This window comes from Paludisphaera mucosa, from assembly GCF_029589435.1.
In the GTDB taxonomy this organism is placed as follows: domain Bacteria; phylum Planctomycetota; class Planctomycetia; order Isosphaerales; family Isosphaeraceae; genus Paludisphaera; species Paludisphaera mucosa.
Genome location: NZ_JARRAG010000001.1, coordinates 2184074 through 2296636, shown reverse-complemented (window position 1 = coordinate 2296636; position 112563 = coordinate 2184074). Strand labels below are relative to the sequence as shown.

The 112563-nt window shown below is 70.3% G+C and carries 96 protein-coding genes, 1 tRNA gene and 1 riboswitch (1 of these 98 running past the window's edge); of the genes, 44 read left to right on the top strand and 53 right to left on the bottom strand.

Annotated elements, in window-relative coordinates; translation table 11 throughout:
- The first annotated feature begins 503 nt into the window (after nucleotides 1-503).
- A complete protein-coding gene (locus PZE19_RS09195; RefSeq protein WP_277860290.1) occupies nucleotides 504-2021 on the top strand; it encodes a DUF4912 domain-containing protein in 1518 nt (505 codons plus the stop codon).
- Nucleotides 2022-2065: 44 nt separating this feature from the next.
- Complete coding sequence (locus tag PZE19_RS09190; RefSeq protein ID WP_277860289.1) at nucleotides 2066-3421, top strand: glycoside hydrolase family 57 protein; 1356 nt, start codon at nucleotides 2066-2068, stop codon at nucleotides 3419-3421.
- A gap of 6 nt (nucleotides 3422-3427) precedes the next feature.
- On the opposite strand, the gene PZE19_RS09185 is transcribed toward PZE19_RS09190, so the two are convergent.
- The gene (locus PZE19_RS09185) at nucleotides 3428-3934 is read right to left on the bottom strand and encodes a hypothetical protein (protein ID WP_277860288.1); all 507 of its coding nucleotides are present in this window, start codon (nucleotides 3932-3934) and stop codon (nucleotides 3428-3430) included.
- Between the two features lie 253 nt (nucleotides 3935-4187).
- Here PZE19_RS09185 and der point away from each other — a divergent pair, with 253 nt between their 5' ends.
- Together der and PZE19_RS09175 are read left to right on the top strand one after the other, a co-directional pair.
- Entirely contained in the window at nucleotides 4188-5696 is a 1509-nt protein-coding gene (der, locus tag PZE19_RS09180; protein ID WP_277860287.1) for a ribosome biogenesis GTPase Der, read from the top strand.
- Between the two features lie 142 nt (nucleotides 5697-5838).
- Nucleotides 5839-6741 carry a sugar phosphate isomerase/epimerase family protein gene (locus PZE19_RS09175; RefSeq protein ID WP_277860286.1) on the top strand — a complete coding sequence of 301 codons (903 nt, stop codon included), beginning with the start codon at nucleotides 5839-5841 and terminating at the stop codon, nucleotides 6739-6741.
- Nucleotides 6742-6813: 72 nt separating this feature from the next.
- On the opposite strand, the gene PZE19_RS09170 is transcribed toward PZE19_RS09175, so the two are convergent.
- Nucleotides 6814-7896, bottom strand: a complete 1083-nt coding sequence (locus PZE19_RS09170) for a hypothetical protein (protein ID WP_277860285.1) — start codon at nucleotides 7894-7896, stop codon at nucleotides 6814-6816.
- Nucleotides 7897-8086: 190 nt separating this feature from the next.
- Complete coding sequence (locus tag PZE19_RS09165) at nucleotides 8087-9244, bottom strand: sialidase family protein (RefSeq protein WP_277860284.1); 1158 nt, start codon at nucleotides 9242-9244, stop codon at nucleotides 8087-8089.
- 132 nt (nucleotides 9245-9376) lie between these two features.
- Between PZE19_RS09165 and PZE19_RS09160 the strand changes: the two genes are divergently transcribed.
- Nucleotides 9377-10573 (top strand): MFS transporter, encoded by a 1197-nt coding sequence (locus tag PZE19_RS09160; protein ID WP_277860283.1) that lies wholly within the window; start codon nucleotides 9377-9379, stop codon nucleotides 10571-10573.
- Here PZE19_RS09160 and PZE19_RS09155 read toward each other — a convergent pair.
- From PZE19_RS09155 to PZE19_RS09140, 4 genes are read right to left on the bottom strand one after another with little or no spacing between them, the layout of a single operon-like run.
- On the bottom strand, nucleotides 10545-11585 hold the full coding sequence (locus PZE19_RS09155) for an ABC transporter permease (protein WP_277860282.1): 1041 nt from the start codon (nucleotides 11583-11585) through the stop codon (nucleotides 10545-10547). The genes PZE19_RS09160 and PZE19_RS09155 overlap by 29 nt on opposite strands.
- A gap of 1 nt (nucleotide 11586) precedes the next feature.
- Entirely contained in the window at nucleotides 11587-13104 is a 1518-nt protein-coding gene (locus tag PZE19_RS09150; RefSeq protein ID WP_277860281.1) for a sugar ABC transporter ATP-binding protein, read from the bottom strand.
- Between the two features lies 1 nt (nucleotide 13105).
- Entirely contained in the window at nucleotides 13106-14080 is a 975-nt protein-coding gene (locus PZE19_RS09145) for a sugar ABC transporter substrate-binding protein (protein ID WP_277860280.1), read from the bottom strand.
- Nucleotides 14077-15108, bottom strand: coding sequence for a nucleoside hydrolase (locus PZE19_RS09140; protein ID WP_277860279.1), 1032 nt, complete (start codon nucleotides 15106-15108; stop codon nucleotides 14077-14079). The genes PZE19_RS09145 and PZE19_RS09140 overlap by 4 nt, the downstream gene beginning before the upstream one ends.
- Before the next feature lie 265 nt (nucleotides 15109-15373).
- Here PZE19_RS09140 and PZE19_RS09135 point away from each other — a divergent pair, with 265 nt between their 5' ends.
- The gene (locus tag PZE19_RS09135; protein WP_277860278.1) at nucleotides 15374-16306 is read left to right on the top strand and encodes a TIM barrel protein; all 933 of its coding nucleotides are present in this window, start codon (nucleotides 15374-15376) and stop codon (nucleotides 16304-16306) included.
- Nucleotides 16307-16440: 134 nt separating this feature from the next.
- The gene (locus tag PZE19_RS09130) at nucleotides 16441-18153 is read left to right on the top strand and encodes a DEAD/DEAH box helicase (RefSeq protein ID WP_438269964.1); all 1713 of its coding nucleotides are present in this window, start codon (nucleotides 16441-16443) and stop codon (nucleotides 18151-18153) included.
- 9 nt (nucleotides 18154-18162) lie between these two features.
- Here the strand turns inward: PZE19_RS09130 and PZE19_RS09125 are convergent, their stop codons facing one another.
- Genes PZE19_RS09125 through PZE19_RS09115 form a run of 3 tightly spaced genes read right to left on the bottom strand, consistent with a single transcriptional unit; the run spans nucleotide 18163 to nucleotide 20855 of the window.
- The gene (locus tag PZE19_RS09125; protein ID WP_277860276.1) at nucleotides 18163-19623 is read right to left on the bottom strand and encodes a sensor histidine kinase; all 1461 of its coding nucleotides are present in this window, start codon (nucleotides 19621-19623) and stop codon (nucleotides 18163-18165) included.
- The gene (locus PZE19_RS09120; RefSeq protein WP_368411285.1) at nucleotides 19620-20318 is read right to left on the bottom strand and encodes a response regulator transcription factor; all 699 of its coding nucleotides are present in this window, start codon (nucleotides 20316-20318) and stop codon (nucleotides 19620-19622) included. The genes PZE19_RS09125 and PZE19_RS09120 overlap by 4 nt, the downstream gene beginning before the upstream one ends.
- Nucleotides 20319-20363: 45 nt before the next feature.
- Nucleotides 20364-20855 carry a PepSY-like domain-containing protein gene (locus PZE19_RS09115; RefSeq protein WP_277860275.1) on the bottom strand — a complete coding sequence of 164 codons (492 nt, stop codon included), beginning with the start codon at nucleotides 20853-20855 and terminating at the stop codon, nucleotides 20364-20366.
- A 230-nt stretch (nucleotides 20856-21085) separates the two neighbouring features.
- Here PZE19_RS09115 and PZE19_RS09110 point away from each other — a divergent pair, with 230 nt between their 5' ends.
- Nucleotides 21086-22120: a bile acid:sodium symporter family protein gene (locus PZE19_RS09110; RefSeq protein WP_277860274.1), complete on the top strand. Its 1035-nt coding sequence runs from the start codon at nucleotides 21086-21088 to the stop codon at nucleotides 22118-22120.
- Between the two features lie 9 nt (nucleotides 22121-22129).
- Here PZE19_RS09110 and PZE19_RS09105 read toward each other — a convergent pair whose 3' ends face one another.
- The 4 genes from PZE19_RS09105 to PZE19_RS09090 all read right to left on the bottom strand — a co-directional run bounded on the left by PZE19_RS09105 (nucleotide 22130) and on the right by PZE19_RS09090 (nucleotide 27107).
- Nucleotides 22130-22879, bottom strand: coding sequence for a carbohydrate-binding family 9-like protein (locus tag PZE19_RS09105; RefSeq protein WP_277860273.1), 750 nt, complete (start codon nucleotides 22877-22879; stop codon nucleotides 22130-22132).
- A 40-nt stretch (nucleotides 22880-22919) separates the two neighbouring features.
- Entirely contained in the window at nucleotides 22920-24410 is a 1491-nt protein-coding gene (locus tag PZE19_RS09100; RefSeq protein ID WP_277860272.1) for a DUF1501 domain-containing protein, read from the bottom strand.
- A 17-nt stretch (nucleotides 24411-24427) separates the two neighbouring features.
- Nucleotides 24428-26617, bottom strand: coding sequence for a PSD1 and planctomycete cytochrome C domain-containing protein (locus PZE19_RS09095; RefSeq protein WP_277860271.1), 2190 nt, complete (start codon nucleotides 26615-26617; stop codon nucleotides 24428-24430).
- A gap of 85 nt (nucleotides 26618-26702) precedes the next feature.
- Nucleotides 26703-27107: a GatB/YqeY domain-containing protein gene (locus PZE19_RS09090; RefSeq protein ID WP_277860270.1), complete on the bottom strand. Its 405-nt coding sequence runs from the start codon at nucleotides 27105-27107 to the stop codon at nucleotides 26703-26705.
- A 167-nt stretch (nucleotides 27108-27274) separates the two neighbouring features.
- Between PZE19_RS09090 and PZE19_RS09085 the strand changes: the two genes are divergently transcribed.
- The 4 genes from PZE19_RS09085 to PZE19_RS09070 all read left to right on the top strand — a co-directional run bounded on the left by PZE19_RS09085 (nucleotide 27275) and on the right by PZE19_RS09070 (nucleotide 37057).
- Nucleotides 27275-27565 carry a hypothetical protein gene (locus PZE19_RS09085; RefSeq protein ID WP_277860269.1) on the top strand — a complete coding sequence of 97 codons (291 nt, stop codon included), beginning with the start codon at nucleotides 27275-27277 and terminating at the stop codon, nucleotides 27563-27565.
- A gap of 389 nt (nucleotides 27566-27954) precedes the next feature.
- Nucleotides 27955-31017 carry a hypothetical protein gene (locus PZE19_RS09080; RefSeq protein WP_277860268.1) on the top strand — a complete coding sequence of 1021 codons (3063 nt, stop codon included), beginning with the start codon at nucleotides 27955-27957 and terminating at the stop codon, nucleotides 31015-31017.
- A gap of 57 nt (nucleotides 31018-31074) precedes the next feature.
- Nucleotides 31075-35856 carry a GMC oxidoreductase gene (locus PZE19_RS09075; RefSeq protein WP_277860267.1) on the top strand — a complete coding sequence of 1594 codons (4782 nt, stop codon included), beginning with the start codon at nucleotides 31075-31077 and terminating at the stop codon, nucleotides 35854-35856.
- 145 nt (nucleotides 35857-36001) lie between these two features.
- Nucleotides 36002-37057 (top strand): SMP-30/gluconolactonase/LRE family protein, encoded by a 1056-nt coding sequence (locus tag PZE19_RS09070; RefSeq protein WP_277860266.1) that lies wholly within the window; start codon nucleotides 36002-36004, stop codon nucleotides 37055-37057.
- Between the two features lie 270 nt (nucleotides 37058-37327).
- Here the strand turns inward: PZE19_RS09070 and PZE19_RS09065 are convergent, their stop codons facing one another.
- A complete protein-coding gene (locus tag PZE19_RS09065; protein ID WP_277860265.1) occupies nucleotides 37328-38203 on the bottom strand; it encodes an NAD(P)-dependent methylenetetrahydromethanopterin dehydrogenase in 876 nt (291 codons plus the stop codon).
- A 91-nt stretch (nucleotides 38204-38294) separates the two neighbouring features.
- Nucleotides 38295-38789 (bottom strand): formaldehyde-activating enzyme, encoded by a 495-nt coding sequence (gene fae, locus PZE19_RS09060; RefSeq protein WP_368411284.1) that lies wholly within the window; start codon nucleotides 38787-38789, stop codon nucleotides 38295-38297.
- Nucleotides 38790-39096: 307 nt separating this feature from the next.
- On the opposite strand from fae, the gene PZE19_RS09055 reads away from it, so the two are divergent.
- Nucleotides 39097-39444 carry a DUF6370 family protein gene (locus tag PZE19_RS09055; RefSeq protein ID WP_277860263.1) on the top strand — a complete coding sequence of 116 codons (348 nt, stop codon included), beginning with the start codon at nucleotides 39097-39099 and terminating at the stop codon, nucleotides 39442-39444.
- Nucleotides 39445-39512: 68 nt separating this feature from the next.
- Nucleotides 39513-40649 carry an ATP-grasp domain-containing protein gene (locus PZE19_RS09050; protein ID WP_277860262.1) on the top strand — a complete coding sequence of 379 codons (1137 nt, stop codon included), beginning with the start codon at nucleotides 39513-39515 and terminating at the stop codon, nucleotides 40647-40649.
- Nucleotides 40650-40656: 7 nt separating this feature from the next.
- Here the strand turns inward: PZE19_RS09050 and eutC are convergent, their stop codons facing one another.
- The 8 genes from eutC to PZE19_RS09010 all read right to left on the bottom strand — a co-directional run bounded on the left by eutC (nucleotide 40657) and on the right by PZE19_RS09010 (nucleotide 50702).
- A complete protein-coding gene (eutC, locus tag PZE19_RS09045) occupies nucleotides 40657-41451 on the bottom strand; it encodes an ethanolamine ammonia-lyase subunit EutC (RefSeq protein WP_277860261.1) in 795 nt (264 codons plus the stop codon).
- Nucleotides 41448-42971: an amino acid permease gene (locus tag PZE19_RS09040; RefSeq protein WP_277860260.1), complete on the bottom strand. Its 1524-nt coding sequence runs from the start codon at nucleotides 42969-42971 to the stop codon at nucleotides 41448-41450. The genes eutC and PZE19_RS09040 overlap by 4 nt, the downstream gene beginning before the upstream one ends.
- Nucleotides 42968-44386: an ethanolamine ammonia-lyase subunit EutB gene (locus PZE19_RS09035; protein ID WP_277860259.1), complete on the bottom strand. Its 1419-nt coding sequence runs from the start codon at nucleotides 44384-44386 to the stop codon at nucleotides 42968-42970. The genes PZE19_RS09040 and PZE19_RS09035 overlap by 4 nt, the downstream gene beginning before the upstream one ends.
- 94 nt (nucleotides 44387-44480) lie before the next feature.
- Complete coding sequence (locus tag PZE19_RS09030; RefSeq protein ID WP_277860258.1) at nucleotides 44481-46310, bottom strand: beta-propeller fold lactonase family protein; 1830 nt, start codon at nucleotides 46308-46310, stop codon at nucleotides 44481-44483.
- Between the two features lie 37 nt (nucleotides 46311-46347).
- On the bottom strand, nucleotides 46348-48066 hold the full coding sequence (gene argS, locus PZE19_RS09025) for an arginine--tRNA ligase (RefSeq protein WP_277860257.1): 1719 nt from the start codon (nucleotides 48064-48066) through the stop codon (nucleotides 46348-46350).
- Between the two features lie 63 nt (nucleotides 48067-48129).
- Nucleotides 48130-48714, bottom strand: coding sequence for a ribosome silencing factor (gene rsfS / locus PZE19_RS09020; protein ID WP_277860256.1), 585 nt, complete (start codon nucleotides 48712-48714; stop codon nucleotides 48130-48132).
- A gap of 195 nt (nucleotides 48715-48909) precedes the next feature.
- Nucleotides 48910-50406, bottom strand: a complete 1497-nt coding sequence (locus tag PZE19_RS09015; RefSeq protein ID WP_277860255.1) for a hypothetical protein — start codon at nucleotides 50404-50406, stop codon at nucleotides 48910-48912.
- 223 nt (nucleotides 50407-50629) lie between these two features.
- A tRNA-Glu gene (locus tag PZE19_RS09010) sits at nucleotides 50630-50702 on the bottom strand.
- Between the two features lie 191 nt (nucleotides 50703-50893).
- Here PZE19_RS09010 and PZE19_RS09005 point away from each other — a divergent pair.
- Nucleotides 50894-51700 carry an alpha/beta fold hydrolase gene (locus PZE19_RS09005; RefSeq protein ID WP_277860254.1) on the top strand — a complete coding sequence of 269 codons (807 nt, stop codon included), beginning with the start codon at nucleotides 50894-50896 and terminating at the stop codon, nucleotides 51698-51700.
- 74 nt (nucleotides 51701-51774) lie between these two features.
- Nucleotides 51775-53391: a 4-alpha-glucanotransferase gene (gene malQ, locus PZE19_RS09000; protein WP_277860253.1), complete on the top strand. Its 1617-nt coding sequence runs from the start codon at nucleotides 51775-51777 to the stop codon at nucleotides 53389-53391.
- 8 nt (nucleotides 53392-53399) lie between these two features.
- Here the strand turns inward: malQ and PZE19_RS08995 are convergent, their stop codons facing one another.
- A complete protein-coding gene (locus PZE19_RS08995; protein WP_277860252.1) occupies nucleotides 53400-53834 on the bottom strand; it encodes a CBS domain-containing protein in 435 nt (144 codons plus the stop codon).
- A gap of 281 nt (nucleotides 53835-54115) precedes the next feature.
- On the opposite strand from PZE19_RS08995, the gene PZE19_RS08990 reads away from it, so the two are divergent.
- From PZE19_RS08990 to PZE19_RS08980, 3 genes are all read left to right on the top strand, one after another.
- Complete coding sequence (locus PZE19_RS08990; protein WP_277860251.1) at nucleotides 54116-55543, top strand: ArnT family glycosyltransferase; 1428 nt, start codon at nucleotides 54116-54118, stop codon at nucleotides 55541-55543.
- Nucleotides 55533-56333 carry a 3-methyl-2-oxobutanoate hydroxymethyltransferase gene (gene panB / locus PZE19_RS08985; RefSeq protein ID WP_277860250.1) on the top strand — a complete coding sequence of 267 codons (801 nt, stop codon included), beginning with the start codon at nucleotides 55533-55535 and terminating at the stop codon, nucleotides 56331-56333. The genes PZE19_RS08990 and panB overlap by 11 nt, the downstream gene beginning before the upstream one ends.
- Nucleotides 56334-56410: 77 nt before the next feature.
- Complete coding sequence (locus tag PZE19_RS08980; protein ID WP_277860249.1) at nucleotides 56411-56776, top strand: 4a-hydroxytetrahydrobiopterin dehydratase; 366 nt, start codon at nucleotides 56411-56413, stop codon at nucleotides 56774-56776.
- Nucleotides 56777-56782: 6 nt separating this feature from the next.
- Here the strand turns inward: PZE19_RS08980 and PZE19_RS32895 are convergent, their stop codons facing one another.
- From PZE19_RS32895 to PZE19_RS08965, 3 genes are read right to left on the bottom strand one after another with little or no spacing between them, the layout of a single operon-like run.
- Nucleotides 56783-57751, bottom strand: coding sequence for a DUF1570 domain-containing protein (locus tag PZE19_RS32895; protein ID WP_277860248.1), 969 nt, complete (start codon nucleotides 57749-57751; stop codon nucleotides 56783-56785).
- Between the two features lie 28 nt (nucleotides 57752-57779).
- Complete coding sequence (locus PZE19_RS08970) at nucleotides 57780-59555, bottom strand: lipopolysaccharide kinase InaA family protein (protein ID WP_277860247.1); 1776 nt, start codon at nucleotides 59553-59555, stop codon at nucleotides 57780-57782.
- Nucleotides 59556-59559: 4 nt separating this feature from the next.
- The gene (locus PZE19_RS08965) at nucleotides 59560-60714 is read right to left on the bottom strand and encodes a glycosyltransferase family 4 protein (RefSeq protein WP_277860246.1); all 1155 of its coding nucleotides are present in this window, start codon (nucleotides 60712-60714) and stop codon (nucleotides 59560-59562) included.
- 286 nt (nucleotides 60715-61000) lie between these two features.
- On the opposite strand from PZE19_RS08965, the gene PZE19_RS08960 reads away from it, so the two are divergent.
- The 3 genes from PZE19_RS08960 (at nucleotide 61001) to PZE19_RS08950 (ending at nucleotide 64221) form a co-directional block, all read left to right on the top strand.
- Nucleotides 61001-61345 carry a hypothetical protein gene (locus PZE19_RS08960; protein ID WP_277860245.1) on the top strand — a complete coding sequence of 115 codons (345 nt, stop codon included), beginning with the start codon at nucleotides 61001-61003 and terminating at the stop codon, nucleotides 61343-61345.
- Nucleotides 61346-61970: 625 nt separating this feature from the next.
- Entirely contained in the window at nucleotides 61971-63179 is a 1209-nt protein-coding gene (locus tag PZE19_RS08955) for a sodium-dependent bicarbonate transport family permease (RefSeq protein ID WP_368411283.1), read from the top strand.
- Nucleotides 63180-63798: 619 nt separating this feature from the next.
- The gene (locus tag PZE19_RS08950) at nucleotides 63799-64221 is read left to right on the top strand and encodes a secondary thiamine-phosphate synthase enzyme YjbQ (RefSeq protein ID WP_277860243.1); all 423 of its coding nucleotides are present in this window, start codon (nucleotides 63799-63801) and stop codon (nucleotides 64219-64221) included.
- Here PZE19_RS08950 and PZE19_RS08945 read toward each other — a convergent pair.
- Nucleotides 64208-65536 (bottom strand): SGNH/GDSL hydrolase family protein, encoded by a 1329-nt coding sequence (locus tag PZE19_RS08945; RefSeq protein WP_277860242.1) that lies wholly within the window; start codon nucleotides 65534-65536, stop codon nucleotides 64208-64210. The genes PZE19_RS08950 and PZE19_RS08945 overlap by 14 nt on opposite strands.
- A gap of 121 nt (nucleotides 65537-65657) precedes the next feature.
- Here PZE19_RS08945 and amaB point away from each other — a divergent pair, with 121 nt between their 5' ends.
- Entirely contained in the window at nucleotides 65658-67178 is a 1521-nt protein-coding gene (gene amaB, locus PZE19_RS08940) for an L-piperidine-6-carboxylate dehydrogenase (protein ID WP_277860241.1), read from the top strand.
- Between the two features lie 85 nt (nucleotides 67179-67263).
- Here amaB and PZE19_RS08935 read toward each other — a convergent pair whose 3' ends face one another.
- Both PZE19_RS08935 and PZE19_RS08930 read right to left on the bottom strand, forming a co-directional pair.
- Nucleotides 67264-67971, bottom strand: coding sequence for a (5-formylfuran-3-yl)methyl phosphate synthase (locus tag PZE19_RS08935; RefSeq protein WP_277860240.1), 708 nt, complete (start codon nucleotides 67969-67971; stop codon nucleotides 67264-67266).
- Entirely contained in the window at nucleotides 67968-68786 is an 819-nt protein-coding gene (locus tag PZE19_RS08930; RefSeq protein WP_277860239.1) for an exonuclease domain-containing protein, read from the bottom strand. The genes PZE19_RS08935 and PZE19_RS08930 overlap by 4 nt, the downstream gene beginning before the upstream one ends.
- 124 nt (nucleotides 68787-68910) lie before the next feature.
- Here PZE19_RS08930 and PZE19_RS08925 point away from each other — a divergent pair, with 124 nt between their 5' ends.
- Both PZE19_RS08925 and PZE19_RS08920 read left to right on the top strand, forming a co-directional pair.
- Complete coding sequence (locus PZE19_RS08925; RefSeq protein ID WP_277860238.1) at nucleotides 68911-69471, top strand: CAP domain-containing protein; 561 nt, start codon at nucleotides 68911-68913, stop codon at nucleotides 69469-69471.
- A gap of 103 nt (nucleotides 69472-69574) precedes the next feature.
- On the top strand, nucleotides 69575-69937 hold the full coding sequence (locus PZE19_RS08920; protein WP_277860237.1) for a hypothetical protein: 363 nt from the start codon (nucleotides 69575-69577) through the stop codon (nucleotides 69935-69937).
- A 69-nt stretch (nucleotides 69938-70006) separates the two neighbouring features.
- Here PZE19_RS08920 and PZE19_RS08915 read toward each other — a convergent pair whose 3' ends face one another.
- The 3 genes from PZE19_RS08915 to PZE19_RS08905 all read right to left on the bottom strand — a co-directional run bounded on the left by PZE19_RS08915 (nucleotide 70007) and on the right by PZE19_RS08905 (nucleotide 73830).
- Complete coding sequence (locus PZE19_RS08915) at nucleotides 70007-71197, bottom strand: phosphoglycerate kinase (RefSeq protein WP_277860236.1); 1191 nt, start codon at nucleotides 71195-71197, stop codon at nucleotides 70007-70009.
- A gap of 149 nt (nucleotides 71198-71346) precedes the next feature.
- Nucleotides 71347-72351, bottom strand: a complete 1005-nt coding sequence (gap, locus tag PZE19_RS08910; RefSeq protein ID WP_277860235.1) for a type I glyceraldehyde-3-phosphate dehydrogenase — start codon at nucleotides 72349-72351, stop codon at nucleotides 71347-71349.
- A gap of 255 nt (nucleotides 72352-72606) precedes the next feature.
- Nucleotides 72607-73830 carry a glycosyltransferase family 2 protein gene (locus PZE19_RS08905; RefSeq protein WP_277860234.1) on the bottom strand — a complete coding sequence of 408 codons (1224 nt, stop codon included), beginning with the start codon at nucleotides 73828-73830 and terminating at the stop codon, nucleotides 72607-72609.
- Between the two features lie 788 nt (nucleotides 73831-74618).
- Here PZE19_RS08905 and PZE19_RS08900 point away from each other — a divergent pair.
- Nucleotides 74619-75290: a PEP-CTERM sorting domain-containing protein gene (locus PZE19_RS08900; protein ID WP_277860233.1), complete on the top strand. Its 672-nt coding sequence runs from the start codon at nucleotides 74619-74621 to the stop codon at nucleotides 75288-75290.
- A gap of 218 nt (nucleotides 75291-75508) precedes the next feature.
- Here the strand turns inward: PZE19_RS08900 and PZE19_RS08895 are convergent, their stop codons facing one another.
- From PZE19_RS08895 to thrC, 4 genes are all read right to left on the bottom strand, one after another.
- Entirely contained in the window at nucleotides 75509-76663 is a 1155-nt protein-coding gene (locus PZE19_RS08895) for an aminotransferase class V-fold PLP-dependent enzyme (RefSeq protein ID WP_277860232.1), read from the bottom strand.
- 76 nt (nucleotides 76664-76739) lie between these two features.
- On the bottom strand, nucleotides 76740-77801 hold the full coding sequence (locus PZE19_RS08890; protein WP_277860231.1) for a ThiF family adenylyltransferase: 1062 nt from the start codon (nucleotides 77799-77801) through the stop codon (nucleotides 76740-76742).
- A gap of 57 nt (nucleotides 77802-77858) precedes the next feature.
- On the bottom strand, nucleotides 77859-78128 hold the full coding sequence (locus tag PZE19_RS08885) for a MoaD/ThiS family protein (RefSeq protein ID WP_277860230.1): 270 nt from the start codon (nucleotides 78126-78128) through the stop codon (nucleotides 77859-77861).
- A gap of 215 nt (nucleotides 78129-78343) precedes the next feature.
- Nucleotides 78344-79609, bottom strand: coding sequence for a threonine synthase (gene thrC / locus PZE19_RS08880; protein WP_277860229.1), 1266 nt, complete (start codon nucleotides 79607-79609; stop codon nucleotides 78344-78346).
- Between the two features lie 285 nt (nucleotides 79610-79894).
- Nucleotides 79895-80015: riboswitch (SAM riboswitch) on the bottom strand.
- A 190-nt stretch (nucleotides 80016-80205) separates the two neighbouring features.
- Between thrC and PZE19_RS08875 the strand changes: the two genes are divergently transcribed.
- The 4 genes from PZE19_RS08875 (at nucleotide 80206) to PZE19_RS08860 (ending at nucleotide 85983) form a co-directional block, all read left to right on the top strand.
- Nucleotides 80206-81552 carry a hypothetical protein gene (locus tag PZE19_RS08875; protein WP_277860228.1) on the top strand — a complete coding sequence of 449 codons (1347 nt, stop codon included), beginning with the start codon at nucleotides 80206-80208 and terminating at the stop codon, nucleotides 81550-81552.
- A 116-nt stretch (nucleotides 81553-81668) separates the two neighbouring features.
- The gene (locus tag PZE19_RS08870) at nucleotides 81669-83387 is read left to right on the top strand and encodes a DNA repair helicase XPB (protein ID WP_277860227.1); all 1719 of its coding nucleotides are present in this window, start codon (nucleotides 81669-81671) and stop codon (nucleotides 83385-83387) included.
- 60 nt (nucleotides 83388-83447) lie between these two features.
- A complete protein-coding gene (locus tag PZE19_RS08865; RefSeq protein WP_277860226.1) occupies nucleotides 83448-83672 on the top strand; it encodes a hypothetical protein in 225 nt (74 codons plus the stop codon).
- A 19-nt stretch (nucleotides 83673-83691) separates the two neighbouring features.
- A complete protein-coding gene (locus PZE19_RS08860; RefSeq protein ID WP_277860225.1) occupies nucleotides 83692-85983 on the top strand; it encodes a helicase-associated domain-containing protein in 2292 nt (763 codons plus the stop codon).
- Nucleotides 85984-86123: 140 nt separating this feature from the next.
- Here the strand turns inward: PZE19_RS08860 and PZE19_RS08855 are convergent, their stop codons facing one another.
- Both PZE19_RS08855 and PZE19_RS08850 read right to left on the bottom strand, forming a co-directional pair.
- Complete coding sequence (locus PZE19_RS08855; RefSeq protein ID WP_277860224.1) at nucleotides 86124-86621, bottom strand: hypothetical protein; 498 nt, start codon at nucleotides 86619-86621, stop codon at nucleotides 86124-86126.
- A gap of 121 nt (nucleotides 86622-86742) precedes the next feature.
- On the bottom strand, nucleotides 86743-87435 hold the full coding sequence (locus PZE19_RS08850) for a 3-keto-disaccharide hydrolase (protein ID WP_277860223.1): 693 nt from the start codon (nucleotides 87433-87435) through the stop codon (nucleotides 86743-86745).
- 480 nt (nucleotides 87436-87915) lie between these two features.
- Here PZE19_RS08850 and PZE19_RS08845 point away from each other — a divergent pair, with 480 nt between their 5' ends.
- The 6 genes from PZE19_RS08845 to PZE19_RS08820 all read left to right on the top strand — a co-directional run bounded on the left by PZE19_RS08845 (nucleotide 87916) and on the right by PZE19_RS08820 (nucleotide 92668).
- On the top strand, nucleotides 87916-88782 hold the full coding sequence (locus tag PZE19_RS08845) for a PEP-CTERM sorting domain-containing protein (protein ID WP_277860222.1): 867 nt from the start codon (nucleotides 87916-87918) through the stop codon (nucleotides 88780-88782).
- A 114-nt stretch (nucleotides 88783-88896) separates the two neighbouring features.
- Entirely contained in the window at nucleotides 88897-89451 is a 555-nt protein-coding gene (locus PZE19_RS08840) for a hypothetical protein (protein ID WP_277860221.1), read from the top strand.
- Between the two features lie 130 nt (nucleotides 89452-89581).
- Nucleotides 89582-90733: an alanine dehydrogenase gene (gene ald / locus PZE19_RS08835; RefSeq protein ID WP_277860220.1), complete on the top strand. Its 1152-nt coding sequence runs from the start codon at nucleotides 89582-89584 to the stop codon at nucleotides 90731-90733.
- Nucleotides 90734-90860: 127 nt separating this feature from the next.
- The gene (locus PZE19_RS08830; protein ID WP_277860219.1) at nucleotides 90861-91178 is read left to right on the top strand and encodes a hypothetical protein; all 318 of its coding nucleotides are present in this window, start codon (nucleotides 90861-90863) and stop codon (nucleotides 91176-91178) included.
- On the top strand, nucleotides 91175-92323 hold the full coding sequence (gene mtnA / locus PZE19_RS08825; RefSeq protein WP_277860218.1) for an S-methyl-5-thioribose-1-phosphate isomerase: 1149 nt from the start codon (nucleotides 91175-91177) through the stop codon (nucleotides 92321-92323). Before PZE19_RS08830 ends, mtnA begins: the two co-directional genes overlap by 4 nt.
- A 33-nt stretch (nucleotides 92324-92356) precedes the next feature.
- Nucleotides 92357-92668, top strand: a complete 312-nt coding sequence (locus PZE19_RS08820) for a Dabb family protein (protein ID WP_277860217.1) — start codon at nucleotides 92357-92359, stop codon at nucleotides 92666-92668.
- A 99-nt stretch (nucleotides 92669-92767) separates the two neighbouring features.
- Here PZE19_RS08820 and PZE19_RS08815 read toward each other — a convergent pair whose 3' ends face one another.
- The 5 genes from PZE19_RS08815 to PZE19_RS08795 all read right to left on the bottom strand — a co-directional run bounded on the left by PZE19_RS08815 (nucleotide 92768) and on the right by PZE19_RS08795 (nucleotide 97358).
- Nucleotides 92768-93004 carry a hypothetical protein gene (locus tag PZE19_RS08815; RefSeq protein WP_277860216.1) on the bottom strand — a complete coding sequence of 79 codons (237 nt, stop codon included), beginning with the start codon at nucleotides 93002-93004 and terminating at the stop codon, nucleotides 92768-92770.
- Nucleotides 93005-93037: 33 nt separating this feature from the next.
- Entirely contained in the window at nucleotides 93038-94108 is a 1071-nt protein-coding gene (locus PZE19_RS08810; RefSeq protein ID WP_277860215.1) for a DUF1559 domain-containing protein, read from the bottom strand.
- Between the two features lie 289 nt (nucleotides 94109-94397).
- Nucleotides 94398-96098, bottom strand: coding sequence for a bifunctional sulfate adenylyltransferase/adenylylsulfate kinase (locus PZE19_RS08805; protein WP_277860354.1), 1701 nt, complete (start codon nucleotides 96096-96098; stop codon nucleotides 94398-94400).
- Nucleotides 96099-96173: 75 nt separating this feature from the next.
- Nucleotides 96174-96593, bottom strand: a complete 420-nt coding sequence (locus tag PZE19_RS08800; protein WP_277860214.1) for an RrF2 family transcriptional regulator — start codon at nucleotides 96591-96593, stop codon at nucleotides 96174-96176.
- Between the two features lie 51 nt (nucleotides 96594-96644).
- Nucleotides 96645-97358: a phosphoadenylyl-sulfate reductase gene (locus tag PZE19_RS08795; RefSeq protein WP_277860213.1), complete on the bottom strand. Its 714-nt coding sequence runs from the start codon at nucleotides 97356-97358 to the stop codon at nucleotides 96645-96647.
- Between the two features lie 233 nt (nucleotides 97359-97591).
- Between PZE19_RS08795 and PZE19_RS08790 the strand changes: the two genes are divergently transcribed.
- From PZE19_RS08790 to PZE19_RS08780, 3 genes are read left to right on the top strand one after another with little or no spacing between them, the layout of a single operon-like run.
- Nucleotides 97592-98164, top strand: a complete 573-nt coding sequence (locus tag PZE19_RS08790) for a rhodanese-like domain-containing protein (protein ID WP_277860212.1) — start codon at nucleotides 97592-97594, stop codon at nucleotides 98162-98164.
- A gap of 46 nt (nucleotides 98165-98210) precedes the next feature.
- A complete protein-coding gene (locus PZE19_RS08785; RefSeq protein ID WP_277860211.1) occupies nucleotides 98211-99545 on the top strand; it encodes a cytochrome ubiquinol oxidase subunit I in 1335 nt (444 codons plus the stop codon).
- Complete coding sequence (locus PZE19_RS08780; RefSeq protein ID WP_277860210.1) at nucleotides 99545-100621, top strand: cytochrome d ubiquinol oxidase subunit II; 1077 nt, start codon at nucleotides 99545-99547, stop codon at nucleotides 100619-100621. The genes PZE19_RS08785 and PZE19_RS08780 overlap by 1 nt, the downstream gene beginning before the upstream one ends.
- On the opposite strand, the gene leuD is transcribed toward PZE19_RS08780, so the two are convergent.
- The 6 genes from leuD to PZE19_RS08750 all read right to left on the bottom strand — a co-directional run bounded on the left by leuD (nucleotide 100602) and on the right by PZE19_RS08750 (nucleotide 107204).
- Nucleotides 100602-101264, bottom strand: coding sequence for a 3-isopropylmalate dehydratase small subunit (leuD, locus tag PZE19_RS08775; RefSeq protein WP_277860209.1), 663 nt, complete (start codon nucleotides 101262-101264; stop codon nucleotides 100602-100604). The genes PZE19_RS08780 and leuD overlap by 20 nt on opposite strands.
- 59 nt (nucleotides 101265-101323) lie before the next feature.
- On the bottom strand, nucleotides 101324-102730 hold the full coding sequence (gene leuC, locus PZE19_RS08770) for a 3-isopropylmalate dehydratase large subunit (protein WP_277860208.1): 1407 nt from the start codon (nucleotides 102728-102730) through the stop codon (nucleotides 101324-101326).
- A gap of 81 nt (nucleotides 102731-102811) precedes the next feature.
- Complete coding sequence (gene lipA / locus PZE19_RS08765) at nucleotides 102812-103750, bottom strand: lipoyl synthase (protein WP_277860207.1); 939 nt, start codon at nucleotides 103748-103750, stop codon at nucleotides 102812-102814.
- On the bottom strand, nucleotides 103725-104453 hold the full coding sequence (locus tag PZE19_RS08760; protein ID WP_277860206.1) for a lipoyl(octanoyl) transferase LipB: 729 nt from the start codon (nucleotides 104451-104453) through the stop codon (nucleotides 103725-103727). Before PZE19_RS08760 ends, lipA begins: the two co-directional genes overlap by 26 nt.
- Nucleotides 104454-104587: 134 nt before the next feature.
- On the bottom strand, nucleotides 104588-105625 hold the full coding sequence (locus tag PZE19_RS08755; protein ID WP_277860205.1) for a DUF1559 domain-containing protein: 1038 nt from the start codon (nucleotides 105623-105625) through the stop codon (nucleotides 104588-104590).
- 490 nt (nucleotides 105626-106115) lie between these two features.
- Nucleotides 106116-107204, bottom strand: a complete 1089-nt coding sequence (locus PZE19_RS08750; RefSeq protein WP_277860204.1) for a DHH family phosphoesterase — start codon at nucleotides 107202-107204, stop codon at nucleotides 106116-106118.
- Nucleotides 107205-107595: 391 nt separating this feature from the next.
- Between PZE19_RS08750 and PZE19_RS08745 the strand changes: the two genes are divergently transcribed.
- From PZE19_RS08745 to PZE19_RS08725, 5 genes are all read left to right on the top strand, one after another.
- Nucleotides 107596-107808 carry a hypothetical protein gene (locus tag PZE19_RS08745; RefSeq protein ID WP_277860203.1) on the top strand — a complete coding sequence of 71 codons (213 nt, stop codon included), beginning with the start codon at nucleotides 107596-107598 and terminating at the stop codon, nucleotides 107806-107808.
- Between the two features lie 259 nt (nucleotides 107809-108067).
- A complete protein-coding gene (locus tag PZE19_RS08740; protein ID WP_277860202.1) occupies nucleotides 108068-108934 on the top strand; it encodes a protein kinase family protein in 867 nt (288 codons plus the stop codon).
- Nucleotides 108935-109035: 101 nt separating this feature from the next.
- The gene (locus tag PZE19_RS08735) at nucleotides 109036-110370 is read left to right on the top strand and encodes a protein-tyrosine phosphatase family protein (RefSeq protein ID WP_277860201.1); all 1335 of its coding nucleotides are present in this window, start codon (nucleotides 109036-109038) and stop codon (nucleotides 110368-110370) included.
- Nucleotides 110371-110516: 146 nt separating this feature from the next.
- Entirely contained in the window at nucleotides 110517-110639 is a 123-nt protein-coding gene (locus PZE19_RS08730; protein ID WP_277860200.1) for a barstar family protein, read from the top strand.
- Nucleotides 110640-110669: 30 nt separating this feature from the next.
- The gene (locus tag PZE19_RS08725) at nucleotides 110670-110912 is read left to right on the top strand and encodes a hypothetical protein (RefSeq protein ID WP_277860199.1); all 243 of its coding nucleotides are present in this window, start codon (nucleotides 110670-110672) and stop codon (nucleotides 110910-110912) included.
- A 22-nt stretch (nucleotides 110913-110934) separates the two neighbouring features.
- On the opposite strand, the gene PZE19_RS08720 is transcribed toward PZE19_RS08725, so the two are convergent.
- Nucleotides 110935-112266 carry a glycosyltransferase family 4 protein gene (locus PZE19_RS08720; protein WP_277860198.1) on the bottom strand — a complete coding sequence of 444 codons (1332 nt, stop codon included), beginning with the start codon at nucleotides 112264-112266 and terminating at the stop codon, nucleotides 110935-110937.
- Between the two features lie 46 nt (nucleotides 112267-112312).
- On the bottom strand, nucleotides 112313-112563 hold the 3' end of the coding sequence (locus PZE19_RS08715) for an oligosaccharide flippase family protein (protein ID WP_277860197.1). It continues 1309 nt past the right edge of the window; the window shows 251 of its 1560 coding nt (coding positions 1310-1560); its start codon lies beyond the right edge, outside the window; the stop codon is at nucleotides 112313-112315.

Genomic DNA, 112563 nt, shown 5'->3' with positions numbered 1-112563 from the left:
GAAATCGATTATGGACGCAAGGCCTTCTGCTTGAGGGTCTTGCGTCTTTTTATTTTGGCTTCGCTCGTCGAAAAAAAATTCGTTTTCGACCTCTCGAACATGGCGGCCGGGGCCTTCTCCTTTCCCGCCGGGAGAAGGTGGCCCGAGGGGCCGGATGAGGGTTGGGGGTTTTCGAGAACTGTATCGCTCGCATATTTCGACGCCCCCCTCCGAACTCCCACGACCCTCATCCGCCACTGCGCGGCACCTTCTCCCGATGGGAGAAGGGAATGCCATATCATTTACGATGCGCCCGGATCGACGAATGAAAACGCGATTCACGGGTTCGGGGCAAAACCATATCCGCACGGCGGTCGTCGCGATCGGCGCAATCCGCAGGGTCGACGTCCTCGGGAAAGATCGCCCGACGGGAGGAGGCTCGCCAGATTCTCGCGTGTTATAGTTCGCTGTGAGATGGGCCGCCCGGGATCGGGAGCGTCGCGCCGCGAGGGGGAAAGCCGTCGATGAGGATCGCTCTGCTGGGTTGGGACCTGGATCGCGAGACGATCGACGCGATCGGCCGGCTCGGCGTCGACGTCGTCGCCTTCACGCGCTGGTTCGCCGACGAGCCCGAGCGCGAGGCCCATCCCGGCTGGCTGGAAGTGCGCTGCCCGCACCAGATCGGCGGCGGCCCGCGCGACGAGGCGGTCGCGTTCGGCGTGGGGACGGTCCGGGTGGCGAGCACGTCGGGCCTGGGCTTCGACTTCGACGTCGTCCACGCCATGGACTGGAAGTCCCGGCCGGCCGCCGGCGAGCTGGCCGCGCGAAGCGGCGGGCCGACGGTCGTCGTGGCCTCGGACCGGGCCGAGGACGAGGAGGCCGAGGATCCCGGCTTCGGGCCCCGACAGGCCCCCGACGCCTGGATCTGCGACCATCCCTGGGGTGCCGAGCGGCTCCGCGCCGGCTTCGGTCTCGGCCGTGATGGCGAGGAGCCGATCTTCACGATCCCCTCGCAAGCCGGGCTGTCCCACTGGAGCGATCGCGAAGGTCCGCGACGGGACGCGGCCGAGGGCCCGTGCGTCGTCCTGACCCTGCACGCCGGCGCCCGCTTCTCGCCCCGGGCCGTCGTCGCCGGTCTCAAGTCCGCGCGCGAGAAGGCGCCGGGCCTGGTCGCTGCGGTTTTCGGGACGGCCGCCCGCTGCGATCGGCTGCGGCGGGTCTTGAAGGCCGAAGGGCTGCTCTCGGCCCGATGGGGCGAGACGAGCGTCCCGACGGCGGGCCGCTGGAACGGGGCCGTCTCGCAGGCGTCGGTCGTCGCGACGGCGACGGACGACCTGGTCGACGACCCGTTCGCCCGCGCCGCCTGGCTGGTCGGCGCGCCCGTCGTCCGCCTGCGAGGCCGAGACGCCGAGGCGTTCGGTCGGGACATCCTGGACGCACTGTTCGATCGCGAGCGTCGAGAGGTCGACGTACGCCTGGCCTCGGCCCTGGAAGGCCGCCGGATCGACGCCGACGGCGTGGCCGCGGAATGGCTGAGGATCTATCTCCGCATCCTCGATCGCAGGCGGAACGCGCCCGAGCCGAACGCCCGCCCGGCGGCGTCGGCCCCGCCCCCGGCCCGGCAAGCCCTGGCGTTCCCTGAGCTTCGGTCGCGGCTGACGCTCATCCCGGTGTCGAGCCGCGAGGCGCTGGCGTCGTGGACGCTCCGGCCCGACGACTGGCGGGTCGCGCTGGAGTGGCTGGGGCCCGAGGCCGCACGCGCCGTGCTGACGATCCGGCTGTTCGACGTGACCGACGTGGCCTTCGACGGCCTGAACGCCCACAACGCCTCGGACGTGGACCTGGGCCTGGGCGAGACCCACCGGACGATCGCCCTGCCGTTCGACGGCCGTTCGCTGGCCGCGTGCCTGGGCGTCCGCTCGCGATGGGGCTACTTCCATCCCGTGACCCACTCCCGGATCTGCCACCTCCCCCGCGAGGGATCGGCCCCGGCGACGCCCCCGCGGCGGCTCCGCGTGGCGCCCCGCCGCCCCGGCGTCTGATCGGCCCCGACCTCTCCCACGCACCCCGAGCCCTGGAAGTCGTCATGCCCTGCCTGGCCCTGGTCCTGGAATTCCACCACCCGCTCCCCGCCCCGGGCCGGGACGCGGGGCCGGACTGGGCCGCGGCGGGCGTCGAGGTCGACTGGCCCTTGCTGCGCGCCCTCGACGGCTTCGCCGAACGCGCCGGCGACGCCTCGATCACCCTGGCGGTCAGCCCGAGCTGGACCGCCCTGGCCGCCGACCCGACCGCCCGGACCCTCATGCGGAGGGAGCTGGAACGTCGGGTGCAGCAGGGGCGGGCCGACCGCGGGCTGCTGCGGTTCTTCGCCGCGGCGCGGGGCGGCGACGCGCTCGACCTGCTGCGACGGTGGAACGCCTCGGGCGCGATCGACGTCATCCCGACCACCGCCACCCACACCTGGCTCCCCAGCCTCGCGTCCGACCCGATCGTGGCGCGGGCGCAGGTCGGGCTCGCCGCCCGCGACCACGCCCGGCGCTTCGAGGCCCGGCCGTCGGGCGTCTGGCTCCCCTTCCTGGGTTATCCGCCGGGCCTGGAGTCGGCGATGGCCGAGCAGGGCCTGCGGTCCTTCGGCGTCGCCGCCGACGTCTTCCTGCGCGGGACGATCCTGCCGCCCGGCAGGACGCTCGCGCCGATGGTCACGCCCAGCGGCGTGGCCGCCTTCGCCGTCTCGCCGCAGCCCGCCGCCCAGGCGCTCGACCCCCACTCGGGCTACGGCCAGGACCCCCGCTACGCCGATCCCGATCACGCCCCCCGCGCGGCGTTCGACCACGCCCGGCACTTCTTCGACCGCTGGGTCGAGCAGGCGGAGGCCCTCCCGCCCGGCGCCGAGGCCCCCGCCGAGCCGATCGCCGTCGCGGCGATCTCGGCTCACGACCTGGCGAGGGCCTGGCCCCGGGGCGGCGGCGACGCGTGGCTGGGCCGGCTGCTGGAACTCCTGGCCGGGGCCGAATCGGCGCGCGTCTCGTCGCTCGACCGCTACCTGTCCCGCAACCCCACCGGGCCCCTGGGGCGTCCCGGCGTGAGCGTTGGCGGCGTCCTCGCGGCGCGGCCCGGCGGCTCGGACCTGTTCGACCGCTGTCGCGCCGCGACCGACCTGATGACCTTCGCGATCGAGCGCCGCCGCGGCCTGAACGGGCCCGAGCGCGAGAACGTCGCCGAGATGCTCCGATGCCTCCTCCGCGCCCAGCAGGTCGACTGGACCTATCCGGTCCAGGGCCGCATCGAGCCCGACGTGGGCCTTCGCCGGGGGGGCGAGCACCTGGCGCGGTTCTACGAGCTGGCCGCCGCGCTCATGGCCGGCCGTTGCGAGGGGATTCGGCGGCCCCGCGGCCCGGCGTTCCTCCCGGACCTCGACCTGGACGTCGCGGCCGGCGGCTGAGCGTCGTCAGGAAAGCGCGATGAGGGCCAGGCCCCCCTGGATCGGCCAGGCGATCGCCAGGATCATGCCGACGCGATTCGACCACGAGCCCCCGGCCACCTGCGCCGCGTCCTCTGGCGAGGCTTCGATCCAGTGGTGGTAGACCGAGGCCGCGGCCCAGCATGAGGCCATCGCCAGGCCGACGGTCAGGATCCAGGAGTCGACCTTCCCGGCCCCCTCGCTCCCGCCCCGCATCGATCGAGCGGCCGCGCTCAGGAGCCAGGGCGTCCCCAGGATGGTCCAGAGCCCCTCGCCGAGCCGCGAGCCGAGGGGCTTTCGGGGGCCGAACCGGCGGGCGACGGCGAGGCACGGCCCGGACGCGGTGGCGGCCAGCCAGAGGAAGACCGGCAGCCCCACGAACAGGCCGGCCGCCGAGAACCCGGGCTCCACGACGGGCCTAAGGTGCATCAGCGCCACCGCCGCGCCGATCACCAGGGCGACGACGTCGAGGACCGTAAGTCGCGGCTTCTGCATGGGCGGGCTCATGCGGATTCAGGCGGGCTCCCGGGTCGGCGGCGGGGCGCGGATTTGCGAAAAGGGCGCAACCTATCGTATAATGCGGTCAATTCCAGTATGGGTTCGTGTCGCGGCAATATCGGGTGAAAACGGACGGTGCGCGCATCCGGGGGCGGAACTTTCCTCGCCTCGGCCTTCCTTCGTCGGTCTCCCCGCAACAACGCACGTCGGGCCGTCTTCGCTTCGTGGTCCTCGCGGGGAGTTTCGTGCTATGGCTCTGCCCAAAGTCGTCATCGTGGGCCGGCCCAACGTCGGCAAGTCGTCCCTCTTCAACTGGCTCGCGGGCCGCCGGATCGCCATCGTCGACGACGTGGCCGGCGTCACCCGCGACCGCGTCGGCGCGCTCGTGCAGACCGGCGACGACGACGACCCCCGGTTCTTCGAGCTGATGGACACCGGCGGCGTCGGCATCGTCGACCGCGACGACCTCGACCAGGACGTCGAGCGCCAGATCGACACGGCCATGAACGAGGCCGACCTGATCCTCTTCGTCGTCGACATCCGCGAGGAGCTGATGCCGCTCGACGAGCTGGTCGCCCAGCGCCTGCGCTACCTGAAGACGCCGGTGATCCTGGTCATGAACAAGGCCGACGACCCGATGTTCGACGACCGCGGCGGCGAGTTCTACAAGCTCGGCCGCGGCAAGCCGATCGCCGTCTCGACCCACCAGAACCGCAACAAGCTCCAGCTCATCCGCCTGATCGAGAAGCTGCTCCCCTGGGAGCAATCCGAGAAGCCGGCCGACGCCGTGATGAAGATCGCCGTGGTCGGCCGCCCCAACACCGGCAAGTCGACCTTCATCAACACCCTGGCCCAGGCCGAGCGGATGATCGTCTCGGAACGCCCCGGCACCACCCGCGACTCGGTCGACGTCCACTTCGAGCTGGACGGCCTGCCGTTCATGGCGATCGACACCGCGGGCGTGAAGCGGAAGGCGAAGATCAAGGACGACCTGGACTTCTACTCGATCCACCGCGCCGAGCGGTCGATGCGCCGGGCCGACGTCGTCTACCTGTTCCTCGACCCGACCCAGGGGGTCACCCGGCTCGACAAGCAGCTGGCCGACTACATCGCCAAGGAATACAAGCCCTGCATCTTCGTCATCAATAAATGGGACCTGATGCTCGCCGACGAGGACGCCCAGAACGAGGGCCGCGCGGGCATGACCCGGTTCGCGCACGTCGTCCAGCACGCCTTCCGCAACATGAGCTACATGCCGATGGCGTTCATCACCGCCAAGACCGGCAAGAACGTGAAGGCGCTGCTGAACCTCTCGCAGGCGCTCTTCAAGCAGGCCAACCGCCGGGTCGGCACCGGGACTCTCAACCGCGTGCTCCGCGAGGCCGTCGAGGCCCATCCCCCGTCGATGCGCGACAACCGGGCCCCCAAGATCTACTACGCGACCCAGGTCGGCTCGGCCCCGCCGACCGTCGTCCTGTTCGTCAACAGCCCCCGGCTGTTCGACGCGACGTATCTCCGCTACCTGCTCAACGTCTTCCGCGAGAAGCTGCCCTTCCGCGACGTGCCCATCAAGCTCTACATGCGGGCCCGGAAGACGGCCGACCCCTCCGAGCGCAAGGCCCCCCGCGAGGACGACGGCGAGGATTGGGGCGAGCTGATCCACGACGAGGCGGACCGCGACGCCGCACCGGCGCCCGCCGAGGAGGTCCGCTTCCTCAACCGCGAGGTGAACGAGCTGCTCTCCGACCTCGACTCCTGATCGAGGCGACGCCGGCAATCCCGGTGGGTCGTGGCGGGGCGGCGGCCGGGCCGCTAGATTCGTGGATAAGGGCCGGCGCGGCGAAGGCCGCGTCCCGGTCGACCGCGTTTCCGCCGGCCCGCCGACTGGAGGCCCGAAAGCCATGAACGCTCATCGACGTGGATTTTTGCGCAGCTCGCTGCTCGCCGCGGCGGCCGCCCCCGCGCTGCTGCGGCCCTCGACGGCCCTGGCGATCCCCCCGATCGTCCGCAAGCGGCCGAGCCACCTCAAGCTCAGCGTCGCCGCCTACTCGTACCGCCAGCTGCTGACGGCCAAGCCGCCGCAGATGGACATGTTCGGATTCGTGGACCTGGCGGGGCACCTGGGCTTCGACGCCGTCGAGCCCACCTCGTACTACTTCCCCGCCGACGCCGACGAGGCCTACTTCGCCCGCTTCAAGCGGCACGCCTTCCTCGAAGGCCTGGACGTCTCGGGCACCGCCATCGGAAACAATTTCTGCGTCCCCTCGGGCGAGAAGCGCGACGAGCAGCTCGGGCTCGCGAAGAAGTGGATCGACCGCGCCGCGTTCATCGGCGCGCCGGTGATCCGGTTCTTCGCCGGCAACGTCCCCAAGGACGCGGCCGAGGAGGCCGCGTTCGGCTGGGTCGTCGAGTGCTTCAACGAGGTGCTCCCCTACGCCGCGTCCAAGGGGATCGTCCTGGCGCTCGAGAACCACGGCGGCATCACGGCCACGCCCGAACAGCTCCTGAAGTTCGTCGCCGCCATCGACCACCCGAGCTTCGGGATCAACCTCGACACGGCCAACTTCAAGGGCGAGGACCCCTACGCCGACATCGCGCAGCTCGCCCCGTACGCGGTCAATGTCCAGGTGAAGACCGAGATCCACCGCGCCGGCGGCAAGACCGAGGAGGCCGACCTCGGCAAGATCGTCGACATCCTCCGCGCCTCGCTCTACGCCGGCTACGTCGTCATCGAGTACGAGGCCAAGGAGGACGTCCTGTCCGCCATGCCCCGCTACGCCGCCAAGCTCCGCAGCCTGATCTGAACGCCGCCGCCGAAGGCCGGCCGCGCCGGCGACGCGCACGGGCGTCGCCGGGAGCCGGGCCTCGTCGCCGGCTCAGAATCGAAAGCCCACCGGGATGTTGGCGAGCACGAACGCCGGGTGGACCGAGCCCCAGTCGACGTCGGCGAGAGCCGCGCGCGTCTCGGGCTCGAGGGGGAGCCGCCAGCGGTCGACGAACAGCATGCCCAGGTCTCTCCGCGCCGCGGTCGACGCCGCGACGTACCAGATGAGCCCTTGCTTCAGGGCCCCCTCGGGCGTGTCGGGCTTGATTTCGGGGCAGCCGGCGAGCGCCTGATAGAAGCGGCGGAGCCAGCCGTCGCCCCCGACCTCGCGCCTCAGCTTCATCATGGCCGAGGCGTAGATGTCGGTCTGATTGGCCTTCAGCTTCTCGTGCCGAAGCTCCTTCTCGGACAGGCCGCCCTGCATCGTGAACGCCCTGAGGAAGGTCAGGTCGGTCGAGCCGATCTGGCCCTCGAGCGTGCGAATCCAGGCCTCCGCCCCCGCGTCGCCGGGAGCCTCGTCCAGCTTCAGCAGCTCCATGCAGACGTGCCGCATGAAGACGGCGAAGCCCGTCGCGAACTGGGAGTGCTGGCCGGAGAAGAGGAAGTAGTTCCGGCCCATCTCATAAAAGTAGTAATTCTTGAACACCTTGGGCTGGTCGACGGCCAGCGGGTAGTCGTCCGAGTAGAAGTACTGCACCTCGATGCCGGTGGAGCCCAGGTAGCCGCAGCCGCCGCCGCAGGTGAGGTCGCCCGGCACGGCGGCGATCGTCCCCCGGCCCTCCAGGTGGTGGTGCAGGCGCGGGACCTGGCCCACGAGGTCCGCGTACAGCTCCCATCCCGCGTCCAGTCGACCCACGAACCGGGCGATCACCGCCGGGTCGAACCGCGGCGAATTCGTCAGCAGGACGACGCGGCGGCCGAACCAGGGCACCATCCAGGTGCCGACCCCCTTCGCGTCCCACTTGGCCGGGTCCATGGCCATGGGCCGGTAGTCGAAGGGCTCGTCGGGCCGGATCGCGGCCTGCGGTCCGGCGGCCTTCCGCGGGATCTTGCGGGCCTTCTTCCGGACGTTGGGGGCCTGGGCGAGCAGAAACGCCGAGGCGGGCCAGAAGCGTCGACGCGTGAGCCCGGACATCGCGACCTCCGCGGCATGGCCCCGCCGTATCGGGCGAGGCTCGTTGACGGGCCGAACGACCTCCCGATTCGCGCCGGTGCGGGGAGACGGTCCGGGATCGCGAGAGATCGAGTTCCTCGGAAATGGTACAGAAATCCGCCGAGAAATACGCGAAAAATCGCGTTTTCACACGATGGGTTCGGCCCCATGCTCAGGGATTCGACCTCGCCATCGCGTCCAGCTCGGCGAGCCTGAGTCGGACGGAGACGATGTAGGGCTTCTCTCCCTCGGTCCAGTGGCCGTAGGTCGTCGCGACCAACGTGCCGTCGGGGAGGACCTCGACGCCGGGGTATGCGCAGTCGGCCTGGTGGCGGTTGTCCATCAGGCGGACCTTGTACTGGCCGTCGCGGCCGTGGACGACGTCGTCGTAGGTCCCGACCCAGGCGACCCAGTCGCCCCAGGTCGGGCTCCCCTTGGCGGTGTCGCGGAAGGAGACGAAGAGGCGGCCGTCGGGGGCGTACTTGCCCGTGTGGCGGTCGCCGGTGAGCGCCAGGGGCAGCTCGCGCGGCTTCGTCCAGGTCTCGCCCTCGTCGTCCGACGTGATGAGGTGGGAGTTCTTCGCGCGGCTGTTCTCGCGGAGGAAGACGGCGATCTGCCGGCCGTCGGGCGAGCGGATCAGGCCGGGCTCGCAGAAATGGAGTTTGGGGTCCTCGGCGATGACGATCGGTTCGCCCCAGGTCAGGCCGCCGTCTGCGGAGAGGGTCTTGTAGACGCGGAACGCCGTCGGCTTCTTGCCCCCCTCGCGCGAGTTCGTGCCGTCGCCGTGATAGAGCGCCATGTAGCGGCCGTCCTTCAGCCGCTCGACGCTGGCCATGGCGACGACGCCTCCGAAGTCGCCGATCTTCTTGAGGGGCGACCAGGTGCGGCCGTCGTCCTCGCTGACCGAGAGCCGGATCGGCGTCATGCCCGAGAAGACGATCAGCCGCTTCTTGCCGGCCGCGTCGATCACGCGGTGGATCGTGGGGGTCTCCTGCGACGTCGTCCAGTTCTCGGGGGTCGGCATCCGCTCCGACCAGGTCAGGCCGCCGTCCTCACTCCGCTTCAGCACGATCGGCCCCTTGCCGTGTCCCTTGGGGTAGACGGTCACGATCGTCTTGCCGTCCTCCAGCAGGACCGTCGTCGGGTGGCCAAGGTACTGCCCCTGCTCGCGATCGACGACGAGCTGACGCGAGGCCTGGTCGGCCAGGTCGAGGAACCGGATTCCCGCCGCCGGGTCCCTGGGCTGCGTGGCCTGCTGGGCCGGTGCGGCCGACGGGGAAAGCGTGAGGAGGACGGCCAGAACGGGAGACAGGCGTTTCATGAGGAGCATCGGCGTGGGTTCCTCCAGGCAGTCGGTTGACCCGTTCCTTACAATGGCCCCGTGACCCACGAGGCTCGCTCGCGCCGCCGCTCCTCGGCGACGCCGGGCCGGCTCCATCACGACGGGAAGCCTGCCGAGTCTATGATCACGCGACGGACGGTCTGGATCATGGCGGTCGGCAGCGGGCTGTCGGTCGCCAACCTCTACTATAGCCAGCCGTTGCTGGAACGCATGGGGGTCGACTTCGCCGCGCCGGCCTCGCGGATGGGGATCGTCGCGACGGCGACGCAGGTCGGCTACGCCCTGGGGATGTTGTTCCTCGCCCCCCTCGGCGACCTGCTGGAGCGGCGTCGGCTGATTGTCGTCCTGCTCGCCGCGACGGCCCTGGCCCTGGCGGCGGTGGCCCTGTCGCCGAGCTTCGCGTGGCTGGCCGTCGCCAGCCTGGTGCTGGGGGCGGCCACGGTCACGCCCCAGATCCTCGTGCCGTTCGCGGCGGCGATCGCCGAGCCGTCGGAGCGCGGCAAGGTCGTCGGCACGGTGATGAGCGGGCTCCTGATCGGCATCCTGCTGGCGAGGACGGCCAGCGGGTTCCTGGGATCGCACCTGGGCTGGCGGGCCGTCTACTGGCTGGCGGCCGGACTGATGGTCGTGCTGATGGCCGTCATGGCGCGGGCCCTGCCGCGGTCGACGCCGACGCTCGTGGGGACGACGTACGGGGCGCTGATGCGGTCGATCGCCGGCCTGGTGCGCGACCTGCCGGCGCTGCGGAGTTCGGCCCTGTTCGGGGGCCTGGCGTTCGCGTCGTTCAGCGTCTTCTGGACGGTCCTGGCGTTCCACCTGGCGACGCCGCCGCTGCATTACGGCAGCGACGTCGTCGGCCTGTTCGGGCTCGTCGGGGCCGCCGGCGCGGCCGCCGCGCCCCTGGTGGGGACGTTCGCCGACCGTCGCGGCCCGCGGCTGTCGATCGGCCTGGGGCTCGCGCTCATGCTCGCCGCTTACGCCGTGCTGGCCGCCTTCGGCCGCTCGCTGACGGGCCTGGTCGTCGGCGTCTTGCTGCTGGACGTCGGGGCCCAGTGCAACCACATCTCGAACCAGACGCGGATCTACGGCCTGATCCCCGAGGCGCGGAGCAGGCTGAACACGGTTTACATGGTCTCGTTCTTCTTCGGCGGGGCGGCCGGGTCGGCGGCGGGGGCCGCGGCCTGGCCCCGATACGGCTGGGCGGGCGCGTGCGGCGTGGGGGTCGCGTTCCTCGCCGCGGCGCTCGCGGTCTATGCGACGACGCGGTGGGACCGGCCGTCGTTGCACGTCAGGCCGGAGGGCGAGGCTTCGTCCTGAATCGGCCCACCGCCCGCCGGATCGTCCCGCCCCAGCTGCGGCGGTGGACGTCGGCGACGACCGCGAGCACGATCACGGCCCCGCTGATCAGCCGTTTGGCCGGCTCGCTCGCGCCGACGTGGTCGAGCCCCGTCTGCAAAACGGCGATGATGAGGACGCCGAGGAAGCTCCGCAGCACCGAGCCGCGGCCGCCCATTAGGCTCGTGCCGCCGATCACCACCGCCGCGATCGCCCCAAGCTCCAGGCCGACGCCGCCGTTGGGGTCGGCCGACGACACGCGCGAGACCTGGAAGACCGCCGCGATCCCCGCGCACAGGCCCGAGAGCACGAACGTGAGCATCTTCGTCGGCCGCGGGTCGACGCCCGAGAGCCGCACCGCCTCCTCGTTCGTGCCGATCGCCACCATGTAGCGGCCGAGCACCGTTCGCGTCAGGAGGACGTGGCCCGCGGCGACCAGGCCCAGGGCGATCAGGAAGCTCGTCGACGCCCCCAGGCCGGGGATCGGCCGCGCCAGCCACTCGATCCGCGGGCCGACGTATTTGGTCTCCGAGCGTGTGATCAGGTACGTCGCCCCCCGCGCCGATTCGAGCATGCCCAGCGTCACGATGAACGACGGGATCGACCAGTGCACGGTGATGAATCCGTTGACCAGCCCGCAGGCCGCGCCCGCGGCGAGACAGGCGGCCACCGCGACGGGGAACGGGAGGTTCCAGTCGACCGTGGCGAGGCCGAGCACGGCCGCGCACAGGGCCATGACCGAGCCGACCGACAAATCGATCCCGCCGATCACCAGCACCAGCGTCATGCCGACGGCCACGGCGGTCAGGTCGGCCGACTGATTGACGATCGTCTTGACCGTCTGGGCCGACCAGAAGTGGCCGCTGAACATCCCGAACAGCCCGGCCAGCGCGGCGAGCACGACGAGCATGCCCAGGACGTCCCCCGCGCCTCGCCAGCCCCCGATGCCGGCCGGCGACGCCCCCCTCGCGGCCTCGTTCGTCGCGTCGTTCATGTCAGCCGCCCATTTCCGCTCGGTTGGTGTATCCCTGGAAGGCCGCGGCGAGGAGCTTCTCCTCGCTCCATCCGCCGCGCGCGAAGGTCGCGACGAGCCGGCCGGCGGAGATCACGGCGATCCGGTCGCAGATCAGCATGAGTTCCTCGACCTCGCTCGACACCACGACGACGCCCGCCCCCCGCGCGGCGGTCTCGTCGATCAGGCGATAGATCGCGAACTTGGCGGCGACGTCGATCCCCCGCGTGGGCTCGTCGAACAGCATCACGCGAGGCTCGCGGAGGAGCCAGCGGCCGACGACCACCTTCTGCTGGTTGCCGCCGCTCAGTTGCTCGACGGGCTGCTCGGGCGAGTCGTACGCAATCTGGACCCGGCGCGCCATCTCGACCGCGTCGCCCCGCTCGCGACGGGGCCGCAGGAACCCCAGGGAGTCGCGATAGGGCGCCATGCGTCCGAGCGTCATGTTCATCCGGATCGAGCGGGGGAGCAAGAGCCCCTCGGTCTTGCGATCCTCGGGGACCATCCCCACGCCGGCCTTCACGGCTTCGCGCGGCGATCGGAACCGCGTGGGAGGCGAGCCGGCGACGGCGACGTCGCCCGAGTCGGCCGCGTCGGCCCCGAAGACGGCGCGGAGGAGTTCGGTCCGACCCGAGCCGACGAGGCCCGAGACGCCCAGCACCTCGCCGCCGCGGACCTCGAAGCTCACGTCGCGGACCCGGTCGCCCCGCGACAGGTTGCGGACCTTCAACACGACCGCGCCCGGCGTGCGGGCGTGGCGGAACTGCTCGCTCGACGGGTTGGTCCCGACCATCAGGCGGACGGCCTCGTCCAGGCTCAGCTCCGCGGCCGGTCGGGTCGCGACGAGCCGGCCGTCGCGGAGGACGCTGATCCGGTCGGCGATGCGGCGGACCTCGTCGAGGCGATGGCTGATGTAGACGATCGCCGCGCCCTGTTCCTTGAGCCGGGCGATGTTGGCGAAGAGGCGGCCGACCTGGGGCGATGTCAGAGCGGCCGTCGGCTCGTCGAGGATCAGGACGCGGCAGGTGCGTTCGAGGCTGCGGGCGATCTCGACGAGCTGCTGCTCGCCCACACCCAGCCGCGACGTCGGCGTCTCGGGGTCGATCGACTCCAGGCCGATCCGGGCCAACGCCCGCACCGCGTCGCGACGGAGGGTCCGGAAGCGGACGAGCCCGAACCGCGTCGGCAGGCGGTCGAGAAAGAGGTTCTCGGCGACGGTCAGGGTGGGGAGGAGCGTCAGCTCCTGCTGGACGATCTGGACGCCGAGCGCCTCGGCCCGGTGCTTGGCGGCCGGGCGGTAGGCGACCCCGTCGAGCGTCATCGCGCCGGCGTCGGGCCCGCCAAGGCCGGCGACGATCCGCGCCAGGGTGCTCTTGCCGGCCCCGTTCGCGCCCATCAGGGCCAGGACCTCGCCCGGGAAGAGGTCGAGGTCGACCTCGCGGAGCACGGGCGCGGCGTAGCTCTTGCTCAGGCCTCGGATCGTCAGCAGCGGGTCGGTCACGTCACTTCTTGACCACCAGGTCGACGGGCGTCGTGCGGTCGGCGGGCGTCCCCTTCCCGACGATCAGGTCGAGCGCGTATTCGAGGCCGAAGACCGCGAGCCGGTCGGCGTGTTGATCCACGGTCGCCAGGATCGCGCCGTCGTCGATCGCCGTCCGCACGGCCGAGATGCCGTCGTAGCCGATGATGAGGACGTCGCCCGATCGCCCGGCCGCCTTGGCCGCCGCCAGGGCGCCCAGGGCCATGCTGTCGTTGCAGCACATCAGGGCCTTGATCTCGGGATGCTCGCTGAGCATGGCCGACGCCACCCGGTTCGCCGGGGCGATCTCCCACTGGGCGCTCTGGGAGTCGACGATCTTGAGGTTCGCGGCCTTCGCCGACTCCTGGAAGCCGAGCAGCCGCTGCTGGCCGTTGAAGGCCGTCTTGAGCCCCTCGACGATCGCCACCGGGTCGCCCGCCTTGAGCTTGCCGGCCAGGTAGTCGCCCGCGAGCTTCGCCCCCGCGCGGTTGTCGGGGCCGACGAACGGGACCTTGATCCCTTGCTCGGCGAGCACGGCGTCTTCCAGCTTGTTGTCGATGTTCACGACGACGATCCCGGCCTCCTGCGCCCGGCGGCAGGCCGAGACCAGGGCCTTGGAGTCGGCCGGGGCGATCACGATGGCGGCGACCTTCTGGCCGATCATCTCGTCCATCAGCGACACCTGGCGGGCGATGTCGCGCTCGTCCTTGATGCCGTTGACGATCAGGTCGAACTTGTCGGCGTGCTCCTTCTGGTACGCCTCGGCCCCCTTCGCCATGATCGCGAAGAACTCGTTGGCCAGCGACTTCATGACCAGGGCGATCCGGGGCTTGCCCGGGGCCGCGGGGGCGGGCGAGGGCGCGGCGCCCGGGGCCCCGGCGGGCTCGCCGTTGCAGCCGGCGACCACGGCCAGGATGAGGGCGGCCAGGATGGGGCGCATCGGGGCGAGGGTCCTCACGGCCGGGCTCCTTCGCGCCCGTCGGGCGGCTGGCTGGAGAGCTGGACGAGGGCTTCCAAAACGCGCGCCGTCTGGGCGGGGTCGCGGAGGATCAGGTAGCGGCTGCGGCCCTTCGGTTCGGGGGCGAACTTCGAGAAGCCGTCCTTCTCGATCGTCACGTCGCCGGGCTGGGAGACGTCGAAGTAGCCGCGGTCGGGGTGGACGGCGTAGAGGACGCTGGTCAGGTCCCACGTCGGCCGGTTGTGGGGCGGCGGGTTATACAGGATGTACGCCTCGGCCAGCGGGTGGTGCTTCACGTAGCCGTAGTCGCGCTCGATACTCGTCGCGGGGTAGGGGAGGGCGATGCCGATCTCGAAGCCGCTGAAGACCAGCTCGGTCGGCCAGTCCGCGGCCAGCTTCGCACAGCTCGGGACGTCCTTGATGACGTTGTACTCGATGTAGCGGGCGTTGCCGTCGATGGGCTTGAACGAGCCGGCCATGAGCGAGAGGAACTTCACCTTGGCCTTCACCAGCTCGACTCCGGTGAGCGGCGAGAATTCGTCGCCGGGCGTCTCGAGCAGCCGCGCCAGGTTGGTCGAGAAGCCGACCTGCGCGATGACCACCGAGCTGTCGGGCCGGGCCGCCAGGACCTTGCGGAGGACGGCCGTCGCGGGCGGGGCGGTGGAGAGGTCGTGGGGGTAGCGGGGCTTGCCGTCGTCGTGCGCGTCGACCATCGGCAGGTACTTGCCGTCTTCCTTCGCGCCCCCCGCGCCGACGACGCCGACGGGGACCTCGCCGCGGCCGTAGTACGTGTTCACCAGGTCGACGAACGGGGCGGCCTTGGCGTTGTCGACGCTGACCGTCACGGCGAGCAGCTTGCAGTCGCCGCGCGACTCCATCGCGTGGATCATGCCCAGCGCGAGGACGTCGTCGACGTCGCCGCAGATGTCGGTGTCGAAGATCAGGCCGACGGGCTCGGCGGCCTTCGCCGGGGCGGCGGCGGCGAGCAGCGACGCTCCCGCGATCAGGGTTGTCCAGACGCCTCGCATCGGTTCGACCTCGTGTTCGCGGCCCGACCCAGGCCGTTCGGGAAGGTGGATGACCGGGGTTACTCTAACGCAGCGCCGGGGGCCGGGCAACGCCCCGGCGGGCCGAAAGCCGTGGGACGATCGGGCCCTCGCGGGCCGCGTCGATTCCCGCGTTTCCGCCGCGGTCGCTCCTCGCATACGGCCGCCCGCTGCCGTATCGTGACGATGTTCGCCCACGGCGCCGGCTCCGCCGCCGGGGGGCGAGACGCGGAAGGAACCCTCCCCCATGGACATCCCCGACAGCCCCCGCGACGACACGCCCGACGGGACCAGCCGGCGCGACCTCCTGAAGGTCGCCGGCGCGGCCGCGCTGGGCCTCGCGGGCGCGACCCGAACCGCGAAGGCCACGACCATGCCCCTGATCAAGAACGGCCGGATCAAGCAGTCGCTCGTCCACTGGTGCTACGAGCCCTACTGGAAGGACGACGACGCGTTCATCCAGATGGCCAAGGACCTGGGCTGCACCAGCGTCGAGCTGGCGCCGCCGACGATGTACCCCAAGCTCAAGGCGGCGGGCCTCACCAACGCCATCGCCCAGATCGACATCAGCCCCGACCCGCCGTTCACGAAGGGCTTCAACAACCCCGCGAACTGGGACCGCGTGATCGCGGCCACGAAGAAGTCGATCGACGACTGCGCCGAGTACGGCTACAAGAAGGTCATCTGCTTCACCGGCTACGCCGAGGGGATCTCGCCGGAGCAGGGCGCCGCCAACTGCGTCGAGGGCTTCAAGAAGGTCGTCGACTACGCCGGCGACAAGGGCGTGACGCTCTGCCTGGAGATGCTCAACACCCGCGCCGACGACCACCCGATGAAGGGCCACCCCGGCTACCAGGGCGACCACGTCGACTACTGCATCGACATCATCAAGAAGGTCGGCTCGCCCCACCTGAAGCTCCTGTTCGACTTCTACCACGTCCAGATCATGGACGGCGACCTGATCCGTCGGCTGCACCAGCTCAAGGGGCTCGTCGGCCACATCCACACCGCCGGCAACCCGGGCCGGGCGGAGCTGGACGAGAAGCAGGAGATCTTCTTCCCGCCCCTCATGCAGGCCCTGCTGGACATCGGCTACGACGGCTGGGTCGGCCACGAGTTCATCCCCACCCGCGACCCGCTCGAAGGCCTGAAGCAGGCCGTGACGCTCTGCGACGTCTGACGCCCGACCGCGAGGGGCCCGGGTCGACGCGTCGATTCCCGGGCCCTTCGCGATGGACGATGGATTGAGAATTTGTTATCCTCTTGGTTTGTTTCGAAGGGCGACGCGGGGGCGAGGAAGGGAAGGTTTCGCGGATGGCCGAGAAGGGCACGAAGAAAGTGGCTGCGCCTGGGTTTACGTCGTTGGGTCTGGACACCCGCCTGCTGGAGGCGTTGAACGACCTCGGCTACGAGGAGCCGTCGCCGATCCAGCGCGAGGCGATCCCGGTCCTGCTCACGGGCAAGGACCTCATCGGCCAGGCCGCGACGGGCACGGGCAAGACGGCCGCGTTCGCGCTGCCGATGCTCCACCGGCTCTCGCTCGAGGACAAGAAGCGCGCCCGCCCCTTCGCCATCGTGCTGGTGCCGACCCGCGAGCTGGCCATGCAGGTGGCCGAGGCCGTCCACAAGTACGGCCGGCCGATCGGGGCGACGGTCCTGCCGGTCTACGGCGGCCAGGCCTACGGCCCCCAGATCCGCGCCCTGGAGCGCGGGGCCGACATCGTCATCGCCACCCCGGGCCGCGCGCTCGACCTGATCAAGCGCAAGACCCTCCGCCTCGACGGCGTCCGGATCGTGGTCCTGGACGAGGCCGACGAGATGCTCGACATGGGCTTCGCCGAGGACATCGAGTCGATCCTCTCGGAGACGCCGAAGGAGCGGCAGACGGTCCTCTTCTCGGCGACGCTGCCGCCCCGGATCACCGCCATCGCCCGCAAGCACCAGGTCGACCCCCAGAAGATCCAGATCCAGGCCGAGCCGTCGGCCGCCGGGACCGTGCCGCTGGTCAAGCAGACCGCGTACATCGTCCCCCGCGGCCACAAGCTGGCGACGCTGGGCCGGGTGCTCGACATCGAGAACCCCACGTCCGCCATCGTCTTCTGCCGCCGCCGCAACGAGGTCGACGAGCTGGTGGAGACGCTGGCCTCGCGCGGCTGCCGCGTCGAGGGCCTGCACGGCGGCATGACCCAGGAGCAGCGCAACCGGGTCATGAAGAAGTTCCGGAGCGAGTCGGCCGACCTGCTGATCGCCACCGACGTCGCCGCCCGCGGGCTCGACATCCAGCAGCTCTCGCACGTCATCAACTTCGACGTCCCGGTCGAGGCCGAGTCGTACGTCCACCGGATCGGCCGCGTCGGCCGCGCCGGCCGCGAGGGGATCGCCATCACCCTGGCCGAGCCCCGCGAGCATCGCCAGCTGCGGATCATCGAGCAGGCTACCGGCCAGAAGATCTCGATCGAGAAGATCCCCACCGTCGCCGACCTGCGGGCGCGTCGCCTGGAGCTGACCCGGGCCTCGATCCGCGAGGCGGTCGTCGGCGGCGATCTGGAGCGCTACCGCGTCATCGTCGAGTCGCTGGCCGGCGAGTTCGACCTGATGGAGGTGGCGATGGCCGCGGCCAAGCTGCTCCACCAGTCGGTCGCCTCGGACGACCAGGAAGAGGACATCCCCGACGTCGAGGTGAACCGCGACCGGCCCTTCCGCGACGCCCGCGGCGGCGGCCCCGGCAAGCCGCTGGCCCGCGGCTCCCGGGAACGGCCCCGCGGCGGCGAGAACCGGGGGGCCAACATGACCCGCCTGTTCGTCGGCGCCGGCCGCTCCGCCGGCGTGCGGCCGCAGGACCTCGTGGGCGCGATCACGGGCGAGGCCGGCCTCACCGGCCGCCAGGTCGGCGACATCGACATCGCCGACCGCTTCTCGCTCGTCGAGGTCCCTTCAGACCTGGCGGATTCCGTCATCGACGCCCTCCGCGGCAGCCGGATCAAGGGACGCAGCGTCGTCGTCCGCCGCGAACGCAGCGAGGAATGACCGCCGGCCTCAAGCGGGGGTCGTCGTCGCCGTCGCGACGGCGGTCTCGTCCGCAGCCTCCGGGAACCTGACCACGAACCGCGCGCCGCGCCCCGGCTCGCTCTCGACCTCGACCGTCGCGCCGAACAGCCGCGCCAGCCGCTTCACGATCGAGAGCCCGAGGCCGACGCCCCCCGACCCCCGCCGCCGCGCCTCTTCGGTCTGGAAGAACGATTCGAAGAGATGCGGGACGTCGGCGGCGTCGACCCCCGGCCCCCGATCCTCGACCGAAAGCTCGATCCCCGGCCCCCGACGCGTGACCGCGATCGCGACCGGCGTCCCCGGCTCGCCGTGGCGCACCGCGTTGTCGACGAGGTTGTCGACCAGCTCCGCGAGTAGGGCGGCCTGAGCCTTCACCGGCATCGGGGCTGCCCCGCTCATCTCCATCCGTAGATCCCCCGCCCGCGGATGCTCGCCCCAGGCCATCAAATGCTCGGGGAGCCAGGTCGAGAGGTCCACGACTTCGAGCGTGGGCGTCGACGACTCGTGGTCCGCCCGCGCGAGGAAGAGGAGCGACTCGACGATTCGTCGCAGGTGCTTCGTCTTGCGCTGCACAACCTTCAGAGTGCGGCGATACTCCTCGACGTCGCGGTCGCGCCGAAGGGCCAGGTCGACCTGCCCCTGGATCGCGGTGAGCGGCGTCCGCAACTGGTGCGAGGCGTCGCCGGTGAATCGCCGCTGGCGTTCGAACGCCTCCTGGAGACGGCCCAGCATCGCGTTTAGGGAGCCCGCGATCCCTCCCAGCTCGTCGCCGGCCGCGGAGACGGGGATGCGGGGGGAGAGGTCGTCGGCCCGGATCGCATGGGCCGCCTCGGCCATGTCCGTCAGCGGCCGCAGGGCTCGCCGCACCAACCGGCGACCGCCCAGGAAGGCGAGCCCCCACACGCCGGCCGAGGTCCCCATCAGCCACAGGGCGAGGTTCCGCAGCGCGGCCTCCACGTCCGTCGTCGCGACGGCCGCCTGCAGGAGGAGCGCGGCGTGGAACCCTTTGGGCAGCGTCGCCTCGGCGGTGGAGCCGGCCTGCGCGGGGCTCAGCAGCCGGCCCCCGACGACCCAGCCGACGCCGCGGTCGTCGGTCGCCCGGACGGGACGCCGGCCGCCGAGGGATCGATCGAGGTCTCGTCGCGCCAGGATCGTCTGCCGGGTCGATCCGTCGATCGGCCGTCCGTGTTCATCCGAAACGGACCACTGGAAGCCCCCTTCGGGGGCCCTGCGTCCGAAGGTGAGGCTCCGCTCGTCGGGCTCCCACTCGACGCCCTCGGACGTGATCTCGGCCGCGGCGGCCAGCGTGTCGAGGATCGTTTCGACGCGCTCCTCGGTCCGGCGATGCAGGTAGCGCGCGGAGACGAAGAACAGGGTCGTCGAGAAGCCGACCAGGACCAGGGCGAGCGCGCCCAGGAAGAACCAGGAGACTCGGGCTTGCAGCGTCATCCGAGATCCCCCGCGACGGGCCGCTCGCCGAAGGCGTAGCCCCGGCCCCGCACCGTGTGGATCAGCCGGGGGCCGTGCGCCTCGAGCTTGCGGCGCAGTTCCATGACATGAAATTCCAGCGTGTTCGAGACGCCGTCGTAGCGCTCGTCCCAGACGCTCTCGTAGATCCGCGTCCGCGAGAGGACCTCGTCGGGCCGCCGCAGGAAGAAGACGAGCAGAGCCTGCTGTTTGGCGGTGAGGTCGAGCAGGCGGCCGGCGCGCTCGACCTGATGAGTCCGCAGGTCCACGCGGACGTCGGCGTGGGTGATGAACCAGTCGGCCGCGGCGGCGGCCCGACGTCGCGCTAGGACGCGGAGGCGGGCCAGCAGCTCCTCGTAATCGAACGGCTTGCAGAGGTAATCGTCCGCGCCCGCGTCGAGGCCGCGGACCTTGTCGGAGACGGCGTCGCGCGCGGTCAGGAAGAGGACGGGGGTCTCGTGACCCGACTGTCGGAACCGCTTGAGCAGCGTCAGGCCGTCGATCCCGGGGAGCCACCAGTCGAGCACGACGAGGTCGCAGGATCCCTGAGACATCGCCTGCCAGCCGTCGGGGCCGGTCGCGTGCCAGTCGACCGCGAAGCCCTCCTCGCGGAGGCCGCGCACCAGGAAGTCGGCGATCTCCTCGTCGTCCTCGACGACCAGCACCTTCATGCCCAGCACGCGTCCCCCTCCCGCCGCCCGCGCGGACCAGCGTCGCCCCGTTCAGGCGTCGTCGTCTTCATCGTCGTCATCGTCATCCTCGTCGACGATCTTACCGTCCGGGGTCGCCTCGATCTCCTGCGTCTTGCCGTCGACGCTGACCTCGACCTCGTAGGTCGTGACCTCGCGGTCCTTCTCGAACTCGACGACCTTCTCGGTCTTCTTGACGGCCTTGCCGGGGTACTTCGCGGCGACGAGGTCGGCGACGGGCTTCGGCAGGTCGGACGTCTTGATCTCGGTCTCGATCGCCTCGATCCGGCCGTCGGGGCGGACGTCCACGTCGTGGCGGGAGTCGCCGTCCTTCAACGAGATTTCATAGATGGTCTCTTCGTCTTCCTCCTCCTTCTCGACGTGCGTGATCTCGGCCTTCGGGAACTTCGCCTTGATCGCGTCGAGGACCGCCTTGGGGGCCTCGTCGTCGGCCGCCGCAGAGGAAGAGCCGGCCGGGATCGTCAGGAGGATCGCGCCGAGGGCTTTCAGGATCAGGGTCCGCATGATTTCCATCTCCGCGAGACGAGTCTTGGAAGGGCCGAAACGACGACCGCCCGGCCTCGGCCCATCATACACAGACCATGCTGAGGGGTTCGTGAGGCGGAGATAAGTTCGATCTTATCCTCGCCTCGCGGCCGTCTCAGGGGAGCCTCCTAGCATTCGGGCCGACGTCGAAGAGGCGGACGGGCGTGCGGCCCGGGGCCCGGCGTCGCCCCGATCAAGGAGCGATTGAGATGGTCTCGCACTGGAATCATTGGATCCATCGTCGGATGCCGTTCTGCGTCGCGGCGTCGTATCTCGCGGCCCGGGCGATGCCGGCGTTCGGGCTCTGGATCCGCGACGTCCGCCTGTTCGACGTCGGGGCGGGGTCGGTCCGGGTCGAGGCTACGGGCCCGGCGCTCCTGCTGGCGATCCTGCTGTTCAACGCCGGCCTGCGGGCGCGGCCGGACCGCTTGCGGGCGATCGCGCGGCGGCCGTCGGTCGTGCTGGCCGGGCTCTTCGCGAACATGGCGATCCCGCTCGCCTATTTGCTGGCGCTGACGCCGATCCTCGTCGCGTGGCACAGCCCGGGCGAGGCGTCGAACCTGCTCGTGGGCCTGACGCTCGTCGCGGCGATGCCGATCGCGGGGTCGTCGACGGGGTGGGCGCAGAACGTCGGGGCCGACATGGCCCTGAGCCTGGGTCTGGTGGTCGGGTCGACCCTGGCCAGCCCGCTCGCCACGCCGGCCCTGCTGCGGTTCGCGGGGCTGGCGGCGTCGGGCGACGTCGCGGCCGAGCTGCAGGCCCTGGCCGGCCGCGGGACGGGCGTCTTCCTCACGGCCTGGGTGCTGATCCCGTCGCTGCTCGGCATGCTCGCCCGCCGGCTCGCGCCCGCCGCGACCGTTGAGCGTCTGGAAGCCGTGCTGAAGCCCGCTGCGACGCTCGTCCTGCTGGTCCTCTGCTACTCGAACGCGTCGGCGTGCCTGCCGCAGGCGCTCGCGAACCCGGATTGGGACTTCCTCGGCGTCGCCCTGATCGCGTCGACGGGTCTTTGCGTGCTCACGTTCGTGGGCGGTTACGCGATCGGCCGGCTGCTGGGCGCGGGCCGTCCTCAGCGCGCGGCGCTCATGTTCGGCATGGGGATGAACAACAACGGCACCGGGCTCGTGCTGGCGTCGACGATCCTGGCGTCGCAGCCCCTGGTGCTGCTGCCGATCATCGTCTACAACCTCGTGCAGCACATCGTCGCCGGCTGCGTCGGCCCCCTGTGCGCGGCCGACGCGGACTGACGGCGGGCGTCAGGGCTTCGCTTCGAAGCGGATCGTCCCGTAGTCCTCGTAGCGGTGGAAGCTCGGCATCGAGAGCGGGGCCGAGCTCATGAGGACGGGCTTGGTCCCTTCGGGGCCGTGGTCGTAGCGGCAGAGGGCGAACTTCCAGGCGTCGCCGGCCTGGGGCTTGCCGCCGGTGGGGGCGAAGGCCGACCAGGGGATCCGGCCCTCGACGGCCCAGCCCTCGTCGACGTCGCCCGGGCGGTCGAGCGTCCCCTTCAGGGCGACGACCGCCTTGTTGCCCAGGATGGGCTCCTCGCGGAACGTGTGGCCGAGCGAGCCGCGGCGGGCGAAGGCGACCTCGAAGACCACCCCGCGCGGGTTGGCCTGGAACTCGTAATAGGCGGGCTTGTCCTCGCGGGGCTTGAAGAACATCTCGAAGACGTCCCCCTCCCAGAGGTGGTCGTTGCGCTCGCTGCCGTAGGCGCGCAGCTCGGCGTCGGCCATCTCGGCGGCGTAGTAGAGCGCCTGGTCGTCCCACGCGAGCAGGGCCTTCGCGCCCGACCGCGGCTCGCCGAGCCAGAAGGCGGCGAAATCGGTGATCGGCTTCGCGTCCCGCCAGCAGGCGTCGTCGAGCTTGCCGTCGAGCTTGGGGGGCTCGGCCGCCCAGCTGCAGGCCGCCTCGCGCGTGACGGGAGGCTCGGCGACGGCCCGGCCGGCGGCTCCGGAGAGCCCGGCGGCGAGGAGGATCAGGACGGCCGTCGACGGTCTCGTAGGCATCGGGGGCGAGGCTCCGGAAGAGATCAAGGCGTAAACGGCGTCAGATCAGTTGATGGATCGGCTCGGCCCCTTCGACGCCGACGAGCTTCTGGTCGAGGCCGCCGTAGAAGTAGGACAGGGCGTCGGGATCGAAGCCGAGCTGGTTGAGGATCGTGGCGTGGAGGTTCTTGACGTGGAACCGGTCGTCGACCGCCCGGCTCCCCAGCTCGTCCGTCGTGCCGACGCTGGTCCCCCCCTTGATCCCGCCGCCGGCCATCCACATGGTGAACCCGAACGAGTTGTGGTCGCGGCCGGTCCCCTTCTCGTACTCGGCGGTCGGCTGGCGGCCGAATTCGCCGCCCCAGACGATCAGGGTCTCGTCGAGCAGGCCCCGGCGCTTGAGGTCCTTGATCAGGCCGGCGATGGGCTTGTCGGTGCGGCCGGCGTGCATCGTGTGGTTGGCCACGATGTCGGTGTGGGCGTCCCAGTTGGCGTCGCCGTGCGAGCCGCCCGAGTAGACCTGGATGAACCGCACCCCGCGCTCGACGAGGCGTCGGGCGAGCAGGCACTTGCGGCCGAAGTCGGCCGTCTCGCGGCGGTCGATGCCGTAGAGGGACAGCGTCTCCTCGCTCTCCTGCGCGTAGTCGACGGCCTCGGGGGCGTGCTGCTGCATCTGGAAGGCCAGCTCGTAGCTGGCGATCCGCGCGGCCAGCTCGGAGTTGTCGGCCCGGGCGGCGTGGTGGTCCTCGTTCTTCTCGCGGAGGCGGTCGAGCAGCCGGCGCTGGAGCGGGCGGTCGATCCCCTTGGGGGGCGAGAGGTCGTGGATCGGCACGCCGTCGGCCCGGATGACGGTCCCCTGGTAGACGGCCGGCATGTATCCGCTCGACCAGTTCTTGGGGCCGCTGATCGGCCCGCCGGTCTTGTCGAGCATGACGACGAACCCGGGGAGGTTCTGGTTCTCGCTCCCCAGCCCGTAGGTCGCCCACGAGCCCAGGCAGGGGTGGCCGCTGAGGATCCGGCCCGAGTTCATCATCAGCATGGCCGAGCCGTGGATCGGCGACTCGGCGTACATCGAGTGGATGAACGCCATGTCGTCGACGCACGTACCGACGTTCGGGAAGAGGTCCGAGACCAGCTTGCCCGACTCGCCGTAGGGGCGGAAGGCCCACTTGGGGCCGACGACCCGACCCTCGTTGCGCTTGCCGCCGCGGCCGAAGGTCTTGACCTCGATCGTCTTGCCGTCGAGGGCGTAGAGGTCGGGCTTGTAGTCGAACGTGTCGACGTGGCTGGGGCCGCCGTACATGAACAGGAAGATCACGCTCTTGGCCTTCGCCGGCCTCGGCGGGACCTTGGGGGCGAGCGGGTTGACGAACGGCTTGAGGCCGTCGGCCGCGCGGGCCTGGCTCGCCAGGAAGCCGTCCTGCGAGAGCATCCCCGCGAGCGCCGCCGCGGTGAAGCCGCCGCCCGACTCCCACAGGAATTCGCGTCGCGTACGGCCGCAGAACTGGTTCGTCGACGCTCGGGAGGGGCGGGGCTCGTCTACCGGGTTCATGGCTTCCGCTCCCTCGATCAGTCGAGATAGATGAAGGCGTTGGCGTTGAGCGCCAGCAGGGCGTACTGCACCAGCGCGGCACGCTCGGAGAGGCCCGCCTCCGCCTGCAGCGATCGGATGAACGCGACGTCGCGCCGCGACTCCTCGGCGGAAGGCTCGCGGCCGGTGGTCAGCAGCACGGCCTCGCGGACCTGGGAGGCGAGGTCGCCCGCGCGGCCGGCGGCGAGGCGGTCGGCGAAGTGGGCGGCGTGCTCGTGAGTGAAGGCCCCGTTGAGCAGGCCGAGCGCCTGGGTGGGGACGGTCGTGGTGTAGCGGACGGGGCAGCTCGAATCGGTGTCGGCCGCGTCGTGGGTCGCCAGGATCGGCAGGGCCAGCGACCGCTTGATGTGGACGTAGACGCTCCGCCGCGCCGCCTCGTCGGGCGGGGCGACCTGCCAGCCCTGGCCGGGGACCGACTGGCCGGCGAGCACGTCGGCCGGGATGGGTGGGCAGATCGGCGGCCCGCCGGCCTTCGGGTTGAGCACGCCGCTGACCGACAGGACCGCGTCGCGGACCTCCTCGGCCGTCAGCCGCCGCATCGGGAAGCGCCAGAATTTATGGTTCGCCGGGTCGCGGGCCAGGGCCGCCTCGGAGGCCCGCGACGACATCCGGTAGGCGTTCGAGAGCATGATCAGCCGATGCATCCGCTTGATCGTCCAGCCGCCGTCCAGCAGCTCCGAGGCCAGCCAGTCGAGCAGCTCGGGGTGCGTCGCGGGCTCGCCCAGGCTGCCGAAGTCGTTGGGGGAGGGGACCATGCCGCGGCCGAAATGGTACTGCCAGAGCCGGTTGGCGAGCACGCGGGCGGTCATCGGGTTGCGGCGGTCGGCGAGCCACTCGGCGAGCGCGCGGCGCTTGCCCGCGCCGGGGCCGAACGTCGCCTGGCCCGAGTCGAGGACGACCGGCACGCCGGGTTCGACCTTGGGGCCGGGCAGGTTCGGGTTGCCGCGCAGCAGGACGTGGGGCTCGGCGTGGCCACGTTCGCGGGCGGCCATGACCTCGACGTTGTTCGGGCCGACCTTCCGCGTCTCCAGGCCGGGCTGGGCGCCCATGTCGATGAAGAAGGCCAGCAGCCGGTAGTAGTCGGTCTGGGGGATCGGGTCCTTCTTGTGGTCGTGGCAGCGGGCGCAGTTGATCGTCATGCCCAGGAAGACCTGGCCGACGGTCGAGACGATGCCGTCGAGCGTGTCGTAGCGGGCGAGAGCCCGGTCGGCCGGCTCGTCGTCCCAGATGCCGAGGCGGTAGAAGCCGGTGGCGACCTGGGCCTCGACCGAGTCGGGCGCGACCTCGTCGCCGGCGAGCTGTTCGAGCATGAAGCGGTCGAACGGCTTGTCGCGGTTGAAGGCGTCGACGACGTAATCGCGATATCGCCAGATGAACGGCTTGGCGGCGTCGCGCTCGTAGCCGTTGGTCTCGGCGTAGCGGACGAGGTCCAGCCAGTGGCGGCCCCAGGCCTCGCCGTACTGGGGCGAGGCCAGCAGGCGGTCGACCAGCCGCTCGAAGGCGTCGGACCCGGCATCGGCCTCGAAGGCCTCGACCTCGGCGGGAGTCGGCGGCAGGCCGGTCAGGTCGTAGGTCGCGCGGCGGATCAGGGTGCGGCGGTCGGCCTCGGGGGCCGGGGCGAGGCCGTCGGCCTCCAGCTTCGCGAGCAGGAAGGCGTCGATCGGGTTGCGGGCCCAGGACTGCGTCCGGACCGTCGGGATCGGGGGCCGGACGATCTCGCGGTACGGCCACGTGCCCACCGTCGCCGCGCCGGCGGGCTTCTCGGCCGCCGCCGGCTTCGGCTTGGCGACGTCCATCGACCACGGCGCGCCGGCGGCGACCCAGTCGGCGAGGACCTTCACCTCGGCCTCGGGCAGGCGGCCCGAGGGGGGCATCTCCAGGCCGTCCTCGTAGCGGACCGCCTTGAGCATGAGGCTCTCGTCCGGGGCCTTCACGTCGACGGCCGGGCCGAGGTCGCCCCCCTTGAGGAGCGCCTCGCGGTCGTCGACGCGGAGCCCGCCGCGCGTCTTCTCGCCGCCGTGGCACTTCAGGCAGCGGGTCGCGAGGATGGTCCCGGCCTTCGAGGCGTCGGCCGGCGGGCTCGTCGCGTCCTGGGCGCTCGCGATCGCGACGGACGAGGCGAGCGCGAGCAGCGCCATGGGGGGCCGGACGAGCGGGCGTCGGTGCATGCGTTTCGGCCTCAGGGGGTCAGCGGGCCGGTGGGCGGGGGGCGCGAGCCGTTGGATCAAGGTTAAACAATCGGCTCGCGCGCGGTCAAGGCTGGCTCCGCAGGGCCGCGACCGCCGCCTTGACGTCCTCGGTCTCCACGGGTCGGCCCGCGAGCGCCTTCATGGCGACGCCCAGGGCCATGCCGTCCTTGGCCGCGGCGCGGATCTGGTCGGCGGCCGGCGCGAGGGCTTCGAGGATCTGGTCGGGGCCGAGGCTGGCGGGGACCCACTCGCGGAGCAATTCCAACTCCTCGGCCGTGAAGGTGGTCACGCCCGACTTCGCCTCCTTCAGGACGCTGCGCATCTTCTTGACCGCCTCGGCGTCCTCCATCTCGGCCCCGGTCCCCAGGGTGAGCTGGGCGATCCAGTACCGGAGGAACGCCAGCTTCGCGGCGTCGCGGGCCTTCATGGCGGGGACGAGCTGGGCCCGCATCTTCTGGACGATCGTCATGACCTGGTCGCTCCTGACATTCGGCCCGACCGCGCCGGTTCGCCCGGCCCGTTCGTCGCCCCCTCGATCATCGTCGCGGGAGGTCCGATGTTTCAAGCCGGGCGATCGCGGGGGCCGATGGGAAAAGGGGACGTCCGCACCACGCAATCCACGGAGGGAGGCGAAACATGAGCGCCGAAACGACGCTGACCATCGAGCTGATCCGCTGGACCTTCACCGTCGATCCGGCCCACCGCGGCGAGATCGAGACCTACCTTTTGGACCAGGGCCTCGAAGTCCTGGTTCGGGGCGAGGAGACGATGGTCGCCACCTGGGACGAGCCCGAGGGCGAGATCGAAGAGGTGATCGAGGGGATGTGGGCCATCAACGGCTCCCCCTTCGAGGTGACTCACGAGGAGTTCCACCGGTCCAACCTTTTGCTCTACGACGCCGACGAGGAGACGAAGGCCGTCGCCTGACGACCCGGGGATCGCCGAGGCCTCGAAGCCCCCACGCCCGGCCGACGCAAGCCCGTCGGCCGGGCGTGCTTGCGCGCGGGCCGTCGGAGTCGATCATCTTGGGTCGCTTTAATGGGGATTTTGCTAAAGATTTCGGAGCCAAGCCCGTATAGTAAGTCCGGAATATGGCCCACTTCGACGCGTTAGCATTGCAAGCGCCCGGGTCGCGAGGGCCCGGAAGCCGTCGCGGCGGGCCTCCGAATTCAGGACGTTCGCCGAATCGCCGGATGGTCGAGCCGGGCGATCGCGCGTCCCGGACCACACGCTGATCGAATCCCGGCCGGAGGGCAAGTTTCGGCCGGCGTTCCCTTGCGCATCACCTTCGACGTTCATCCCGGGGGATCCGCGCCATGATTTCCGTGCGAAAGGCTCCGGACCTCGCGACGGCGGGCGCCGCGTCCGGGTTCGGCGCGAGGCCGGCCGGCTTTCGTGGGCCCCGCGGCCTGGCCTGCGGCCTCGTCCTGTCGGCGGCGGTCCTGGGGCCGCTCGGCGGCTGCTCGCGTTCGGGGGGCGTCCCGCCCGACGACGAGGCGATGGTGCGGGCCCGGTTCGCCAACCGCACGCCCCAGGATGCGGCGAAAGACTACGCGCCGCCGCACCGCGATTACTTCCCCAGGATGGACGTCGTCGGGCGGAAGGCCGAGGGGGCGACCGACTGGCCCGATCAGCTCGTCGACCTCCCGCCCACGCCGGCCTCGCCGTCGGACGAGCGCCGACCCGCGATCGGTCTGCGCCCCAAACGGGACGTCGGGGCGCTGCCGTTGAGCGTCTCGGAGGCGATCGGCCGCAACACCTGGATGAGCTGGTGCTCGGGCAACGAGGGCTTCTGGGACTGGTTGGCGAACAACAGCTTCGGCGCCAGCGACCTGCTCAAGCTCCTGGACAGCCGCAACCGCGCGACCGTCTTCCGCGACGCCGGGATCATCAACGAGCCCGAGATGATGCGCACCGGCGCGCCCGAGGCGACGGACTTCGGCCTCTGGCTCAACGTCCCGTCCGACGCCGAACGGCGGGCGGCGCGGGCCGAGTATCTCAAGCGGGTCTTCGATCGCCAGCAGGCCGCCGACTATGACCCGCGGACGACCTACCCCCGCCCCGAAGGCGCCGGGGCCTACGGCGCGGCCGCCACGGCCAAAACGCCGACCCTGCCCCCCGACATCTACGGGCTCTCCAGCGGGGTGATCGGCCTGCGACTCTTTCCGAACCCCAAGTTCGACGGGAAGGCCCGCGCGGCCTGGGACGCCGATCGGTACTACAACGATCCCGACTACTACGGCAACCCCGACCTGGTGCGGCCCTTCCGCGTGGGGATGGCCTGCGCGTTCTGCCACACCTCGTTCCATCCCCTCAACCCGCCCCGCGACATCACCGACCCCCGATGGGAGAACCTCTCGGGGAACACCGGCGCCCAGTATCTGCGGATCCGCGGGGTCTTCGGCAACCTCCTGAACAAGGACAGCTTCGTCTACCACCTGCTGGACAGCCAGCCGCCGGGGACGATCGACACGTCGCTGCTGCCGTCGGACAACATCAACAACACGAACACCATGAACTCGATCTTCGCGCTGCCGCAGCGGGTCGCGCTGTCGCTGAAGAACCCGAAGGAGACGCTCACGCCGGCCTCCGCGAAGTTCCCGTCGCTCTGGGGCGACGCGGAGATCGACAAATCCCCGTCGTATCTGGCGATGGTCGAGTACCTCAAGCAGCTCGAGGCCGACCTGCCCGAGCACGCGGTCGCCGCCGCCGAGCTGGCGAAGTCGAACGAGAACCCCCGCCGCGTCCCGCGCATCCTGCTGGACGGCTCCGACTCGATCGGCGGTTACGGGGCCCTGGCGCGGGTCTACTTGAATATCGGTTCGTACTGGGAGCAGTGGATCCGGATCAATCGCCTGCTCGTCGGGTTCCAGCCCCAGGAGCCCTTCCGGATCGAAGACTGCGAGGCCCACTCGCTCTACTGGATCGCCACCCAGGAACGCGTCGGCCCGATGCGCGACTACTTCCTCAAGATCACTCCGCCGATGCGCCTGCTCGACGTCCAGGACGACCTCGATCGGACGAAGCCCGTCGACGAGCCGTCGTTGAAGGCGAAGGCCGAGCGGGAGAAGGCGGATTTCGCCGAGCTGTTGGCCGCGGAGCGCGCCCGGCGGATCGATACGACCAAGCTCGAGCACGGCCGCCAGGTCTTCGCCCGCAACTGCATCGTCTGCCATTCGAGCATCCAGCCCGCCGAACGCCACGCCGAGATGCAGGCGTTCGCCGATCGCGGGGAGTACTGGGACCACGACCCGGGCCGCTGGCTGGCCGATCCCAGGTACCGGGACTGGGCCAAGGAGATCGTTAAGAAGCCGGCCTTCTGGCTGCACAACTACCTCTCCACCGACTACCGGATTCCGATCGACTACGTCGGCACGAACTCGGCCCGCGCCGTGGCGACCAACGCGATGACGGGCCACATGTGGCAGGACTTCAGCTCGGCCGACTACCAGAAGCTCCCCCCCGAGGGGGCGATCTCGTTCTTCAACCCGTTCCTGGGCGAATCGGGCGGGCCCGACCAGTACACGCCGCGGCACAAGACGGCGTCGGGCGTGGCGGCCGGCGGCGGCGGGCCGGGGTTCTACCGGGTTCCGACCCTGGTCTCGATCTGGGCCGGCGCGCCCTTGCTGCACAACAACAGCCTCGGCCTCTTCAACAACGACCCCTCGGTCGACGGCCGCCTGCTGGCGTTCGACGACGCGATCCGCAAGCTCCTCTGGCCCGACCGGCGGTTGGAAAGCTCCAGCTACAACGGCGCGACCCCGGAACGGCTGAAGCAGGATCACGGGCTCATCTGGCGCACGCCGGTCGAGACCTGGCTCACGATCCCCGCGCGGCACGTCCCGTACCTCGCGATCACGAACGTCGATTTCCTGATGGAGACGCTCGGCGCGCACCCCTGGCTCCGGGATCGCCGGCTGCTCTTCCTGCCCGCGGCGTTCGTCGTGCTCGCCCTGTTCGGGCTGCTCCGGGCGACCAGCCTCAGGCGGCGGTGGCTCTGGGGTTACATTCCGCTGTTCGCCGCGCTCGGCCTGGCCTTCGTCATGGCCTTCCTGCTCGGCCGCGTCGGCGAGGTGCGGCTCGGGCCGATCCCCGAGGGGACGCCGGTCAACCTGCTGGCGAACATCAACCCCGAGGCCGACCCGGAGAAGCTCCGGAAGGCCGCGGCGCTCACCACGAAGGCGCTGGCGGAGATCCGCGAACGGGGCTTGAAGGCCGAGGCCACGCAGAAGGTCCTGCACGACCAGGTCGCCCCGGCCCTGCTGGAAGTGAGCAAATGCCCCGACCTCGTGATGGACCGGGGCCACGATTTCCCCTGGTTCAAGACCATGACCGACGACGACAAGGACGCGCTGATCGAGTTGCTGAAGACCTTCTGAGCGGTCGCCGGACCGCGCGGCGATCCGGCCCGACAGGCGTGAACCTCGAGGCGAGCCATGACGACGGCCGAGACGGACGTCCCCCGGCATGAGGGATTCGACTACATCGTCGTGGGCTCCGGGGCGGGCGGGGGCCCGCTGGCGGCCCGGCTGGCCCTGGACGGCTGCCGGGTGCTCGTGATCGAGGCCGGCTCGCACGGCGGGCCCGCCGACGCGCCCGAGGTCAGCCTGGTCCCGGGCCTGCACGCCGACTCCAGCGAGGATCCGAAGCTGAGCTGGCGGTTCTTCGTGAAGCACTACGAGAACCCCCCGGCCGGCCCCGACCCCAAGTGGCACGAGCCCGACCGGGCGAACCACGAGGACGCCTCCCACGCGGGGATCTTCTACCCCCGCGCCGCGGCGCTCGGCGGCTGCACGATCCACAACGCGATGATCACCATCGCCGGCCCCGACTCCGACTGGGACGACCTGGCGGTCTACCTCGACGACGATTCGTGGCGGTCCGCCGCGATGAGGGCCTACTTCGAGAAGCTCGAGCGCAACCAGTACCTGCCGAGGCCGAAGCCCCTGCCGACGAGGTTCCTGGGCCGGGCCTGGGAGGGCTTCCTCTGGCTGATCGGCAAGGACGTCGACCACACCGGGGGGCGGCACGGCTACGCCGGCTGGCTCCGCACGAGCGTGCTCGACCTGAAGCTCGGCCTGGGCGACCGGCAGTTGATCGGCATGATCAAGGCGGCCCTCAAGCAGGTGTCGGCGACCGGGCTCGACGGCGGCTGGACCTGGGCCCGGACGATCCTCCGCGGTCGGGCCTCGCAGGCGCTCGACCCCAATCACGCGACCACCCAGGCCGAGAGCCCGGAGGGCGTGGTCCTCATCCCGCTGGCCGTCTGCGGCCGGGAGACGCCGAATCACGAGGATCCGGCCGCGCCGAACGTCCGTCGCGGGCGGCGCTCCGGCCCGCGCGAGAGGCTGCTCGAGGTCGTCGGCGCCCACCCCGATCGGCTCGTGATCATGACCGACTGCCTGGTGAGCCGCGTCCTCTTCGACCATTCGGCCCTGCCGCGCGCCGTGGGGGTGGAGTTCCGCCGGGGCGCCCGGCTCTACCGAGCCCACGTCAGCCCCAGCGACGAGGCGGGGACGCTGGAGCGGGCCTTCGTCAAGCCGGGCGGCGAGGTCGTCCTCTGCGGCGGCTCGTTCAACACGCCCCAGCTCCTGATGCTCTCGGGAATCGGCGACCCCGAGGCGCTGGCGCGACTGGCCGAGCAGGCCGGCGACCCGACCCTCTGCGCCCTCCGCGACGGGTATTCGGAAGTCATCCGCGGCGAGGACCAGGCCCCCCGTCGCATCGACCTGCCCGGCGTGGGCCGCAACCTGCAAGACCGCTACGAGGTCTCTCTCGTCAGCGAGATGCAGGCCGACTTCCCGCTCCTCGAAGGGGCCAAGGTCCGGTCGGACCCCGCCCGGCCGTCGTCCGACCCCCACCTCCAGGAGTGGCGCGAGCAGGGGACGGGCCTGTACGCTTCCAACGGGGCCATCCTGGGGATCTTCAAGCGATCGTCCCCGGAACAGCCGCAGCCGGACCTGTTCATCTTCGGCGCGCCCCTGCCGTTCAAGGGCTACTCGGTCGGCTATTCGGCCGTCGGCGAGCAGCACGATAAGTTCTCGTGGGTGATCCTCAAGGGAAGGACGCGCAACAACGGCGGCGTCGTCCGCCTCCGCACGACCGACCCCCGCGACACGCCCGAGATCAACTTCCACTACTTCAACGAGGAGTCCCGGCCCGGCGCGTCGTTGCAGGACCCGGACCTGCACGCGCTCGTCGACGGCGTGAAGTTCGTGAGGGGGATATCGCGGAACGCGCGGCTGTTCGTCAAGAAGGAACTGCATCCCGGGGAGGCCGTCCCGACGGACGACGACGCCGCGATCCAGAGGTGGATCCTCCGCGAAGCGTGGGGCCACCACGCCTGCGGGACCTGCCGGATGGGCCCGACCGGCGACCCGTCGGCCGTGCTCGACGCGAGGTTCGGCGTCCGCAAGGTCCACGGCCTCCGGGTTGTCGACGGCTCGATCTTCCCGCTGATCCCGGGCTACTTCCTGGTCACGAACATCTACATGGCCAGCGAGAAGGCCGCCGACGTCCTGATCGAGGACGCGCGCCAGCGGCGCGACGACGCCCCGGAGTACCCCGCCGAGCTGCGCCGGCGCGAGTCGAAGGCGCTCGGCCGGCGTCGGGCCCGGGTCGCCGAGTCGCCCGACAACACGGGCGCCCCGCTGACGACGATCGACGGGACGACGCCGACGTGGCCCGACGACGTGACGGGTCTTGCCCTGTCGGGCGGGGGCGTGCGGAGCGCGACGTTCAACCTGGGCGTGCTCCAGGCGCTGGCGCGGGCGAAGCGGCTGAGGCGGGTCGACTTCCTGTCGACGGTCTCCGGCGGCGGCTACATCGGCTCGTTCCTGGGCCGCGCCTTCGACCGCCTGCGCAGGACGCCGGTGCAGGGGATCGGCGGCCGCGACTACCCGCCGGGCCCCTCGCACGTCGAGGGCGCGCTGATCCACCCGGGCTCGCCCGAGATCGCCTGGCTGCGGCGGCAGAGCAACTACCTCGCGCCCGCGGGGGCCGGCGACGACCGGGTGAACGCGGCCAACTACTTCCGCAACTTCGTGAGCGTCCACCTCGTCCTGGGGGCCCTGTTCTTCGCCCTCTTCGGCACGATGGACGCCGTCCGCTACAAGCTGCTGAGCCCGGTCCTGGCGTTCACGAGGCTGGTGGCGGTGGGCGGCGGCGGGACGCCGATCGGCCACCTGCTGGAGGGGATCTTCGGGGCCTTCTACAGCCCCTGGTTCCTGGTGGCCGAAGGCATCCTGCTGCTCCTTGTCGTGCCGCTGGGGATCGGCTTCTGGCTGGTCTCTCAGGACCGCGACGAGCGGTTCCAGGGGCCGACGCTGGTCTTGCTGCTGCTGGTGGCGTCGGGGCTGATCGGCCTCGCCCTGTACTTCGGGCTGCAGACCGAGCCCCTGCTGCTGGGGCTGTCGAGCCTGCTGGCCTTCGTTCACGTCGAGATGGCCTGGGCCCGCGGGCGGAGGCGCCAGGCGGCGCTCGGGGCGGGCGACGAGAACACGCAGCGGCTGCGCACGCGGAACATCCTCACGTACGACCTGGGGTTCGCGATGACCCTGGCCGCCGGGGCCCTCGCCCTGGCCGTCGTGGACACGATCGGCTATTCGCTCCAGCAATACACGGCCCGGAACGACGCCTACATCCGGGCCTTCTCGACGTTCTTCATCACGATCGTCGGCCTGGTCCCGCTGGGCCGGATGCTCGCCGGGATGTTCGTGCCGACCCGCGGGCCCGCCGTCGAGTCGTCCTCGTCGTCGCGCGACTTCCAGGCCCAGGTCGGGGCGGGGCTGCTGGCCGCGGTCCTGTTCGCGGTGCCGCTGATCCTCTATTCGTTCGCGGCCCACGCGGCCTTTCAGGGCGGGGATTCGTACTGGCGAGGTCTCATCGCCACGGTCGCCGCGCTGGTCGTCTCGGCCGTCCTCGCCCACCCGCGGGCGCTCACGTTCGTCAATCGCTCGTCGTTCTCGGACATGTACGCCGCGCGGCTGGCGCGGGCCTACCTCGGCGCCTCGAACCCCGTGCGGCGGCGGCCCGGCTCGGCGGACGTCACCGAGGTCATCGCCGGCGACGACGTCCCCACGCTGAAGGACTACCTCCCCCACGAGATGGGGGGCCCGTTCCACCTGATCAACCTGACGGTCAACCAGACGATCGACTTCTCCTCGCTCCGAGGCAACCGCGACCGCAAGGGGGAGAGCCTCGCCGTGAGCCCGATCGGGATGACCGTCGGCACGCGCTGGCACTCGGCCTGGGGCGCCGACGTCGGCCGGGCCGGGGCGAAGACGCTGCGGACCCGCGTGAAACCCCTCAACGCCGGTCCGGGCTCAGATCACCCGGCGCTCGACGTCACCGGCGAGGCGAGCGGCAAGGTCGAGATGCTCTCGCTCCGGGAGTGGGTCGCGCTCTCCGGGGCGGCCATCGGACCGGGGCGGGGCCAGTCGACCCGGCTCGGCACGGCGCTGCTGTTCGGCCTGGCCAACCTCCGCACCGGCCGCTGGTGGGACAGCGGGCTGGCGCTGTCCGGGCGGCGCGGGTTCCCCGCCCTCAGCTTCCTCCGACGGCTCGTCTACGCCGTGCCGCGGACCTTCCTGACGCACACCCTGCTGATCTCGGAATGGCTGGCGCTCTATCCCGGCCCGTGGGGCCGCTACTGGCACGTCTCCGACGGCGGGTTCTTCGAGAACATGGGCGGCTACGAATTGATCCGCCGCCGCGTGCCCAGGATCATCGTCTGCGACGGCAGCGCCGACCCGGACTACACGATGGAGGGCCTGGGCGAGCTGATCCGCAAGGTCCGGATCGACTTCGACGCCTACGTCGAGCCGTTCACGGACGCGGAGCTGGACGCCCTGGTGACCGGGGGCGACATGCCCGCCGCCGTGCGCGGCCGGCTCGGGACCATCGACGAGTTGGTGCCGGCCGCGGTCGCCGGATCGACCGGCCCGAAGCGGTCGCGGAAGCACGCGGCGCTCTACCGCGTCCGCTACGACGAGGAGACCGTGGCGACCTCGCTGCTCCTCTACCTGAAGACCTCCCTCACGGGCGACGAGGAGGTCGACGTCGCCGAGTACAAGGCGCTCCATTCCGACTTCCCGCACGAGAGCACCGCCAACCAGTTCTTCGACGAGGCCCAGTGGGAGAGCTACCGCAGCCTCGGCGAGCACGTGGCCGCGGGGCTCTTCGGCGATCCCGACTGGTTCTGGAGAGTGAGACCTTGAAGGCTTCGCAGTCGAGGCGTCTCCCTCAGCTTCGACGCCGCCGGCGCGACCGCCGCCGCGTTGCGAGGGCCCCGGCGATCGGATACCTTCGGGTCGCGGGACGACCCGCCGCACGCCAGCCACGACAATAGGGAGACGCCGACATATGAACCAGGTTCGTCGATTCAGGCCGCGGACGTCGCGAGCCTCGTTCCGCCTGTGCCTCGTCGCGACCGCGTTGCTCGCCGGCCGCGAGGCGGCGGCGCAGGAGCCGCCGACGCTGGGGGCGATCGAACGCCTCGACCCGGCGCTCGACCGGCTCATCCCGCCCGGCGCACGCGTCGAGCGGATCGCCGAGGGCTTCGACTGGTCCGAGGGGACCGTCTGGGACTCCACCGTCGGGCGGCTGCTGTTCTCCGACGTGCCCGAGAACGTCGTGCACCAGTGGATGAAGGCGAAAGGGACGTCCGTCGCCCTCAAGCCCAGCGGTTACACCGGCTCCGTCGGCCGGGGCGGCGAGCCGGGCTCGAACGGCCTGACCTTCGACGAGAAGGGCCGGCTCGTCCTCTGCCAGCACGGCGACCGCCGGATCGCCCGTCTCGAAGCCGACGGCAAGTTCACCACCCTCGTCGACCGTTATGAGGGCAAGCGCCTCAACAGCCCCAACGACGGCGCCTTCAAGTCCAACGGCGACTTCTACTTCACCGACCCGCCCTACGGCCTGCTGGGCGACAACCACGACCAGGGCAAGGAGCTGGCCTTCAACGGCGTCTACAAGCTCGGCGTCGACGGCCGACTGACGCTCCTGACGCGCGAGTTGAGCTTCCCCAACGGCATCGCCTTCTCGCCCGACGAGAAGACCCTTTACGTCGCCAACTCCGACCCCAAACGGGCGATCTGGATGGCCTATCCCGTCGCCGCCGACGGCACGCTCGGTGCCGGCAAGGTGTTCGCGGACGTCACGCCCCTGGCCGGCAAGCGTAAAGGGTTGCCCGACGGCCTGAAGGTCGACGACGCCGGCAACGTCTTCGCGACCGGCCCGGGAGGCGTCCTGATCTTCTCGCCCGCGGGCAAGCACCTGGGGACGCTCGCCACCGGCGAGGCCTGCGGCAACTGCGCCTGGGGCGAGGACCGCAGCGTCTTCTACATCGCCTCGGACATGTACATCGGCCGCATCCAGACGACGACGAAGGGCCCGATCCCGGGCGTCCCGCAACCCTGACTTTGCGCGGGGCGCGTCCTTCCGAGGCGGTCCCTCAGTGTCGTAGCGCCGACCCTCCGACGCCTTCCCCCCTCGTGGGGGAAGTCAGACCCCGAAGGGGTCGGATGAGGGGGAGGACGAGCGAGGATCCGTCGGAATTCGCAATCCGGAAACACGATTGGGCGACGGCTTTCGTGCTCGTCTCCCCCTCATCCGGCCCTTCGTGCCACCTTCCCCCGCGAGGGGGAAGGCCGTCATTCGGGGATTTCCCCGACTCCTGGCGACGGCCTCTCAGACGAGGTCGCGGCCCAGCTCCAGGACTTCCTCGGCGTCGAGGATCTTGTCGTTGGAGCGGAAGAGGTCCTGGATCGCCCGCTTGTGGATCTTCATCTTGAGGCCGCCGACGCCGAGCGCGCCCCAGGCGCGGATCCCGCCCCGGTCGACGTTCTTGTCGTTCGCCTCGACCCCCTCGATCCCCGCGGGGGGGACGGCGTTCAGGTCGACGACGACGCGAAGCCCGTCGCGGCCCTTCCATTGCGCGGCCGAGATGAGCCGCGCCCCTTCGGGCCCGGCGCTGACGACGAGGGCCGTCTTCGCCAGGGTCCGCTCCAGGTCGGAGGCGTCGGCGTTACTAAAGCCCTGGTAGGTCGCGCCCGTGGTCGCGTGGAGGCGTTCGGCGAGCTTGCCGGAGCGGGCCGCGTCGCGTGACCCGACGGCGACCGTCGCGCCCAGGCGGCCGAGCAGCCGGGCGACGCGCTGGCCGACGGGGCCGGTCGCGGCCAGGACGGCGGCGGGGACGCCCTGCAGCGAGCCGCCGACGCTCGAGAGCGCGGCCAGGGCGGCGGCGGCGGCCGTCGTGTTGGAGCCGTTGGCGTCGAACAGGACCGAGACGCGGAAGGGGCCGAAGAACGTCGAGCGGATCTTGGCGAGCACGGCCTCGGCCTTCGCGACGTCGGATCCGCCGACGAAGAGCGCGGTGCGGTGGAGGTCGGCCGGGCCTCGGGTGAAGAGGGCCCCGTAGACGAGGTCCTGGACGTTCTCGGGCGTGACGTCGCCGTGGCGGAACAGGTGGTCCACCTTGGCGTCCACGGCGACCACGGCGTCGAACACGCTGGGCTGCGCGTCGACGTCGAGCTGGATCAGGATCGTGGCCTTGTCGTCGGGCATGGCGGCCCCCCGCATGGGCGGAGTGGGAGGGAGGGGGAGAGGAGGAGGGAGACGCCGGCGCGAGTCGCGGCCGGCGTCTGGATTCAGGCGGTCACTTGGCGAACGGGTGCTCGACCGAGTCCTTCTTGGCGGTGATCTCGGAGATCGAGGGCGAGTTCTTCATCGCGCTGGCGATGGCGAGCTTGGTCGCCTCGTAGTTGAACTTGAGGATCTTGGCGTTGTCCTCGGCTTCGGGGTGGATGAACACGCCGCAGACGATGACCAGGTCCTCGGCGGCGGCGGCGGGGATCACGCCCTCGGCCACGCTGTCGGCGACGGCCTTGGCGACGGCCGACTGGGCCGGGCCGAACATCTGCACGGCCTGCTTCATGCCCTTGATCGTGACCTTCGTGACCATCACGGTCGCGGGCTTGGCGATCAGGTTGGGGGTCAGCACGGCGAGCAGGTTGGTGTGGCCGGCCGACTGGTTGGCCAGCGCGGTGGCGAAGGCCTGGCCGACGGGGCCGTCCTTCTTGCCGATGAGGAGGTCGATATGGGCGATCTCGTTGCCTTCGCCCACGAGGGCTTCGCCGATGTTCATGAGGATTTCGCCGGCCATCGCGTCCGTTCTCCCTGGATGAAAAATGCCGCGCGGGGGCGGGTCGGAACCCGACCGCACGCCTGACTTTCGCGCGTGTCGACGATCGGACGCGCGAGCGAGACCCGCATGATAGACGCCCCCGGTCCGGCCGACAACCCCCCGAAGAACGGGCCGGGATCGGGGAAACCCGGTTGTTTCTCGCCGCCCAAGCTGGTTGAATACGAATCGAGCAGATCGGGAGGCTCCCTCTCGGGGTTCGTTCCTCGGGCCCGTCCCGGATCTGCGTCCGACGGGTCTGCAACGGAGGAGAATGATGCGCAAACTCTTGATGCTGGCGGTCTGCGGCGTGCTGACGATGGGCCTGGGCGCGGTCCTGGCCGACGAGGGCAAGAAGGTCACGATCGAGGGCGACGGCCTTTGCGCCAAGTGCGCCCTGGGCGAGGCCAAGGAGTGCCAGAACGCCGTCGTCGTCGAGAAGGACGGCAAGAAGACGACGTACTACCTCGAGAAGAACGAGTTCTTCAAGGACGCCCACACCACCCTCGGCCTCTGCGGCGCCAAGAAGGACAGCCCGGTCAAGGTCAAGGTCGTCGGCACCTGCGTCGAGAAGGATGGCAAGCACATCCTCACGCCGACCGAGAAGATCGCCAAGGTCGACTGAGCGGCCCTCGAGGGCCGTTCGCGAAGTTGGAGGACCTCGTCTCGGCGCGACCGGGGCGGGGTTTTTTCATGCCCGCGATCGAGAGCGTGTTGATCATCGGAGCCAGCACCCGCGCCGCGGCCTTCTCGGCGAGCCGCGCCGGCCTGCGCCCCAAATGCCTCGAGCTCTTCGCCGACGCCGACCTCGCGGCCCATTGTCCCGTCGTCCGGTTCGACCCCGACCGCGACGGCGACGACCTGGAGCGGCTGGCGACCTCGCTCGGCTGCGAGGCCTGGTTCTACACCGGCTCGATGGAATGTCGGCCCGACCTCGTCGAGCGGCTGACGCGGCTCGGGCGACTTCTCGGCAACGGGCCCGACGTCCTGCGGCGCGTCCGCGACCCCTGGCAGGTGGGCGCGACGCTCCAGGCCGCGGGGATGCCGACGCCCGCCCTGCGACGAGCCTCGGACGGACCCGCGGAATCCGGGAGTTGGCTGCGGAAGAACCCCGCGGTTGCCGGCGGCCTGGGCGTCGCGTGGGCCGACGGCGCCCAAGGCGCTGCAGCCCCGATGGCCTATCTCCAGGAATTCGTCGAAGGGCCGACGTTCTCCGCATTGTTCGTCGCGGCCGGCGGAGACGCGCGGCTGCTGGGCGTGGCGCGACAGTTCCGAGGTGCCCTCGGCGCGGAGTTCCTCTACCGCGGCGGCGTCGGCCCGTGGCCGATGGAGATCCCCGTCATGGCCGACGTCCGGCGGCTGGGCCAGGTCCTGGCGTCGGAGTTCCGGCTCGTCGGCCTGTTCGGCATCGACTTCATCCACAAGAACGGCCGGCCCTGGGCGGTCGAGGTCAACCCGCGATACACGGCGTCGGTCGAGCTGTTCGAAGCCGCGATGCGACGAGCGTTCGTCGCGGACCACGTGCGCGCTTGCGTCGAAGTCGAGCTGGGCCAGGGCCCGAGCCTGCTCCGCCCGACGCCGGCGTTCGGCAAGCGCGTGATCTACGCGAGCCGCAGGCTGGAATTCCCGAACGTCGGGCCTCCCCCGCGAGGGGATGACGACCGCTTCCAGGTGCCGGTCATCGCCGACCTCCCCGCCCCGGGTACGGTCATCGAAGCCGGCGAGCCGATCATGACCGTCTTCGCGACGGCGGCGACGTCCGAGCAATGCATCGCCCGGCTCGACCGGCGCGAACGCGCCTGGCTCGAACGCCTGGAACGGACGACGTGACGAGGCGTCAGTCGGCATCGAGACGAGGCGTCGAGGCGGACGGCAGCGACGGCGTCCACGTCTCTTTGATCGCGACGCCGCTCGTCTGCTCGGCGATCATCCGGCTGGCGAGATGGACGATACGCGCGGCGGCCTGGTCGATGGGCACGCCGCGGGCGTGGATGTTGGAGATGAGATTCCGGCGCGAGTCGTCGTGCCCCGCCTGCGGGCGGTACGCCATGTAGGCCGAGAGGCTCTCGGCCGTGGCCAGGCCGGGACGCTCGCCGATCAGCAGGACGACCACGTTCGGGTCGAGCGCCTCGCCGACGTCGTTCATCACGCCGACTCGACAGTGGCGGACGAAGAACGGCCCGCCCGTTTGGAGGCCCGCGGCGGCCAGTTCGTCGACCAGGGCGGGCAAGAGCTTCGGGGCCTGGACGATCAGGGCCGCCGCCGAGAGTCCGTCGCCGAGGACGATCTGGACGTCGCAGCCGCGCGGACGACGCGCCGCGATGGCCTGCCGGGAGTCCAGCCGGAGCGAGCGGCCCAGGTCGGGGCGGAGGAGGTATTCATCCTTGGAAGCGGCGAGGGTGACGACTTCGAACAGGTCCCAGCGGTCGAGGAATTCGCGGCCGAGGTCGCGCTCCAGGTCGACGTCGTTGCGGACCGCGTCGCGGGCGGCGGCGTGATCGCCCCGGAGTTCGAGCCAGGTCGACGTGGTGTACGAGCCCCCGGCGCGGCCCGTCAGGATCCGCGCCGGGGTCTGCGCCCGGATGCGGGCCAGCAGATCCGAAGCCGGTCGATCGGGGACGATTTCGCTCATGGCGCGGCGGCCGCGGCCGGCTCCTCGCGGGGCGTGGGGGTCGCTCGGTCGCTGAGGATCGGCGGCCCGGGGAAGCGTTTCCGCTCGCCGCCGAACCAGACGACGGCCAGGGCGATCGCCATGGTCCCGATCACCCACGCCGCCCGTTCGTTCGGCGGCTGCATGCCGATGGCGATCAGGCCGCCGCAGCCGAGGGCGCTCAGCCAGGCCAGCGGGCGATACCAGCGGCCCAGACTCCACGGACCCATCGTGGTCCAGGTCTTGCCGTACGCCAGGGCGCCCAGGAAGCTCGGCAGCACGTACGACAGGTAGAGCAGGATCGTGCAGACGGCCGTGATCGTCGAGTAGACGGGCGTGTAGAGCGTGAACAGCACGGCGGCGGTCGCGGTCGACCAGACGGCGACGACCGGCGAGCGTCGCCGCGGGCAGACCCAACGCACGGCGTTCGAGAACGGCAGGCCGCCGTCGCGGGCGAAGGCGAAGGCCATCCGCGACGCCGACGTCACCGTCGCCAGCCCACAGAGGTATTGCGCGGTCACGATCCCCGCCGCGAACGCCGCCGCCAGCCAGGTCGGGAAGACCCCGTGCAAGATCCAGGGGAAGGCCCCCTCGCCCTGCGCCGCGGCCTCGGACAGGCTCGGAGCGGCCAGCACGACGGCCGAAAGCAGCGCCCAGCCGGCGATCCCGGAGATCAGGACCGACTGTACGATCCCCCGCGGGACGGTTTCGGCCGCGCCCAGGGTCTCCTCCGAGGCGTGGGCCGAGGCGTCGAACCCGGTGATCGTGTACGCCGGCAGCAGCGCGCCCAGGGCGAAGAGCAAGGCCAGGCTGCGGGTCTCGGGCCAGACGCCGGCGCCGGCCGGGCCGCTGAAGTTCTCAAATCGGACGAGACGCGAGACGTCCAGGGCGGGCGCGAACCAAAGGAGACAGCCGACGAGCAGGGCCGAGACGAGCAGGATCCAGTAGCCGCTGAAGTCGGTCAGCTTCGCCGTGACGCCGATGCCGATGTGATTGATGGCCGCCTGCGAGGCGGTGATGGCGACCACGACGAGGATTTGCGCCAGGTGCTCGCCCCACGCCCCGCCGACGGGGTCGTGGCCGAGGGCGGTCGCCGCCGTGCGATACGTGCCGACGTTGATCGCCGCCAGGACCGTGACCAGGCCGGCGAGGTTGAACCAGGCGGTGGCCCATCCCCAGCCCCGACCGCCCAGGATGGCCGCCCAGTGATAGAGCCCGCCGGCCGTCGGGAAGGCCGAGGCGAGCTGGCCCATCGTCGCGGCGACCGCCAGCGAGAAGAGCGCGACGAGCGGCCAGCCTATCCCGATCGACGCCCCGCCCACGCTGCACAGGCCCAGGTGGAACGAGCTGACGCCCCCCGCCAGGATGCAGATGATCGAGAATGACAGGGCGAAGTTCGAGAACCCGCTCAGGCGACGCGCCAGCTCCTGCTTGTAGCCGAATCCGCGCAGGCTTCGCGCGTCGTCGTCGGCCTGCTCGCGCTGGTGATCGGCGTCGTTCATGGGCGGCTTCCGGTTTCCGACAGGACGGCTTCGAGGCCCCGCAGGGCGTGGGCCGCCGCCTTCCGGTGTTCGACCGCCGACGCTCCCCGGCCGAGGCCGCGTTCGGCCAGCCAGGCCTCGAATTCGGGCGCGGGGCGGAGGCGGAAGAGTTCGCGCATGGCCAGGGCGTCGTGGTAGCTGGTGGACTGGTAGTTGAGCATGACGTCGTCGGAGCAGGGGACGCCCATGAAGAAGTTGCAGCCGGCGGCGGCCAGCAGCAAAAGCAGGTTGTCGGCCGAATTCTGGTCGGCCGCCGCATGGTTCGTGTAGCAGACGTCGATCCCCATCGGCAGGCCCAGCAGCTTGCCGACGAAGTGATCTTCCAGCCCCGCGCGGATGATCTGGCGCTCGTCGAAGAGATACTCGGGGCCGATGAAGCCGACGACGCTGTTGACCAGGAACGGGTCGAACGCGCGGGCCACGCCGTGGGCCCGGGCTTCGAGCGTAAGCTGGTCGACGCCGTGGTGCGCCCCGGCCGACAGGGCGCTCCCCTGGCCGGTCTCGAAGTACATCGCCTGCGGCCCGGCCCAGCGGACGTCGCGCGCGGCGTGGCTCTCCAGGACCCTCTCGCGGCCCTCGCGCAATAACGCCAGGTCGACGCCGAAACTGCGGTTGGCGGCCTCGGTGCCGGCGACCGACTGGAAGAGCAGGTCGACGGGCGCGCCTCGGTCCAGGCATGCGAGCTGCGTCGTGACGTGGGCCAGGCAACAGGCCTGCGTCGGGATGGCGAAGGCGTCGATGAGCCGGTCGAGGCCGCGGAGGATCGACTCGACGACGTCCACCGACTCGGTCGCCGGGTTCACGCCGATCACCGCGTCGCCGCAGCCGTAGGTCAGGCCGTCGACGGCGGAGAGCAGGATGCCGCCCAGGTCGTCGCTCGGGTGGTTGGGCTGCACACGGATCCCCAGCACCCCGCGCCCGCCCATCGTGTTCCGGCATCGGGAGACGTTGCGGATCTTGGCGGCGGCGACGGCGAGGTCCTTGTTGCTCATCAACTTGGCGACGCCCGCCGCGACCTCGGGCGTGATCGCATCGCGGGCCGCGGCGAGCGTCTCGCCGGTCGTCGCGTCGTCGAGGATCCATTCGCGGAACGCGCCCAGGGTCAGCCCACGAAACGGGGCGAAGGCGGCGACGTCGAGCCGGTCGAGGATCAGGCGGCTGACCTCGTCGACGTCGGGGTCGATCACGGGATTGGCGACGACTTCGCCGAGGGTCGTCTCGGCGAGGACCATCTTGGCCGCGACCCGCTCGCTCTCGGTCCGCGCGGCGATGCCGGCGAGCTGATCGCCGGACTTCTCCTCGTTGGCCTTCGCCAGCACCTCGGCGAGCCCGCCGAACGTGAACCGCTCGCCTCGGAGCGTCGTCGTCAGGTTCAAGGGGCGGCCCCGGGGTTTGCGGTCGGAAGGTCGTAGGGGTGAGAGGAGGCCCCATTGTGCGGCGGAGCCGGCCCGATCACAACGGCCGACCGCGTCAGAGCGACTTCACGTAGGCGATCAGGTCCGAAAGCTCCTGCTCGCTCAGCTCCTCGCCGCCGACCGCTTCGGAGGAATGGGGGCCGGAGAGGGCGTCGCGGAGGGTCGCCGAGCGGGCGTCGTGCAGGTAGGGGTACTTGTCGTAGACGCCCCGCAGGGACGGCGGGTTGTAGCCCTCGTAGACGTCGTCGGGCTCTTCCAGGCCGACGACGTGGACCTTGCCGTCGGTCAGCTCGGGGCCGCTGTGGCAGGTGTTGCACGCGGCCTTGGCCGACGCGAAGACGGCCTTGCCGCGCTCGGCCTCGGCGTTCAGGCCGCCGTCGGGATTGCGGTAAGGGTTGCGGGGGAAATCGAGCGATTCCAGGTACGCCACCACGGCGCGGGCCTCGTCGTCGGTCGGCTTCGTCCCCTGCATGCTCTTGGTGAACGACTCGACGGTGGCCTCTTCGAGGCTCGTCTGCCAGCCGTGCCAGGTCCAGGGGGAGGTTTGCGTCACCCGGCGGAGCGTGGGGACCTTCTTGCGGCTCCGCTCGTGGGTGTTGCGGAGGTCCTGCCGGCCGTCGTTGAGCGTGTCGAAGTGCAGGCCGTTGGTGTGGCCGTCGCTGTGGCAGGTGTTGCAGCTGTACCACTGGTTGAATGAGCGGGTCGCGTCGTGGAAGAGGGCCTCGCCCCGCCTCGCGAGCGAGACCGTGGCGGGCGCGCCCAGGGGGATCGTGGCGACGAGACTCGCGGTCTCGGCGTCGACGACCTGGACCGAGTCGCCGAGGTAGTTCGCGACGTACACCGTCTTCGAATCGGGCGCGAAGGCCAGCTCGGTCGGTCGGCCCCCGAGGGCCACGCGGCGGAAACGGCCGGGCTCGGCGAGCAGCTCGGGGGCGATCAGGTCGCGCGAGCCGTCGACGCGCCAGGGCAGTCGCCTGGGGGCGGCTTGCAGGATCATCAGCTCATGCGTCCCGCCCAGCGAGACGATGATGAGCTTGCCGTCGGGCGCGATCGCCACGCCGTGGGCGTCGGCCGCGGCCTTGCCGCGGGGGTCGAGCGAGATCGTGGCGTAGGGCTCGGGCTCTTTCAGGTCGATTCGGGTCAGCCGTTGGCCGAGGACCCAGCCCTGGTCGATGTTGTTGCGGGTCGTGGCGAACTGGCGGTCCTTCATGTTGGCGAGGTAGGCGTAGCGGCCGTCGGGAGCCACGGTGATCTGCCGCAGGTTCTCGCCCTCGACGGGGACGGTCTTCACGACCTTGAAGCCCTCGACGTCGACGACGGCGACCTCACGCGACCGCGAATCGCCGACCGCCAGGGCCTTGCCGTCGGGCGAGAGCGCCAGACCGCGGGGCTCGCGGCCGACGGCCAGGCGGCCGGTGACCTTGAGGGCGTCCAGGTCCAGGCGGACGACCTCGTCGGCCGCGCCGACGGCCACGTAGGCCGTCCTGCCGTCGCCGGCGATCGCCACGCCGCGGGGCTCGGGGCCGACTTCGAGCCGGCCGGCGACGGTCAGCTTGTCGTCCTTCACCTCCAGCAGGGCCACGTCGTAGCCGTACCAGTTGGCGACCAGGGCGCGGCGGCCGTCGGGCGCGAAGGCCACGCCGGCGGGCTTGTCGCCGACGGCGACCTCGTCGAGCACCATCCGTCCGGCCGGGTCGACGAGGCTGACGGTCCCCGCCGTCTGGTTGGCGGTCAGCAGCCGGGAGCCGTCGGCCGAGAGCGCCAGCGCGATCGGCGAGCGGTGGGGGACCGTCCCGCCGTCCTCGGCGAGGAGTCCGGGGCCGGGGGCCGTCGCCAGCAGGGCGACCAGGAGATATCCAAGCGTCGGGCGGCCGATCGTGCTCATCGTGCAGGACTCCGTCGCGCGAGGCGCAGGGCGGGGTTCACATCCGGTCGACGACGTCGATTCCCAGGAGGTTCAGGCCAAGCTTCAAGGTGCGGGCGGTCAGGTCGCAGAGCGCCAGCCGGCTGTCCCGGCGCTCGTCGGACTCGGCCTTCAAGACGGGGCACTCTTCGTAGAACGTGCTATAGGCGTTGGCCAGTTCGAAGAGGTGGTCGGTCAGGACGTTCGGCTTCATCTCGTCCGCGGCGAGCTCCAGGATCTCGGGGAGCCGCAGCAAACGGACGCCCAGGGCGCGCTCGGCGGGATGGCTGACGAGCACCCTCGGCCGCCGCCCGCGGACGTCCTCGGGGCGGACCTCGCCGCGGCGGAAGATGCCCTGGATGCGGGCGTAGGCGTACTGCAGATAGGTCGCCGTGTTGCCGTGCATCGCGAGCATCTTCGACCAGTCGAAGACGTAGTCGCTGAGCCGGTTCTGCGAGAGGTCGGCGTACTTGATCGCCCCGAGGCCGACGATCTCGGCCACGCGGGCGCGCTCGTCGTCGTCGAGCTGCGGGCTGTTGGCGTCGACGACCTTGCGGGCCTCGACGACCGCCTCGTCGAGCAGCGACTCCAGGCCCACCACGTCGCCGTCGCGGGTCTTGAACGGCTTGCGGTCCGCGCCCAGGATCGTGCCGAACGCGACGTGCTCGAGCGCCGCGCCGTCGTAGCCCCAGCGGCGGGCGACGTCGAAGAGCTGCTTGAAGTGGTCGCCCTGGCGGGTGTCGACGACGTAGAGGACCTGGTCGGGGTCCCAGGTCTGCTCGCGGTAGCGGATGGTCGCCAGGTCGGTGGTGCCGTAGTTGTAGGCCCCGTCGCGCTTTCGGATGATGAGCGGGGCCTTCATCCCCGGGACGAAGGCGACGGTCGCCCCCTCGCTCTCCTCGGCGATCCCCTTCGCTTCCAGGTCGGCGACGACCGCCGCGAGCATGGGGTCGTAGAAACTCTCGCCCAGCTCGACGTCGAAGCGCACGCCCAGCCGGTCGTAGACCTTCTGCAGGGCCGCCAGGCAGGCCGGCATGAACCGCGACCACAGCTCGCGGTTCTCGGGGTCGCCGGCGTGGAGCTTGACGGTCTCGGCCCGCGCGGCGTCCTCGACGGCCTTGTCGCCCCCCTTGATGCGGGACTGGGCGAGCCGGTACAGGCGGGCCAGCTCGGTCACCGGGTCGGCGGCGAAGGCGGCCTCGTCGCGGGCCGTCTTCCAGCCCCAGAGGATCATCCCGAACTGCGAGCCCCAGTCGCCCATGTGGTTGTCGCGGACGACCTTATGGCCGAGGCCCTCGAAGATCCGCGCCAGGCTGTCGCCGATGACGGTCGAGCGGATGTGGCCGACGTGCATCGGCTTGGCGACGTTGGGCGAGGAGAAGTCGATGACGACCGTCCGGACCGATTCGGGCGCGGTCAGGCCCTGGCGGTCGTCGTCGAGGAGGTCGGCGAGCCGCTGCGAGATCCATTCGTCATGCAGGCGGACGTTGAGGAAGCCGGGGCCGGCGACCTCGGGCTTGCCGGCGATCGGCTCCAGGTCGACGGCCTCGCGGACGCTCGCGGCCAGCTCGCGCGGGTTCTTCTGGATGCTCTTCGCCAGGGCCATGCAGCCGTTGGCCTGGTAGTCGCCGAACTTGGGGTCGTTCGCCGGGCGGACGGCGGACCCGAAGGCTCGCGGGTCGCCGCCCTCGGGCGTGACGGCGCCGAAGGCGGCCCGCAGTCGATTGAGAACGTTCATGGGCGAGATCCGCGAGGAGTTCCAGCGATCGGGGGGCGGGTCGGGGTCGTACGGGTGCGGGCGTCAGGCGGACGGATCCGACGACTCGGGTTCGGCCGGGGTCGTCTCGGATGCGTTCTCGGCGGGTGCGGGTGCGGGTGCGGGGGAGGAGTTCGCGTCGCGCCAGGCGAGCGACGGGGCGTCGCCCCAGATCTCTTCGAGGGAATAATACGTCCGGCCGTCGCCCGAGAAGACGTGGACGACGAAATCGCCGTAGTCGATCAGGATCCAGCGGCCCTCTTCGGCGCCCTCCATGCCCAGCTTGTGCTCGCCGAGCTTCTTCATCTCGGCGTCGATCTCGCCGGCGACGGCGTTGGCCTGGCGTCGCGAGTTGGCGGTGGCGATGACGAAGTAGTCGAGGAGGGCGGTCGCCTTGCGCAGGTCCAGGAGCAGGATGTCCTTGCAGCGGTTGTCGTCGGCGATCCGGGCGGAGAGCTGGGCGTGCGCGAGCGCCCGCGCCAGGCGGTCGGGGTTGCGGCGGTCGACGGCCTCGGGGATCGCCGCGTCCTGGGCCTCGCGGATCGAGCGGGTCGCCCGGATCGCGCGGGTGCGCTCGGTCGGCGTCGAGGCCACCGGGACTTCGGCTTCGGGGGTTTCGTTCTCAGACATTCCGGCTTCCTGAAGAGGGCGGGGCCGGGCTTCCGCCGGCGATCCGCGGGTGGCGTCGAACGCGACGCGGGCGGTGGAGCCGCGAGGCCCCCATGACGGACGCCGCGGCCGCGTCCCGGGTTCTCGGCTCCTTCGATCCCCGCGCCGCCCGTCCAGCTTAATCGAAACCACCCCCGGCTGACCACCGGGAGCGGATCAAGCCTCCGCGCCGTCGCGGCCGTCGCCGAGCCGGCCGCTGCACTGGTCGAGGACCTGCTTGGCGACCTGGTTGGGGTTGTACCCGCCCGGCAGGCGGAGGAGGGGCTTGCCGTAGCGGTCGCAGAACGTCTTAACCTCGCCGAAGGCGTGGCTCGACCAGCGGATCGCCAGGATGACCAGGGCGACGTCGGGGCGGGCGACCGAATGCTCGAACCGCTCGATCGACTCGTGTTCGCGGGTCTCGATCCAGATCAGCTCCTGGAGCCCCAGGGCCGACCTCAGGGCGTCGTGGGCGTCGGGCCGGCGGGCCCCGCCGATCAGGACGACGGCCTTGCCGGCGAGCAGGCGGGCGGCCGCGACGACCTCGGCCGTGGGGGGCTCCGGGGCCTCGGGCTCCTGGGTCGCGGGCCGTCGCGCGGCCAGGTAGCGGTCGACCTCGCGGAGGGCCATCTGGAGGCCGCGAGGCGGCTCGTCCACGTCCGGCATCCGCTCGAGGATGGGCAGGAGGGCCTCGCGGATCTCCACGCGGCTGGGGGGCTCGCCCTCGTCGACCAAGTCGTCGAGCGTGGCGAAGATCTTGCCCCAGTCGTATTCGTCGCCGAGTTCCGACTCGACCCGGCGGGCGTGGTAACGGAGGCGGCTCAGGAGCGAGTTCCGCTTCTTGGCCTGTCGGCGAACGTCCTGGCAGCCGGCGTCGAGTTTCTGGATGCGGGCCCGGATCCCAGAATGGCTCGCCGGGACGGCGGGATCGTCGATCCGCATGTACCGCTGGATGTAAATCTGCTCGCGCGCCGCCACGCCGCGGAGCCAGTCGTAGGTCGCGTACTGGTCGGGATCCTTGCGGCCGTCGATCCGATCGATGACGACCCGGAGCGCCGATTGGGCCTCGGCCAGAAGGTTGAGCGCGGGCTCGAAATACCTCCGGTTCGACTCGTCGGCCAGCAGGCCGCGCACCAGCGAGACGGCGTCCGCGACCGCTTCGAAGCAGCCGGCGGCCACCGTCAAGGACGAAGGGTCGGCCGGGACCTCGAAATCGGGCGTGTTCATCCAGAGGAAGCAGGCGAGGCCGCGGGCGCGATCGAGGATCTCCCGGTCGCTGGGCGCGATCTCGAGGGCGAAGTCGGCCCCCCCGTCCATGAGGCGGCGACGCGAGGCGGCCCAGCGCAGGCCGTCGGCCTTCAGGCGGCAGCGGGCCTCGACCCCCGGCAGGTCTTCGTCGGCCGTCCCGCGATCGGCCGCGAGCGAGACGACGGGATCCAGCCGGGCCGGGGGCGGAGGCGTGCGACCGAGCGTCAGCTCGATGAGCGGGACGGGGGCCGCGGGAGGCTCGGGGGCCGCCGTCGCGACGGCGGGCGTCGCCGGAGGCCGCTCGGTCGCCTCCAGGATCGCCGTGGCCAGGGCGCGGACGTCGGCGCGGACTGCGTCGTCGCGTCCCGCCTGGTCCACGAGCCGGTCCGCCAGGGACTGGATCGCGCGCGTCAGGTCGTCGTTCATGGCGAGCCTCGTTTGCGCTGCCTCGGCTCGGCCGGGATCGGCTCGTTCAAGACTTCGAACGGCCCGCGACGACGCAGTCGCCTTGGAGACGAGACTCGTCGTCGGATCACTGGCGTCGCACCCGCAGGGAGAGAGGCCCTATTCTCGCCGTGCGCCGGCCGATCGACAAGCCGGCGCAAAAGAAACGACGCCGCGATGGGCGTCGATTGGTGGCTTTGGTCAGTACCCCCACGGGGACTCGAACCCCGGTCCCTTGGCTGAGAACCAAGTATCCTAGGCCGCTAGACGATGGGGGCGGCGGAGACGTCACCTATCTTAGTCGACGACCGCCGCTCGTCAAGGGTTCGGGGGAAATCCCGGCCCGATCGCGGCGATTCGCGGGAACTCCGGCCGGATGGCTTTAATCGCCGGCCCGTTCGGCATACGCTATTGGCGACGCTCGCGAGCGGCGGCTCGCGGAAGGGACCGCGGGACCTACGGATCGACGATGCCGACCATCGCCCTGAACGATCGCGAGTTCTACTACGAGGAGGCGGGCGAGGCCGGCGACGTCCTGGTCTTCCTGAGCGGACTGGGGGGCGACCACCGGGCGTTCAGCCTGGCGCAGCGGCATTTCGCCCGCGAGTGGCGGACCCTCGCCCTCGACTCCCGCGACGCCGGCCGGAGCTGGCGGGCCCGGGCCCCCTACGACACGGCCGAGATGGCCGACGACGTCGCCTCGTGGCTGGCGGCCCTGGGGATCGCCACCGCGCACGTCGTGGGCCACTCCCTCGGCGGCCTGGTCGCCCAGGAGCTGGCCATCCGCCACCCGGGGCGGGTCGACTCGCTGACCCTCGCGTCCACCCACGCCGGGGCGAACGCCTGGCGGAAGGGGGTGATCGAGTCCTGGATCCAGCTCCGGGAGCTGGCCGGGGCCGACCTCGTCCGGTTCTCCAACGGGACGCTCCCCTGGCTGGTGGCGCCGGCCTTCTACGACCATCCCGAGCTGATCCAGGGCCTCGTCCGGTTCGCCGAGCGCAACCCGTGGCCCCAGGACGTCGCGGCGTTCACGCGGCAGGCCCGCGCCGCGGCCGAGCACGACGCCCGCGACCGACTGGGCCGGCTCGACGTCCCCAGCCTGGTCCTGGTCGGCGAGCTCGACCTGGTCAATCCGCCCCCCATCGCCCGGGACCTGGCCGATCGAATCCCGGGCTCCCGGCTGGAAGTCCTGCCGGGCGTGGGGCATATGCCGCATATCGAGAACAAGGTCGATTTCCGCGACGCGCTGGAACGGTTCCTGCAAGCGAGCCGCTGAGCCCCGAATTTCGCGGCTCCGGAAGCGGGTCGATCGGGCCCGGCGGTCGAGACGAGGATCCTCACGAGGCGAGAATGCGATATCCCAGGTCCAGCGGCATCCTCATGCACCCGACATCGCTGCCGGGGCGGTTCGGCGTGGGCGACATCGGTCCCGAGGCCCACAAGTTCGTCGGGATGCTGGCCGAGGCCGGCCAGCGTTGGTGGCAGACGTTGCCCCTGGGGCCGACGGGCGCCGGCAACTCCCCCTATCAGTCGCACTCCTCGTTCGCGGGCAATCCGCTGCTGATCAGCCCCGAAGGGCTCGTCGAGCGAGGCTGGCTCGACGAGAAGGACCTCCCCGAGCCGGCCGCGGCGACCGACGAGGTCGACTTCCTGGAGGTCATCGGGGTCAAGAACGCGCTGCTCTCGAAGGCGTTCGGCCGCTTCAAGCAGTCCGACGCCGATTTCCACCGCTTCGTCGCCGAGGAGAAGCACTGGCTGCAGGACTACGCCCTGTTCATGGCGATCAAGGAGGTCCGCAACGGCAGCGCGTGGTTCACCTGGGAGCCGGAGCTGGTCTCGCGCCAGCCCGCGGCCCTGGAGGCCTTCGCGCGCGACTCGGCCGAGGCCGTCCTCTTCCACGAGTTCGTCCAGTTCGCCTTCTACGAGCAGTGGAAGGCCCTGCGGGCGACCTGCCGGAAGCACGACGTCAAGCTGATCGGCGACATCCCGATCTTCGTCGCCCACGACAGCGCCGACGTCTGGTCGCGGCCGGACCTCTTCTTCCTCGACGCCGAGGGCCGGCCGTCGTTCGTCGCCGGCGTGCCTCCCGACTACTTCGCCGAGACCGGCCAACTCTGGGGCAACCCGCTCTACGACTGGGACGCCCACGCCGCCGAGGGCTACGCCTGGTGGGCGCAGCGGATCGGGGCCCTGTTGAAGCAGGTGGACCTGATCCGGATCGACCATTTCCGGGGCTTCGAAGCCTACTGGGAGGTCCCCGGCGGGGCCGAGACCGCCGTCAACGGCCGCTGGGTCCCGGGACCCGGCCCCGCGCTCTTCCACGCGCTCAAGGAGAAGTTCCCCGACCTGCCGTTCATCGCCGAGGACCTGGGCGTGATCACGCCGCCGGTCGAGGCCCTGCGCGACGAGTTCCACCTGCCGGGGATGCGGGTGCTCCAGTTCGGCTTCGCCGCCGACCCCGAGGCCGAGAAGCACCTGCCGTTCAAGCACGTCCCCAACAGCATCGTCTACACCGGGACGCACGACAACGACACCAGCTACGGCTGGCTCACGAACCAGCACGTCGAGACCACCCAGTCGCTCGAAGAGATCGAGGAGGAGCGGCGGTTCGCGCTCCGATTCGTGGGGACGGACGGCAAGGAATTCGGCTGGGACCTGATCCGGCTGGCCCTCTCGTCGGTGGCCCAGATCGCCGTCGCGCCGATGCAGGACGTCCTCGGGCTGGACAGCGGGGCCCGGATGAACGTCCCGGGAAAGGGCGTGGGGAACTGGGGATGGCGGATGACCCCGGGCCGTCCCACCCCCGCCGAGGTCGGCCGCCTCGCCGACCTCACCGCGCTCTACGGCCGCTGGAACGGAGAGCTCCCCGCCTCGCACGACCTGCATCGCAAGGGGCCGGCCCCGCCCCCCGCGGCCAAGGCGACGGGGGCCGGGTCGGACGACGGAGCGGGCCCCGCGCGCTCGTGAGGGCCCCTTCAGCGATCCCCGTGGATGTAGGACATGAGATGGTGGTTCTCCGTCGTGACCTTCTCGTACATGACCTTGACGACGTCGCCGACCGAGACGACGCCGACGAGGATCTCGTCCTCGACGATCGGGACCTTGGCGATCCGCCGCTCGCTCATCAGGCCCATGACGTCGTCGACCGAGTCGTCGACCCGGCAGGTGACCGGGTTGCAGGTCATGACCGACGCCACGCGGAGCCGGCCGAAGCCGTCGCCCTTGTGGTGCATCAGCCGCAGGACGTCGCGCTCCGAGACGACGCCGACGAGCCGGCCTTCGCCGTCGACCACCGGCAGCGAGCCGACGTCGTTCTGGACCAATCGCGCGACGGCATCCTGGACGCTGGCCTCGGAATCGATCGTCACCACCCGACGGCCTTTCCGGTCGAGCACTTCGCTCACGAGCATGGCGACCTCCTGACGTGGTTGGGCACGATGCCGCACGCGGGGACGTGATGGACCCGCGAATTCGGCGGCGGAAGCGAGATGGGATTGGTCGTATCCTGACACGCTGATGTCGCCGACGCAACCGGTTTCAGGCCGCGTTCCGAGAATGAACCCGTTTTCATGACACGAGAGGGGGCCCGACGATCGCCAAGCCGCCGCCGACGATCCCCGGGGAACGGCCCGAGCCCGCGACGCACCGCGCCGAGGCGGCGCGGCTCGCCCTGGCGCTGCTCGCCGGGCTGGTGCTCCGCTCGCTCCACCCCGACCAGCCGATCGTCGAGAATTTCGTGGGCCGCCAGACGCCCACGGCGATGGTCGCACGCAACCTCGAACGCGGGTCGGGCTTCCTGCGCCCCCAGCTCGACACGGGGCCGTTCCCGAACTACTTCCTCGTCGAGCCGCCGATCTATCAGGAGCTGGCGGTCGCCCTGCGGCGGACCACCGGACTGTCGCTCGACGCCTGCGGGCGGCTGACCTCGGCGGCGGCGGCGGCGCTGGCGGCCTGGGGCGTGTACGCGTTGATGAAGCGGCGATGGGGCGAGGGCCCGGCGCTGGCTGCGGCGACGGCGTTCTCGATGCTGCCGATCACCATCCGCTACGGCCGCGCCTTCCAGCCCGACGCCCTGATGATCGGCGCCTGCGCCGCGGGCCTGGCCTGCTGGGACCTCGCCGTGGCGCGGGGCGGGGGCCGTCGGTGGCTGGCGGCGGGCTGGCTGCTGCTGGCGGTCGGCCTGGCGGCGAAGGCGACCGCCGCCTATGTCTTGGCCGTGGCCTTCCTGGCGATCTTCCCGAGGCGGACCTGGAAGACCATCGCGCTCTGCGCCTCGCCCCTCGCGCCGGCGATCGCCTGGTACGCCTGGGCAGGCTGGCTGACGCAGTCCTCGGGCTCGCGTGCGGCGGCCGAGAATCAGGCCATCTGGATGGACCTGATCGGCCTGGAGGCGCTCGCCTCGGGCGAGACCTGGCGGCTCGTCGGCCGTTTCCTGGTCGTCCGGGCCTTCACCCCGCTGGGGTTCGCGGGGGCGCTCTGGGGCCTCTGGTCGTGCGCCGGGAAGGACCGCGGGGCCCTCGTCTGGTGGACGTGGGCCGGCCTGGCGTCGGCGACGATGGCGCTGCTCGCGGCCAAGCTCCATCACGAATATTACTGGCTCTGCATGGCCCCCGTCGCGGCGGCCGGTCTCGGACTCGCCTGGGCCCGGATCGACGCCTGGCGGCCGACCGTCGCCCTGGCCGCGGCGGCGGTGTTCGCCGCGCTCGCGCTGTACGTCGCCGATTCGACCTGGAACACCCCGGACGAATGGGCCGGGCTCGCCGAGGCCGCGCGCGGGGTGTCCGAGGAGACGAAGCCGGGAGACCTCGTCGTCGCCCCCGAGGCGCTCCTGTACCGCGCCGACCGCCGCGGCTGCCGGCTGGAGTACACGCTCGCGGCGGCGAGCCGCGCGGCCTCGGAATGGGGGCCGATCAACCGGGGCCTGGCCCCGATCGAGCTGGTCGAATTCTATCGGACGAAGGGGGCCCGCTGGTTCGCCGACCTGGGCTCCGGGCCCGAGGACGTCCTGCGAGTGGACTTGCACGACGGGATCCGGCGGCGTTACAAAGTGCTGATCGATCGGCCCGACCTCATCCTGGCCGAACTCCCCCCCAGCGAGCCCTCCGGCCATGGCGATTGACGACCGTCCCGTCACCATCCTCGATTTCGACGCCTGGAAGAAGCAATCGCGGAAGATCTCGGTCCTCACCGCCTACGACTACGCGACGGCCCGCTGGCTCGACGCCGCGGGGATCGACTGCCTGCTCGTCGGCGACTCGCTGGGGACGGCCGTCCAGGGCCGTGAGACCACCCTGGGGGTGACGCTCGATCAGATCGTCTACCATGCCGAGATGGTCGCGCGGGCCGCGAAGCGGGCGTTCGTCGTCGCCGACCTGCCGTTCCTCTCGTACCAGGCGTCGCGGTCGCAGGCCATCCGCTCGGCGGGCCGGATCCTCAAGGAGACGCGGTGCCAGGCCGTCAAGCTGGAGGGGGGCCGGCGGACCGCCGCCGCCATCCGCGCGGTCGTCGACGCCGAGATCCCCGTCATGGCCCACGTCGGCCTGACGCCCCAGTCCGTCCGCAAGCTCGGCGGCTACAAGGTCCAGCGCCAGGCCGACGCGATCCGGGCCGACGCCCAGGCGGTCGTCGAGGCCGGCGCGTTCGCCATCGTCCTCGAATGCGTCCCCGCCGCGATCGCCGCGACGATCACCGCCGAGGTCCCCGTGCCGACCATCGGCATCGGCGCCGGCGTCGACTGCGACGGCCAGGTGCTCGTCGTCCACGACATGCTCGGCCTCATCGAGGGCTTCCGGCCCCGCTTCGCCCGCCGCTACGCCGAGATCGGCGAGGCCGTCCAACAGGCGACCGCGCGCTACATCGCCGACGTCCGGTCCGGCGAGTTCCCCGTCGAGGCCGAAAGTTTCCGCTGATCGTCGGCTTCCGGCGCAGCCTTCGCAGGCCTGGATCGGCGGTCCCGTCGCTTCTCCTCCGCAACAGGAGCCTCGCCATGAGCACCCCGACCCTGACCGAACTGGCCTCGAAGAAGTGCGTCCCGTGCGAGGGGGGCGTCCCGCCGCTGCCGCCCGACGAGGTGGAAGCCCTGATCCAGACCGTCTCCGGCTGGTCGCTCACCGCGGACGGCAAGCGGATCCGACGGGAGTGGAAGGCGAAGAACTTCGTCGCCGGCCTGCGGTTCTTCGACAAGGTGGGCGAGCTGGCCGAGGAGGAGGGGCATCATCCCGACCTCCACATCGAAGGCTATCGCAACGTCGCCGTCGAGATCTGGACCCACGCGGTCGGCGGGCTGACCGAGAACGACTTCATCCTCGCGGCCAAGATCAACGAGGTCCCCATCGAGCAGAAGCGGTCCTGAGTTCCCTCAGAACCCCAGGAACGAGCCGATGCGGCGGAGGAGTCCCGGTCGTCGCGGCTCGGGGACCGCGAGGACGGGATCGGTCGCGCGGTCCTGGAGCCGCACCACCCGATCGGGGAGGGGCTCTTCGGCCGTCGGCTTCTGCGCCACGACCCGCGCGGGCTCGCCGTTGAGGTGGGCGAGCAGCCGCGCGCCGTCGGTCCCCTCGGCCGCCAGCGCGTCCGACAGGGCGGGGCGGGGGCCGCGGGCCTGCAGATAGTCGAGGAGCAGCGGCTTGCCCTGCTTGGAATCGCTCAGGAGCAGGTCGACCCAGGCCCAGGACTCGCGATAGTCGCGGGGATCCATCTGGTGGACCTCGTCGAGCGTCTCCAACCGCCGCAGGTCGGGCTTCCAACCCGCCTTGACGTCGGCCGCGAGCCGGGCGAGGCGGTCCCCCCGGTCGCGCAGGTCGTCGGGGCCGTCCTCGAAATACTCGGCCAGCCCCTCGTCGACCCACAGCGGGATGTCGCCGAACCGGCCGCGCAGGAGCGCGTGCGCGGCCTCGTGGCGGAGGTCTTCCTCCAGCATCGGGCCGTGGTAGGTGTAGACGATCCGCTGCTCGCCCTGGGCCAGGAAGAAGGCGCGCCGCGGCGGCAGCTCGGGGAAGTAGAAGCGGAGCAGGTGGAGGAAGGCGTTGCGATCGTCGAGGACGTACACCTCGATCGGGCCGCGGTCGGCGTCCTCATCGACGTTCATGCGGCCGGCCAGGTCGGTCCGGAGCCGCTCCAGGGCCAGGACCGGCGGGGCGTCGGGCTTCATCGGCTCGTTCGAGTAGAGCACGAACGGGCCCGTCTTGAGCTGGTGGGACGTGGGGAGCAGGGCCGGCCCGCGCTTGGCGACGGTCGAGCAGCCGGCGACGGCGAGCCCGGCCAGGAGGCCGATCCGGAGGGCGAGGCGCGTCGTCGAACGTCGGGAGGCGTCGCGGGGCCTGTTCACGTCCGGTCCCTCCATGGAGCGATGCCGATCAGGATAGGGGGCGCCCGCGGCGGTGGTTACGGGCCTTCTTGGTGTGGGTCGCGGCGTCGATCGCCCGCCAGAGCGCCTTCCACTCGCCCGACCGCGAGAGCCGCTGCGGGAGGTAGGCCCGCAGGAAGCGCAGCGACGTCGTCCGCGTCCGCCCGGGGGCGTCGGCGAGGCTGACGCTGAGCCTGGCGAGGTTCTGGATGCGGCGATTCATCGGCAAGGGGCCCTTGAGCCGCACGCCGACCAGGTCGATCAGCGTCAGCAGGTCCTCGCGCGGCGGGGCGTCGAGGCGGACCAGGATGTTCGACGCCTTCAGGTCGCGGTGCGAGAGCGAGCGGTCGTGGAGCAACCGGACGAGCGCCGCCAGCGCCGACGTCAGGCGGTCGACCTCGGCCTTGAGGGCCTCGCCCTGGAGCGCCGGGAGCACCTGGAAGACGTGCTCGGCCAGGGTCGTCGCGTTCTGCTGCTTGACGGTGGCGAGGTAGGTCTCGTGGGGCAGGACCCCCTGGAAGGGCGAGAACCAGGGCTTGCGGCGGCGGGCCACGAACGCCAGGTTCTTGGGCGTCGGCACGCCTCGCGACAGCAGATGCTGCCCGGCCTGCCACGACCTCCAGGCGCGCGACGGCCGGAAGATCGAGAGCACCGGGTCGATCCACTTCTTGCGGTTGAACCGCTTGTAGACCACGGCCGTCGGCCGGCCGTCGACGATCATCGTCGTCTCGATGAGCCGGGTCGTCCGCGAATCCTTGATGAGCTTCGCGTCCGGGTCGTTGAAGAGGGCGTCGGGGTCGACCAGCAGGGGGGCGATCTCCGAAGGGTCCAGGTCGCGCGAGGCGATGCACAGGGCGTTGACGGACTTGAAGACCTCGAAATACTTGTTCGTCGACCGACAGCGCTTGCCCCAGCGTCGCCAGAGCCGCTCCGCCCAGCGTCGGGTGCACGCCTCGACGCCCTGGGCGAAGTCGCGGACGGAATCGGGCGCGCCGTCGCGGGCCGCCAGGTAGGCCTTGAGGAAGCGGCGGCGGTCCACGCGGCTGCTCCGTGTCCAGAAGTAATGGTCGAGCAGCGCGAGGTTGCGGCGCGCCTTCGCCCAGGTCGGCCGCCGGACCGTCCGCAGGGCGTCCAGGTCGATCATCGTGAGCTGCGGCTCGTCGTCGGGACCGAGCCGGACCATGATGTTGCCGGGATGGAAGTCGATGTGCTGGAGCCCCGCGTTGTGCAGCTTCGCCGTCAGCGCGCCGAGGGCCGCGGCCAGGCTCCGGCGCAGCCGCGAGCGACGGGGCTCGTCGAGGGCGGGCAGGTCGCGTTCGACGTATTCGTCGAGGGGGACCGCCTCCGGGATCTCGCGGGTGATCAGGAAATTGTCGAAGAGGAACCCGCGCCGCCGCCGCTCGCCGAGGGCGATGGGGACGATCGTGGGGAGGCCGATCGAGGCCAGCCGCTGGGAGCGCCGGCCCTCGTTGCGGCCCTTGCCGCGGCGGAACCACTGGCGGTACTTGGCCCGGCGGTCCGGCACGAGGTAGTGCTTGATGTAGATCGCCGAGCCCGGGAGCTGCACCCGGTAGACGACGCGGTGGGGGCCCGACTTGATCGTCTGGACGCGGCCCTCGGCCCGCCACTGCTCCAGCCGCAGGCCCTCGCCGTCGATGAGGACGTCGCGCCAGCGGCCTTCGAGCCACCAGCCGACGTCGCCGGCCTGCACGAAGGTCCAGTCGGGGGGCTTGAACATGCGGCCGTCCGCCGTCCTCGCCCGGATGCTGGGAAGCGTTGCGGTCATGAGCCTATTCCGATCCATGTCGGCCCCGCCGCGACGCGCGGGGAGGGGCGGCCGTCGCGTGCGGGCTGCCGACGGCTCGGGCCCTCTGCCGGGTGACGTGCGGGGCGAAGGCGAGGCCGAAGGCCCCCTCCGCGGGCGGCTCGCGGCGCCCGCCGGGCGGGCCGTCGATCCCCGTCGCGGAGGCCGCGAACGCGGCCCCCCAGGCGGCGACCGAGTAGTGCGACTCCACGCGGCGGCGCGCCTCGCGGCCCATCCGGGCGCGGGCGCCGGCGTCGGCCGAGGCCCGGACGGCCGCCAGCCATTCGTCGTCCGTCGTCGCCAGGTGGCCGGTCGCGCCGGGCTCGATCATCTCGACGTGCGAGCCGACCGGGTTGGCGATCACGGGCAGGCCCGCCGCCTGGTACTGGAGGATCTTCAGGCCGCACTTGCCCCGGCTCCAGTCGTCGTCGGGCATCAAACCGACGCCCACGTCGCCCCGGGCCAGGTCCTCGGCCTCGGCGGCCTCGCTCCAGGGCGTGGCGACGACTTCCAGGTTCTCGAACTTCGGGAATCGATCGCAGATCACGCGGAGCCTGAGCCCGGGGATCGCGCGGCCCAGCCGCTCCCAGAGCGGCCGTCGCGCCTCGATCCCCTTCAAGGTGCTCGACGAGCCGATCCAGACGAGTTCCGGCGGCCCGTCGTGGGACGGCCCGGCCGCCTTGACGGAGTAGCGACCGGGGTCGACGCAGGTCGGAATGGTGCGGACCGTCTCGGCCGAGGCCCCGGCGCGGAGGGCGCAGTCGGCCAGATAGTCGTTGCCGGCGAGGACGACGTCGGCCGCCCGGACGGTCCGGGCGAACCGGGCCGCGCGGCGTGACGAGGCGGCGCCCCGCCGGTCGTAGGAATCGCGATGCAGCACGGCGTCGTCGAAGTCGAACGCCAGGTGGCGGGCGTTCCTGCGGAGCAGGGACAGCTCCCAGGCCGGCAGCAGCTTGCGCTGGAGGACGACCGCGTCGTAGCCCGCGACCGCCCGCAGCTGCCGAAGGCGGGGCAGGAGGGCGCGTTCCAGGGGCTCGCAGGTCAGCGACCAACCGGCGTCGCGGAGGGCCGGCTCGAACGCGCGGATCCGGTATCGGCAGCAGACATGGTCCGGCGAATCCACAAGCGCGAGTAGTCTCATCCCGTCCTCCGTGACGGTTCAGGCGGCGTTCCTGGGAGCGTGGAGTCCGCATCTCGGGGCCGAGACGACGGGATCTTAATCCGAAGCCGGAAATAAACCAAGCCCGAAGCGGCACCGATCGCGTCGTATTCGGCCGGGGGGAGTCGGCCCCCGGCGGCGAGTTGATCCTTCCATGAAGATCCGCCTAGACTAACGCGGCCGATTTATAAGAGTATTTAATCGAGTCGGCCTTGGCTTCGCCCTGGAAGCCTGGTTCGGCGTCCCCTTCCCCCGTCCCTCCGGAGCCATGAGAGACACCCTGCTGCTCGTCTTCGCACTCCTGGCGTGGCAAGGGGGGCCGCCCTCCGAGACGGCCGCCTCGTCGCTCCACGGCCCGTGCGGCGCGATCGCCGGGGATCTCGTCTGCGCGTCCAACCCCGGCCCCGACCCGGGCCCCGCGCCGAGCCGGTCGATCGACGAGTTTCTGGAGCGCGAGAAGAACGAGGACGACAGCGAGGACCCGGTCGCCTACGGCCCGGGCCCCGACGGCGTTCGCGGGCTTCCGCGCACGCCGCGACCGCGGCCGGTCGCGCCCGGGATCGTCGCCGCCGCGCTTCGGACGTCGCCGCCGACCGCCCCCATGCGGTGTTGAAGGACACACTCGCCCGCCCGGGCCATCGGTCCTCGCCTCCCGTCCTCTCCCGGACCAACCCCTCGCCCGACGCCGCAAGGCCGTCGCAGGCATGACCCCGATCGGTGGAACGACGGAGCCGGGCAGGAACGCGCCGCAGGTTCGCCGACATTTGTCGCCCGCTCTCGCCTCGCGGGGGAGGCCGCGTGCGCCCAGCCTCGCCGGCGTCCCATCCCCGAGCGTGTTCGCCGCCCCATGACGCGGCGGCCGAAGCCTCCCACGCCCTCTATGCTCGCAGGAGAATGATCCGATGAGTTCGAATCGCCCCCATCGCGTCGCGGCGATCGTCGCCCTGTCCGTCGCGGCGCTCGCGATCGCCCGGCCGACGCGGGCCGAAGAGCTGCACGGGCCGATCAAGTCGATCGACATCGACAACAACCGGATGGTGGTCCACGACGAGGCCTCTCAGCGCGACGTCGTGGTCAACTTCACCCGGGCCACGACGCTCCGGCAGGCGGACGGCTCGTCCCATCCGGTCCGCGACCTGAAGGTGGGGACGACGATCGTGGTGGCCGACTCGATCACGGCCTCGCGGATCACGGTCGAGGACAAGCCGACCGAAGCTCCGGCGCCGACTTTCTCGAACATGTTGCACGAGTTCTGGCACAACTTCCGGCACAACCTGTTCAAGCCGCTGCTGCTGTTCTTCTACCTCGGCTTCCTCGTGCCGATCCTCCGCGTGCAGTTCGAGTTCCCCTACGTCATGTACCAGGCGCTGACGATCTACCTGCTGATCGCCATCGGCTGGCACGGCGGCGAAGAGCTGGCGCACCTGAACCCGGGCTCGATCAAGACGATCATCGGCTTCATGGGGGTCGGGTTCCTCGCCAACACGATCATGGGGATCCTCGCCTTCATCATCCTTCGGGCCACCACCCGGATGCGGCGGGTCGACCAGGCCACCGTCGCCGGCTACTACGGCTCGGACTCCGCCGGCACGTTCGTCACCGCGCTGGGCGTGCTGGGGACGGCCCACGTCGCCTTCGACGCCTACATGCCGGTCATGCTGGCGATCATGGAAATCCCCGGCTGCCTCGTCGCCCTCTTCCTCGTGGCCCGCTACCGGGCCCAGGGCATGGACGCGCTCGGCAACATGCCCTTCGAGGCCGGCTACGACCCCGACGCCAAGCCCCTCGTCTCGACGGTGGACGAGCACGGCCACGGCAACGGCCACGCGACGGCCGTCCAGGACGAGGCCGAGATGTCCCTGGAGAAGATGGAGCGGGTCCACCTGAACGGCGGCAACGGCAAGAAGAAGGGCTTCCTCGACGCCAAGCTGATGCACGAGGTCTTCCTGAACACCGGCCTCTACCTGCTGTTCGGCGGCATCACGATCGGCTTCATCAGCGGCCTGCAGGGGCCCGAAGTCACCCGCGCCGACGACAGCTTCTTCGTCACCCTGTTCCAGGGCGTACTCTGCCTCTTCCTGCTCGAGATGGGCATGACGGCGAGCCGCAAGCTGAAGGACCTCAAGACGGCCGGTTGGAATTACGTGGCCTTCGGCCTGCTGGCCCCCAACCTGTTCGCCACCCTGGGCATCATCATCATCCACACCTTCGCCTGGATGACGGGGACCCACTTCCAGCTCGGGACGTACGTCCTGTTCTCGGTGCTCTGCGGCTCGGCGTCGTACATCGCCGTCCCCGCCGTCCAGCGGCTGGCGATCCCCGAGGCCAGCCCGACGCTGCCGCTCGCCGCTTCGCTGGGCCTGACGTTCTCCTACAACGTCACGATCGGAATCCCGATCTACATGGAGATCGCGAAGGCCATCACCCGCGATTTCCCGATCGCCTGACTCCGAAGCCGACCCCCGCCGCCGCCCGCCGGATCCCCCTCCGTGCGGGCGGCCGGGCGTCGGCCGTCGACCTCGCCGGTCGCGCGGACCCGTTGATCCGAGATTCTTCATTCCGTTCGACTTTCTTGCAAATTCACAACGCCTTCACAGGTGCGAATTTACCGGCGGGCATCCTGTCGAGACGTTCATCAGGTGGCTGCCGGCGGCCTCCGCTGCAATCTTGACACGGGGGCGGTCCGGCGGGCATTTTCAGACTCGTCCTCCGAGTCGCCACGACCGATCGCATCCCGAGATCGAACGCCAGGTGCGGCCCCGATCGTCGACCCGTCGCGCCTGGAGCGCCCCGAGGCGAACCCGATCAACCTGAATGGCGAAGGGCCGCGGAAGCCGGCCGGCCCATTCGAAAACGACCCCGCGTCGGGCGCAGACTTTGCAATCCTGGGCGAGGCGGTTTCATCATCTTCGATGCGCACCAGAGTACGGCCCTCTCCGCCTGAATCCGGGCTCGACCTCGCGTTCAGGAGAAGAGGATCGGCGCGGCGTTCCTTGCCCGAGGCCGCGTCGGTGGACGACAAGGAGGTCGTCCCCGTCCTCCCCCCGCCTCCCTGCGGAAACCACCATGAAGTCGCTGACCGAGCACCTGACGTTCAACCTCCCCGTCCGCATGGGCTTCTTGAACATCACCGGCGAGGTCGAGTCGCTCGTCCGCAAGAGCGGCGTCCGCGAGGGGCTCGTCCTGGTCAACGCCATGCACATCACGGCGTCGGTCTTCATCAACGACGACGAACCGGGCCTGCACGAGGACTACAAGGCCTGGCTCGAAGCCCTCGCCCCGTTCGACGCCTCGCCGTCCCGCTACAAACATAATCGGACCGGCGAGGACAATGCCGACGCCCATATGAAAAGGCAGATCATGGGCCGCGAGGTCGTCGTCGCGATCACCGAGGGCAAGCTCGACTTCGGCCCCTGGGAGCAGATCTTCTACGGCGAGTTCGACGGCCGACGCCCGAAGCGGGTGCTCGTGAAGATCATCGGGGAGTAGGCCTCCCGCCCGTCTGCCGTGTCTGAATCTCCAGCAGACGCGCCAGCCGCCGCCCCACGGCGTCCGCCCAGACCTGGCAGCCCAGGGGCGAGAAGTGGCCGTCGCCGAGCTTGCCGTTGAAGAGGGGGCTCGGGGTGGTGGGCTCGCCGGCGGCCAGGCGTCGGATCCTCTCGCGGTCTTCGGCTTCGATGAAGTCCTCCATCGGGTCGTAGTAGGTCGGGCCGTCGTCGCCCAGGATGTCGGGGATCCGGCCGGGGTAATGCGCCGTCTTGCGCGGGCCTTCGACGTGGTTGACCCAGGGGGCGGGGACGGCCAGGCAGGGGATGTCGCGGGCCCGGCAGAAGGCGGCGATCTTCCCGATCCAGTGGCGGTTCTCTTCCCAGTCGGCGCGGCCGTCGAGGACCTCGAACAGGTCGCCGAAGTCGTTGGCGAACAGGCTCAGGATGACGAACTGCGGCCGGAAGCGGTCGGCGTATTCCAGCAGGGTGAAATACTCCTGCTCGGGCGAGTAGCCCAGGTGGCCCGTGTTGAGGACCTCCACACTCGTCTTGAAGCGATCGGCCAGGACTCGCTCCAGACACGCGGGGGGCGTCTGGTCGTCCCCGACGAACAGGCCCTGCATGTAGGAGTCGCCCAGGACGATCCCGCGGAGCGAGGCGTCCAGGTCCGGCTCGCCGCCCCGCACGCCCCACGAGTTCGTGTTCTGGACCGACTCGCGGACGACCACCGCGCCGGCGGCCTCGGCGAGTTCCCGCAGGGCGGGCGTATCCGGGATCGGGAAGTACGCCAACACGCCCCCCTTGCTCTTGAGGTTCCGCACCCAGATCGAACGCGTGTTCGGCCGGAACCGGTACGAGCGGCCCGTGTCGTCGGCCTCGAAGACCGTCGCGGGGAGCAGCAGCGCCTTGTCGAAGTTCCCCCACCTCAGGAGGGCGTGGTCGGGGTCGAGCCCCGCCTCGTCGAGCAGGCGTTTCAGCTTGGGGTCGTACTGGTCGTAGGCCGAGCGGAGCTTGCCCCGGGCCTGGTCCATGTCGAACAGCCGCCGGCGTCGCCAGTCGGCGTCGATCCAATCGCGGCCGGCGACGTCGCCCGTGAGCGTGGCGACTCCTCGGTGGAGCTTTGCGAACGTCCACGAGGCCGCGTAGCGTCCCGTCGACGTGCCGACGAGCAGGCCCGCCAGCAGGCAGGCGGTGAGGCCGGCGATGACGAGCTTGAACCGGCGTGAAAGCCGCTCGCCGCGCTCGACGAAGCGGAAGGTCCGCTGGCGGTATCGGTCGCGACGGCGGCGGAACGGGGCGAGGCGGCGGTGGGACACGGAGAGGCCTTCTCGGTCGAGTGAGGACGGTTCGTCCCTCCGATCTTATCCCCGAAATGGACCCTCCGCAGTAGAATGGATCGGGATTCGCCGAGCCTGCAAGATCGACGGGAGCCGCATGATGTTCGAAGACCTCCTGAAGCGGCTGGGCGTGGGCCCGGTCGAGTCGGGCGCCTGCCACGTCCGCTGGATCGAGGACCCCGGAGGCGAGGAGATCGCCTCCCTGAACCCCGCCGACGGCCGGCCCCTGGGGCGGGTTAAGCTCGCGAGCCGGGCCGTGTACGACGAGGTCGTCGGGCAGGCCGCCGCCGCCTTCGCGAATTGGCGGATGACGCCCGGGCCCCGCCGCGGCGAGGTCGTCCGCAAGATCGGCGAGGAGTTGCGCAAGCATAAGGCCGACCTGGGCCTGCTCATCACCGCGGAGACGGGCAAGATCCGCTCCGAGGGCGAGGGCGAGGTCCAGGAGATGATCGACATGGCCGACTTCTCCGTCGGCCTCTCGCGCCAGCTTTACGGCCTGACGATCGCCAGCGAGCGGCCCCGCCACCGGATGATGGAACAGTGGCACCCGCTCGGGCCGATCGGCGTCATCACCGCGTTCAACTTCCCGGCGGCCGTCTGGGCCTGGAACGCGATGGTCGCGGCCGTCTGCGGCGACGCGATCATCTGGAAGCCCTCTCCGCTGGCCCCGCTGACCGCCGTGGCCGTCCAGAAGATCGTCGCGAGGGTCGCCGAGCAGGAGGGCTTCCCCGGCGTCTTCAATCTCTGCCTGGGCTCGATCGAGGACGTCGGCGAGCCGATGCTCAACGACGCGCGCCTGCCCCTGATCTCGGCCACGGGGAGCTGCCGCCTGGGCTATCACGTCGCCGAGGTCGTCGGCCGTCGGCTGGGCCGGACGATCCTGGAGCTGGGCGGCAACAACGCCGTGATCGTCGCCCCGAGCGCCGACCTGGACATGGCGGTCCGCGGGATCGCCTTCGCCGCCGTGGGGACCGCCGGCCAGCGCTGTACGTCGGCCCGTCGCCTGATCGTCCACGAATCGCTCTACGAGACGGTCGTCGGTCGGCTCGCCAAGGCCTATGCGACGCTGCCGATCGGCAACCCCTGGGACGACGGCGTCCTCGTCGGCCCCCTGATCCACGAGCCGGCCGTCGAGGCCATGCAGTCCGCACTCCGCCGCGCGGTGGAGCAGGGGGGCGAGGTCGTCGCCGGCGGCCGGCGGCTGGACCGTCCCGGCTGCTTCGTCGAGCCGGCCCTGGTGCGCGCGAAGCCCGGCATGGCGGTCGTCGCCGAGGAGACCTTCGCGCCGATCCTCTACGCGATCCCCTACCGCGAGATCGGCGAGGCGATCGCGATCCAGAACGAGGTCGAGCAGGGCCTGACCTCGGCGATCTTCACCCGCGACCTGATGGAGGCCGAGCGGTTCCTCTCGCCCGAGGGCTCCGACTGCGGCATCGCCAACGTCAACATCGGCACCTCGGGCGCCGAGATCGGCGGGGCCTTCGGCGGCGAGAAGGCGACCGGCGGCGGCCGCGAGGCCGGCTCCGACTCGTGGAAAGCCTACATGCGGCGGCAGACCTGCACCATCAACTACGGGACCGACCTGCCGCTCGCGCAGGGTGTCCGCTTCGACGTCGGCTGATTTCGGCCCGCAACACCCTTCTTTCGCCGGGAGGAGCAAAGACGAGGCCGCTCATCGGGTGACGTTGATCCGGATTCCCCCCACCTCATCCCTCGCGAGGAGGGGAGGCCGTTGGGAGAGTGATTCGGACGAGTTCCGCGACCCGTCGCTGATCGACGTCGCGCATCCGGTCGCCGGCCTCGCAGGCGGCGCCGCGGACGGCGAGGACGTCGGGGCGGAGCACGCGGAAGCTGTCGAGGGATTCCGCCGTGAGGCCGCCGGCGATGGCCAGGAGCATGCCCGACTTGCCGATCTCGTCGGCCAGCTCGTTCAGCTCCTCGCTCCATATCGGCGCGGGTCGGGACTTGTCCCACGTGTCGAACAGGACGCCGGCGAAGTCCCTGCCCATGGCGTCGAGGACGTCCTCGGGTCTCGGGGCGCCCGCCGCCTTCCAGTCCGTGTAGACCACCGCGATCCAGCGGCTGGACCGCGTCGGCAGGCTCGCCCGCAGATCGGCCCAGGCGTCTCGCCATCCGGGCCCGGCGCCCGCCAGGCCGAGCTTCACGTAGGTGAGACCTTCGAAGGCGTCCCCGGGGAACGCGGGCCGGCGTTCGATCCACTCGGGGAGTTCGCCCAGGGCGACGCTCAGGGGAACTTCGTCGGGGACGACCTCGCGGACCTCGCGCCAGGTCGGGAACGAGGCCCGGCCGAGCGGGCCGTTCGCCGGCTCCTTGACGTCGATGATCGACGCGCCGCCGGCGAGGGCGCGGCGGGCTTCCTCGGCCGATCGCACGCTGACGAGGAGTCGGGTCATGGCCGGGCTCCGGGCCCTTCGAGGACCTCGTACGTCCGGATGCGATCCAGCCGGAAGGATTTCTCGACCGAGTCGATGTGGCAGGTCGCCACGACGTAGGCGACGCCCCCGCGGTGGGCGAAGCTCCTGGGCGTGATGATCCGCGGGACGTCGCCGCGGGTGCCGCCGTCGTAGGCGATGCGGACGGGCCGGCCCCGGCCGAGGGCTTCGTCCAGCCGCTCCCAGCCGATCGGCGGCCGCACCGGTCGCGAGCCGTCGTGGATGGGGTACGAGACCCGCGCGACATCGTCGGCCGCCGGGCCGTCGAGCCGCAGCCAGAGGTCCATCACGGCCGCCGCGTCGCTCAGGGCGCGATGCCGGGCCTGCGGGGCGATCCCGAAATGCGCCACGAGCAGGTCCAGCCGGTGGCTCCGCAGTTCCGGCAACGCGGCGCGGGCCAGGGGGAGCGTGTCGAGGACCGGCCGGTCGGGGATCGCCATTCCGGCGCGGGTCAGCTCCATGCCGAGGAAGCCGGCGTCGAACGCGGCGTTGTGGGCGAGCAGGGGGGCGTCGGGTGTGCGGCCGAGGAGGTGGACGAAGTCGGGGAGGACGTCGGCGGCGGGAGGGGCCTCGGCGAGATCCGAGTCGAGGATGCCGTTGATCGCCCGGGCGGCCGCCGCGATCGGGCGGCCGGGATTGATCAGGCGTTCGAAGGTCTCGACGACGAGCCCGTCGGCGTCGAAGACCAGGGCCCCGATCTCGACCACGCGGTCGGAGGCGGGGTCGAGCCCGGTGGTTTCGAGGTCCAGGGCGATGCAGAGCGGTTCGCGGGGCATGGTTTGGGCGGGAGTTTCACGAAGGTCGCGGGGCGGGGCCGATCGACTCCTGGGTATGATACGTCGGAGGACGCCCGTGCGTCTGCGTCGCGCGGGATCCGGACGCCGTGGGGACGTCTCGATCATGACCTTCGTCACGACCCGATCGACCCGTCGGATCGTCGCCGCCCTCGCGGCGCTGGCGGTCGCGCTCGCGCCGGGATGCGTCTCGATCTCGATCTGGCCGAAGCCCCTGGCCGGCCCCGACGAGGCGCGGCCCTGGCCGAAGCCCGACGCCCCCGGCGAGCTGGACCTGGACGCGGTCCGCGAGTCGCTGCTGAAATTGCACAACGAGGCCCGGGCCGAGAAGAAACGAGGACGCCTGGCGATCAGCCGGGTCCTCCAGGAGGCCGCCCAGGCGCACGCCGAGGAGATGGCCGAGCGTCGCAAGATGACCCACACCGGGGCCGACGGATCCTCGGTCGCCGAACGCATTCGGGACCGGGGCTACGACTATCGCCGCTGCGGCGAGAATATCGCCTACGGCCACTACTCGCCGGAGCTGGTCGTGCGAGGGTGGCTGACCAGCCCGCCCCACCGCAAGAACATCCTGGGCGGATTCACTCAGATCGGCCTGGGCTACGCGACCGACAAAAACGGCACGCCGTACTGGTGCGTCACATTCGGACTCCCCTTGAGCCGTTGACCGCCGACCGGCCGCGATTCCGTCGGGTATGCTTCAGCAGATCCATGATGGAACATGGAATCGTCTCCCCTTCCGCGTCGGATCGACGTGAGGATCGAGGACCATGAGCAGGCTTAGGGTTTTCGCGTTTCTGACGCTCGCGACGGCGGTGCTGGCGATCTCCGGTTGCCACAGCGGCGGTCGGCGCAGCGCGGTCGGCGGCGAGCCGGCCCTGTCCGGGCTCGACGCCGAGGACAAGGCCTATCTCGACGCCCCGGCGGCGCGGCAGGAGACGGTCGTCGACCGCCACCCGCTGTTCGCCAAGCCCCGGGAATACTGGGAGAACTCCGGCGACAACCGGATCGTCAAGGCCGCGGCGGCGACCTTCGTCGGCGTCCCGGTGGGCTTCGTCGGCGAGGTCAAGCAGATCTTCGTCGGCGCCCCGCCGACGGTCGTGACCGCGCCGACCACCCACGTCACGCCCTGATCGAGTCGTCCCGAACGCCGGACGCCGCGGAAAACCCGAGGCGTCCGGCCGTCGAGCACTCAACGGTGATCAACGGTCGGGGATGACCTTGATCGAGTTGAACTGCTTGCCCTCGAGCGACTCGAGGAAGGCGCCGCCGCCGGTCGAGACGTGGCTGACCTTCTCGGCGTAGCCGAACTTCTCGACGGACTCGGCCGACTCGCCGCCGCCGACGGCGGTGACGCCCGACGACTCGGCCATGGCCTCGGCGACCGCGCGCGTCCCCTTGGCGAAAGCCTCGACCTCGAACATGCCCATCGGGCCGTTCCACACGACGGTGCCGGCCTCGCGGACGATCTTCGAATACTCGGCGATCGTCTTGGGGCCGATGTCCATGCCGAACCAGCCTTCGGGGATGGCCGCGCCGTCGGCGACCTTCACCTCGGCGCCGGCCTCGGGCTTGTCGGCGATGAGGTGGTCGACGGGCAGGACGATCTTGCCGCCGGCCGTGTCGAGCAGCTTCTTGGCCACGTCCAGCTTGTCCAGCTCGACGCGGCTCTTGCCGATCTCGATCCCCTGAGCCTTCAAAAAGGTGTAGGTCATCGCGCCGCCGACGAGGAGCTTGTCGACCTCCTTCAGCAGGCTCTCGATCACGAGGATCTTGTCGGACACCTTGGCCCCGCCCATCACCGCGACGTAGGGGTGCTTGGGGTTCTTGAGGAGGGTGTCGAGGATCTTGAGTTCCTTCTCGACGAGGAAGCCGATCGCCCGCTTCTCGGGGGCGAACTGCTCGGGGACGGCGACCATCGAGGCCTCGTCGCGGTGGCAGGTGCCGAAGGCGTCGTTGACGTAGGCGTCGCCCAGGCCGGCGAGGGCCTTGGCGAACTCGGGGTCGCCCTTCTTCTCGCCCTTGTTGAACCGCACGTTCTCCAGCACGAGCACGCCGCCCGGCTTGAGCGCGGCGGCCAGCTTCTGGGCGCTGGGGCCGACGGTGTCGTCGGCCTTCTCGACGGGCTTGCCGAGAAGCTCCTGGAGCTTGGCGGCGACCTTGTCGAGCTTGAACGGGGCGTCGGTCGCCGGGTCGCCCTTGGGGCGGCCCAGGTGGGTGATGAGGATCAGCGAGCCGCCGCGGTCGAGGACGTCCTGGAGCGTCGGCAGGGCCGAGCGGATCCGGCGGTCGTCGGCGACCTCGCCGTCCTTGGTCTGGGGCACGTTGAAGTCGACGCGGACGAGGACTTTTTTCCCCTTCACGTCGAGGTCGCGGACGGTCTGCTTGGGCATGGATGCTTCCTGATGAGGTGAAGAAAAAAGGCCCGCTCCGTCACGGGCCCCGGTGGGCCGGGGACGGCGTCGAAGCGGGCCGATGGATCGAATCGAGACGCGGCGGGCGGTCGGGCCCGGCTCGGCGAATCAGCTCAACTCAACTCAGCTCAGAGGGCGCCCAGCTTGGCGATCAGCTCGGCGGTCCGGTTCGAGTAGCCCCACTCGTTGTCGTACCACGAGAGGACCTTGACGAAGTTGCCGTCCAGGACGATCGTCTGGTCGGGCACGAAGATCGACGAGTGGGGGTTGCCGACGATGTCGCTGGAGACGATCGGGTCCGGGTTGTACTCGAGGATCCCCTTCAGCGGGCCTTCGGCGGCCGCCTTGACGGCCCCGTTCAGCTCGTCCTTGGTGACGCTCTTCTTGAGGATCGCGGTGAGGTCGACGACCGAGCCGTCGGGCACGGGGACCCGCATGGCGAAGCCCGTGAGCTTGCCGTTCAGCTCGGGGATGACCTCGCCGACGGCCTTGGCGGCGCCCGTCTTGGTCGGGATCATGTTGATCGCCGCGGCGCGCGAGCGGTACAGGTCGCTGTGGATCTGGTCGGCCACGCGCTGGTCGTTCGTGTAGGCGTGGATCGTCGTCATCAGGCCCTTCTCGATGCCGAAGGTGTCGTTGATCACCTTGGCGAGCGGGGCGAGGCAGTTCGTCGTGCACGAGGCGTTCGAGACGATCCTCAGGTCCTTGTTGATGACCTGGTCGTTCACGCCGAGGACGATCGTGGCGTCGAGCGTGTCCTTGGCCGGGGCGCTCAGGATGACGCGCTCGGCGCCGGCGTCGATGTGCTTCTGGAGCTGTTCCTTGCTCGTGAAGAAGCCGGTCGACTCGAGGGCGACCTGGCAGCCGAGGGACTTCCAGGGCAGGTTGACCGGATCCTTCTCGGACGTGATCGCGACCTTCTTGCCGTTGACGATCAGGGCCTTGTCGGCGGCCTCGACGGTCCCCTTGAAGCGGCCGTGGACGCTGTCGTACTTGAGCAGGTAGGCCAGGTGCTTGGGATCGGCCAGGTCGTTGATGGCAACGACGTCGAATTTGTCGGGCTGCTGGGCGAGCACGCGGAAGACGAGGCGCCCGATGCGACCGAAACCGTTGATACCGACGCGGACAGACATCGAAGATCTCCAGTGATACGCCCGTCGGCCGCGCCAAACGTGGTCGCGACCCGGCCCGAGCATATTCGAACATGCACACGGATCGGGACGGCGTTCCGGTCGGCCGGGCGGACGATCACGGGAGACGGCCGGGGGCCGGAGGATTCCGGCGCCCCAAAGACCCGACTGGCCCCATCCTGGACCCTGTGTTCAATCCTATCAATCTGACTCGATTATACACGGGTTGGCAAGATGCTGGTCCCCTCGCGGCCCCCGTCAGCGGCCGGCGGTCCGCGCGGTCCGCACCCACTCCGCCGGCTTGTCGCCGAGCCGGACGGTCAGCTTCCAGGCCGCATAGATCGGGATGTAGGCGAGCGTCGCCAGGTAGCCGAGGGGCAGGCCGAATACGGCGAACGGGGCCAGGGCGTAAAGGCCGACCGCGGCGATCATCAGCAGGGTCGAGCCCAGCAGGACCCACGACGCCGGGTGCGCCAGCGGGTCGGCGAAGGCGAACGCGGCCGCGGCGTTCAGGAACGCCAGCAAGGTCAGCGCGGCCAGCAGCTTCATCATCGGCGGCGTCTTCAGCTCGACGGCCGAAGCCAGCCGCTCGAACAGGCCCATGCGGCGGTCGCGGAGGACCTCGCCGAAGAGCCGCTTCTTGATCTCCTTGCGGCCGAACTCCCACCGCCGGCGCTGGGCGGCGGCGGCCTCGCCGCCTTGCTCCAGCATGGTCGCCTTCACCACGGCGTCGGGGACGAACGCGATCCGCTCGCCGGCCATGCGGACGATCCACGAATACTCGTAGTCCTCGACCAGCCCATACGCCTTCCACGGCACCCGCTTCAGGCCCCGGGTCGTGAAGCCCATGCCGTTGCCGTTCAGCGGCGAGCTGAGGCCGAGCCGGTCCAGCCCGAACGGGCCGACGCCGTTGACCAGGCTGAAGGCGTAGGTCATGAGCCGGGTCCGCCACGAGGCGTCGGCGTTGGCGACCGTGTAGTAGCACTGGAGCCAGTCGGCCCCCTCGCGGATCCTGGCGTCGAACTTGCGCAGGAGGTCGGCCGAGGCCACCGTGTCGGCGTCGATGATCACAAGGGCGTCGAGGCGGTCGAACCGGCCCGATTCCTGGAGCCGCTCGATCAGGTACTCGAGCGCGTACCCCTTGGTCCGCCTGTCGGTCGTGTTCCGGACGACGACCTCGGCCCCCTCGGCCTCGGCGATGGCGGCGGTCTCGTCGGTGCAGTTGTCGGCGATGACGAGGACCTGGAACAGCTCGACCGGATACGCCTGAGCCCGGCAGCTCTGGACCGTCCGGGCGATCCCCTCCCGCTCGTCATGCGCCGGGATGACGATCAGGAACCGCGATTCCGGCGAGGCCGGCAGCTTCGTCCGCCGCGAAGCGAAGAGGGCCGCCAGCGCCGAGAGCAGCAGCATCAGCAGGAAGGGCAGGGCGACGAAATTCAACCCGATGACCAGGACCGCGAACAGGCCGGCGAGCGACATCGGGCGAGGATCTCCGGTGCGGGTAGGCGGGGCGTGGCGTCCTGAGAGGCCGACTGGGGAGCATCGAGTGTAGCTCATCGGCCGAGGCGTCGGGTAGCTCGAAATCGAGATCGTCGGGGGCCGGCGATGTCAGGAAGATCTGCTTTAAGTTTCGATTATCAAAGGTTTTGTGAAAAATCCAGCGCCGTCGTCTGGTGCCCGGATCGCCGGTCGGCTTCACTTGGTTTCGTTACTGCGCAATTCTTGGAGGTCAAATCCGTCACAAGTCATTCGTTGAAATTGATTTAGGTCGATCTAACAGGCCTCTGGAATTGGGTTCGTTAGTCGTCTTTCACGTCGTTTCTCCAGGCCTCGTCGGACCCGGGTGAGTGAAGAGCGATCCGGCCGAGGCCCTACCTAAGAGGATACGACATAACGGTCGAATCGTTTACGAGATCGCTCGGAGGGGCCGGGCGTCGAACGGCGGAATCCGGTCGCGGGGCGATCGGAAAGCGTCCGACTGCCGGGCGACGACTCGAGAGAAATCCGGTGCAACCCTCGGAGCTTTAAGGCGCGAGCAAGCCGCCATGACTTGCGGCTGTGGCGTTCAAAACGACGAAAGGCGAACCCGAGCCGCCTGAACTCTCGGATCGTCCACGAACGCCCGGTCGGGAAAAGCGTGATGAAACGACGCCGTCGGCAGGCCCTCGGGACGGTGAGAGGTTAGGTGATTGCCCTCGCTGGTTTCCACGGCTAAGATCTTCGGACTTCGGTGTTTGGGCACGTTTGGAAATCAGGAGATTTAGCATATGATCAAGAAACTCGTCGTCTCGGCGATGCTGCTGTCGGCGTCGTTCGCGAGCCAGGTGCAGGCCGGCACGTTCAATTTCAGCTTCGCCAGCCCGGGGGTCGGCGGCGTCATCGAATTGACTTACGGCCCGGCGACGGACGCGAAGTATCCCGACGCATTCGAGGTGACCGGGATCCGCGGGACCTTCTCCGATTCCAACAACGGCCTGGGCATCGTCGACGCGGCGATCCTCGGTCTCGTGGCGATCAGGCGAGACGCGCCCGAATCCACCAATCTCCTGGCGCCGAACGATTTCAGCAGGTTCTCCGTCCAGTCGGGGCTGGATCCCATCAGCAACAACAGCCTGAGCTATACCAACCTGTTCTGGCCGAACGGCTCGCCGCAGACCGCCTCGGACTACGAATTCCACGGCGGATTCTTCGACATCTACGGGCTGCTCTTCGACATTGGCGGCGGCCGCGTGGTCAACTTCTGGAGCGGCGGCGACTTCGGAAACGGCCCCACCTACGGCGTCGCCGTCGCGACGTCAGCCCAGGCGCTGGATTACATCCAGGGCGGCGTCTCGGTCACGGCCGTCCCGGAGCCCGGCTCGCTCGCCCTGCTCGGGCTCGGGCTGGTCGGCGCGCTGGCCTGGCGCCGCGATCCGCTCCGCGGTCGCCTGCCGCGCTGAGCCGTCGCGAGAGTCGGAACGGTCCGATTCGCGATCAGGTCTCAGATTGTTTGGCGCCGTTTTCGAGGGCCGCCTCGGCGGTCGCCTGGGGAGTTGCACACGCCCCCCGGGCGACCGACCGAGGACGACCCTCGGCGTTTTCGACGAGCGAAACGTATCCATCAATCGGAGTCTGACTCTCCCTCCGCGACCGATCGACGAGCAACTGGGATCGACCGTCAGGCCACGCCGGCGGTGATCTCGGAGAGGGCCCCGAGGAACTGGGCGATCTCGTCGGACGTCGTGAAGGGCGAAGGAGAGAGCCGCAGCAGGCCGTCGGGGAACGAGCCCAGGTTGCGGTGGATGTAGGGGGCGCAGTGCAGGCCGGGGCGGACGGCGATGTCGAACGTCACGTCGAGGATGGCGGCCAGGTCCTGGGGGGGGAGGCCGTCGGGGGTGAAGAGCGAGAGGGCTCCGACGTGGGTCTCGGGGTCCCAGCGGCCGGCGACGCGCCAGCCCTCGGAGCGGCCGGCCCAGTCGACGACCTGCTGGAGCAGTCCGACCTCGTGCTTGCGGAGGGCGTCGGGCCCGCGCTCGGCGACCCAGGCGATCCCCTTGCCCAGGCCGGCGAGGCCCAGGACGTTGGGCGATCCGCCTTCGAGGAAGTAGGGGCGGAGCGTCGGCTGCAGCTCGCTGGACGAGTCGCCGCCGGTCCCCCCCTCGCGCCAGGCGCGGATCCGGCCGTCGACGCGGGGGCCGACGTAGAGCGCGCCGGTGCCGGTCGGGCCGTACAGGCCCTTGTGGCCGGGCAGGGCGAGCAGGTCGATGGGGGTCGCCTTCAGGTCGATCGGCACGACGCCGGCGGACTGGGCGGCGTCGACCAGGAAGAGCGCCCCGGCGGCGCGGACGGCCTGGGCGACGGCCGCGATCGGCTGGACGGTCCCCAGCACGTTGCTGGCGTGGGTCATGGCGACCAGGGTCGTCTTGGGGGTGATCGCGGCGGCGACGTCCTCGGCCGCGACGTAGCCGTCGCGCGAGACGACGCGGGTCGACGTGATCTTGCCCGCCTTCTCGAGCGCGCGGATGGGCCGGCTGATCGAGTTGTGCTCGAGGTCGGTCAGGACGACGTGGTCGCCCTCCTGGACGATCCCCTTGATCGCCATGTTGAGGGCGTCGGTGCAGTTGAGCGTGAAGATCCAGCGGTCGGGGGCCTCGCCGCGGAAGAACTGGTTCAAGGCGTGGCGGACGTCGTCCAGCATCTTCTCGGCCGCCATCGCCATGCGGTGCCCGGCGCGGCCGGGGTTGGCGAGGGAGCGGCGGGCGAAGCGGTCGAGTTCCTGATACACCGCCTCGGGTTTGGGGAAGCTGGTGGCGGCGTTGTCCAGATAGATCATGGCAGGCTCCAGGGAGGTCGGCCGCGGCGGCGGGCTCGCGGGCGAGCGAGAGATCGGTCAGAAGCGGGGCCGCGGCTCAGACGCCGACGAACTGCGAGTAGAGCGTGCGCGCCTTGGCGATGTCGTTGGTCCCCTTGATGATGGCCCGGCCGTCGGGGAAGACGGTGAACTCGTAGCCCTCGGTGGCGAACCGGAGCATGAAGGCGTTGTGGCGGACGTCGCCGACGCCCTTCAGGCGGTCGGCCATCTCGGCGAACTTGAGCGGCTCGGGCCGGCGGCTGGCCACCTGCACGGCGTTGCGCCCGCAGAGGGCCGTCGTGTGCGAGCCCATCTCGCCCTCCAGCCATTCGAACTTGCGATGCTTGCAGCAGGGGCAGTCGACCTTGCCGTGCAGGCCCGAGATCTTGAGCTGGCGGAAGGTCCAGTCCCACAGGTCGACCATGATCAGGTCGCGGTTGAGCGCGGCCTTCGCCCCCGAGAGGATCTTGATCGCCTCGACGGCCTCGAACGAGGCGATCACGGCGACCGCCGGCCCCAGCACGCCGGCCGTCTCGCAGGTGGGGGTCATCCCCGGCGGGGGCGCGGTCTCGATCACGCACCGCAGGCAGGGGGTCTCGCCGGGGATGATGGTCATCGTCTGGCCTTCCGAGCCGATGACCCCGCCGTAGATCCAGGGCTTGTTCAGCTTCACCGAGGCGTCGTTGATCAGGTAGCGGGTCTCGAAGTTGTCGGTGCCGTCGAGGATCAGGTCGGCGTCGCCCATCAGGTCGATCGCGTTCGTGTGGTCGATGTCGGTGACCACCGGCTCGATCTCGATGCTGCTGTTGATCAGCCGGAGCTTCCGCGCGGCGGCCTCGGCCTTGGGGAGGTTGTCGGCGACGTCCTGCTCGTCGAAGAGGATCTGGCGCTGGAGGTTGTGGGTCTCGATGAAGTCGCGGTCGATGATCCGCAGGTGGCCGACCCCGGCGCGGGCGAGGTGGTTGGCCAGGACGGTCCCCAGGGCGCCGCAGCCGCAGAGCGTCACCCGGCTCTTCATCAGGGCGCGCTGGCCGGCCTCGCCGAGGGCGGGGAAGCGGACCTGGCGCGAGTAGCGGTCGAGCGGGTCGGGGGTCGTCGCGGCGGGGGCGGGCGCGGGCATGTCGGGCTCCGGGTCGTGCGTCGAGTCTCGGTCGGGGCGGGGCGGGCGGTTCGCGGGTCAGCCGCCGGCGACGGCCGGGATGATGCTGACCTCGTCCTTGTCGGCGACCGGCGTGTCCATGTCGTCGAGGAAGCGGACGTCCTCGTTGTTGACGTAGATGTTGACGAAGCGGCGGATCTCGGCGCCGTCGAACAGGCGATCCTGGATCGCCGGGTGCTGGCGGCCGAGGTCGGCCAGGACCTCGCCGACCGTCGAGCCGGCGGCCTCCACCTTGTCGAGTCCGCCCGTCTGGGGCCGGAGGGGGGTCGGGATGCGGACCAGTGCCATGAAGGAAATCCTGTCTACAGAGAGATTCTATACACGATGTGAAGTCAGCGACGCCCGTACTCCCCTTCTCCCCCCGGGAGAAGGCGGCCCGGAGGGCCGGATGAGGGTCGACGCGCTTCGAGCGGACCTGCGCTTCTCGAACCCAAACCGACTCTTTGCTTGACGCCCCTCATCCGCCGCTGCGCGGCACATTCTCCCGGCGGGAGAAGGGAAGGTCAGGCCGAGGCGAGGACGGCGGGGACGCCGGCTTCGACGAGGGCTTCGAACTCTTCGAGCGTCGGCCTGATCACCACGGGACGGGGCAGGTGGTCGACGAGGGCTTCCTGCGTCTTGAGGCCGTTGCCGGTGATGCAGAGGACGATGGAGCCGTCGCGGTCGATCTTGCCCTCGTCGATGAGCCTGCGGGCGACGGCCAGGGTGACGCCGCCGGCGGTCTCGGCCCACACGCCCTCGGTTTCGGCGAGCAGCCGCATGTTGTCGACGATGGCGTCGTCGCTCACGTCCTCGCTCCAGCCGCCGGTCTCGCGGATGAGCTTGGAGGCGAACCAGCCGTCGGCCGGGTCGCCGATGGCCAGGCTCTTGGCGATCGTCTCCGGGTTGCGAACCGGCTTCACCTTGCCCGCGCCGGTCTTCACCGTGTTGGAGATCGGGTTGCAGCCGGTCGCCTGGGCGCCGAACATCTTGGTCCGCACGGGGCCGTTCAGAAGGCCGAGCGTCTCCAGCTCCAGGAACGACTTGTGGAGCTTGCCGATCAGGCTGCCGCCGGCCATCGGCGCGACGACCTGGTCGGGGGCGCGCCAGCCGAGTTCCTCGGCGATCTCGAAGCCCATCGACTTCGACCCCTCGGCGTAGAAGGGGCGCAGGTTGACGTTCACGAACCCCCAGCCGTAGCGGAAGGCGATCTGCGAGCAGAGCCGGTTGACGTGGTCGTAGTTGCCCCGGACGGCCACGACCTTCGCGCCGTAGATCGTGGCGCCGAGGACCTTGCCCTGTTCGAGCCCCTCGGGGATCAGGACGTAGGCCTCGAGCCCGGCCGCCGCGGCGTTCGCGGCCACGCTGCCGGCGAGGTTCCCCGTCGACGCGCAGCCGACGGTCTCGAAGCCCAGCTCGACCGCCTTCGAGAGCGCCACGGCGACGACCCGGTCCTTGAACGAGAGCGACGGATGGTTCACGGCGTCGTTCTTGATGTACAGCTCGGCGACGCCCAGCAGCTTCGCCAGCCGGTCGGCGCGGATCAGGGGGGTGCCGCCGACGTGGCGGCCGACGGTCGGCTCGCCGTCGACCGGGAGCAGCTCGCGATAGCGCCACATGTTGCGGGGGCGGGTCGCGATCGCCTCGCGGGTGAACGTGCGGCCGACGGCCTCGTAGTCGTACGCGACTTCCAGCGGCCCGAAGTCGTCGGTGCAGAAGTTGAGCGCTTCCTTGGGGTAGAGCTTGCCGCAGAGACGACACTTCAGACCCGTCACCAGTTCACCTGACACCAGTTCGGCCCCCATCATGCGAAAGTGGTACAGCGGACGCGACGTCGCGGGCGGCGGACGGCCGGGCGGATTCGCGGACGCTTCGAGTTTCGTGACATTTTCGAGTCGGCCTGGAATGCATGTTCGATCGGACGGATCATCATCCGTCCGCGTCGTCGCGTATCCCAGCCAGAGTCGAAATCGGGGGGGCGGTCAGGTGGCTTCGAGGGGGGGAGGCCGGTATGCAGCGCCCCCGCCGAAAACCATCTTATCTGTCCCATGTGCACCGCGTTCGTCGATCCGAGGAAATCGTCCCCGGGATCGCCCGAGCGGGCGCTGGGCAGGAGTTAGCACCAGCATCCGCCTTGTCGGCGGACCGGTTGCTGTGGCGTCGTAGGGCCCTTCCCTCAGCCACTCTGGATAAGATGCGCGCCGAATTGTGAGGCCCGAGTGTATCCCCCGCCGGACGACGCCGTCAAGCGGTCGCGGCGCGAATACGCCTCCTCGGGGCCGGGGCTGGCGCGGCTTGATGCCGGTGGACGAAACTGTTACAAATGTCGTAGAGCCTGCCGTGGCGTCGGCCCGGCGCGATAATCCCGACGACCGGAGGCTTCTCGATGGGATCGGCGACGATGGCCTCGCCGTGGCGGATCTTCTGGCTCCTCGTGCTGGGGCTGCACGCCGTGGCGGCGGCCGGGTGGTGGTGGCTCGCGCCCGGCGGCTTCCCCGTCGACCACCTGCGTTTCTGGACGAACCGCGTCGCGCCGGTCGTCGTTTTGGCGACGGTCGCGACGGCCGTCTGGGCGGCTCGTCGCGGGCGGGTGGCGGTCCTCGTCACTCTCCTGGCGGCGTTCCCGATCGCCTGGTATTTCGCCGGGTTTTCCGCCATGCGTGCTTTCCCGACGACGTTCGCCTACGCGGCGCTCTTCACGTTCTTCTGCGTCGCCGTCGTGATGAACATCGCGGTGCTGGTGCCCTTCCGCGATCGGAGGGACGGTGGCGGACGCGTGCGAACCCTCGTCCAGATGGCGGCGGCTGCGTTCGGCGCCTTGCTTCCCCTGGGCTTCCGCCCCCCCGTCGCGGATACACACCCGTCGCCCTATTCGATGCCGGCGGAGATCCGCCGCGTCGCCCCGGTTGAGGGAGGGCTGAAGCCCGGCCTGTTCGTCCACCTCGGCGATGGCTCGGCTTCGATCAAGGCGAAGCCGCTGACGATCTCGGTGCAGCCCCTTTTGCGGTTCCTCAGCCGGTCGCCGGACGGCGCGCCGACGATCCTCGTGCCGTCCCGCCTGCGCGAGGGCCGCGAGTTCCGGCTGGTCGGGGCCGAGGCGATCCCCGGCGGGCTCGACCTGCGGTATCGGTCCGACTACGACGCCGCCCTTCGCGTCACCTCGGCGGACGGGCCGATCGTGCTGGAGCCGATATCGTTCCTCCCAAAGCGCGTGTGGTCGCACCTGAACTCGTTCTGCGACGTCGATGTCTCGGGGCATCGGCGGTTGTCGCTGGCGTTCTCGCCCTGCCCGGAGACGCGCGTCGAGGTGAAGCCGATGGATTATCCCGTCGGCCGGCCGCTGCGGTTCGCGTTCCTGGACGCGACCGGCCGGTTCCGCGTGGTCGAAGCCACGAGCGGTGAGAAGGGCCCGTTCCGGCAGTTGGCCGGCGGGCCGTTGGCCCGGGGCGAGCCGCTGACGATCACGCTTTTCGACCAGGACGCGGCCGTCGCGCGGATCACCATGGACGACTGGTCGGCGCAGCTCGATACGCAGCTCTCCCCGACGGCCGGCTGGGGGGCCCCGGCGAACGCGATCGAGTTCAGCCTGGCGGGCGACGAGCCGACGTCGGCGGCCACGATCTACGTCACGCTGGCCGGCACCTCCGTCGGCCGGGGGTGGGACTGCGTGGGGCATCGGGCGGGGACCTACCGGAACCGGATGCGGGTGGAGGTCCTCGGCGCCGGTTCGTGACCTTGCCACCCGCGACGCGTCCGTCTAACATGGAGCGTTCGCGTTCCGAGGTCCCGGTGGCGCGACGCCGACGGCCCGTTCGTCCTGCTCACTCGATCCGACCCGGCAAGGAGCCCATGCAGTACAACCCGGCCAACCCGCTGATCGTCCAGGGGGACAAGACGATCCTCCTGGAGGTGGACAATCCGCTGCACGCCGAGGCCCGCGACGCCATCGCGCCGTTCGCCGAGCTGGAGAAGAGCCCTGAGCATATCCACACGTATCGGCTGAGCCCGCTCTCGCTCTGGAACGCCGCCGCGGCCGGCCTGTCGTCCGACGCCATGGTCGCGGCCCTGGAGAAGTTCTCGAAGTTCCCGCTGCCGACGAACCTGCCGGCCGACCTCCGCGACATGGTCGGGCGTTACGGCCGCGTGAAGCTCCAGCGCATCGACGGGGCGCTCCGCCTGATCGCCGGCGACCAGCCCCTGATCGAGGAGCTGGCGCGGCAGAAGGGCGTGCGCGAATACCTGGGCGAGCGGATCGACCCCGTCAGCTTCGCCGTCGAGGACATCGACCGGGGCGTGCTCAAGCAGGGCCTGATCGCCGTCGGCTACCCGGCCGAGGACCTCGCCGGCTACGCGCAGGGGACGGCCCTGGAAGTCGGCCTGCGCGAGATTTCGCGATCGGGCCACCCGTTCAAGGTCCGCGACTACCAGCGCGGGGCCGTCGACACCTTCCACGCCGGCGGCGACGTCAAGGGGGGCTCGGGCGTCATCGTCCTCCCCTGCGGCGCGGGCAAGACGATCGTGGGCATCGCCGCCCTCGCCCAGCTGAAGACCGAGACGCTCGTCCTGACCACCAGCACGACGTCGGTCGAGCAGTGGCGGCGCGAGATCCTCGACAAGACCGACCTCGACGACTCGCAGGTCGCCACCTACACCGGCGAGTCCAAGGCCATCGCGCCGGTGACGCTGGCGACCTATCAGATCGTCACCTACCGGCCCCGGAAGGACGGCGACTTCCCCCACTTCGGCCTGTTCAACAGCCGCGACTGGGGCCTGATCATCTACGACGAGGTCCACCTGCTGCCGGCCCCCGTCTTCCGGATCACGGCCGACATCCAGGCCCGCCGGCGGCTGGGGCTGACCGCGACCCTGGTCCGCGAGGACCATCGCGAGGAAGACGTCTTCAGCCTGATCGGCCCCAAGAAGTACGACGTCCCCTGGCGGGTGCTGGAGTCGCGGGGCTGGATCGCCGAGGCCCAGTGCCACGAGATCCGCCTGGGCCTGCCGCCCGCGCTGCGAATGGAGTACGCCATCGCCGAGTGGCGCGACAAGTTCCGGCTCGCCAGCGAGAACCCCGTCAAGGACGAGTTGATCGAGCAGCTGCTGGGCCGCCACGACCATCCCGAGGACCGCGTCCTGGTCATCGGCCAGTACATCAAGCAGCTCCGCCGGATCGCCGAGCGGTTCGACATCCCGATCATCACCGGCTCGACGACCAACGGCGAGCGCGAGGACCTCTACGCGCGGTTCCGCACCGGCGAGATCCGCCGGCTGGTGCTCTCGAAGGTCGGCAACTTCGCGATCGACCTCCCCGACGCCAACGTCATGATCCAGGTCTCGGGGACCTTCGGCAGCCGTCAGGAGGAGGCCCAGCGGCTGGGCCGGATCCTCCGCCCCAAGGAGGAGGAGCGGCCCGCCTGCTTCTACACCCTGGTGACGCGCGACACCCGCGAGATGGATTTCGCCCACCACCGCCAGCTTTTCCTCACCGAGCAGGGCTACAGCTATGAGATCCTCGACGAATCCGAGCTGTCGGCCCAGATCCTCGAAGAGTCGAAGGCCGGCGGCTGACGCCGGCGGGCCGATCGTGCTCGACCGCGGATCGAACCGTCCCCGACCTGGACCCGACCGATGACACGAGCGAACGTCCGGACCCCGGTCAAGCTGCACAGGAACGTGACGTTGATACGGACGTCGGAGCCGATCCTCGCGGAGGAGCTGCTGGCGCGCAAGACCCTGGCCCGCCTGGTGCTCGCCCGGCTGTCCGAGACCGTCCTGCTGGTGAAGCCCGACGAGGCCGACGCGGCCGTCGACGAGCTGCGGAAGATGGGCCACACCCCCCGGATCGCGCGCTGAGGCGAGGTGGAACGACGTCATGGCCTCGATACCCAGCCCCAGCACCGGCGCCGCCGCCGAACGGTCGGGAAAGCCGCCCAGCCTGTTCGCCGAGGACGCCGACCCCCGGTTCGTCTTCCGCAGCCTCCTCGCGCGCACCCCTTACGCCGTCCTCCGCGCGATCGCCCAGCTCCGCAACCACGAATCCGAGGCGACGCGCGCCTCGACTCTCGCCGCCGAGCTGACCGACCAGGTCGACGATCCTCTCACCCAGGCCCTCCTCCGCAAGGGCCTGACCGACGGCGATCGTCTGGCCCTGGGACTGTTCGGCCTGACCGAAGCCCGGAGCTGGCCCCTGGCCGGCCTCCGACACGCCCTGGCGGCGCTCGCGGTCGACGCCGACGCCGTCCTGATCGGCCTCTTCCGGCGCGGCCTGCTGACCGTCGAGGCGCCGGTCGAGTTCGAGGGAGTCGACCCGACGACGCTCCTGGTCTCGTCGGCGGCGGGCGAGGTCGAGGCCTGGGCCCACCCGGCGCTCATCCAGGGAGGGCGTCTGCGGCTGCCGATCGACCCGCCGCTCGCGACCGCGGGACCGGTGGCCCAGGTCCGCGAGTCCGACGGCCTGGAGCCGATCCTCCGCCTGGCCGCCCTCTGGCAGCGCACCGGCGCGGGCCCGCTGCGGCGGACCCAGCAGGGCGTCCTCTACAAACGCGACCGCGAGAGGATCGAGGACGACGGCGTCCTGACCGCGACGATCGACGACGCGATCGTCGAGCTTCCCGCGCTGGCGACGCTCTGGATGGGCCTGGCACGCCGCGTGGGCCTGATCCACGTCGACCGGACCGACGAGTCGCTGCACGCCGCCCCCGCCGAGTTCTGGACCGAGAACGCCGTCCATCTGCCCCAGATGATCGCCTCGGCCTGGCTCGGCCTGCGGTCGTGGGCCGAGTGGGCGGAGCCGACGCCCGAGGCGCCGTCGCCGGGGCTGCCCCTGATCTACCTCCGCCCGGCCGTGCTCCTCTGGCTCGCCACCGTCGAGCCCGAGGCCTGGATTGCGCTCGACGACCTCGCCGCGAGGCTCGACGCCCAGGCCCCCGGCTGGGAGCGCGTGGCCTTCGAGGACGAGGCCGCCGCCAACGCCCGCCGCGCCCGCGCGGCCAAACGCGGCCAGACGTTCACGAAGGAGGCCCAGGCGACGCGCGTGCTGGAGCGCATCCTCCTGGGCGGGGCCTACGCCCTGGGCCTGGTCAAGGTCGCCGAGGAGCAGGAGTCGCGACGCCGGGTCGTCCAGCTCACGCCGCTGGGGCGATACGTCATGGCGGTCGGCCCGCCCCCGCCGCCGCGGCCGACGTTCGACCACTTCCTGTTCGTCCAGCCCAACCTGGAGATCATCGCCTATCGCCAGGGCCTGACGCCGCCGATCATCGGCCGCCTGAGCCGGTTCGCCTGGTGGTCGAAGATCGGCGCGGCGGTCGAGCTTCGGCTGACGCAGGAATCGATCGCGCTGGGGCTGGAATGGGGGTTCTCGGCCGCGCAGATCCTCGAAGTCCTGGCCAAGCACAGCCAGCGCGCCCTGCCCGGGAGCGTCAAGGACGCCGTCGACCGCTGGGCCGACCGCCGCGAGCAGGTGACGTTCTACCCCTCCGCGACTTTGATCGAGTTCATCGCCCGCGCCGATCGCGACCAGGCGTTGGCCACCTGGACCGCCGAGGGCGTCGCGCGGCGGCCGTTCGTCGCGGTCGGCGACCGCTTCCTGCTGGTCGAGGACGCGCAAGACATCCCGACCGGCCGGATCAGCACCTCGGCGTCGCGCGACTATCGGCTCCCCCCCGAGCGCTGCGTGACCGCCGAGGCCGACGGCGTCACCCTGACCCTCGACCCCGCCCGCTCCGACCTCCTCGTCGAAGCCGAACTGGCCCGGTTCGCCGACGAGGAGCCCATGGCGACCTCCCCGACGCGTGGGACCGCGGCGCGTCGGCGATTCACGATCTCCACCGCGTCGCTCGAACGCGGCGTCGACGCGGGGATGACCCTCGGCGTCCTGTCCGACTGGTTCCGTCGCCGAACGGGCGAAGGTCCGCCGGCCGCCGTCCGCCTGATGATGCGCCCCTCCGCGCTCGCCGCCGACGCCAAGCCCTGGCCCGCCCGCAAGCTCCTCGTCCTCACCGCCCCGTCCGCCGAGGTGCTCGACGGCGTCCTCCAGCACCCCGAAACCCGCCCCCTCCTCGGCGACCGCCTCGGCCCCGTCTCCGTCGTCGTCCCCGAAGCGTCGCTCGACCGCCTTCGCGCCGCGTTGAAGCGGTTCGGCGTGGAGTTCGATCAGTCATCGTAGACCACAACAGCCTCCTCCCTTCGCGGAGGAAGGCGGCCCGAAGGGCCGGATGAGGGGGGCGACGAGCCAGCCGAAAAGGGCAGATCGACCAGCTTGAGGTTGACCCGCGAACTATCATCTAAATAAATATTATCAAATAATCATTTGTTATCACGTATGTGATCGATGAATTCGCGATGTTTCGAGACGACGACGTCCTGGTCGCCTATCGCAATGTACGACGCAGGGTCGATCTGCTCGATTTGGGCCCAGAACCGTTCCTGGATGGGAACCAGGTACTCCAGGCCGAGGCGATCGCTCGTCGGATCGTCGACGGGCACCAGACTGAATCCGCTGTAGTTCACGAAGATTTCGGGTCGCCAGTCGGGGCGTGGCGGTTCATTAAGGAGATACCACTCGTCGTAGTCATCCTGCGGGATGTGGAGCCCACCGGCGAGGGGCGGGCTCATCATGACGCTTCCTCGGGTCGTCCAGCCCAACCCTTCTTCTTCGGGCCACGGTTGGATCGGCCCGCTATCGTAGGCGGTGATGCAGAGACGCGCCCCGGGATGGAATCGGACGGTTGCCTCTCCAAGCGATGGCAGTGCGGTTTCCGAGACCAACCAGTGGTAGCGGCCGCGTCGGCCGGACTGGATCATGTCGCCTCCTCGGAACACCGGCAAGCCGCACCTATAGACGTCGTCCGCCTTACACGTCCTCCCCCTCATCCGGCCTTCGGCCACCTTCCCCGCGAGGGAAGGCCGTCAGGGTCCGGATGGCTCAAAGCGACTTGAGCTTGACGTTGCGGAACTCGACGCGGCCGCCGTCGACTTCGAGGCCGATGTAGCCGCGGGGGACGCCGCAGCCTTTCCACTGGTTCGCCACGGCGCCGTTGACCCAGAGGGTCACGGACCGGCCCTTGCAGGTGAGTTCATAGGTGTTCCATTCGCCGGCGGGCTTCACGCGCTGGTCCTTGACCTCGGCTTCGAGGTTGAAGGGCTTGGCGACCTGGTTGGCATAGGTCGCGCCGACGAGGTAGCCCCCCTTGCCGTCGCCGAGCTGGGCCCTGTGCCACTTGCCGGCGTCGTTGGAGTTGCGGACGTAGACCCCGCCGCCGGGGGCCTTCGCGGCCGGGTCGGGGACGATCCGCCACTCGACGTGGAGGATGAAGTCGAGCAACACCTGGTCGAGCCGCAGCCATTCGCGGTCGGCGCCGGGGGCGACGGCGGACAGGACGCCGGTCGAGGCGTCGAGCTTCCAGGGCGAGGACTCGATCAGGTCGCCGCCGCCGGGGATCGGCTCGCGGGTCCAGGCGTCGAGGCCCGCGCCCGAGGGGGCGAGCAGGTCGCTCCAGCCGGCCGGATCCGCCTCCAGGGCGCTCGGGACGTCGCCGGCCTTCTGGGCGCCCAGCATCAGGACGGTCGCCGCCGCGGCGACCGCGACCAGGCCCCTGCGCACGCTCGATTCGCGCATCGGAAACTCTCCTCAAACGACCACTCGAAATCGGACGGCGCGTCGTCGCCGCATCCGCCTCGGGAGCCTCCATTCTAGGCCCGCCGTCCCGGTCCCACAATCGGGGGGGCTGCGCCCGCTCGCTCCGCCCGCCGCCGCGACGACCTCGCGGATCTTCGGGGCGTCCGACGCCGCGATCGCCGTCCTCGCCTTCCAAATGTTGCCGGCCCGCAACGCGCGTCCTGCCTTTTCACCGAAATCGGCCATTAGGTTCATAATATTCGACCCCCGCGGGTGGCGGCCCTGTCCGCCCCCCGCGGCCTCGTCTATCCTCTGCGACGATCCGAGCCAGGGATTCGGATTCAGACGTGAAAGCATGAAGAAAAACAAGAAATGACGGTATCAAACTGATCGGAGGCCGCTATGGCAGCGATGACGGCTGTGGGCGCCCGCGTCGGGGCGCGTCGCGAGGGGCGGGCACTCGGGGCGGGCCGAGTCCCGATGCGCTGGCTCGTCGCGGCCTTCATGGGCCTGGCGACGGCCTCGCAGGCTTTCGGGGGCCTGATCCAGAAGCCGGTCGACCCCAACCCGATGGACGTGTACTGCGACGACGCCTTGGTCGGCCAGCTCCAGATCACCAACTATTACGGCTGGACGGCCGACGCCAATGCGGCCTACACCCCCCGGAACCCGTACACGGACTCGGGGTTCTACCAGGATCCGAAGCTGCCCAATCGCAACGGCGCGATCATGCAGGCGGTGCTCAACGTGGATCCCGACGCGTGCAAGATGAACTACCAGTGGGTGCAGGTGGTGACCGGCGGCGTCGGCACGATCGGCCCTCCGCCGTACCTCGACCCCTTCAACCGCGACGACCCGCTGCCGTTCTACTGGACGACGCCCGAGGCGAACACGGCCGATCAGGGGATGCTCAACAACGTCCCCGGCTCCCAGTTCATCGACATCGCCAGCCAGTCGAGCGCCAACAAGGGGAACTCGATCACCTTCGAGACGGCGCTCGTCTCCTACTCCGGCATGGAGATCCACTGGCTCGCGGGCTTCACCTGGGGCTACTCCATCAACCAGAACGGCGGCACGGACCTCGCCAACTTCGCGTGGACGGCCGGGATGTCGAACGTGATGTCCGGGCTCATCACGAATTGGGCCAGCTCGCCGAACATGCCGTTCCTTCCCGCGCCGGGACAGGCCCCCGACGGCTACACAGTGACCGACGACTGCCTCTGCGTGCCCGAGCCCGGATCGATGATGCTCTCGGTGATCGCGATGGGGGCGCTCGGCCTGGTCGGGGCCGCACGTCGCCGCAAAGCGGTTTCCGGCCGCCCCGACGAGTCGCGTGATGCGGCTTGAGCGGAAAATCCTCGAACGCCTCGTCGGCTCGGCCCGCGACACGGGACGGTCGGGTGGAATCGCGGGATCGCCGACGTCATGATCGGGACGGGCGTTCGACGAGGGGAGGCTGCGATGATCCTGCGTGCGGTCGGGATGGACACGTTGCTCGTGGCCCTTTGCTGGGCGCTCGCCGCGGCCTTCGGGTCGGATCGTGAGGATCTCGCGCCCGACCCGGAAGGCCCGGCCGATGCGGGACGTCCCTGGGGTGGCCCCTCGGACGGGCTCCGCTCGCGGATCCGGTTGGAGACGACTCCGGCCCGCCCCGACGACCCGATCATCGTCCGCTACGAGATCCAGAACGTGGATCGGCGCGGCCGCACGGTCTGGCACAGCGGATTCTGGCCCAACCACCGGATCGACGTGACCCGTCCCGACGGCGAGCCCGCCCCCTCGACGCCCGCCGGCCTGTCGCTTCGCAGGGCGTTCGACCCGGAGGGGCCCCGCGAGAAGAACGCCGGCCGGAATCTCGAGCCCGGCGAGGTCGACGCGGCCTGGGAGCCCGTCGACGTCCGCGGCCTGTACGCGCTCTTGGCGCCGGGCGCCTACAGGATCCGGGTCGTGTATCAGGAGGGCCGGATGGAGCCGGTGGCCACCAACGTCCTGGAGGTCGTCCTGCCCGGCCCCTGAGCCCGCCCGCCCGCGGCGATTGCGGGACGATCCCTTGATTCGGGAAGCTCCGTCTGATCGAATGTTTATGACGAATCGAGGGCGCGTCGTCGCGCGCCGCGGAGCAGACGGGGCGGGGGGTCGCGAGCCGATGATCGTTGGGGTGCCGAAGGAGATCAAGTCCGACGAATACCGCGTCGCGATGCTGCCCGTCGGCGTCGAGGAGCTGACCCAGGCCGGGCATAAGGTCCTCGTCGAGGCCGGCGCGGGGCAGGGGAGCGGCCTGGCCGACGCCCAGTACGAGGCCGCCGGCGCGACGATCGCGGCGGACGTCGCCGACATCTGGGCCCAGGCCGACCTGGTGGTCAAGGTGAAGGAGCCGATGCCGTCGGAATGGCCCCGGATCCGCCCCGGCCAGACCCTCTTCACCTACTTCCACTTCGCCGCCGACGAGGCCCTCACCCGGGCCGTGATCGCCAGCGGCGCGACGGCCATCGCCTACGAGACCCTCCGCGACGCCCGCGGCGCCCTGCCGCTGCTGACCCCGATGAGCGAGGTCGCCGGCCGGATGAGCATCCAGCAGGGGGCGAAGTTCCTGGAACGTCCCCAGGAAGGCCGCGGCATCCTGCTCTCGGGCGTCCCGGGCGTGGCCCCGGCCGAAGTCGCGATCCTGGGCGGCGGCGTGGTCGGCTCGAACGCGGCCAAGGTCGCCGCGGGCATGGGCGCCAACGTCAAGATCCTCGACGTGAACCTGGACCGCCTGCGCTACCTCGACGACATCATGCCGCCCAACGTCACGACCCTCTATTCCGACCGCCACACGATCCGCGAGGCCGTCGAGGCGGCCGACCTGGTCATCGGCGCCGTCCTGGTCGTGGGCGCGCGGGCGCCCCGGCTGGTCCGCCGCGTCGACCTGCCCCGGATGAAGCCGGGCGCGGTGATCGTCGACGTCGCCATCGACCAGGGGGGCTGCATCGAGACCAGCCGACCGACCACGCACCACGCGCCGACCTACGTGGTGGACGGCGTCGTCCACTACTGCGTCACCAATATGCCCGGCGCGGTGGGGCGGACGAGCACGTACGCCCTCTGCAACGTCACGCTCCCCTACGTCCTGCAGCTCGCCAACCAGGGCTGGCGCGCGGTCGCCGAGCGCGACGCGGGCGTTGCGGCGGGCGTCAACGTCCACGCCGGGCGGGTGACCAACCAGGCCGTCGCGACGACCTTCGGGCTCCCTTTCGAAGACTGGCGCGACCGGCCCTCGGCGGCCCTGGTCGGCGCCTCGTCGAGCCCCAAGGAATGACGCCGCCGCGATCCACCGCGAGATTCCGTTGACCGAGCCGGCCGTCGCCGACCGACCACGCGTCGCCGACGACGCCCCGGCCATCTCCTTTCCCACGACCAGATAGACCAAGGGAGCGAAGACGCTGATGAGCCACGACGAACACGAACCCGACCTCGAGCCCGGCGCCGAGCACGAACACGACGTCGAGGAGGCGCTCGAAGAGGCCCTCGAACTCGACACGCAGAGCCAGATCTTCCTGGAGATGCGTCGTCAGAACCTCGAGCTGCTGAAGATCGCCTCGGAAGTCGCCGGCTACGCCGGCCCCCACGGCGCTCTCAAGCCGGGCGACGTCCGCAACGCGCTGCGGAGCATCTGGGACGTCTACGCCGAGTTCTACTCCTGGATCGACCCGGAGGAGAGCGAGGAAGAGGACGAGGACGAGGGCGACGAGGAAGACGAATGACGACCGTCCGCGACGGCGGTCCCGGGGCCGGCCTCCGCGAGGAGGCCGCGCCGGCCGGGGCCGACGGTGAGGGCGGGCGAGCGTTCCGGACGGTCCAGTGGATCGGCGACGCCCTCGGCGGCCGGCTGCGGATGATCGACCAGACGCTCCTGCCCACCCGCTTCATCGAGATCGACTGCAACGACGTCGAGTCGGTCTGGCAGGCCATCAAGACGCTCAGCGTGCGCGGGGCGCCGGCCATCGGCGTGGCCGCGGCCTACGGGGCCGTGATCGGCGCCCGGTCGCGCGGGACATCCGACCCCGCCACGATCAGGGAGGCCCTCCGCGAGGCCGCGGCGCACCTCCGGACCAGCCGGCCGACGGCCGTCAACCTGTTCTGGGCCCTCGACCGCATGGAGGCCGCCGCCGATTCGGCCCGGCGCGTCGCCGAGGTCCCGCTGCTCGATCACCTCCTCGCCGAGGCCCACGCCATCGCCGACGAGGACCGCGCCATGTGCCGCGCGATCGGCCGGCACGGTGCCGATCTGCTCGCGGCCGGCGACGGCGTGCTGACCCACTGCAACGCCGGCGGGCTCGCCACGGCCGATTACGGCACGGCGCTGGCCCTGATCTTCACGGCCCACGAGCAGGGCAAGGCGGTGCACGTCTTCGCCGACGAGACCCGGCCTTTGCTCCAGGGGGCGCGGCTGACGGCCTGGGAGCTGGCCAACCGCGGCATCGACGTCACCCTGATCTGCGACAACATGGCCGCCCAGGTCATGAAGGAAGGCAAGGTGCAGGTCGTCGTCGTCGGGGCCGACCGGATCGCCGCCAACGGCGACGCCGCCAACAAGATCGGCACCTATGGCGTGGCCGTCCTGGCGAAGGCCCACGGCATCCCCTTCTACGTCGCCGCCCCCTCCAGCACCTTCGACCTCTCGCTGGCCGACGGCTCCGGGATCCCGATCGAGGAGCGCGACCCCCGCGAGATCACGGAGGGCTTCGGCCGCCGCACCGCGCCCGAAGGCGTCGGCGTCTACAACCCCGCGTTCGACGTCACCCCCGCCGCCCTGATCACCGGCATCGTCACCGAGCGGGGCCTCGTCCGGCCGGTCGACGCCGCCACGATCCGCGCCGTGCTCGGGACGCCCCAGGCCGCGTCCTGAATCCTTCCCTCACCCCATCGGAATCGACCCGCCATGCTGGCCCACAGCGTCTTCTTCTCGCTCCACGACCCGTCGCCGGCCTCGATCCAGGAACTCCTGACGGCCTGCCACACCTACCTGAACGACCACCCCGGCGTGGTCTTCTTCGGCGTCGGCACGCTCAACAAGGAACTTACGCGGCCGGTCAACGATCAGGCCTTCGAGGTCGCCCTGCACGTCGTGTTCGACTCGAAGGCCTCGCACGACGCCTATCAGGTCGCGCCCCGGCACTTGCAGTTCGTGGACGAGAACAAACCCAAGTGGAAGCAAGTCCGCGTGTTCGACGCCGACATGACGTCCGCCTGATCGCGATCTCGTCGCGACGCGCACGACGAAAAAAGGGCCTCCCGACGGCGTTGCACCGTCGGGAGGCCCTCGGATTTCAGCGGCTCGCGAGCCGCTCGATCAGGGCTTGGGGGCTTCGGTCGGCGCGACGTCCTTGGGTTGTTCGCCGGGCTTGGCCGCGGTCGGCTTGCCGCTCTTGTTGGTGGCGTGGAACTTCTCCATCGCGGCCTTCTCGTTGGAGACGCGCGTGGCTTCCTGCGCGGGCGATGGGGGGGTGGCCGACTGCTCGCAGCCCGGAGCGGCGAACAGGAATAGGCCGATCACGACCGCGGGGAAAAGCCTCGTCAAAGAACGCATGGGGTGGGATCCTTGTAAAACGAAGCGAACGCTTTAGAAAGCATCGCTGCTGATGACTTCGCCGTTGTCGCGGGTGCCGAGGCCCCACCACGTGGCGCGGTTGACCGAATCCTTGACGAAGCGGACGCTGCCGTCGCCCAGGAGGACGTTCACGCCTCCGGAGTGCGCGCTGCTGGCGTCGATGTAGTTCGACGCGTCGATGCCGCAGCCGCCGCATCCCCAGCGGCAGGAGCCGAACTTGTACTGGTTGTCGTTGGGCGTCTGGATCGTGTTGAACAGGGTGTAGCCGGTTGCGCCGAAGGCCCAGTAGCGGCCCGCCTGATCGCTGATGTTGTTGTTGGCGTTGAAGGCCGTCGCGCAGGCTTGCAGGTCGGACATGGTGCCGGCGACGTTCGACGAGGCGTCGTAGATCGCCTGGGTCAGGTTGGCGCCGGTCACGCCGTTGCCGCGATACGAGCTGCCGCCGTTCGCCTTGCCGGTCAGCTTCTCGGCGAACAGGATCGTGTTCGCCGAGCCGTCGGGCACGTCGGCGAGGCCGTAGCTGATGAACAGGCCGAAGAAGCCGGTCACGCCCTGGGGCTTGCAGGGGGCGTTCGACCAGCCGCAGTCGCCTTCCCAGTTCCGGGAGGTCGTGCCCATCGAGGCGAAGTAGTTGTTCAGCCCGGGCTTCAGGTTGTTCGTGTCCGACGGGCAGAGGAAGGCGTTGATCACCGTGTCGCGGACGGTGCGGTTGACCCTGGGCAGGTCGTTCCAGTCCGGGTCGACCGAGATCATGAAGTTGGCGGCGTTGTAGACCGGCGTCTGCTCGACGAACGGCAGCAACTGGCCCTGGACGCTCCAGTTCGACCAGGTCCCGTAGGTCATGTCCGGGCTCATGGGCGACTTGGTGCCGCCCATCGGGAAGGCGTTGTTGGCGCTGTGGTAGTTGTGCAGGCCGAGGCCGATCTGCTTCAGGTTGTTGACGCACTGCGAGCGCCGGGCGGCCTCGCGCGCCGACTGGACGGCCGGCAGCAGCAAGGCGATCAGGACCGCGATGATCGCGATGACGACGAGCAGTTCGATGAGCGTGAACCCGCCCCGTCGGGCGGCACGACTGAGTGACATGGGATCTCCTTCGCACGATCGAAAGACGACTAGAAAGGATGGGCCGCGGTCACGCGGGATCGAGACCCGCGTACGGCCGCGACCTTCGTATTCGACAGCGGAAGCGACCGACCTGCAAGATAGCAATCGAATTATGGACATTCCATAGTTTTTGTATGAGTCGATCGGTTCGAAGCCGCGGGCGCCGCCGTCGCACGGCGGAATATTCGCAGACTTCGAACGGAACGACGACCGCGCCGGACGGCTCCGGGGCGGGCGTCGGATCGATCGCGAGGGAGGGCCGGAGGCCTCAGCCGGCGCGGCCGCGGGGCGGGATGTAGCCCAGGGCGAGCAGCTTGGCGACGATCGCGTCGACGCATTCCGCCACGCCGAGCCGGGATGTGTCGAGGGTGACCTCGGCGTCATCGGGGGCCTCGTACGGGTCGTCGACGCCGGTGAAGCCCATGCCCCGGCCCGCCGCGACGGCGGCGCGGGCCTTGGCGTAGTGTCCCTTGACGTCGCGCGACTCGCAGACGTCGACGGGGGTCGAGCAGTAGACCTCGACGAAGTTCCCCTTCGACTGCCGGCGGGCCTCGTCGCGGACGGCCTTGTATGGGCTGATGACCGAGCACAACGTGGTGCCGCCGTGCTGGGCGACCAGGCCGGCGACGTAGCCCACGCGGCGGATGTTGACGTCGCGGTCTTCCTTGCTGAAGCTCAGGCCCTTCGACAGGTGAGTGCGGATCTCGTCGCCGTCGAGCAGCGAGCAGTTGCGGCCGTACTCGGCGAGCCGCTCGACGAGCGCCTGCGCGACGGTGCTCTTGCCCGAGCCGGAGAGGCCGGTGAACCAGATCGTCAGCCCCTGGCGCTGGCGGGGGGGGTTGGCCTCGTTCAGGATCGCGGCGACCGCCGGGCGAGTGAACCACTCGGGGAGCAAGACCCCCCCGGCCAGGTAGTCGTCGCGGACCTGGGCGTCGGAGATTCGAGCCGTCCTGACACCGTCGGGGACGGCGTCGACGGCCTCGTAGCGGCCCATGTCCGGCAGGTAGACCATCGGCGTGGAGACGACCATCTCCACGCCGATCTCGTCCATGTACTTCGACAGGGCCTCCAGGGCGGCGTGTGGATCGTCGAAGGGCCGGTCGGCCTGGTCGCGGCGGACGAGGAGGTGGGTGCAGCCGTAGTTGCGAGCGATGATCGCGTGGAGCAGGGCCTCGCGGGGCCTGGTCATACGCTCGGCCAGCGGCAACAGGGTGACCACGAGCGCCCCCGACCTGTCGTCGTCTTCGAGAAGCGCCCGGTAGCAACGGACGCGGGTGTAGTGGTCGACGTCGCCGGGCCGGGTCGCGCCGACGATCGGCTGGATGAGCAGGCCGCCGCCGATCTCCTCCGCCGCACGCCGGGCCGTCTCCTCCTGGGCGCGGTGGATGGGGTCGCGGGTCGGGAAGGCGACGATGCGGGACCAGCCGAGCGACTGGAAATGCTCGCGAAGCTCGGCGGGGGTCCGCCGCAGGTCGACGAAGTCGTAATGCGGGGGCGTGCGGACCACTTCGAGCCGACCGGCGGCATAGTGGCCTGGGCAGCGGCCGAGGTCGGCGTCGGCCGGAGGCTTGGCGTCGAGCGTGTCGTAGACGCACTGCGCCTCGGCATCCTTGTCCGCCTGGTAGATTTCCTCCACGTGGAGGAAGGCGAGCAGGTTGCCGTAGACGTCGCGGAGGGCCAGCGTCTTCCCCTCGGCGACCCCTTCGGAGGGCGTCACGGGTAAAGTGACAGGCAGCGGCCAGAGCGTGCCGTCGGCGAGCCGTTGCTCGCGAACGACTCGGTCGTAGTCGGCTTTCCCCAGGAACCCCTTCAGCGGCGAGAAGCCGCCCACGGCGAGCAGCTCCAGGTCGCAGACCCCGCGCTCGTCGAGGGTGATGCTGGCGCAGTCGCCGGCGGCGGCCTTCATCTCGGCCGCCCGCGCGGTATCGACGACCAGGTCGATCAGGGTCCCGCCGTAGGGCGAGTTCAGACTCCCTCTGGCATGGGCCGAGGCGCTAATCGCAGGTCTCCGTTCGAGATTCGGGCGGTGAGGAGAAGAGAGACCTCAGATCGTCCATTCGTGGGGCGTGGCCTGCGCGACGAGCGTCGCCACGGTGGTCTGGTCGAGGACGGCCCGCTCGGCCTCGCGGACGCGGTCCCAGAGGCGGTTGAGGATCTGCGAGGCGCGACGGTCGGCGGCGGGCGTCTCGCGGGCCGCGTCGTCGGGGCCGTCGACGGCGGTGAGGATCTCGCGGACCGAGATCGCCTCGGGCGGCCGCGCCAGCTGATAGCCGCCCGACGCTCCCCGGGTGCTGACGACCAGGCCCGCCCCCTTGAGGTGGAGGAGGATCTGGACGAGGTAGCGCTCGGGGATGCCGTGGGATTCCGAGATGTCGCGGATCCGCAGCGGCGGGGCGTTCGGGCCCTGGCGCGCGAGCGCCAGCACGGCGAGGCAGGCGTACTCGGCTTTCGCGGATACCTTCATCGGGCCCAGGACCTCGGAGCCGCGGGGCGCCCGCCGGCCGGTCGCGGGGCGTCAGAGCTGGCTGCTGTCGAGCGAATGCAGGCCGCACTCGGTCTTGGCCTGCCCGGCCCAACGCCCGGCCCGTTCGTCTTCCCCGGCGCCCACGGCCTTCGTGCAGGGGAAACAGCCGACCGAGGGATACCCCCGGTCATGGAGCGGGTTGTACGGGATCTTGTTCGAGACGATGAACGCCCAGACGTCGCGACGGGTCCACCTCAAGAGCGGGTTGACCTTCATCAGGCCGAACTTGGCGTCCCAGCCGATCGTCTTGGCCTGCGCCCGCGCCGCGGACTGGTCGGCGCGGATGGCCGTGATCCAGGCCTCGTATCCGGCGAGCGCCCGCCGCAAAGGGACGATCTTGCGATCATAGCAGCACTGGTCGGAGTTGGAAACGTACAACGGCCCGCCGTGCTCGCGCTCGTATTCGGCCGGCGACTTCTCGGCGGACACCAGCTCGATCTCGAGCCCGTACCGCGCGATCAACTGCTCCCGCAACGCCAGGGTCTCGGGGAACTGGTAGCCGGTGTCGAGATTGAAGAGGCGGATGTTGGCGCCGATCTCGGCCAGCATGTGGATCAGGATACAGCCCTCGGGCCCGAACGCCGTGGCCATCGTCAGCCGCGACCCGTACCGCTCGACGCCCCACTTCAAGATCTCCGTCGGAGCGGCGCCGGAGAGCAAGTCGTTCGCTTCCGCAATCTCTTCCGTCGAAATGAGTTCAGTCACGGTAGCCATGACTCGTCGAGACTCCAGGAGGGCCTTGGAACCGGCCTAATGGTAAGTAACTTGGGTTTCAAAGTCAACATTCGGCGTCGAGATGCGGCCGGTGACCGGGGGGCGAGGGCGGCGGGGGGCGATTGCTGTGAATGGCGTCCTGGGCTGCTAGAATGTCCTGGGAGACCTTGGCGACGTCGGCCGCGTCTCGCCCCGCTCGAAGCCTGGCACCCTCGGAGACCGTCATGGCGAACGCACATGCGTCGATCGCGTCCATCTCGCCGGCCGAGCTGTTCGAGATCTCGCAGTCGAAGGGTCCGATCGAGCTGATCGACGTCCGGACGCCGGCCGAGTTCCGCGAAATCCATGCGACGCCGGCCCGTTCGGTCCCCCTGGATCGCCTGGATCCAGTCGGGCTCATGCAGAATCGCGAGCGCCCGGACGACCCCTTGTACGTCATCTGCCGTTCCGGTTCGCGGGGCCGGCAGGCGTGCGAGGCGTTCGCGGCGGCGGGTTTCGGCGACCAGGTCGTGAACGTCGAGGGGGGCACGCTGGCCTGGGAGCAGGGCGGCCTGCCGGTGGCGAGGGGTAAGAAGACGATCTCGCTGGAACGCCAGATCCGGATCATCGCCGGTTCGATCGTCGTCCTGGGGGTGGTCCTGGGCGCGGTCGTGAGCCCCTGGTTCACGGGCCTCTCCGCGTTCATCGGCGCGGGGCTCGTGTTCGCGGGCGTGACCGACGTCTGCCCGATGGGGATGAGCCTGGCGCGCATGCCCTGGAACCAGGCCGGGGGCGATTCGGCGACCTGCTCACGCTGAGCGTGCGACGGACTTTCGGGGCCGACTTTACACGAGCGCAGGACTCATGACGAATCTGCTCGCCGCCCGCTTACAGATGGCGATGTCGCTCGGGTTCCACATCATCTTCGCGGCGATCGGGATCGCCCTGCCCCTGATGATGTGCATCGCGGAGGCGTGCTGGCTGCGGACCGGCCACCCGGTCTACCGCGTCCTCGCCCGACGATGGGCCAAGGGGGCGGCGATCCTCTTCGCGGTCGGCGCGGTCTCGGGCACGGTCCTCTCGTTCGAGCTGGGGCTGCTCTGGCCGGGGTTCATGAAGTTCGCCGGCCCGATCATCGGCCTCGGCTTCGGGCTGGAAGGCTTCGCGTTCTTCACCGAGGCGATCTTCCTGGGCCTCTATCTGTATGGCTGGGAACGGCTCCCCGCTCGGGCGCACTGGCTGGCCGGGGCGATCGTGGCGGCCAGCGGCGCGCTGTCGGGCGTCCTCGTCCTCTCGGTGAACGCCTGGATGAACACGCCGGCCGGGTTCCGGCTGGTCAACGGCCGGGCGGTGGAGATCGACCCGCTGGCGGCGCTGGTGAGCCCGGCGATGCTCGCCGAGGCCCTGCACATGAGCCTGGCGGCCTATGCGGCGACGGGCCTGCTCGTGGCCGGAGTCCATGCGGTCCTGCTCATGAAAGATCGCGAGAATCCGTTCCACCGCAAGGCCCTCGGGATCGCCCTGACGGTCGGCGGCCTGGCGTCGATCCTCCAGCCGATGAGCGGCCACTACGCGGCGCACGTCGTGGCCGAGACGCAGCCGGTCAAGCTGGCGGCGATGGAAGGGCAGTTCCAGACCGAGCGGCGAGCCCCGTTGCGGATCGGCGGCCTGCCCGACCCCGGCACCGGCACGACGCCCTACGCGCTGGAGATCCCCGCCGGGCTGAGCATCCTGGCCTACAACGACCCGAACGCCGAGGTGAAGGGGCTGGAAGCCTTCCCGAGCGACGTCCGGCCGCCGGTGCGGGTCGTCCACCTTTCCTTCCAGGTCATGGTCGCCTGCGGCATGGCGATGGCGGGCGTGTCGCTCTGGGCTGGGCTGTCGTGGTGGCGGTCGCGGTCGGTCCCGACGGCCCGGGCCTTCCTCTGGGCGGTGGCGCTGGCGAGCCCCCTGGGCATGATCGCGATCGAGGCGGGCTGGACGGTGACCGAGGTCGGCCGCCAGCCCTGGATCATTCACGACGTGATGCGCACGACCGACGCCGTGACCAGCGTCCCCGGCCTGGGGATCTCGCTGGCGGTCTACACGGTGCTCTACGCGGGGCTGGGCTGGATCGTCGTGATGTTGCTGCTGCACCAGTTCCGCAGCAGCCCCCGGGCCGACGAGCTGGCCGCGGCCTTGACGGAGGACTCGCACTGATGGGCTTCCTGACGACCATCTCCCCCGCCGAGGGCGTCGCGGCCGTGATGCTGCTCGCCCTGATCGCCTACGCCCTGCTGGGCGGCGCCGACTACGGCGCGGGGGTCTGGGACCTGATGGCGCGTGGCCCCCGCGCCCAGGCCCAGCGCGATTTGATCGCCCACGCGATCGGCCCGGTGTGGGAGGCGAACCACGTCTGGCTGATCATCATCATCGTTCTCCTCTTCACCGGATTCCCGGCGGCGTTCACGGCGGTCATGACCACGCTGCACGTCCCGCTCTCGCTGCTGCTCATCGGGATCGTCCTCCGCGGGTCGGCCTTCACCTTTCGCAGCTACGACGCGACCGAGCTGGCGCGGCGGCGGTGGAACCGGGTCTTCTCGATCCCCAGCGTCGTCACGCCCGTGCTGCTGGGGGCCGTGATCGGCGCGATCGCGACCGGCGAGCCGGGCCGGGCGGCGGAGGCGGGGGGCGCGGCGCCGCTCTTCGCGACGTGGCTGCGGCCCTTCCCGCTGGCCGTGGGCCTGTTCGCCCTGAACCTCTTCGCCTACCTGGCCGCCGTCTACCTGACCCTGGAGACGGACGATCCCGCCTTGCAGGAGGACTTCCGCTTCAAGGCGCTGGTCTCGGCGGTCACGCTCGGGGCCGTGGCCTGGCTCGTCTACTTTCTCGCCGGGATCGAGGCCCCCCTGGTGCACGAGGGCCTGAGCCGTTCGTCCTGGGGGGCGTCGCTGCGGTATGCGACGGGCGCGATGGCGATCACGGCGATCGCCGCCCTCTGGCTGCGGTGGTACTCGGTCGCCCGGCTCGCGGCGATGTTCCAGGCGGCGATGATCCTCTGGGGGGCGGGGACGGCCCAGTTCCCCTACCTGGTGCCGCCCCACTTCGACATGGTGCGCGGGGCGGCGCCGCGGCTCGTCCACCAGTTGCTCTTGATCGCGCTGGGGTGCGGATCGGTCGTCCTCATCCCCTCGCTGATCTACCTGTTCCGGGTCTTCAAGGGGCACACGTTCCGGGCCGACCTCGCCGTCGCCTCCGCCGCCGAAGAGGGACCGGTCAATTCGTCACGGGCTTGAGCCAGGCGGGGGCCGCCTGCTCGTATCGGGCGATGTCGGATTCGAGCAGGAGCGTCTCGGAGATTGCGTCGAGGCCCTGGAGCAGGCGTTCGCGGCGGGTCTCGGGGATCTGGAACGGGACTTCCACCGCGGCCGGGCCGTTCTGGACGGTGATCGTGAGCGACGTGAGGTCGACGACGGCCTCGGCCCCGCCCGCGCCGGCGACGTCGACGATGCGGTCCCAGTCGGCCTGGGGGACCTCGACGGCGAGCAGGCCGTTGTTGAGGGCGTTGCCCTCGAAGATGTCGGCGAAGCCCTCGTCCTTGCCGGGCGCGATCACGACGGCGAAGCCGCCCTGCGCGACGGCCCAGACGGCGTGCTCGCGGCTGGATCCGCAGCCGAAGTTGCGGCCGACGACCAGCACCGACGCCCCTTGATTCTCGGGACGGTTGAGCGGGAAGGACGGGTCGAGCGGGCCGTGGCGCTCGGGGTCGTCGATCGGCGGCGCCGCGCCGGGGGCGTAGCGCTTGTCGGCGAAGAGCAGGGGGCCGTAGCCGATCCGCTCGATCCGCTTGAGGTAGCGCGCGGGGATGATGAGGTCGGTGTTGACGTCGGTCCAGTCCAGGACGGCGACCTTGCCCCGATGGACGGTGAACGGCTTCATGGGGATCTCGTCTCTCGTACGGTCGTGTGTGAAAAGTCCGGACGCGGGGGCGGCGGGGCTCAGCGGTCCAGGAGCCGGCGGACGTCGGTGAAATGGCCGGTGACGGCGGCGGCGGCGGCCATCGACGGGCTGACCAGGTGGGTCCGCCCGCCCGGCCCCTGCCGGCCCTCGAAGTTGCGGTTGCTGGTGCTGGCGGCGCGCTGGCCGGGCTGGAGCCGGTCCGGGTTCATCGCCAGGCACATGCTGCAGCCGGCCTCCCGCCACTCGGCGCCGGCCTCTTCGAAGACCCGGTCGAGGCCCTCGGCTTGGGCCTGGCTGCGCACCTGTTCGCTGCCGGGGACGACGAGCGTCCGGACGCCCGCGGCGACCTTGCGACCCTTCATCACCTGGGCCGCGGCCCGCAGGTCCTCGATCCGGCCGTTGGTGCACGAGCCGATGAAGACGACGTCGATCGGGATCTCGGAAAGCAGCGTCCCCGGGATCAGCCCCATGTACGTGAAGGCCCGGTCGGCCTCGGCCCGCAGCGAGGTCGGCAGCTCGTCGAGCGTCGGGATGCGGCCGTCGGCGTCGACGGTCATCGAGGGGTTCGTGCCCCAGGTGACCTGGGGCACGAGCTTCGAGGCGTCGATCGTGACCTTCGAGTCGAACGGGGCGTCGGGGTCGGTCGCCAGCGTCTTCCAGTCGGCGATCGCGGCTTCGAGGGCCCGGCCCTTCGGGGCGTAGGGGCGGTCGGTGCGGGCGAAGTATTCGAAAGTGACGTCGTCGGGGGCGATCAGCCCGGCGCGGGCGCCGGCCTCGATCGACATGTTGCAGATCGTCAGCCGGCCTTCCATCGAGAGGGCGCGGATGGCCGGGCCGTGGTACTCGATGACGGTCCCCGTCCCGCCGGCGGTGCCGATGGCGCGGATGACGGCCAGGATGACGTCCTTGGGCTCGACGCCGCGGCCGAGCGTCCCCGTGACCTCGACGCCGAGCGCGGCGGGCCGCTTGCCCTGCCAGAGGGTCTGGGTCGCCAGGACGTGCTCGACCTCGCTGGTGCCGATGCCGAACGCCAGCGCCCCGAACGCGCCGTGGGTGCTGGTGTGGCTGTCGCCGCAGACGATCGTCGAGCCGGGGAGGGTCAGGCCCAGCTCGGGGCCGATGACGTGGACGATCCCCTGGCGGCCGCTCTTGATGTCGTAGAGGTTGACGCCGAACTCGCGGCAGTTGGCCCGCAGGGTCTCGATCTGCCGCTTCGACAGGGCGTCGCGGATGTCTAGCTGGTCGTCGGTCGGGACGTTGTGGTCGATCGTGGCGAACGTGAGGTCGGTGCGCCGCACCTTGCGGTCGGCGAGCCGGAGGCCGTCGAAAGCCTGGGGGCTGGTCACTTCGTGGACCAGGTGGCGGTCGATGTAGAGGAGCGTCGCCTCGTTGGTAACGCTCAGGACGTGGCGGTCCCAGACCTTCTGAAACAGTGTCGCTGACATGCCCGATCCACCTCGGAAGCTCGTCGAAAGGGAGGGAGGTTCAAATATGGGATGGAGCCCGGCAGGAGGACGCGGGTTCGCTCAGGCCTTGGCCATCTCGTCGGCGTGGTAGCTGGAGCGGACGAACGGCCCGCTGGCGACCTCGTCGAAGCCCATGAGCCGGGCCAGCCGGCCCAGCTCGTCGAACTCGGCCGGCGGCAGGTAGCGCTCGGGGGGCAGGTGCCGCGGCGAGGGCTGCAGGTACTGGCCGAGCGTCAGCAGGTTGCAGCCGACCGAGCGGAGGTCGGCCAGGGTGTCGAGCAGCTCGCCGGTGGTCTCGCCCAGGCCGAGCATGAATCCGCTCTTGGTGCGGGTCTCGGGGCTGAGCTTCTTGGCGATCTCCAGCACGCGCAGGCTGACCTCGTACTGGCTCTTGCGGCGGACGTGCTGCTGGAGCCGGGCGACGGTCTCCATGTTGTGGTTGAAGACCTCGGGCTTGGCGTCGAGGACGGTCGCAACCTGGTCCTCGCGGCCGTTGAAGTCGGGGGTGAGGACCTCGATCGTGGCCCCGGTGCGCTCGCGGACGGCCAGGATGCAGCGCCGGAAGTGGTCCGCGCCGCCGTCCGGGAGGTCGTCGCGGGTGACCGAGGTGATCACGACGTGGCGGAGCTTCAGCCGCGCGCAAGCCTCGGCGACGCGTTCGGGCTCGTCGGCCGCCACGGCCTCGGGCTTGCCCCGACGCACGGCGCAGAAGCCGCAAGGGCGGGTGCAGGTCTCGCCCAGGATCATGAACGTGGCCGTGCGCCGGGACCAGCACTCCGACCGGTTCGGGCACTTGCCCGACTCGCAGATCGTCTCCAGGCCGAGCTCGCCGATCAGGCTCTTGGCGAAGTACATCCCGCCCCCCGAGGGGACCGGGCGCTTGAGCCATTCGGGGAGCCGGCGCGGCTTGCGGCCGATCTCGACGACCTGGGCCGACGGGCCGGACGAGGAGGGGTCCCCGTCGTCCGGACGTTCATCCAGGACTGGGAGCGTAAGCATGGGTGAGGACCTTCCGCCTTAGCCGCGGATGATGCGTGTAGAGGTGGTGCCGGTCGAGCTGGAACACCCGTTCCGTATGCCGGACCAACGCCTCGCGCACCTTGGACATCTGGGTTGGACGCTGCCGCCGGGATTCCATCGACGTCTGACGGAGGGGCGATCCGGCCGGCCCCGGCTCGACGAGCACGTCGAACAGGTCGAGATACGGGCCGACGTTGAGCGTGAATCCATGGTAGGCGATCCCCCGGCTGACCGCCACCCCGATCGACGCCGCCCGCGCCGCCCCCAGGAAGACGCCGTCGGGGGAGCGGCGGGCCTCCTTGCTCAGCTCGAATTCTTCGAGCACGCCGAGCAGGACGTCCTGCAGCCGGTCGACGTGCCGCATGGCCGGCGGGCCGCCCGCGTCGAGGGGCGTCACGAAGTAGCCGGAGAGCTGGCCCGGAAGGTGGAGCACGCAGCCGCCGCCGCGGTTGACCCAGTACGTCCGGATCCCCATCCCCGCGAGCGCCGCGTCGTCGGGCGCGATGTGCGCCCGGCTGCCGGTGCGGCCGACGCTCAGCGTGGGGGGGTGTTCGCAGATCAACAGCGTCGCGCCGCCGCGTTCCCCGTGCTCGTAGACGAGCCGACGCTGGAGCTGCTGGACCTCGCCGAAGTCGACCGCGCCGAGGAGGTAGATCTCCAGCGGAGGGTTCGCAGGCTGCATCGTCATCGAACTCGCGGGCCCCCCGAAAACGCCGACGCCGCCCCGGCGATCGCGGGAGCGGCGGCTTTCCCAGGATATTATAGGCCGGCGCCGCCCGGGGGAAGCCGGGCCCCCCGAGTCCGATCGACGGAATCCTAGTAGCCGGCCGAGTCGACGATCTCGCCGCTCGCCTTGGTCCCCAGCGCGCGCCAGATCGAAGGGTCGATCGTATCCTTGATGAAGTGGACGGAGCCGTCGCCGAAGAGGGTGTTCACGCCCCCGGGGTGATGGCTGCGGGCGACGACGACCGCATAGGTCGGCCCTCCCAGCCACTCGCGGGTGCCGATGATGTCGGACTCGTTGCCGCGCGAGAAGTCGGAGACCAGCGGGGCGTTCGGGGGCTCCGCCGTGGTGAACCCGGTCTGGTCGACGCCCCCCGCCGCCCAGAGGCTGTGGCCGGAGGTCCAGGGCGTGCAATAGCTCTCGTCGCGGACCAGCATCCGCCGTTCGAGGGGGATGTCCGTGCCGGGCACTTGCTCGGGGTATCGGGTGACGAGCTGACCGCCGCACTCGGTGATCTGATACTGCCGCGTCCGGACCTCGCTCATCAGGATCGTGCCGCTGAGCCCGTCGCTGAATTCGGCGGTGCGGGGGATCCGGTTGGGCGTGAACGCCGATCGATTCGTGCCCGCGCCGAACCCCCCCCAGACGTACCAGTCGCCCGAGCAGACGGCGTAGTTGCTGGCCGCGGCCGTGGGCAGGGTCGGGAAATCGGCGAGGCCGTCCTGGGTCGGATAGTTGGTCTCGGTCGGGCAGTTGAAGACCTCGACGTACGTCCCCGCCACCGTCGCATTGGACGCGTTCTCGAAGGTCAGGCCGAAATTGACGGCGTCGAAGAGGCCGCCCTGCTCCAGGACCGGCAGGAGCCGGGCGTGGGCGCTCCAGCCCTTCGAGATCGAGGCGCTGCGGGCCCCCGCCGCCAACAGGACGGGGGGGGGCAGGACGCCCCAGGAGGACTCGTAGTTGTGGATCGCCAGCCCCATCTGTTTGAGGTGCGAGGTGCACTTCAGCCGCCGCGCGGTCTCGCGGGCCGACTGCACCGCCGGCAGCAGCAGCGCGAGCAGCACCGCGATGATGAAGAGGACGACCAGCAATTCGATCAGGGTGAAACCGGCTCGAATTCGCCCATTCATCGCAAGCCGACTCCATCGCGTTCATGACCGATGCACGACGCAAAACGCCCGCTCAAGCCTATCGCCCCGGACGTATCTAACACGCCGGACCGTCGACCGAAGAGACGCGACGATCCTTCGTCGTCGAGACGCGTGAAAACATGGGTGGATGAGGTCGCTCGTCGGCACCCCGCGGCCACCGTTTCCACGCTCCTCGAAAGACCTTTATACACAGTTCAGAATTCGACGCAACAGGTGGCCGATTCAAACATTCGATCAACGGCTGCGACCGAGCCTGGCTCCTCGCACGCTTGGTTTCGCGACGTCTGGGACCGTCGGACGACCTTGCGACGAAGCCTAACGACTCGGGGATTGCGGTCGCTCCATGAGTATAACGCAGCCCAGTGGGCAAGCGAACACAAAGATGATGGGTTCCTCATGAATGCGCATGCCGGCGTGGATGCGTCTGCGCGGAGCCGGGCCGATGCGATTCCGATTGGCCGGGCCGATTTCAGGGGGCGGGGATGCGTGAGAAGTCGTTGAGCAGCCGCCGGCCCTGATGCTCGTCGATCTCCAGATGTGCGAGGAGTCGACGTCGAAGTTGCGTCAGCGCCTGGTCGATGCCCTTGGGGCTGGGATCGGCCAGCGTGACCAGCCCGCCCGCCCGCTTGTCGTGGCCGCCGGCGTTGCCCGTGCCGTCGACGACGTCGCGGAGGATCTCGCCGGCCTGACGGCCCAGCTCGCTGGCGCGGAGGGAGAGCTTGAGGGCCCCGTCGTGGAGTCCGACGGCCAGGACCCAGTTGACCTGGTCGAAGCGGATGAAAAAGTCGGCGACCTCGGCGACGATGTCGGGCTGCGAGACCTCGCCGCACCAGGCGACGATCAGGTCGCGGTAGAGGAAGGCGTTCGCCAGGGCCCTTTGGAAGGTCGCGAAATGGCTCTGCGGGAGCTTGGGATTGCGGATGCGCGCGAGCAACTCCTTGTCCGCCCTGGGGAAGAGCCAGACCAGCGCGCCGTCGTCGAGAGAGCAGGCCTCGCGGGGGTAGCCGGTGGTCTCGGAATCGATGCCGTACAGAAGGGCCGTCGCAAGTTGAGGAGAAACCACGACTTTCTGTTCGAGCAGATAGCCGGTGACGATCGTGCTCGACGCCCCCATCTGCGTGCGGATGTCGTGGAAGAGCACGCCTTCGAGGTCGCCGCCGGTCTCGTGGTGGTCGATGACCACCTGCGGCGTGGCGCTCTCGCTGCTGCGACGCCCGGTGTGGGGCTGGGTGTCGACCATGACCACGGCCGTCTCGCGGTCGACGACCACCGACTTGACGGGGACCAGGTCGATCGGGATCAACTCGACCATCGCGCGGTTCTCGGCCCGCGCGATCATGCCGTCGACGGTCATGATCACCGGCTTGCCCGGCTGGCACTTCAGGATCAGCTCGCGAATCCCCAGCATGCTCGCGAGCGAGTCCGGATCCGGGTTCACGTGCGAGACGGCGACGACCCGCTTGTAAGGCTGCAAGACCGACAGCAACCTGTCCGACCTGACGCGGCGTATCGGGTCGTACTCGTGGACGCCGTCTCGTTCATCGCCGTCGCCGGTCATGTTCCCAACGCCCTCGAAGTCGGCTGGCCGCCGCGGTCTGGGCGAGCGATCGCCCGATCGACGGGACCCCACCGACGGCTATCGAGTCTATGCCACGTCGGCGCGCGCCCGCCAGTCGTCGTTCGAAGCGAATTCGGAGTCGAGGCGTCGGGTGATCCTCGCCGGGAAGGACGCTGCCCATCGACGAGCACCGAAAGGCCGATCGGGCCGACCGGTCCGTCGCACCGGGATGGTTTCGGAGCCAAAACGAAGGAATTCCGAGCCGGCGGGCTTATTCGAGAGCTTTGGGCATGGCTCTTGCGATACCCTATCCGACATCGGCGGCCGCCGTGATGGCCTCGAGCGAGGTCGCGGGTTGCTGAATCCCACGAGGTGGAGTGGAAATCGAGCCATGAAGAAGTCACTCAACTACCTGGCGTTCGCCGGCCTGCTGTCCGCGTCGCTGTTCGCGATCGGCTGCGGCGAGACCTCCAGCGTCACCAGCGAGACCACCGCCAAGGGCCCGAACGGGTCGACGACGGTCACGACCGAAGAGAAGGTCAAGACCACGGGCGACGCCCCGCCGGTCGTGGCCCCGGCTGAGAAGCCTGCCCCCACGCCCTGAGCCCCTGCCGGTCTTCGCCAGGCCAATCCGATTGACGTCGAACCGCCGGAGGGCCTTCCCTCCGGCGGTTTTTCGCGCGCCAGTCGCCCGGCTTCGCGGATTCTCGATCTTGCCGAAAACCCGGAATTGAGGGATGAAGGTGTTCCAAGCCGTCCGCCGGGCGAGGAAGTTCACGGAATCGCCGCGGACGGTCGAAGAAGAATCGTGCGTGCGTCGAGATCTCGCTTGCGGAGACGACGAAGCAGGGAAGCCAGCCGGCATGTCAAGGACGAATGCAGAGCCGCTCGATCCGACCACCCAGCCCCGCCCGCGGCCCCGATGGCTGAGGGCCCTGGGCGACGACGCGCCCCCGCAGCGGCTGGAGGTCGGCGGCCGCGAGCACCGGCTCGTCGAGATTTTCAAGCACGACTCGTGGGCGGCGACCGCGATGTACGCCGATTCCGACGGCCATCGAAAGGTCGTCAAGCTCCATCGCAAGGCGTCAGCCTTCGGCGTCCCCCTGGGGTGGATCGGCCTGATGACGGCCCGTCGCGAGGCCCGGATGCTGCGAGCCCTGGCGGACCTGCCCGGCATCCCCGAGCTGTCGGGGCCGGTCTCGCGCGACGGGGTCCTCCAGCGCAACGGGGTCGCCCGGGCCTATCTGGAAGGGCATCCCCTGGGCGATCGCGAGGCCGTCGACGACCGCTTCTTCCCGGCGCTCCAGACGCTCCTGAGGGCCATGCACGGCCGACGGATCGTCTACGTCGACCTCCACAAGCGCGAAAACGTTCTCGTCGACGCGAAGGGCGAGCCCTGCCTGTTCGACTTCCAGATCAGCGTGGCCTGGCCCCGCTGGCTGCCGCTGCGACCGATCTTCCCGATCCTGTCGGGGAGCGACGAGTACCACCTCCAGAAGCACTGGTCGCGGTGCCGCCCCGATCAATGCGGCTTCGGCGAAGGCGGGCTGACGACGCGGCGGCCCTGGTGGATCCGGGCGCATCGGCTGATCGCGCGGCCGCTCCGCGAGATGCGGCGGCGGCTCCTGGTCCGGATCGGCGTGCGGACGGGTCGGGGTCGTGTCGAATCCGAACAGTTCGCCGAGCACGCCCTGCGGGCGACGCCCCCGTCGGATCGTCAGGCGGCTTGACGAAATCGCCGGGATCGGGATCATCGGCCCTCGTCCGGCGGGCGATCCTGCGCACCTCTCGCGCGGGGCCTCGACGAGAGCCAGGGAAGGGGCGACGAGAGTTGACCGATCTGCAAGGCTTGCCCGCGCGGCGAGGAATCTGGCCCTGGGTCGCGCTGGGGGTCGCCCTGATCCCGGCGGCCTGGTCGATCCTCGTGTTCGAACACGACGTCGACCCCGAGTTCCCGCGGGTCGCGCGCCAGACCTACAGCGCGTATCCGCCGGCCGCGTATCGCCTGGCCGAGGCCGGCGACACCATCGACTGCATCGCCGTCTACATCTCGTCGGCGGCCCTGGTGCTCGCCGCGTGGGGATGCTGTCGCCAGCCGCGGCGCCGCCTGCGCCACGCGGCGCTCGCCCTCTCGATGGCGGCCTTCTGGCACGCCGCGACTCCCGGCCCGCTCCTGGACGGCTGGTACGGACTGGGCTGGAGGACGATCTTCGACTCCCGCGCGCCCTCCGCCCAGCGCGCGGCGCTGGCCGTCTGCGCTATGACCCTCGCGGCGATCGTCGCTCTTGCGGCTCGTCCCTGGAATCTCCGGACGTTAGCGGCCGACGCGCGAACGAACGGAGTCCTCGGCCTGACGGCGGTCGCGCTGGGCCTGATGATCGCCCGCCAGCTCCCCTGGATCGATCGCGAGCCCTTCGGCTACTGGCCTCGCTGGGTGTACGCCTGGGGGGTGCTTGCGTGGGCGCTGGCGATGCTGCGGCTGGCCCCTCCGGTCGCGCCGGGACGGCGGGGCGTGCTGGTGGCCGCGGCCCTGGTCGCCGTCTCACTCGGTCTGGACTTCGGCGGCCGGGGGATCTTCTGGTACCAGCGGCCCATCGGCCGGCTCAAGGAATTGATCCCGGGCCGACTCTACCTCAGCGCGATGCCGACGTACGACGGCCTGAAGCTCGCCCAGGGGCGTTACCGCTTCAAGACGATCATCAACCTGTTCCCCGAGTTCACCGACCAGCGCAGCCCGTACTGGCCCGAGGAGCAGCGCTTCGCCCGCGAGCATGGGATCGCCTGCTTCCAGCAGCCGGCCGAGGATCCGACGGGCATCAAGAGCATCCCCCAGACCCTGGCGCTCGCCGACGACCCGGCGAACTGGCCGGTCCTGGTCCATTGCCACGCGAGCATGGACCGTTCGCCCGCCTGGGTGGGCATGTACCGGTTCGCCAAGCAGGGCTGGCCCCTCGAAGACGCCATCCGCGAGATCGAGCGGCATCGCGGCTCGCGCCCGAAGTCGTCGGTCACGCTCCTCTACAACCGGATGCTCCCCCGCCTCGACCCCCGGAGATCCGCCGAGGACCCCACCGCGATCCTGTTCCGGCAGAACGCCGCCGGCACTCCCGACCCGCTGGAACAGCTCATCGCCCGGTCGCAAGCGACGGCCCCCGAGCGTCGTTGACCAAACTCGTTCACGCACTGCCTGCTGCTGCCCCGAAATTCTGAGATTCTTGACTGATCGGCAGCACGGCAGAGCAGTCGCCTTGCGGCGGCCCTGATCTCCTCTTTACGCATGGAGAGGCGTGGAACCGTACGGATTTGCTCGTCATGCAGCTCGTCAAGCTCGACACCCGACGCATCACCGACTGGGACGCCTTCCACGATGCCTTTGCGGAAGCATTCGGCTTCCCCGAGTTCCACGGGAGGAACATGAATGCCTGGATCGACTGAATGACCTGTCTCGATGACCCGACTGCCGAGATGTCCCAAGTGCATGCCCGGCCCGACGGCGTGCTCGTCCTGGAACTGGAGCACGTGGACCTCTTCATGAAGCGGTGCCGCGAGCAGTACGAGGCTCTGGCCGAGTGCGCGGCGTTCGTCAACTGGCGTAGGATCGAGCGAGGCTACCCGGCGGTCCTGGCCCTATGCTTTCACAAGAGCCCTCCGACGGCCGAAGGTGGCCGGATCGGACAGGTCAAGGTCGACGCGTTTGACTGTGGCTGACGGCTTCCGCTTCGCGGTTCCTTCAAGCCTCGTCTGCCGTCTCGGTCTGACGTCGGCTTGCGCGGGACGCGAGGACCGTGGGATGAGCGGCGTCGGCCCCGTCGCGGCGGGTGCGTCGGCCGGAATCGCGGAGGGCTCGCCGCTCGGCGATCAGCTCCATGTAACGGTGGACGTGCTCGGACTCCGACCAGGGGCCGATGCGCTGGGCGAAGCCTTGCGACGCCAGCTCGGACCTTAGGTCCTCGTCGTGGACCATCCGCCGCATGGCGGTCAGCAGCTCGGAGTCGGTGCGATAGCCGAGGCCGCCGCCGCTGTCGACGCCCGTCTCGCGGATCGCTCCGCCCCCTTCGTGGACGATGACCGGAGTTCCGGTGGCGAAGGCTTCCAGCACGACGTAGCCGAAGGTCTCCGGGAAGAGCGACGGGACGACCACGGCGCGGGCCCCCTGGAATAATCGCGCGAGCCCGGTCCCGCCCAGCAAGCCCTCGAACTGGACGTTCGGCAGGCCCTCGGCGAGTTCCCGAAGCTTCGCCTCGTAGGGGCCGGTGCCGCCGATCCGGAGGTCGGCCTCGGGGAGATTGCGCATCAGAGGAATCAGGCGCTGGAAGCCCTTCATGGCGACCAGGCGGCCGGCCGCGGCCAGGTAGGGACGCTCGGCCGTCGGCGGCCCCTCGTCCTCGACGCCTCCCGACCAGTCGTCGGGGAGGAAGTAGGGGAGGTGGATCAGCGGAGCCCAGCGGGCCATCCCGCGGCGACGGTGCTCGTTCAGGGCGTGCGCGCTGGGGAAGATCAAGGCGTCGAGATGGCGCAGGGCCCGGGGGATCGCCCGGGTGTACCGCCAGGCCTGGGGGGGCCGGCCGCCGGCGATCGTGCATCGCAGGCAGGCGGCCGAGTCGCAGGCCTTGCGGTCGTATTTCCAGAGCAGGTGCATCGGGCAGATCAGCCAGTGCTCGTGGGCCGTCATGATCCGCACGGCGCGCTTGTTCGCGCCCAGGCCGAGGACGCCCGGGCCGCCGACGAGCGAGATGTTGTGGAAGTGGACGACGTCCAGGTCGTCGGAGTCGAGCACCTCGCGGAGCGCCTCCGACTTGAACAGCGGGAGCCCCGTCGCCTGGGTCGCCAGCGGCGAGAGCGTGCCGTAGCCGCTCTCCAGCGGGTGGAGGTGCAGGCCCGGCGTGGGCGTATACGACCGCAGAGGGTGGTCGCCGCGGACGGCGTTGAAGGCGTCGACGCAGTAGAAGACGTGGACCTCATGGCCGCGGCTGCAAAGCGCCTGGCAGAGTCGGTCCACGTAGGCGGCGTCGCCCCCGAAGCTGTGCGGCCCGAAGAAGGTGGTGATCATGCAGAATTTCAAGGGCGACCTCCTGTCGCTCGGGCGTTCGCAGCGGACTCGGCTCGTCTCAGAGCGGCGACTCGACCCGCATCGGGGCCGACGCCGGGGCGTCGATCGGGTGGAAGGCGGCTCGCCAGTGGCGGGTCCGTTCCAGGCCCCCCGTCGCGACGAGCGTGATCAGGTAGGCCGCGGCCCCGCCGGAGACCGCGAGGCCCACGTGCCAGCGGACCAGGAAGATGCAGGTCGGGATCATCACCGCCGACCCGATCAGCGGCCGGGCCAGGTGGTGATGCCAGGCCGGCTGCCTCCCCTCGCGGG

What these genes read in the sequence shown, in the direction of transcription:
- PZE19_RS09165 (WP_277860284.1), bottom strand. Translation starts at nt 9,244, where the DNA reads ATGCTCCTCATGAAACGCCTGTCTCCCGTTCTGGCCGTCCTCCTCACG.
- PZE19_RS08865 (WP_277860226.1), top strand. Translation starts at nt 83,448, where the DNA reads ATGACACGAGCGAACGTCCGGACCCCGGTCAAGCTGCACAGGAACGTG.
- PZE19_RS08895 (WP_277860232.1), bottom strand. Translation starts at nt 76,663, where the DNA reads ATGATCTATCTGGACAACGCCGCCACCAGCTTCCCCAAACCCGAGGCG.
- eutC (WP_277860261.1), bottom strand. Translation starts at nt 41,451, where the DNA reads ATGAGCGAAATCGTCCCCGATCGACCGGCTTCGGATCTGCTGGCCCGC.
- PZE19_RS08855 (WP_277860224.1), bottom strand. Translation starts at nt 86,621, where the DNA reads ATGATCCAGTCCGGCCGACGCGGCCGCTACCACTGGTTGGTCTCGGAA.
- PZE19_RS08760 (WP_277860206.1), bottom strand. Translation starts at nt 104,453, where the DNA reads ATGCAGCCTGCGAACCCTCCGCTGGAGATCTACCTCCTCGGCGCGGTC.
- PZE19_RS08725 (WP_277860199.1), top strand. Translation starts at nt 110,670, where the DNA reads ATGTCCCAAGTGCATGCCCGGCCCGACGGCGTGCTCGTCCTGGAACTG.
- PZE19_RS08885 (WP_277860230.1), bottom strand. Translation starts at nt 78,128, where the DNA reads ATGGCACTGGTCCGCATCCCGACCCCCCTCCGGCCCCAGACGGGCGGA.
- PZE19_RS08955 (WP_368411283.1), top strand. Translation starts at nt 61,971, where the DNA reads ATGTTGCACGAGTTCTGGCACAACTTCCGGCACAACCTGTTCAAGCCG.
- PZE19_RS08890 (WP_277860231.1), bottom strand. Translation starts at nt 77,801, where the DNA reads ATGCCCGCGCCCGCCCCCGCCGCGACGACCCCCGACCCGCTCGACCGC.
- PZE19_RS09195 (WP_277860290.1), top strand. Translation starts at nt 504, where the DNA reads ATGAGGATCGCTCTGCTGGGTTGGGACCTGGATCGCGAGACGATCGAC.
- PZE19_RS09005 (WP_277860254.1), top strand. Translation starts at nt 50,894, where the DNA reads ATGCCGACCATCGCCCTGAACGATCGCGAGTTCTACTACGAGGAGGCG.
- gap (WP_277860235.1), bottom strand. Translation starts at nt 72,351, where the DNA reads ATGTCTGTCCGCGTCGGTATCAACGGTTTCGGTCGCATCGGGCGCCTC.
- PZE19_RS08970 (WP_277860247.1), bottom strand. Translation starts at nt 59,555, where the DNA reads ATGACCGCAACGCTTCCCAGCATCCGGGCGAGGACGGCGGACGGCCGC.
- PZE19_RS08800 (WP_277860214.1), bottom strand. Translation starts at nt 96,593, where the DNA reads ATGAAGGTATCCGCGAAAGCCGAGTACGCCTGCCTCGCCGTGCTGGCG.
- PZE19_RS08920 (WP_277860237.1), top strand. Translation starts at nt 69,575, where the DNA reads ATGAGCAGGCTTAGGGTTTTCGCGTTTCTGACGCTCGCGACGGCGGTG.
- PZE19_RS08830 (WP_277860219.1), top strand. Translation starts at nt 90,861, where the DNA reads ATGAGCCACGACGAACACGAACCCGACCTCGAGCCCGGCGCCGAGCAC.
- PZE19_RS08950 (WP_277860243.1), top strand. Translation starts at nt 63,799, where the DNA reads ATGAAGTCGCTGACCGAGCACCTGACGTTCAACCTCCCCGTCCGCATG.
- PZE19_RS08915 (WP_277860236.1), bottom strand. Translation starts at nt 71,197, where the DNA reads ATGCCCAAGCAGACCGTCCGCGACCTCGACGTGAAGGGGAAAAAAGTC.
- ald (WP_277860220.1), top strand. Translation starts at nt 89,582, where the DNA reads ATGATCGTTGGGGTGCCGAAGGAGATCAAGTCCGACGAATACCGCGTC.
- der (WP_277860287.1), top strand. Translation starts at nt 4,188, where the DNA reads ATGGCTCTGCCCAAAGTCGTCATCGTGGGCCGGCCCAACGTCGGCAAG.
- PZE19_RS09075 (WP_277860267.1), top strand. Translation starts at nt 31,075, where the DNA reads ATGACGACGGCCGAGACGGACGTCCCCCGGCATGAGGGATTCGACTAC.
- PZE19_RS09140 (WP_277860279.1), bottom strand. Translation starts at nt 15,108, where the DNA reads ATGCGAGGCGTCTGGACAACCCTGATCGCGGGAGCGTCGCTGCTCGCC.
- PZE19_RS09105 (WP_277860273.1), bottom strand. Translation starts at nt 22,879, where the DNA reads ATGCCTACGAGACCGTCGACGGCCGTCCTGATCCTCCTCGCCGCCGGG.
- PZE19_RS08780 (WP_277860210.1), top strand. Translation starts at nt 99,545, where the DNA reads ATGGGCTTCCTGACGACCATCTCCCCCGCCGAGGGCGTCGCGGCCGTG.
- PZE19_RS08845 (WP_277860222.1), top strand. Translation starts at nt 87,916, where the DNA reads ATGCGCTGGCTCGTCGCGGCCTTCATGGGCCTGGCGACGGCCTCGCAG.
- argS (WP_277860257.1), bottom strand. Translation starts at nt 48,066, where the DNA reads ATGAACGTTCTCAATCGACTGCGGGCCGCCTTCGGCGCCGTCACGCCC.
- PZE19_RS08900 (WP_277860233.1), top strand. Translation starts at nt 74,619, where the DNA reads ATGATCAAGAAACTCGTCGTCTCGGCGATGCTGCTGTCGGCGTCGTTC.
- lipA (WP_277860207.1), bottom strand. Translation starts at nt 103,750, where the DNA reads ATGCTTACGCTCCCAGTCCTGGATGAACGTCCGGACGACGGGGACCCC.
- PZE19_RS09185 (WP_277860288.1), bottom strand. Translation starts at nt 3,934, where the DNA reads ATGCAGAAGCCGCGACTTACGGTCCTCGACGTCGTCGCCCTGGTGATC.
- PZE19_RS08755 (WP_277860205.1), bottom strand. Translation starts at nt 105,625, where the DNA reads ATGAATGGGCGAATTCGAGCCGGTTTCACCCTGATCGAATTGCTGGTC.
- panB (WP_277860250.1), top strand. Translation starts at nt 55,533, where the DNA reads ATGGCGATTGACGACCGTCCCGTCACCATCCTCGATTTCGACGCCTGG.
- PZE19_RS08965 (WP_277860246.1), bottom strand. Translation starts at nt 60,714, where the DNA reads ATGAGACTACTCGCGCTTGTGGATTCGCCGGACCATGTCTGCTGCCGA.
- PZE19_RS09115 (WP_277860275.1), bottom strand. Translation starts at nt 20,855, where the DNA reads ATGCGGACCCTGATCCTGAAAGCCCTCGGCGCGATCCTCCTGACGATC.
- PZE19_RS08745 (WP_277860203.1), top strand. Translation starts at nt 107,596, where the DNA reads ATGAAGAAGTCACTCAACTACCTGGCGTTCGCCGGCCTGCTGTCCGCG.
- PZE19_RS09125 (WP_277860276.1), bottom strand. Translation starts at nt 19,623, where the DNA reads ATGACGCTGCAAGCCCGAGTCTCCTGGTTCTTCCTGGGCGCGCTCGCC.
- PZE19_RS09170 (WP_277860285.1), bottom strand. Translation starts at nt 7,896, where the DNA reads ATGTCCGGGCTCACGCGTCGACGCTTCTGGCCCGCCTCGGCGTTTCTG.
- rsfS (WP_277860256.1), bottom strand. Translation starts at nt 48,714, where the DNA reads ATGTCTGAGAACGAAACCCCCGAAGCCGAAGTCCCGGTGGCCTCGACG.
- PZE19_RS08875 (WP_277860228.1), top strand. Translation starts at nt 80,206, where the DNA reads ATGGGATCGGCGACGATGGCCTCGCCGTGGCGGATCTTCTGGCTCCTC.
- PZE19_RS08860 (WP_277860225.1), top strand. Translation starts at nt 83,692, where the DNA reads ATGGCCTCGATACCCAGCCCCAGCACCGGCGCCGCCGCCGAACGGTCG.
- PZE19_RS08925 (WP_277860238.1), top strand. Translation starts at nt 68,911, where the DNA reads ATGACCTTCGTCACGACCCGATCGACCCGTCGGATCGTCGCCGCCCTC.
- PZE19_RS08810 (WP_277860215.1), bottom strand. Translation starts at nt 94,108, where the DNA reads ATGTCACTCAGTCGTGCCGCCCGACGGGGCGGGTTCACGCTCATCGAA.
- leuC (WP_277860208.1), bottom strand. Translation starts at nt 102,730, where the DNA reads ATGTCAGCGACACTGTTTCAGAAGGTCTGGGACCGCCACGTCCTGAGC.
- PZE19_RS09070 (WP_277860266.1), top strand. Translation starts at nt 36,002, where the DNA reads ATGAACCAGGTTCGTCGATTCAGGCCGCGGACGTCGCGAGCCTCGTTC.
- PZE19_RS08960 (WP_277860245.1), top strand. Translation starts at nt 61,001, where the DNA reads ATGAGAGACACCCTGCTGCTCGTCTTCGCACTCCTGGCGTGGCAAGGG.
- PZE19_RS09095 (WP_277860271.1), bottom strand. Translation starts at nt 26,617, where the DNA reads ATGCACCGACGCCCGCTCGTCCGGCCCCCCATGGCGCTGCTCGCGCTC.
- malQ (WP_277860253.1), top strand. Translation starts at nt 51,775, where the DNA reads ATGCGATATCCCAGGTCCAGCGGCATCCTCATGCACCCGACATCGCTG.
- PZE19_RS09015 (WP_277860255.1), bottom strand. Translation starts at nt 50,406, where the DNA reads ATGAACGACGACCTGACGCGCGCGATCCAGTCCCTGGCGGACCGGCTC.
- mtnA (WP_277860218.1), top strand. Translation starts at nt 91,175, where the DNA reads ATGACGACCGTCCGCGACGGCGGTCCCGGGGCCGGCCTCCGCGAGGAG.
- PZE19_RS09155 (WP_277860282.1), bottom strand. Translation starts at nt 11,585, where the DNA reads ATGAACGACGCGACGAACGAGGCCGCGAGGGGGGCGTCGCCGGCCGGC.
- PZE19_RS09130 (WP_438269964.1), top strand. Translation starts at nt 16,441, where the DNA reads ATGGCCGAGAAGGGCACGAAGAAAGTGGCTGCGCCTGGGTTTACGTCG.
- PZE19_RS09065 (WP_277860265.1), bottom strand. Translation starts at nt 38,203, where the DNA reads ATGCCCGACGACAAGGCCACGATCCTGATCCAGCTCGACGTCGACGCG.
- PZE19_RS09190 (WP_277860289.1), top strand. Translation starts at nt 2,066, where the DNA reads ATGCCCTGCCTGGCCCTGGTCCTGGAATTCCACCACCCGCTCCCCGCC.
- PZE19_RS09085 (WP_277860269.1), top strand. Translation starts at nt 27,275, where the DNA reads ATGAGCGCCGAAACGACGCTGACCATCGAGCTGATCCGCTGGACCTTC.
- PZE19_RS08905 (WP_277860234.1), bottom strand. Translation starts at nt 73,830, where the DNA reads ATGTCGCTCGCCGGCCTGTTCGCGGTCCTGGTCATCGGGTTGAATTTC.
- leuD (WP_277860209.1), bottom strand. Translation starts at nt 101,264, where the DNA reads ATGAAGCCGTTCACCGTCCATCGGGGCAAGGTCGCCGTCCTGGACTGG.
- PZE19_RS09100 (WP_277860272.1), bottom strand. Translation starts at nt 24,410, where the DNA reads ATGAACCCGGTAGACGAGCCCCGCCCCTCCCGAGCGTCGACGAACCAG.
- PZE19_RS08740 (WP_277860202.1), top strand. Translation starts at nt 108,068, where the DNA reads ATGTCAAGGACGAATGCAGAGCCGCTCGATCCGACCACCCAGCCCCGC.
- PZE19_RS08930 (WP_277860239.1), bottom strand. Translation starts at nt 68,786, where the DNA reads ATGCCCCGCGAACCGCTCTGCATCGCCCTGGACCTCGAAACCACCGGG.
- PZE19_RS08995 (WP_277860252.1), bottom strand. Translation starts at nt 53,834, where the DNA reads ATGCTCGTGAGCGAAGTGCTCGACCGGAAAGGCCGTCGGGTGGTGACG.
- PZE19_RS08815 (WP_277860216.1), bottom strand. Translation starts at nt 93,004, where the DNA reads ATGCGTTCTTTGACGAGGCTTTTCCCCGCGGTCGTGATCGGCCTATTC.
- PZE19_RS08820 (WP_277860217.1), top strand. Translation starts at nt 92,357, where the DNA reads ATGCTGGCCCACAGCGTCTTCTTCTCGCTCCACGACCCGTCGCCGGCC.
- PZE19_RS08730 (WP_277860200.1), top strand. Translation starts at nt 110,517, where the DNA reads ATGCAGCTCGTCAAGCTCGACACCCGACGCATCACCGACTGGGACGCC.
- PZE19_RS09175 (WP_277860286.1), top strand. Translation starts at nt 5,839, where the DNA reads ATGAACGCTCATCGACGTGGATTTTTGCGCAGCTCGCTGCTCGCCGCG.
- PZE19_RS09160 (WP_277860283.1), top strand. Translation starts at nt 9,377, where the DNA reads ATGATCACGCGACGGACGGTCTGGATCATGGCGGTCGGCAGCGGGCTG.
- PZE19_RS08750 (WP_277860204.1), bottom strand. Translation starts at nt 107,204, where the DNA reads ATGACCGGCGACGGCGATGAACGAGACGGCGTCCACGAGTACGACCCG.
- PZE19_RS09040 (WP_277860260.1), bottom strand. Translation starts at nt 42,971, where the DNA reads ATGAACGACGCCGATCACCAGCGCGAGCAGGCCGACGACGACGCGCGA.
- PZE19_RS09080 (WP_277860268.1), top strand. Translation starts at nt 27,955, where the DNA reads ATGATTTCCGTGCGAAAGGCTCCGGACCTCGCGACGGCGGGCGCCGCG.
- PZE19_RS08870 (WP_277860227.1), top strand. Translation starts at nt 81,669, where the DNA reads ATGCAGTACAACCCGGCCAACCCGCTGATCGTCCAGGGGGACAAGACG.
- PZE19_RS09055 (WP_277860263.1), top strand. Translation starts at nt 39,097, where the DNA reads ATGCGCAAACTCTTGATGCTGGCGGTCTGCGGCGTGCTGACGATGGGC.
- PZE19_RS09110 (WP_277860274.1), top strand. Translation starts at nt 21,086, where the DNA reads ATGGTCTCGCACTGGAATCATTGGATCCATCGTCGGATGCCGTTCTGC.
- PZE19_RS09050 (WP_277860262.1), top strand. Translation starts at nt 39,513, where the DNA reads ATGCCCGCGATCGAGAGCGTGTTGATCATCGGAGCCAGCACCCGCGCC.
- PZE19_RS08785 (WP_277860211.1), top strand. Translation starts at nt 98,211, where the DNA reads ATGACGAATCTGCTCGCCGCCCGCTTACAGATGGCGATGTCGCTCGGG.
- PZE19_RS09135 (WP_277860278.1), top strand. Translation starts at nt 15,374, where the DNA reads ATGGACATCCCCGACAGCCCCCGCGACGACACGCCCGACGGGACCAGC.
- PZE19_RS08840 (WP_277860221.1), top strand. Translation starts at nt 88,897, where the DNA reads ATGATCCTGCGTGCGGTCGGGATGGACACGTTGCTCGTGGCCCTTTGC.
- PZE19_RS08935 (WP_277860240.1), bottom strand. Translation starts at nt 67,971, where the DNA reads ATGACCCGACTCCTCGTCAGCGTGCGATCGGCCGAGGAAGCCCGCCGC.
- PZE19_RS09030 (WP_277860258.1), bottom strand. Translation starts at nt 46,310, where the DNA reads ATGAGCACGATCGGCCGCCCGACGCTTGGATATCTCCTGGTCGCCCTG.
- PZE19_RS09090 (WP_277860270.1), bottom strand. Translation starts at nt 27,107, where the DNA reads ATGACGATCGTCCAGAAGATGCGGGCCCAGCTCGTCCCCGCCATGAAG.
- PZE19_RS08790 (WP_277860212.1), top strand. Translation starts at nt 97,592, where the DNA reads ATGGCGAACGCACATGCGTCGATCGCGTCCATCTCGCCGGCCGAGCTG.
- PZE19_RS08980 (WP_277860249.1), top strand. Translation starts at nt 56,411, where the DNA reads ATGAGCACCCCGACCCTGACCGAACTGGCCTCGAAGAAGTGCGTCCCG.
- amaB (WP_277860241.1), top strand. Translation starts at nt 65,658, where the DNA reads ATGTTCGAAGACCTCCTGAAGCGGCTGGGCGTGGGCCCGGTCGAGTCG.
- PZE19_RS08850 (WP_277860223.1), bottom strand. Translation starts at nt 87,435, where the DNA reads ATGCGCGAATCGAGCGTGCGCAGGGGCCTGGTCGCGGTCGCCGCGGCG.